We start from the raw sequence: 115,343 nt of genomic DNA, 5'->3' as shown, positions 1-115,343 counted from the left end.
GGCTGCCGATTTTGACTATGCTTTTATTACCCAGGGGCGTGTGTCTGATATGGATTATCTCGGTAATCACCGCACTGTCAACAGTTATGAGGGCCACTTTGCGGCCCATGAGGGAAACGTGCAGGCATATCATTTTCATATTGGTTATCCTATCCTGCATACACACCTGGTAGAACTAATCCCCAGCGTAGGTTATTCCATTCAACTGCAAAAGTTATACATGTTAGACCCAGGTGTAGGATTGAACTCCACCTATGCCACCAACTGGAACGGCGTCTCCGCCCGGTTGGCCGCTGTTTTCCGGTTATCTGCAAAATGGCAGCTGACCAATGAATTCACCGCAGCGCAACTGACATTTCATGCTACCGCTAACTGGAACCTCGTCAAAACTTTTCAGCACCCGCTCAGTTTTGAAGATAAAGCCAATGGTGTAGGCATCACCGACCGTATCAGTATCGACTATCGTCTGTCTCACCATCTGATGCTCCATACCGGCTTTGGATATACTTACCAGCAAACAGGCAAAGGCGTCGACCGGCTCTATCTGGCTAACGGCGCGATGCCTGTAACACAATTCAACGGAGCAACGCGCAAGGCCATGCAGTTCACTGCCGGCGTTCAGGTGGGACTGGGAAAATAACCACCCTCTTCGCGGAAATAACAAAATAATATCCCTGCTGCTGTTTTTCCCGCGGTAAAACATTATCTTGTTACAATGAATGCTGGCTATGTCATACATCCGCTTGGAGACAGCGCTGTTATCCTGAAATGGGAGCAGCAAATAAGTATGGCAATACATCAGGAGGTGATGAAAACCTATCACAGCCTACGCTCAGGGTCATCTTCCTATATCCTCGACCTGATACCGGCATATGCCTCCTTAACCATCGTATATGATGCCGCGCAGCTCAGACGCCGGGAACGTGTGCCCGGACTACAGTGGATGACCACCTATATCCGGGAGAAAACAACAACACAGGCAACCATCACTTTCCCTGCTCCCCGGGAACTGCAAATTCCGGTATGTTATGATCCATCACTGGGTCCGGACATTACCGAGATGGCCGCCTCCAGGAATGTAGACATAGCGGACATCATTGCCTGGCATTCACAGACCATCTACACCGTGTACCTGACAGGTTTCCTGCCGGGATTTCCTTATATGGGAGAAGTCTGCCCCGAGCTGGCAACACCGCGCAGACAACAACCGCGGCTACAGGTGCCTGCCGGCAGCGTGGGCATTGCAGGCATACAGACAGGCATCTATCCGCTGACCTCTCCGGGAGGCTGGAACATCATCGGACAAACACCGCTGCGCATGTTTGATGCCACAAGTGCCGATCCCTGCTACTGCCGACCCGGTGACCGCGTGCAGTTCATACCAATAACGCCGGAAGTTTTCAGACAGATACAACAGGAGCAATGAGCATAGTCGTATTACAACAGGGCATCATGGACACCATACAGGACAAAGGCAGATATGGTTTTCAACACCTCGGGATCAATCCGGGTGGTGTGATGGACCGTATAGCCATGGCCGTAGCCAATGCGCTCACCGGCAACCCGCCTGATGAAGCAGTGTTGGAACTACATTTCCCTGCCGGCAAATACCTGTTTGAAGCACCCGCCCTGATTGCCTTATCGGGAGCCGATTTCAGCGCTACTATCGACGGCCGGGCGGTACCCTTACACCAACCATTATATGTTCCTGCCGGCGCGATGCTCGCTTTTGAAAAGCTCCGTACCGGCGCACGTTGTTACCTGGCTGTCCGGTATGGGTTCGCCCTCACACCATGGCTCGGCAGTTGCAGCACACATCTTAAAGTAGCACAGGGTGGCTTTAAAGGCAGGGCCCTCCGGAAGAACGATCAACTGCCCCTCCGTCAGCCATTACAAACTATCGGTGACAGGCATATGTTCCCATGGACAGCTGCCACAGACCACCTGTATAATACACAAGATACCATCCGCATCCTGCCCGGCGCCTGCTGGGACATGCTGGATGCGCCCTCGCAGCAACAACTGCTGACCGGCAGTTTCCGGATAGGTCCGCACAGCGACCGGATGGGATTCCGGCTAAATGGCGCGCCCCTGCGTACGCATAAAAAAGAGGAACAATTATCCGCCGGCATATGCAAAGGCGCCATCCAGCTACTCCCCGACGGACAGCTCATCATATTGATAGCCGATCATCAGACTACCGGCGGTTATCCGGTGGCAGCACATGTGGCGACTGCCGATATACCTGCGCTGGCCCAATATCAGCCGGGGCAATCATTGCAGTTCAGCATCACCGACCGGGAAGCCGCTGAAGAAGCGCTGTGGCAACAGGAAAGAGCGATACGCTACCTGCAACATGCCAGTCAGTTACATTTGGAAAAATGGTTGTTACCATATGAATTATATTGATCTTAATTGTGACATGGGCGAAGGGCTGGACAATGACGCCGCCATTATGCCCTTTATCTCCAGTGCCAACATCGCCTGTGGCTATCATGCCGGCGATGCCAACACCATGAAAAAAACCGTGCTGCTGGCTATGGAACACAACGTGGCCATAGGCGCACACCCCGGATTTGCAGACCGGGAGAACTTCGGACGGAAGGAGCAGCAGCTCACCGATCCGGCGCTGTATGACCTGGTGTGCACGCAACTATATGCCCTGCAAGTCATCTGCCGCGCCCATGGCGTACCACTGCATCACGTAAAGCCTCATGGCGCGCTGTATAATATGGCCGCCCGCATCCCTGCGATGGCGCAAACCATTGCCAAAGCGGTGAAGGATGTCGATCCTCGTTTACGGCTCTTCGGACTGAGTAACAGTCTGCTGATCAGTGAAGCGGCGGCAGCGGGACTGAAGACCGTCAGCGAAGTATTTGCCGACAGAAGCTACCAGGACGACGGTTCACTAACAGCCCGCTCACAACCCGGCGCTATGATTGACAAGGAAACGGCGGCGGTTAGCCAGGTACTACAAATGGTCACCCGGCAGGAAGTGACCGCGCTGTCCGGGAAGATTATTCCGCTGAAAGCAGAAACCATCTGCATACACGGCGATGGTGCCCATGCCCTGGAATATGCCCGCGCCATACATACTGCCTTGCTTCATCATCACCTAACTATTCAACATCCGTGAGTAAACAAAAATCTTCCGCCATCATGGGCGCCGCTTTCCTGATGGCCACCTCCGCTATCGGGCCGGGCTTCCTGACGCAAACCACTGTTTTCACCTGGCAGCTGGGCGCCGCATTCGGCTTTGTGGTACTGATATCCATCTTACTGGATATCGGCGCGCAGCTCAATATCTGGCGCGTGCTGGCCATTACTGAACGCCGCGCGCAGGACCTCGCCAATGACCTGCTGCCCGGACTGGGTTACCTGCTGGCAGCACTGGTCGTACTCGGCGGACTGGCGTTCAACATCGGGAATATAGCGGGATGCGGACTGGGCATACAGGTGATCACGGGCATGGATACTATCTATGGCGCACTACTCAGTTGTGCGATTGCATTATTCGTTTTCTGGATAAAAGAGATGGGTTATATGCTCGACCAGTTTACCCGCTGGTTGGGGTTGTTGATGGTATTGCTGACCGTATACATCGCCATCAGCTCCGTGCCACCACTGGGAGAAGCCGTCCGGCAGACTTTCTGGCCTTCCGTGATTGACACCAAAGCGATCATTACGCTGGTAGGTGGCACCGTTGGCGGCTACATCAGTTTCGCCGGCGCACACCGGCTGCTGGATGCAGGCATCACCGGGACCGGACAACTAAAGCTGGTCAACAAGAGCGCCGTCAACGGGATCATTATCACCGGTATTATGCGTACCGTGCTATTCCTGGCCACTTTGGGCGTAGTAACCAAAGGCATTGCACTAGACCCCAATAATCCGCCGGCTTCCGTATTCCGCATCGTGGCCGGCGTAGCGGGCTATCGGTTTTTTGGCGTAGTGATGTGGAGCGCTGCCATCACTTCCGTAGTAGGCGCCGCTTATACCTCGGTGTCTTTTCTCAAAACATTTCATCCACTGATAGCAGTATACGAACGCTGGATCATATCTTTCTTTATTGTTTTCTCCACCATCATCTTCATTTTCGTTGGCAATCCGGTAAAGCTCTTAATTACAGCCGGCGCGCTAAACGGCCTTATCTTACCGGTAGCCCTGGCAGTGATATTGATAGCCACGTTAAAAAAGAAACTAATGGGCGCCTACCGGTATCCGGTATGGATGCAGACCATCGGTTGGTGCGTGGTGCTCATTATGGGATGGTTAAGCGCGGTTACATTGATCGCATGGATAAAATAACGTCGGTGATCTTTCTACCTACAAAACCCGCTCTAATAGCGGGTTTCGTAGGTAGAAAGCGTTGAATAAGCCCATCGTATTTTCTCCACTCAATATCCCGGATTCTGCACAATCTTTGGATTTCTGTCTATTACGTCCTGCGGAATAGGATTCAGGTACATTTTGCGGGTAAACACATGCGGATGGTTCAGCGGCACGATCTCATATTTCCATACGCCGGCATTATTATCGGGTATTGTATTGCTGATCTTCATAGCATGCTTGTCGACATTCATCACGGTATTGGCGGTTTTCCAGCGTATGATATCATAAAACCTTTTGTTTTCAAAGCAGAGTTCCACCCTTCTTTCGTTGTAAATAGCGGCCCTCATTTCTGCCTGCGATAACCCCGGCGTGATATCGGGAAGACCTGCTCTTTTGCGGATCTGGTTGATGGCGTTGTATACCGTAGCATCGGGCCCTGCGGCTTCGTTCTGTGCTTCTGCATAGCCCAGCAGTACCTCTGCATAACGGTAGTAAATGAAGTTGGCGCCGCTGACAGCGCCGCCACCGGGCCGTACCAGCGGGTTAAGCCGCTTTTTAAAGTAATAGCCGGTATTGCTCACGTCATCGGTCCCGAAGTCAATCTGGTTTTTGGAGGGATTCACTTTGTCAATACGGGTATATATCGTATCACCTTTGTCCATCCATGTCATTTTATAAGGAGCACCGTCATATACGATCCAGTCGTAGAAGCGTTTTTCACGGCCTATGTAGGGGTGTTGCGGATCATAGCCGGAAGCGGGGTCGGTGATGGACTTACCGTTGGCCATATAAAACTGGTCCACCAGTTCCTGCGTAGGGCAATAGTTGCCCCAGGTATAGTAGGCGCCATTGATCCACACGGGGCCACCATATTGTTCAAAAGACGATCCCATAATGTTGGCTACTACCTGGCGGTCCCATATCACCTCTGAATGGTATTCATTGGCTTCATACCAAATAGCGGAAGTTTCCGGAAAAAGTTCATATACTTTGCCATTGCCATACAGGTCTATGAATTGTTTGAAGGTAGCGGCCGCCTTTGCCCAGCGTTGGGCGTCGTAGTTATTGAAACCGGCCACTTTGTAAGGATCATTGCCTGCGGCGGGCTGTGCATCATTAAATGCGGGGCTGGCAGCATATAGTTCCACCCACCCTTTTAAGGCCAGGGCGGCGCCGGCGGTAGCCCGGCCGGCATTAGCATCGCCCTTGTTGTATTTAGCCGGCAGATAGCCGTCTTTAACAACGGAGTCCAGCTGGCTGGTAATAAAATTTACTGTTTCCGCGAAGGTGCTCCGGGGAGTATAAATGGCGGCGCTGTCCATGGCGCGTCTTTCAGCAGGGGCGGTAATAATGGGCAGTCCTCCCAGATGCATCCACAGCTCGCTATAAAAAAAAGCACGAATAAACCGGGCTTCGTCCAGCCGTTTGTTCAGCCACTCCGGTGAGAAATTGGTAGCGTTCTTACGCACGGCTGTAATGAAGGTGTTACATTTTCGGATATTGGTGAAGGTGGTGGTCCAGTTGGTGAGATCTCCTGAACCGGTGATACCGCCCCATATCGTATAGTCGTTGGAAGAAGCTTCTACGATACCCTGTTTCCAGTTATAGGAAGTATAGTAAAACCCCGCATCGTTATCATCGGTAAAATTATCCAGGTTTTCCGGTTGATTCCAGTAGTTGGGCAATGCACTGTAGATATCGTTGAGGAAAAGGTCTGCGTTCCCTTCTGAGCTCCACTGGATGTCATCCGTGAGTTTTGTTTTATCCGTGTTTTCGAGGAATTCTTTTTTGCACGACAGGATACCGAGTAACAGTATGGCAACAGGCAATAGCTTGATATATCGTTTCATGATAACTAGTTTAACAGGATGAATCTAAAAAGTGACATTCAGGCCAAACACAAATACCTTTTGGTTGGGATAGGCTGTTTCAAGGTCGGTGTAGCCTACTTCGGGGTCCATGAATTTCATTTTGCTGAAGGTGAGCAGGTTCTGGCCGGAGAAATAACAACGGAGGGCCTGCATCTTCATCGCTTTGGAAATATTGGATGGAAGGGTGTATCCCAGTACAGCGGTCTTTAAGCGGAGATAGCCCGTTTTCATCATCCAGAAATCAGAATTTTGGGTGTTGTTGGCATAAGGCGACTGATTGGCACGCGGATACTTTGCATCCGGGGTATTGGGTGTCCAATGGTTATTATAGTATTCATAGGCAGAATTACTGTTGTTGTTATTAAAGGGCACTGTCTGAAAGCCACGGATATTAAGGCTGGCGAGGGCAGATCCCTGGAAGAACAGGCTGAGGTCAAATCCTTTCCAGGAGACACTGGGCGTGAAGCCGTACGTGATGAAAGGATATACCGGGTTGCCGGTCACTACTTCATCATAGGAGTCAATTTTTCCATCTGGTTTGCCATTGGGGCCGCTAATGTCCGCATAGCGGATATCGCCGGGATGCAATACACCAAACTGGGTAACATTATATCCGTCATCAGCATTGATAATACCGTCGTTGTTTTTATCGTCTGCCTGTGAAAACAGTCCCAGTGCATGATAGCCAAACTGGGTACCGGAAGGCCTGCCTGTTCTGCTGCGATTAGGGTTATCGCGGGTGGCCGAGGTTTCAAACACCTGGACCATTTTATTTTTGGCATAACTGAAATTGCCGGAGAGGTTTAACTGCAAACCATTGGAGAACCGGTGGCTGGTACCGGCAGAGATTTCGATACCACGATTTTCCATGATGCCTTCATTTTCGTCGGAAAGATTGAGGCCGTATTCTACCGGCACTGTTACCGCCGGCGGCAGTAGCATGCCTGTTCTTCTTTCATGAAAGTAATCCAGTTCCAGTTTGAGCAATCCTTTCCATAGCGTAAGGTCCAGCCCTATATCTGTTTTGGTGGATATCTCCCAGGTGATATTCGGATTGGGCTCGCGGGTGATATTGGAACCCTGCACCATGCTTCCGTTACCGAAGGCATAGGCGTTACCGTATAAATTATAGCCGTTCAGGTACTGGAAGGCTGCTCCGGCCAGGTTACCTGATTTTCCCCAGGAGCCTCTTAATTTCAGATAGCTCAAGGTGGAGGAAAGACCCGCCATAAACGCTTCTTCCGAAATGATCCAGCCGGCGGAGAAGGCCGGGAAATAACCCCAGCGTTTTCCGGGCGCAAAATAGTAGTGGCCATCGTACCGGCCGGCCGCCTCGAAAAGATATTTATGATCGTAGATGTAGCCTAAGCGATATACAAATCCAAGTTGACTGCCGGTAATGGTTGAACCATTGTTGTCAAAATCATTTTTATTGGAGCTGCCCATGCCCAGCTCATCGATGTTTACCGCAAAATTGTTGCGCCGCGCAGAAAAACCTGTGGAGTCATTCTTACGGGCTTCTGCCACCAGCAGCCCCGTGAAATCATGCTTGCCGAAGGTGTTGTGATAATTGAGGAATCCCTGGTAGGTGAAATACTGATTTTTAGCGTACTCCTGATTGAGCCAGGTGTATGGGGCTGCGCTGCCTTCTGAAGTGGATATCTGTTTCGTATAGGAGTAAGGGGTAGTGGTGGTATTCTGAGAATAGAAATAAAAAGGGGTGTGCCATCCTTTCACCGTGAAGTCATTGGGATCATAGCTAAAAGTTCCCTTCATGCTGAGTCCTTTCACAAAAGGCAGCTGCTGCTCCACGGAAAGTGTCGTGAGCAACGACGTCGCCTTGCGGTGGGAATAACCAGCATTCAGGATACCTACCGGAGAGTTGCCCGCAAACTCACCCCAGAGACCATTGCTATAATACAGGTTGGTAATGGGAATCAACTTATAGGCGCTCCGGAACAATTGTCCCGGTGTGGTGGCCGCATCCACACTATTGGTATTTTCGATCGCGCCGAGGATGGACAGCGATACGGTAGTAGTAGCGGTTGCACTCACTTCCATGTTAACATTATAATCATACCGCCTGTAGTTCACCGGGTCAAACATACCGTCCTGTTTGAGGAAACCAAGGCCGGCATAATATCTCACGACTTTAGTACCGCCGCTCAACTGCAGGTTATAATTTTGAATGGGCGCATGCATCCGTACCAGGTCTTTCGTATTGCTGATGGGATATTTGTCGGGGTCTTTGGCATTCAGGTCGGCATAACTATTAATGAGCTCTTCTGTGAAAGGTTGTTGTGTCCCTCCGGGATTTTCGTTCCTGTAGGCCTCATTACGCAGGCGCATATAGTCCTGGGCGTTCAGCATTTTGGGGTAGTAGGTAGGTGTTTGCCATCCGTAATAGGTATGGAGGGAAAGAGCAGGCATGCCTGTTTGGCCCCGTTTGGTGGTGATGAGGATCACACCGTTTGCGCCCCCTAGTCCATAGGGCGCTACGGCCGCAGCATCTTTCAATACGGTAACGGAAGCAATGGAAGCGGGCGAAATCTCGTTGATGTTGTTGCGGATGATACCATCTACTACGATAAGCGGTGCGTTATTACCGGTAGTAGCGATTCCCCTGATATGGATATCAGGATTATCCCTTCCGGGCTGGCCGCCATTGGGGCGCATACTAATACCGGAAATATTCCCGGCCAGTGAATTGGAGATATTGGTGACCGGTGATTTTGCCAGTTCCTTTCCCTGCACAGCAGCTACAGACGCTGTTGAAGAGGTTTTCCGCTGCGTACCGTAACCAACTACCACCACTTCGTTTAAGCCGCTGGCGCTTTCTTTCAGGACAACGTTGAGCGGCTCAGCGGTACTTATCACTTCGCTTTGTTCGTATCCAACGTAACTGAATACGAGCGTAACGCCCGCCGCGGCCTGCAATTCAAAATGCCCGGCTTCATTGGTAGTGGTGCCAATACTGGTACCTTTTATTTTTACAGATACGCCGATAAGCGGCACGCCGCGCTCATTTTTCACGATGCCGCTTATTTTGATGGCGCTGCTATTGTCGGCCGCAATCACAATAGCGTCGTTATCCATTACCGTGTAACGCAACATTGTGCCGGCAAAGGTTTGTGAGAGCAGTTGCTCTACAGTGGCATTTTCTGCGTGAATGGATACTGGTGGTTCTGAGGGAAGGATATCGTCGTTGTAAATAAGCCGGTAGCGGCTTTTCTGTTGAATCGTTTTCAGCACGGTTTTAATGCTGACTTTTTCCAGAGAGATACTGATCTTTTCCTGGATGGTAATGATGGCAGATGAAGGCATAATACCGGCGAACAACAGGGCCGCCGTGAGAAGGGCCGTCAGTCCGCCAGGCAGGCTTTTATTTAAAGCCCGTAGGAACATTAATTTCATAACATGGAATATAAAAGGGTGAAGGAAAGTAGCGTGTGGTAGCGTTGCTATGTCATACTCTTAATTTTTAAAGATCAGGACGATGATGTCATTTACTGATGTACACATCTTTCCCGTTGATCCGAAAAGTAAACGGGCGTGAAAGCTGCAGCATTTTCAGCGCCTCATCCAGTGATTCTGTGTTGATAATTCCTGAAAAACGCAATTGTTGCAGGTCAGTGGATTCGAAATGAAAGGTAACACCGTACCACTGGCTCATTTTGTCTGCCAGTTCGGAAAATGCATGATTGTCAAATACCAGTTTGTTGTCCAGCCAGGATATCTCCGGGAGCTGGCCGCTGCTGTCTTTTTCCAGGTGCTGCTGTTGAAATACAGGAGCCGGACTGGTTACCGGTACCGTTATTTTTTCTTCCGGATGCAGCACCATCGTTTTCCCCTGAAACGATATGGCCACTTTTCCGCTGACCAGCGTAGTGGACACGATGCTGTCGTTTGCATAGGCTTTCACGTTAAAGGCAGTGCCCAGTACGCGAATGTTGACCTTGCCTGCATGGACAATAAACGGGACACGATCATTTTTAGCGATATTAAAATAGGCTTCTCCGGAGAGCGTTATTTCCCGGTGTTGCCGGCCAAAACCGCTTTCTTCGTAATGGAGCCGGCTATTGGCGTTGAGCCATACCGTGGAGCCATCAGGAAGTACCATCCGGGATTTACCTCCGGCGAAGGAATGGAGCTGCTGTGGCGAGGATGCAGCAGGATGCGTATATCGCCATCCTGCCCATACGGCCGTTACTACTACTGCCGCCACGGCGGCGGTGGCCAGCCTCCGGATAACCGGCCGGCGATAGCGCGGCTTTGTTTGTGTATCGATCATGTTCCAGATACGTTCCTTACTGCTATCAGCGCTACCCACCTCCCGCAAGGGTGTCTGCCAAATGGCGGCGGCCAATTCCCGGGATGCCTCCACTTCCGGATCATCTTTCATTAATGTTTCCAGTTCAACCAGTTCCGAGGAAGAAATATCGCCGCTGAGCTGTTTACCGAGTAATATCCAGATACGATCGTTGCTCATAGAAATATTGAAAATTATTGAACAAATGATGCTCAGGGATATAAGACAACACGAAAGAGGAAATACCCCCAAAGGGGCAACTTTTTTTAGCGCGTTTACTGATGCCCGGAATGCGGCGTGAAGAGGAAGGCCTTCGTTTTGGTCAGCTTTTTCAGCGCGATGCCCACCTGGTTCTCCACGGTTTTGATGGATATGTTCAGCAGGTCAGCTACCTCCCGGTATTTCATCCCGTCTTCCTTTACCAGTTTAAAGATGATGCGGCACTGCGGTGGCAGTTCATTAATAGCGATGTTGATATGGCGTATCATTTCATTATTAATGAGTTGATTCTCCGGGTTTATTTCATATTCAAGCCCATATGCTTCATCGAGATGCAACGTTTTCCTGTGGGCATATTTACGGAGGTAGTTAAGCGCAATATTGCGGGTAGAGGCATAGAGATACCATTTCAGATTACTTACCTGAAGCAGGTCTTTCTGCTGCCGCCATATGGCAATAAATACATCAGCTACCACTTCTTCCGCCATTTCCCTGTTATGAACGATGGCCAGGGCTAACTGCAGCAATGGAGCGCTACAGCAATCGTATAATTCTTTAAATGCCTGTGTATCACCATGATGTATTCTGTCTCGCAGTTCAGGGATATCTTCGCGCATGAAAATAAAATATCAGATTATGCAAAATTCCAATTGCATAAAAATAAATTGTCTTATTGACAAATATAATATTAAAATCGACTGACTGTATGATTCTGCCACGCGCGGAGTTTCTTTTGATGAAACTTTTCAGGGAAGCAAGGGAGATACGCAGCCCTGTTTTCCTGTACCGGGCAAATAAAACATAGGAATTAGCTAATTTCGCACTGTATTCTACCTGCTTTCTTCCCTACTTTTACAAGATGGTCATAAAGAAAATCATTACGCTGCTTATCGCGTGCACGCTTACCTACAGCCTGTCTGCGCAATGTGATTTTAATACGAAGTATTTTAAAATTCACATCAACGGGAAAGGATGGATCACCAGTATGAAGAATATCTCGGTAACGCCCAACAGGGAATTTAGTCCGGCCGACAAGCCGTCTCCCCTGATGAGCTTATATAACAGTCAGCAAAAAGTTTTCTATCAACCTATAAAAGCCACGTACAACAAGGGAAACAAAACCCTGTTGCTGCGTTACGCCAACGGATCAGTGGCCCAAATTGCCATTCAGCCACAGGAAAAATATTTTAAACTCACGCTGCAGTCCCTCGCTCCACGGAATGGCATCGATGTTATTCAATGGGGCGCGTATCATACCAATATTACCAATCTGTTTGGCGAAATCATCGGCGTAAGCCGCGATACCAGCCATGCCGTGAATTACGCCATCGGTATGCTGGCCTTAAACGACAATACGCTTGGAGGCACTGCGGAAACTATCGCTGACGCAGCGCCGTTTCAATATATCATCCATTCTCCTGATGCAACACGCTACCCTTTGCCTGACAGTCTGCATGAAGGCCAGGTATTTACGCTGGGCGGCGATGGGGTGAGCGATGTAGCTTTTTATGCCCACAAAGAACCCTACTACAGGATCATGTATGGCAATGCAGCCAGCGTGGATGACAAAGGAAGGATATCGATTACCTATCAGTCGAGGGACCGGTCTTTTGAGAGAGAAGTCAATTATTCGCTGATCCCGAATATGGCTGCCAATACGCCCAACCACATACAAGTGCAACCGTTGCCGGGAGTGGACTACATAGGCTCTTCCATCGCCTTATGGGGCAGCCCGGACAGCACCGCCTTGCTGGATGTAATGCAGCATATTGTATTGAAGGAACAACTCCCCTATCCGACAATTAATGGCAGATGGGTAAAAGACCCTGCTGCGTATGTTCCGGACGCCATTACCAGTGGTAATCTGTACGACAGTATTATATCCTATACAGCGAGACTCGGTTTTAAGACGATCAGCTTATATGATCAGGGTTTCCTGAGACCTGACCGGGGCAATCATGGCTACATCGACGGAAAGAATTTCGAGAAGCGGCCCATCCATTTAACCGCTGGCAACGTGTCGCACAAAGCATTTGCGGACATGGCCGCAAAATATGGCGTCACCATAGGCAGAACGACGATCACCAATGCATTGGCGCCGGGCACCCTGGACGCCAGTCCCGTTCCCAGCGACAGCCTCTGCTACCAGCAACGCCGTTTGCTGATGGCGGCCCTTAGTCCCACCGACACCGTTATCATAGTGGATGATCCTAAGCACCTGGAAGAAATTGCCAGCTGGGAAGGACATTGCGCCAACCTGAATATGATAAAAATCGGGAAGGAACTGATCCACTACCTGGGCGTTTCAGACAAGGCGCCTCATCGGCTGCTGCAGGTAAAACGAGGCTACTGGAACACGCAACCAGCCAGCCATCAGCTGCGGGACACGGTATATAAACTCCAGGTAACCATCAACTATGGCTACGATGGCATTATACCCAATATGCAGTTACAGGATGAAATGGCGGCCTACTATGCAGATGTCTGCCACCTCAACGGCTTAAGGTATTATGATCTCGACGGCCAGGAGTTTTTGTTCAACAACGGACATGGCTACTACTCCGCCAAACGTTTCTTCCGTAAAATGTTTGAAAGAGCGGCTAAGCTGGGACTGCCTTCCATCCGCTTTACCGGCGCTACCTTATCGGAAGGTTCCTGGCATTACCAGAGCATCTGGAATGTAGGCGGAGGAAAGAACCTCTACGATGCTGATACCAGGGAGTGGGGAAGCACCACCAGCCAGGGCAAAGACCTCCGGGATGTTACTTATGCTAACTTTTTCCCGGTAGGAATGGGCGGAAATTTTCCCATCAAAGCCCATTCTACAGTGGCACAATACGACCATATCCAGGCCATTTCTGTAGGGGTAGGTACTACCTATAGTTTATACCTCAACCAAAAGGACGTGGAGAGCTGCCCTCAGAAGAACGAGATTTTTAAAACCATCAGGACCTGGGAAGATGCGAGAGCTGCAAACGCTTTCCCCCGCTGGGTAAAAACAGCACTGGCAGATCCTTCCCTGTCATTTCACCTAGAGGCTGTAGATGCCAACACCTGGAATTTATATAAAACGAACCGCGATGGCTCCGGGAAAAAGTTGTTTGTTCAACTGACAAGAGCCCGCGGGTATTGATAAAAATAATCTGATAATAGTACGTACAACCGGACAAAGTGAACATCATTTCACTTTGTCCGGTTTTTATGCCGGATGAAGGCAGCCTGAGATGGTGGTTATTGGTTTTGTGTAGTACGCTTTATCGTAACGTCGGGGAACAACGCCGTGGTGTGGGCCGTTTTTCTCAGGAAGATCAGGATATCGAACATCCGCGCAAGCGACACCTCATAGTATTCCTCTTCTTTTTCACGCTGCTTTCCATACCCCATTAACTTCAGTGTTTTCTTTTCATCGAAACCGGTTCGCTCAGCGGCAGTCAACCTGGAAAAGTCAAGAAAATAATCCCCAGATACGTTGTTCATCAATAATTCGTTCCAGGAACCGGTCTTATTCGGGCGCAGGATACCATGATACAGGGTGTCTGTAAAGTGATGGTCGTCATTAATAAAACGGTTTTTGATATACGAATAACTCCCCTCGCCGCTGCTCATGCCGATAGACAAATACGCTCCGGGAAATTGTTTGGCGACCGTGGCACCCATCAGTCCCAGTTCATCGTACAGCCAGGCATATTTGGCCACATGTGCATTATGCGCCCATACAATTATTTTGGCATTACTGTCCGCAGCGTAATAGTTGATACGATCAGCCATGATTTCATCGCGTGAAACAGCGGCTTTTCTTGCCACTCGCTCATAATAAACACAGGATGTCTTCGCATGAAAAATCAGTTCCTTCGTCTCCGGGCTGTTGATATGCAACTGCTGGCATACCGTATCAATTCTTTCCAGCAGGCGATAAGTAGCCAGTCCAAAAGCCATTTCGCCGGGCAGGGAATCAGGTTGGGGAGATGGTTGGCGCTGATAAAACGCTTTAATGGACAGCGTTTGTCGCAGCAGGAACTCCTGGCAAAGATGATTCAACTCATTATTGCCATACTTTGCTGTTTCCCTTATTAATGCCTGAGGAAGGATTTCGCGAAAGCTGTCATCGCAACCGGCCAGGCGCAGCGCCTTCCCTTTCCTGGTATATTTTTTAACCCAGACTAAAAAATCCTTCATCTGTTTGGTCTGGTAAATAGCAAACAGGTGCCGCCGCATCAGGGTATCCAGCTTTTCATGTGGCAATCCTTCCTGCAGGGCCATCATGTCTTCGTGCGGATTTTCGAGGATGACCGTGTTGAATCCTTTTTCCATGATCAGGCGCCGGGTAATGGCAGCCCTCAGTTCATAAAAGTCTCCGGTGCCGTGGGTATCTTCTCCCAGTGCCACGATCCGCTTGTCTCCCACCACCGCCATCAGGCTGTCGAGCCACCGGCCTGTCTTGTGGTCAACGACAGTTTTAACATTATTAATTTGCTGTTGGGTTTGCGCCCCACTGAATAAAGCCGTATGCAGCAGTAAGATGACGAGCAGGTATCTCATAAATAGATTATTTATGGCGCAAAGAAAAAGCAGGCTACCTTCCCTGTCCCTGCTAATTCTCTGAAACAGATCCATTTTCTGTTAAAGCGCCCGGGGTCTTGTTTTGTCGAAAAAAAGCAGGGTTTCATCGAATCTTTCCGGCCAGCAGCGCTATTTTCTCCTTCCATATTGCTCAAAGGATGTATCAGCGGCCGGATACACGCTTTTCCACAGCTGCCAGCGGGCCATTTCGCCCGGCAGATTTGCAAATGATAATATACCAACATATATTTGTTCAATACAATCATTTACATACAGTACACATGCGTACACCCAAACTATCGACTATTCTATTACTGGCCGTAATTGCAGCGCTTTTTTTCATTCCTTTCCTGGGGCGTGTGCATCTATTTGACTGGGATGAGATCAACTTTGCAGAGTGTTCCAGAGAAATGCTGAAACTGGACGATTACACCAGGATTTATGTCAATTTCAAGCCGTTCTGGGAAAAGCCGCCCATGTTCTTCTGGATGCAGAGCCTGTCCATGAAGATATTTGGGGTGAATGAATTTGCCGCGCGCTTCCCCAATGCAGTTTGCGGTATTGTGACGCTGATTGTACTTTTCGTTTGTGGTACCAGGTTATACGACAGAAAGTTTGGTATCCTGTGGGCGCTGGCATTTGGTGGCTCCCTTTTCCCCAATATGTACTTCAAATCCGGTATCATTGATCCGTGGTTCAACCTGTTCACCTTCCTGGCGCTCTACTATTTTATATTGTATCACTGGAAGCGAAATGGATTTGACAAGGACGACCTCAACAAGAAACCGGTGTTTTATGCCGTTTGGTCAGGCATTTTTATGGGACTGGCCATCCTCACCAAAGGGCAGGTGGCCCTGATGGTGTTCCTGATGGTATTGGGTGTGTATTTCTTCTACAACCGCTTCAGGATCTATTTCAACTGGTGGCATGCGTTACTGTTCCTGATCGTAACGGCTTTGGTGACCGCCACCTGGTACGGATATGAAACCGCCAAAAACGGTCCGTGGTTTATTACCGAATTTTTAAAGTACCAATATCGTCTCTTTACCACCCACGATGCCGGACAGGAAGGCTTCTGGGGATATCACTATGTAGTACTGCTCATCGGCTGTTTCCCGGCCTCCCTTTTTGCGATCCCGGCATTCTTTAAGGGCCGCTACACCAGCAAGTATGATAAAGACTTTAAAATCTGGATGATATTATTATTCTGGGTGGTGACCATCTTATTCACCATTGTACAGTCCCGTATCATCCACTACTCTTCACTGGCCTGGTTCCCGGTAACCTTCCTGGCAGCCTATTCCTTTTATAAATGGGACAGGAAAGAGATGGATTACAAAAAATATGTGGGCGTATTCACCACCATCCTGGGAGCGATCATCGCCATCGTACTGCTGGCCGTTACGCTGATCGCCTTAAATATCAAACGACTCATCCCTTATGTGCACGACACCTTCGCGCAGGCGAATATGGCGGCTGATGTACACTGGAGCGGTCTGGAAGGTTCTGTGGGCATCTTAATGGTGGTCACCATTATCGTAGGATTGATACAGCTGCGCAAACACGCCTTCATCAAAGCCGCCACCGCCTACTTTGTGGGAACCGGCCTGGTGATTTTCATGGCAGCAGCGATCATCGTACCGAAAGTAGAGAAGTATTCACAGGCCGCCGCCATCGAGTTCTTTGAGCAGCGCCAGGGAGAAGATTGCTACGTCACCTGCTTAGGTTACTGGAGCTATGCCCCTTTCTTCTACACCCATAAAGAGAAACCAACGAATCCCAACTCTTATGAAGAATCCTGGCTGTTGACAGGGAATATCGATAAACCCGCTTATTTTGTCACCAAAGTAGACCGGGTAAACGATTACCAGCAGTACTCCTTAAAGGAACTGTATCGTAAAAACGGATTTGTATTTCTGAAAAGAGAACCGGTGAAATAACTGGTTAGATAATAAAAAGAAAAGGCGTTGAAATGATTTCAACGCCTTTTCTTTTATGATTTGAATCCGGTATACTATTTCTTCTTCTTACGGGAGAAGAACCGCAATACCTTGCTGATCACTTTATCGTTTGATCCCAGCATACCTTTGATTTCTGTGTAAACAGCCACCATGGTATTATCCAGTTTCACCATGAATTTCTTTTTCTCTTCTCCGGGGCGTACCATGTAGTGGGTAGCTCTGCGGAAAGGCTGTGCTTCTTCGGTATAATAATACAAAGCGATAGATCTTCTGTGGCGGTCTTCCGGGCAGGTAGTAGGTTCCGGATGTCCGTGGTAGGAGTCTGCATCTGTGTTGAAAATCACGCAGCGGTTAAAAACGGGCAGCACTTTCTTCTCACAGGCTTTCATCTGTGTATCCCACAGTTCCAGCTTACCACCCCATTCCTCTACCCAGTCGGGGTTGAGGTATACCAGCACGTTTACCCGGCGTTGCCAGTGGCGATGGTGCGGATGTACGGTAAAATCGGCATGGATGTTCAGGTAGCCTCCTCTTTTGGACTGATGTATGCCACCACCTTCCAGGAGATCATCTTTCTTCAGATTTTTTATGCCGGTCAGCTTACTGAGGAATTCCAGGAATTCCGGGGAATTCAGCTCATTAATGGTCCGCTTGATGGTAGTCGGCAACAAATCGAGTTTATTTAACCCGGCTTTGTTTTCATTGTAATGGACATAGTTGATCCATCCTTCTTCCTCATTTAATTTATCAAACTCCCGGGCGCATGTAGCTAATACGTCGGGGTTCATGAAATTTTCCAATACAATATGAGGATAAGGACTGGCCCCCTGGTAATCTTTGCTTAGTGTAGGCAGCTGAGCATTCCAATGAGCGTAATCGAATAATTGCGTGTTTTCCGCAGTTTCAGTGATAGTTTGCACTTCTTGAGTTTTTAGGCATGACTTTCAAAGGAGCCATAAATATAATGTAAATATTATTCGTTTCAGCAAGGGGGATGTCCAAAATATTTCCTACATCGGGAAAACGGCCGTACCTCAGGAAAAGCCGGCGATAAATGCTCCTTTTAACGACCATTTGGCGTAAGAGTTCGCTAACTCTCCGGCCCCTTCGGGCACCTCCCTTTATCAGACGCCTTCGGGCTGTCTTCCCCCTACTTATTTACCAAAGAAAACAGAATATCCAACCCAGGGCCTGGTTTCAGCTCCCGTATATACGGCATAGTTGAGCATGGTCCCATCCTTGTCCTCCTTCGCCGGGCGGACAAAAACAGCCTGAGCGCCTTCTCCCGCCACCGTCTCCGCACTAAACGTATTGCGGAGGTTCAACAGCTTCCCCTCCTGAATCCCGTAAACGCCTTTCTCTCCGGCCGCCAGGATGATCTGGTCATGCGCATAAGTGAGGCCTGCGAAGTCCAGTCCGGGATCTGCTGCCACCAGCTCAAAATGTTGACCATCGCGGGTTTTCCAAACCCTTCCTCCTTCACTGGCCAGGTAATAATCGCCGGCAGGCGTTCGCGCAATCCCGTCAGCGGCCATACTTCCGTGTTTGTTTTCGTCATAGGCTGTACCTTCCCAGACTTCTCCATTGTAATGCAGCAGCTCACGGGAATGTGACCCAATAGCATACACGTCGTTAGCAGCAGCACCGGCAAAATGGGTGATGTATTTTCCGTCATTTTGACTGACAGGCGTTTCCTGCCGGGTCCAGGTTTGGCCATCCCATAGATAAACATGGCCTGAATAGGTTCCGACGAAGATATTAGTACCGTCCGGCGACCAGATCGACACGCCATTCTGAACAGCGTCCAGACAGTACATTTTCCAGTCAAAGCCACTATTACGGATATCATCATGGTCCAGATCATAGGGCGACTTCACCGGACTTTCAGGAAATTTGACATTGGCCGTAGTGTATACATTGCCGTAAGAACTGCACAACCAGATATCCCCTGTTGGAGACACCCACACATCATAGATACTGTCACTGTTATAGAAAATCACGGAGGAGGTCGTCTTCGGTCCGGAGAAGTCATCGTAGATCAACTGTCCCGGGTTATCCAGGCTGCCGTCGTCCTGGATAATAAGTGCCAGCACTGTCCGGGGTCTAAGGCCATTCACGACCTTCAAAAGTTGCATGTTCATAGGTATGTTACATTTTAGGCGATCCGCTAAAAATAGATATTTTAAGCCATATTTAATCCTCACCATCCTATGGAACGATGACGCCAAATGGCAATCACGATCGTATCTGCATGGTCTTCCCCCGGATTATTTTTTAGCAGATTTTCCCGAATGGCATAGGCTTTTTCGTAATGATCAATCAACCCAAACTCATTTAAATCACCAGGAAGAAACGTTTCGTCAAATCCGCCACAGTTAGTTAATGCGCTGGTATCATAGTATTGATCTAAAAGTTCATAGCCCAGAAATTCATAATTCTCCAGGTGAATCAAAGCACAATCAGATTCCGGCTCGATCACCACGGCCAATAAACTAAATTTTTCCGGGCCGTTCTTCTTCCTGAGCACATACTCCTGTGTCCTGAAGAGCCCTGTTTCATAACAACTCTCCAGTACTATTTCTTTCCTGTCTTCGTCACTGTCACGATCAGGCTCCACCAACACTTCATTTAAACCCGTATCCAGAGAAACCAGCTCTGTAAGCTGTTCCAGCCTGCTCCATTGAATATATCCAGACCAGGAGAAATCATCCGTATGATTTTTATCAAACCTGGCGCGTGCCGTGTACAAATATGTCATCATGATAACCTTATTCCGTTTTTTTTCAGGATCATTTTTCAACTGCCGGGTCGTTTTTCAAACTTCATGTCTATGATATATCCTCCTGAAAATCAAATTTATAAAATTATCCTTTCCGGAAATAAGTGCGCATCGGCATCCCCCGGCTTAACCTTTTATTAATATTTCCCGGATAGCCGAATCCGTTGTACCTTTGCGGCATTGCGGCAAAAGGAACCATGTCATAGCCGGCCACTACAATTTATCAATTGTTACATGAGACTTAATTTCTGGGATAAACTATTCAAAACTGAAGACAACTACACCTATACACCTTTTGAAAACGGCATAGAAGTACTGAATTTCTGGCCCGGACAAGCCAGCAAAGACCTGTGGCTCTATCATTTTGTCACTGCCAGATTTGGTGACATCCTGCATAAAGACAATTCACTGCTGCTGTCATCGCTTTTCGGAGAGAAATCGCATATCCGGAAAAGTCCCTCAAAAACCAAAGTGTTTTTCTCCGGAGAAAACCTGGCCCGATTTCCAAAATACCGCGATTACTGCGCTGACTTCGTGGACGTGTCCATCGGATTTGATTATATACATCGCCCGGGCTATGTCCGGTTTCCGTTGTGGTTACTGTTTTTGTTTGAGGCTGACAGCACCTATGCGTCTATCAAAGCCAAAGTTGATGGTATCAGACAAAACGCAGGCAGCACCATTGCCGACAAACAGCGTTTCTGCTCCCTGATTTGTAGTCATGATAAAAACGGTAACCGGAAGAAGTTATTTGAATTGATCAGTACCGTGGAGAAAGTGGACAGTGCCGGTAAGTTTATGAACAACACCGATTCCTTAAAAAAGGAATTCCATGATAACAAAGTGGATTTTCTCCGGCAGTACAAATTCAATATATGCCCGGAAAACACCGACAGGCATGGCTATGTGACGGAGAAAGTTTTTGAAGCGATTCAATGTGGTTGTATCCCCATTTACTGGGGAGATAACAACAACCCTGAACCGGCAATACTGAACAAAGAGGCCATCCTCTTTTATGATAAGAAAAACCCCGCAGCGCTTTTAAACAAAGTGAAGACGTTGCAGACCAACCCGCAAGCCTATACGGACTTTGTGATGCAGGACCGATTCAGGCCGGATGCCGCTGACCGCATTTATGAGATGTTTGTGACGTTGGAGAATAGTATCAGCATGGCGCTCAGCAAACACCGCTAAATTCTTTCCCTATATGCCTGTAGCGCTGCGCCTACCAGCTTTTTCAGCGCAGCGCTATGCAGGGTTTCATCATCCTTGACTTCCACATAGCGGGATATCTTACCATTGCCTTTCAATATGCCGGCAGGATCGGGCAACTCGTTGCCTTTATAGAACCCCAGCTTCAATCCCTTTTGCGAAGGGATAAGAGTGCAGATCATCTGCGTATATTTTTGACCGTAGGTGTAAGCGATCATTTTGGCCGGCACGTCCAGCTGCTCAATGATACCCGGCAACATCTCCAGCAGCGTGTCACGCAACTGACGCGCCCGGGTGGCCACCGTTGCCGGATAGCTGTCCAGGAAGGATAATATGTTGGTATCCATCTTCATAAGATTTTCAGACTTGTATCTAAGTTACCTCAAAAATTACTATGTTGAGACCGTAGACACCATGCTATGAACGGCCGACAGGGGCTTGTCCGCATTCGTACGGCCGCCTGTACCAAAAACGGACATCTCCCGTGTTTTACAAACCCATAACACCATCATAACCAAAAACTTAAAAGCTGGCATTCTTTTCGACGCGGGGCACGCATGCTCAGGAATTATTTCACCATCGCTATCCGGAACCTGTTCCGCAACAAAGCATTTTCGCTCATCAATATCGGCGGACTAGCCATCGGTATGGCCAGCGCCATACTTATTCTGCTTTGGGTAAAAGATGAAACAGGTTACGACCGCTTCCACAGCAAATTGGACCGGTTATACCAGGTATGGTCCAACGACAGCATTCAGGGCAAGATCAGGTCCATGACCAGTACCTCTGAGATGATGGCGCCTTCTCTGAAAACAGATTATCCTGAGATAGAAGACGCCACGCGTGTACGCTGGACACGCAACCTCCTGCTGGCCCCCCGGCAGGACAGGAAGCTGATGTCTGCCGGAGCCGTGGTAGATCCCGGTTTTCTTTCCATGTTCTCCTTCCCGCTCCTGAGTGGAAATGAACAGACGGTGTTAAAAGACCCCAACAATATTGTCATCACGGAAAAATTAGCCGGGAAACTCTTCCAGCATGAGGATCCGATAGGGAAAATAATAAAAATAGGCAACGTCAATTATACCGTGTCCGGCATCCTGAAGAACCTCCCGGACAATTCCAGGTTCAGCTTTGCCGAGTACCTGCTTTCCTACGAAAGAGAAACATTGACAGGGCATATCGATAAAGACTGGAGCAACGTTTCCGTTGCCACCTTTGTGCTCTTGCGCCCTAACACTTCTCCGGAGATCATTAACCGGAAAATCAGGCGCATAGTGCCGGAACACTCCAAAGATGCCGGCACGGAGTCATTCCTGTATGCTGTCAGTCGCTTACGGCTATACGATCATTTTGAAAACGGTATACCCGTGGGTGGTCGCATTACCACCGTGCGCACTTTTTTTCTGGTAGCAGTGGTGATCCTGCTGATCGCCTGTATCAATTTTATGAACCTCTCCACGGCGCGAAGCAGTAAACGGGCCAGGGAAGTAGGTGTACGAAAAGCGATTGGCGCACAGCAATATTCACTCATCCTTCAGTTCCTGACAGAATCAATTACCCTCGCCGTTATCTCCGGTGTAATAGCCTGGATGATTGTGATCTTCTGCCTGCCCGCATTTAATCAGCTTACTGGTAAACAGCTACAACTGGAATATAGTAATCCTTATTACTGGCTGTCGGGCATCGGCTTCACCTTACTGACCGGCACGCTCGCCGGTAGTTACCCCGCCTTTTTCCTTTCCGGCTTCAAACCCGTTTCTGCGCTCAAAGGCACCTACAGAAGCGTTCGTACCCCTGTCACACCACGACAGGTATTGGTGGTGTTACAATTTACTTTCGCAATTGTGCTGATCATCTGTACGATCGTTGTGACCAAACAAATCAGGTATGGAGAAAACAGAAAAACCGGTATCGACATGGATAATCTGGTACATGTATTCCTGAATGATGAAATGGACAAGAACTTCCAGTTGATCAAACAGGAACTGATTACTTCAGGCTATGCTACTGCTGTATCCAAAGTCATGTCGCCCTTATCAGAAAACTGGGCATACGGACTGAGTCTGCGCTGGAAAGGCAAGCCGGAAAATTTGAAGGCGCAGGTAAACCGGTATACTTCGGAAGGCGATCTGGTCAAAACAGCCGGCATGCGGCTGCTACAGGGCAGGGACATCGACTTAAAACAGTATCCCACTGATTCTACCGCCTGCCTGATCAATGAAGCTGCCGTGAAACTGATGGGCTTTAAAGATCCTATCGGTCAGGAAATCTTCGATGACCAGGACAAATTTCACGTTGTGGGCGTGGTGGAAGATTTCATACAGGAGTCACCGTACATGCCGGTAAAACCGATCGTTATTAAAGGCGCGAAAAGCTGGACTGGTACTATCCTTGTAAAACTGAACCCTCAACAGCCTCTTGCCACTAATATTGCCGGCATGGAAAAGGTATTCAAAAAATATAACCCTGCTTTTCCGCTGGAAATGCATTTTGCGCACGACGCCTACGCAGACAAATTCAGCAGCGAGCAGTTTACCGGTAAACTGGCGGCCATTTTCGCAGGACTGACCATTTTCATTTCCTGCCTTGGACTGTTTGGCCTGGCCGCATTTATGGCCGAAAGCCGCTTCAAAGAAATCGGTATCCGAAAAGTATTGGGCGCCTCTGTGAGCAATATTGTGGTGCTGCTATCGGGAGATTTCGTGCGACTGGTAGTCATTGCCGTATTGATCGCCTCCCCCGTTGCCTACTGGGTGAGTCAACAGTGGCTGAAGGAATTCTACTACCGGATAACGCCCGGTATCGGGATATTCCTCACTGCCGGCATGCTAGCTATCGTCATTGCCCTGTTAACAGTCAGCTCACAAGCCATCAAAGCAGCGCTCACCAATCCGGTAAAAAGCATAAAACCGGAATAAGCTCACCGACAGTGAGCTTATTCCGGCCCCTATCAACTCACGGGAACGGCTAATCTTTTTTCCGGCTGGTCATCCTGATGTATTTCGTCCGGGAAGTACTACCGTCCGTTAATCTCCTCCAAATTATCTGGTAAACACATTTTCAACTTTCGGGTATTCCGTTGAGCAGGCTGTTCAGCCCCTCCTTTTCAAACAGTAACTTACCGAACTTCAGCCGTGACCATCCTTTCTTTAACACGTAGGTATGTCTGGGCATACCTTCTTCAATCATAGCTTCCAGCTGATACGCCTCAAAGCTGTTGCGGGGCAACAGGTCATCGAGCTGATACAGGTGCGTGGAAATCATAAACAGGCAACCGCTTTGCTGTGATAATCCCCTCACCGTTGAACAGGTAATATCGATCGCATCATCGATATTGGTTCCGCTAAATAATTCATCAAATACCGCGAAACACTTCTTCCCGCTGACAGCCTGTTGCATGATCGTCTTCAGACTCATCACCTCCTGCATAAAATGGCTGTAGCCACTTTGGATATCGTCCGTTACGTTAATGGAAATCAGGAAGTCGTCATAAAATGGCACCTCGCATCGTTGCGCTGGTACCGCCAGGCCCAGGTGCGCCAGTAGCACACAAATAGTAACAGACTTCAGCACGGTGGATTTACCGGCCATATTGGGCCCTGTCAGCAACATCACGCTGTTGCAGGTGCTGAAATCGTTGCACACAGGATTTTTGAGCATTGGATGATAGAATTGTTCCAATAGCAATATCTCCTGCGTGAACACCGGGAAAACAAAATGACGTGTCTTAATTCCTTTCGCCACCGACCAGATAGCTTCAAAATCAAACAATGATTGCCAGAAATATTCCAGCTCATGGCTGGCATCTTTCTGCAGCAACCATTTCAATAACCCCGACATGTCGGAAATCGATAATGTCGTTCCCCGGTTTATCTTCATGGCCAGTTGCGCCGTTTCTGCTCCGGAAAGAAAGGCGCCAATCCGCTCCGGACAAGGTTGAAATGCCTCCGGGAATTTCACCTTTGCAGCCTTCTCAAAATATTGTTTATATAAGCGATCAAAAAACAGGACTGTTTGTGCACAACTTGCCTTCAGGCGATGTTTGTCTTTGCTGAACAGCAAAAAAATCCTGTCCGGCCCTTCTTCTCCATAGTAGTGTTTCAGCGTGGTAGTAAAGCGATGCACTTCTTCAAAATCGTACCGTTGGTACCTGAGATCTTCCAGTATATCCCATTGTTCCACAAAGGTGCGCAATAATAGCTGTCGGGCCGTCACCTCTTCACGGGTCAACCCGGCTCTGTCAAACAACGCATGCAGGGAGGCTTTAGCGCCGGTATTATTGGTATAATCAAACAACGATATTATTTCCCGGTTGATATAGGTTTTCTCTGTCGTCATGTAAAAAGAGGCTTTGGAAGACTGATTGCAAAAATCAAGCCTTCTTCAGCCTCATTATTTTCGTATAGTATTTGGCGTAAGTTCAGACGCTCAACGCCCCTCTGAATCCTCTCACCGCATAATAAGAAGACGCACCGTTGTGATACAGAAAAACATGATCATACCGCCGGTCGCAAAACAGCGCGCCGCCCAGTTTTCGGATAGCCGCCGGCGTATCCACCCAGCTGGATGTTTTCAGGTCAAATTTCCCCAGCTGTTGTAGCGCCCTGTATTGTTCTTCCGTCAGTATACTAATACCGATGGCTGCTGCCATATCTACGGCGCTGTCTCCCGGTTTATGTTCTTTTCTGGCGTCCAGCGCTTCGCGGTCGTAACACACGTTTCTGCGTCCTGCCGGCGTTTCGGGCGCGCAATCATAAAAAGTATATTCGCCCGTTTTTTTGTCAAATCCTACCACATCCGGCTCCCCGCCGGTTTCTTCCATGATCTGAAGCGACCATAGTTTGTCGCCGCTGGCTTTCAGCTTCGCCTCTACGGCCTTCCATTCCAGGCCTTTGTGCCGGGGCATGTTTTTTTCAAAACGTGATTGCAGGGTAGCCAGGAGCGCAGCCTGTTGCTCCGATGATAATTTCTTCTTATTACTGTTACTTTTGCCCATATTACAGGTAGTTTTGAAGATGAAGGACCATCCCGCAGGGAAGGGTGCTGGTTCCGGTTAAATAAGACAGATCGCCTCAAAGATAACAAGCCTGTTAAAACCGGACAGCGTTGTTTTAAAACCGAACAATATAAAATATTTTATAAATCATAATTAGTTAGATTTAAATAGATTATTTTATGGCATTATTCTTCAGAGATGCCTGTTGACTAACTCCTTTTACATGTTGCTGAATTACTTCAAAACAGCCTGGCGTAGCCTCACCAACAACAAGGCTTATAGCGCGCTAAACATTTTCGGACTGGCCATCGGGATGGCGGTGGCGCTTTTGATTGGGCTGTGGGTACATTATCAGTTTTCGTACGACCGCTTTCTGCCCGGCTACCAGCATACTTATCAGGTCATGTACAAGACCGTCTACAACGGCGACATCCTCACACAGCGGTCCACCTCCTATCCTTTAGCGGAGGTATTAAAAAAGGAAGTACCCGGCATCCGGTATGTCACTCAAACTGATTGGACGGCCTGGCATGGACTGGTAGCAAAAGAGAAAAAGTTATACCTGAATGGCATAACAGCCAGCCCCGATTTTTTGCAGGTATTCGGGTATCCGTTACTACGCGGTAAAGCCGGCGATGTGCTGAATGATATGCATTCTATTGTACTCACGGCCTCCACGGCCAAGTCACTTTTTGGAGATGCAGACCCTATCGATCAAATTGTCCGTCTCGATAACCAGACAGACCTGAAAGTGACAGGCATATTGGAAGATATACCTGCTAATTCAACTTTTCAGTTCCGTTATATCATACCACAAGACTACATGGTAAAAGTGCAACACTGGGGCACCCAATGGGGCAACAACAGTTTCCAGACGTTTGTAAGTCTTGAACCCAATGTTTCTTTTGATCAGGTATCTGCCAACATGAAGATGCTGTTGAAAAAATACAGTGTAGATGAATACGCTATCGCTAAAAGCGAACTATTCATGCAATCGATGAAACAATGGCATCTGCAGGCGGAGTTCAAAAATGGCGTGGTGTCCGGCGGTCTGCTGGACTATGTGAAGATGTTCAGCATTATCGGACTGCTGGTATTGTTGATTGCCTGTATCAACTTTATGAACCTCTCTACCGCGCGTTCTGAAAAACGGGCACGGGAAGTGGGTATACGAAAAGCGATCGGTTCTCACCGTAATGATCTGGTGTTTCAGTTTTTATTGGAATCGCTGATGATCACCATGATTTCCTTTGTGCTCTCTCTGATATTGGTAGAATTGTCGCTCCCCTCATTTAATGCCCTGACGAATTCCCATATCCGGATTCCTTACCACAGCGTTGTTTTCTGGTGCATACTGACAGCCTATGTACTGCTGACGGCTTTGCTGGCAGGGGGAAGACCCGCGTTCTATCTCTCTTCCTTTCAACCGGTAAAAGTACTGAAAGGTAGTATACATACCGGTAAAGCCGCCTCCCTGCCGCGAAAGGCACTGGTGATGGTACAATTCACCTGTTCCGTTGCCCTCATGATCAGCACTATTGTCATCTATCAACAGATACAACATGCCAAGGACCGCCCTACGGGTTACGACGCGCAACGGCTGATGATGACCGACAACAGCCCGGACATGAACCGCAACTACGAGGCGTTGAAAAATGACCTGCTGCAAACCGGCATGGTAGCCAGTGTCACCAAATCCTCCAGTCCTGTTACCGGCATCTGGGTCACCAATAATATCCGGGAATGGCAGGGCAAACAACCTGGCGAATCGCTGGAATTAGGCACTACCGCTGTTTCCGACGCAGATTACTTTAAGACCACGGGCATGCAGATCGTTGCCGGCCGAAACTTCTCAGGCAACCTGGGCGCGGACACCTCCTATATCATCCTGAATGAATCAGCTGTTAAACGCATGCGTCTCAAAGACCCCATTAACCAGGTTATTCGTTGGAGCGACCCGGTTAAAGTCCAGAAAATAATCGGCGTCGTAAAGGATGCCCTGATGGGTTCTCCCTATTCATCAGTACCGCCTTGTATGTTTATTTACAATCCTGACTGGGCCAATGTGATCACCTATCGCCTGTCGCCAGGTGTTCCCACAGAGAAAGCCATCGCCGCCCTGACACCCGTTTTCAACAAACATAATCCCTTCTATTCCTACCGGTACCGGTTCATCAATGATGCGTATGCCGATAAGTTCGGGTTTGAAACCCTGGTGGGGAATCTGGCCGGTGTATTCGCTGTATTGGCTATTTTCATTTCCTGCCTGGGTCTCTTTGGCCTGGCCGCATATATGGCAGAACAACGTACCAAAGAAATCGGTATCCGGAAAGTGTTGGGCGCTTCCATATCACAGGTATGGCTATTGCTTTCGAAAGATTTTGTCGTACTGGTGGTGCTCAGTTGTCTGGTGGCCGCACCACTTACCTCGTATATATTACAACGGTGGCTACAGCAGTATGAGTACCGCATCAATATCAGCGCCGGCGTATTGCTCATCACCGCGCTGGGGGCAATCGTCATCACCATCATCACCGTTAGTTTCCAGTCCATCAGAGCTGCGCTGGCCGACCCCGTGAAGAGCCTGAAGGCCGAATAAAATAGTTAATGGCGGCCATTTGACAATGGCCGCTATTCATTAATATACCCTGTGTTTTATCCATGTTGCCACATACGCCAGGACATCAGGAGCGATGGTTTGCGCGATGTCCGGATATTCAGATGGGAGCCCCGTTGTAGCGTTTTGAAACAAATGATTTTTTCCGGGAAACAATTTAATGGTGACTTGTTTGTTGCCTCCCTCCCGCAACGCTTTTTCAATGCGCGGCAACTGCGCCGGCAATACCTGTACATCCTTGCTGCCATTAATGGCCAGCACCGGACATTTCACCTTTTGCAATATCGCCGCCTGATGACGGAATAAGTCGGCCCGCCTGGGGCGTGACAAAAAAGGGTAGAACTCTTCCGCATGAAGAGGCTGCGTAAGCTCCATGATCTCCCGGTCGCGGGCGGAGAGCTGCGCCACCTCACGGTCAAACGGCAGCAACGCTGCCGCCAGCTTTATTTTAGCGATGCTGTCATTGGGTTCTGCCCGGATAACTTCCAATACTTTGTCCACCAGCCTTACGTTTAGGTCAATCGCTGCTGCGCTGGCGCCACTCCCCTTTCCGACAGCCACGATAGATTCATTATAGGCAGTTACCATATCCGACGCGCTACCGGCCATCAGTACCGCATAGGCCACATCCGGCGAAGCTGCCGCAATAGGCGCAATTTCCCCGCCGAGGCTGTGCCCTATCAGGCCGATAGCCCGTGGATTTATCTCTTTCCTCGATTGCAGATAACGCACACCCGCCAACGCATCGTCTGCCTGGTCTTCATTGGTAGCCGATTCATAATCGCCCGTGCTTTTCCCCACGCCGCGGTCGTCTACCCGCAGCACGGCGATACCCTGGCGGGTAAGGTAATCTGCCAGCACCAGGAAAAACCTGTGGGTAAAAACTGTTTCATTGCGGTCGCTGGGGCCGGAGCCGGAAACCAGCACCGCTGCGGGAAAGGGACCTCTCCCTGCCGGCAGGCTGAGCGTACCGGCCAGCGATACGCTGGCATTGGCGTTATCAAATACCACCTCTTCTTCCTGGTAAGGCAGTGGCGGCACCGGCTCCTGAGGTCTCTTCAGGGCAGCCACCGGCAAGGCATCCCGCTTTTTCAGCTCAAATGAAAATTTACGTTTGTCTTTCATCAGAAAAAAACCGGCAAGGGTGCTGTCGTTGATCAGCTGGCCTTCATAATGCGTGTTCATCGCCGGGATGTCCATTTGCAGCCTTCCTCCGGTGGCCACCAGGTTTTCTGTTTCGATATTAAAAACCTGCTGATTGATAACGTGCATGCGTGACCGGAGCTTGCCGCCGTTGTCGGCGGTAATTTCGAAGGCCACTTCCGGAGGCTCCATCCCGGTAAGGTGGACGGTGCCCACCCAGATACCTTTCAGGTCCTGCGCGCTCATGGAAAGGGTTATCGTCAATAGCAACAAGAGTGATGTAAAGTAGCGTTTCATGCGTTGTTGTTTTACCGCAAACTTACCCTTCAATCCAACGCCGGTCCCGGCTAATACACCAGTAACGGCTACGGTTATCCGTACAGGCCGGTTAACATGATCAATGCATTTCAAATAAAAAAACAGCTGTTTATCAACTCTTTTTTCCCGTCCCCCGGAATAGCTTTACATTCATCCGCAAATCACCACGCTTGAAAAGAAAACGCCTTGAAGCTATTATTCACCTGGCCATCTGGGTCAGCGCCTATCTGCTCTTCGCCTTCGTGGCCACTACTGTTGGCGTTTTCAGCAGCAGGGAGCACACGCTCTTTTACCCGCTGACAGTAGGAACACTGATCAATGCCGCTGTATTTTATACTGCGTCGCTGATCATTATCCCCCGGGGCGCAGCGCTGAAAAAAAGAAAGCAGCTGGCGTTACAACTGCTGTTACTTTTTATCGGCACCACCATCCTGAAGTCCGTCATCGATTTCTTCTTTTTTGACAGCATCGTGTCCACGGAAAAAGAGCCTTTTGAAGAACAGATATGGATCAATGCCATCTTCGGCTTTATCCTGATGAGCCTGGCCATGACTTATGGTTTTATACGCATCTGGATACAAAAGGAAGCCCAGCAACAGGTGGTGCAGCAGGAAAAACTGAAGGCTGAACTGAATTTCCTGAAAGCGCAAATCAATCCTCATTTTCTCTTCAACACGCTCAATACTGCCTATGCCAGCGCCACACTGTATGGAGACAACCGGACCGCTGGCATCATCGACAAACTCAGTTATCTGATCCGGTATATGTTATATGAAAGCAATGAGGAGCGGGTATTGCTGGAGCAGGAGATCACGTACATAGAAGATTACATTGAATTGCAACAACACCGTATCGCTGATGAGGTCCGGGCGGATATCCGGTTTCAACACAAGGCCGACAGCCATCATCAGATAGCACCGTTGTTGTTACTCCCCTTTGTGGAAAACGCCTTTAAGCATGGCATCCGGCTGGGAGAACTTTCCTTCATCGACATACAACTAACGGTAGCGGATAATGTTTTATCTTTCTCTGTAAAAAACAGTGCAGGAGGAGCGCCCGCAGCAGCCATGCCGCAGGTGGGCGGCGTAGGACTGGCCAATGTCAGAAAGCGGCTTGCCCTGCTATATCCTTCAGGGCATCAGCTACAGATCCATGACCATCCGCATCATTTTGATGTCCTGCTTGAAATAAATTTAAACAGCCATGAAATGCATAGTGGTGGATGACGAGCCTCTGGCCCTGGCACTAACGCAACGTTATATTGAACAAACGCCGCAGCTGCAGCTGGCCGGCAGCTTTACCAATCCTTTTAAAGCCATGGACTATCTGCTGCGGGAAGAGGTGCAGCTTTTGTTCCTCGACATCCATATGCCGGGATTGTCCGGCATGCACCTGCTGGCATCTCTGCCGGTGCAGCCCATGGTAGTGTTTACCACGGCCTATGCAGAATTTGGCGCAGAAAGTTATGATTATAACGCGGTCGACTATCTGCTGAAACCCATTAACTACCCCCGCTTCCTGAAGGCCGTCAACAAAGCTATCGCCGCCGCCAATGTTAAATCAACAGCTCCCCCTGCAGAGGAAGAGATCGTGATCAAGAGCGGCGCACAGTGGCACCGCGTCCGGATAGACAGCATTCTGTATATCGAAGCTGCCGGCAACTACATGCAGTTTCATCTGTCAGCCAAAAAACTGATGGCCCTGATGAATATGAACGAGCTGATGGAACTATTGCCCACACAGCATTTCATCCGGATACACAAATCATATGTCGTGTCTCTCCGGCATATTACGATGTATGAGAAAAACATGGTGATGCTGCATACGCTGTCATTGCCGATAGGACTTACTTACCGGCAACAGTTCCTGGACAGGCTAAACCGGAAATAGTATAACATCCTAGCAGACAATTCCTTATATTTAACCCCTCATTAATTCTTGTCATCCGCCATGGACCAATATCTGACTGAACTGATCGACCGCATGAATGACACCAGTGACTGGCCATTGCCACCGGGTGTAAGCAGCAGCACCACCATTTCGTGGGCTGCGCTGAGAGAGGCCGAAAAACTCGATAATACTGCCTACATACCTCAGTTGGTAACTTTTATCAACGCAGAGAAAGATGCCAAACGACGGAAGAGCGCTTACTTCACGCTGGCACATATCGGAAAAAATACCAACAACCGGCAAGCGATGGAGTTTCTTATCTCCCGGATAACAAAAGAAAAAGATAAGTACATGCTGTCGTCTATGCTGGAACAGATCGGAGACCTGGAAAAGCCGGCCGGTACCGATCTCACGCCCCTCATCGAGGCGGTGAAAAGCAGTGCCTGGCAAATCAGGCAAAGTGCGATCAAAGCGCTGTCCCGCTCCGCAGAAAAAACAGCGGAAGCAGCGTTGCTGGAAGTGATCAGTACCAGCAAAAATGAATATGACCTGATATATGCCAACATGGCCTTGTCCACCTCCGGCTCACCGGCCAGTCTGCCTTTTCTCATCAAACTACTGGAACATAAAAAACAGGATGTCTCCGGTACGGCGCTGGGCGCCATTCTCAAGCTGGGAGACGCTTCCAATCTTGACCTCTTCCGCGAGCAACTGGAACAGGGAAAAAATAAGTTCACCGCCCTGCATGGTGTTATTAAATACGGCGATGAAAAGGTGGTGCCTGATCTTATCCGACGTGTAAAACAGCTGATCGCCAAACAGCGGGCCATTGAGGCTATCAGCACAGATGGTAAAACAGAAATCATCGTGGCACTGGAATTCCTGGTGCAACACGTTGCCGGTAATCCCGAAATAAAAAAGCTCTACGAGTTGTTGACCGGTAAAAAGTCCGCCCTGCTTTGGGACCGTGAAAAGAAATGGTTACAAACATTCCGCCACTATTTTATTGTGTAGACATTTGTTGTTTGATTATTTGAAGGATGCCCAACATTCTTCAAATAATCATCCGGGTAAAACGTTTTTTCATTCAAAAAAAATTCTTTTTTTGAATTGCTTATTGTATTATTGCTGACAAGAACCAAAATCTGTACACGAAAGCAAGGCACACGCTTCAAGAGCCACCAGCACAACGAAAAATCTGATCGAACCGTATAACAAATAATATTGTAAACCTATTTTACTATCATCCATATTTATAGCACTACATCTGTCGGCACGATAGGAATGATACGCATCTGCTTCATACCCGAAAAGCTATGCTGCCATTGCTTTCCAAACAACTAAAATCCGCCAGCGCACACACTATTATACATATATAATAGCATACCAGCATGCACAAAAAAACATTCCGGTAGTAAAGCGAAATAGACCTATTTCCGCTACTGTACATGTTATCCTGTATATTCAGATCGTTCCCCTCAATCACCAAATTAAATTAACCATGAAAAAAACCCTTCAAACACTCGCCTCTATTGTACTGTCAGCATTACTATTGGCATCATGCAGCAAAAATGCGGACGTACCTGTAGTGCAGGAAAAAAAAGATAATGCAGACAAGGTGTTCTCCTACATTCAACGCCTGGGCTTTTCCAAAAGCGATATCGTTGATAACGGCGACGCATATATCGTCGATGGAGACATCCGTTTTCCGAAAGACATGGAAACTCCTGATGGCAACGTTTCTACCGAACAACAATGGACAGGTAGCAAACTGACCGCAGCCAACGCTTTGAATGTTCGTATCAAAGTGGATCCCAGCATGACTTCGATGATGCCGGAAATCAATTCTGCCATTAACCAGTGGAACACTATTGGTGGTGCTATTGCCTTAAACATCAGCGTCGTTACCGGTACATCCTACGACATCCTCATCAAGGATACCAATCTTGGTGCAGGTATCTGCGGACAGGGTACCTTCCCTTCCGGTGGTAAGGCAGGTAATCTCATTCAGATCAACAAGGCATATATTGCCGGCAACAGTTTTGCCCAACGTCAACGCACGATTACGCATGAAATAGGACATAATATTTCCATCATGCACACCAATCAAACCGGTGGTATGCAAATCCCCGGCACACCTGTTACTGACGCCAATTCTCTGATGAATGCAGGTCAGTGTAATTCAGGCGCTACTGTACTGTCTAACTATGACAAGATAGCCGCACAGTGGTTGTACTAAAGACCTTGTCTGAAAAAGACAAACAACGTTACTAGATCCACAATCTGAAATGATCTGAATATAACAGGTATCCGCTCTGGCTTGCCGGAGCGGATTTTCATTGCCTAAAAAGGCCCGTTCATCCGTAGACAAACGAGCCTTTTCACTGCACAAAGCTATTCTTAGCGCAACGTTATTTTCCTGATCTGATGCAGGAAATCTTCCACGAAGTAGATATTTCCCTGCCGGTCTACTGCCATAGACCCAGCCGATGCCGGTGAAATAAGCGCTTCCTGTAAGGTGCCGTTCTTATTGCCGGTATGCCATGGCTCATAGGTTCCGCCGGAGCCGGTGATGGTGCTAATAGTGCCATCTGCCGGTGAGATACTTCTGATAGAAGCATTGTTACCATCGATCACGTAAATCAATCCGCTCACCGGGTCAAATACCAGCGTACCCGGTCCGTCCAGTTTACCAACGCCACGTGGTCCGTCCACATACCCCGACTGGAAGAACGTACCGGCAAACAGGCCCACCTCACTGGTAACACTGTTGTAGCGGTACACAGCACCTCCGTCGGTATTAGACCAGAACACAGCTCCATTCACGTAAGTGAATGGTGAAGAGAAGCCTCCTCTGGACAGCTGTTTGATCTGCGACCCGTCGGCAGAAATGCGATAGGTACCGTTGTATTCAGAACCGACGTACACATTACCTGACGGATCGACCGTAATATAACGCGGCGGGTTCTCGATACCGGAATAGAAGGTAGTCACCACGCCTGCCTGTGTCACCTTCCTCACACTGTTGTTCCAGCCATCAGCCACATACAGGTTATCGTTGGCATCAAAAGCGAGGCCGCAGATACCATTGAACTGCGCCGCTGCGCCGGTGCCGTTGGTATTACCGGAATTATCGCCGCCTGCGAAGACGGTGCCGCCGGAACCGTCCGGATTAATTCTGTAGATTTTAGTGTTGGCGCTCAGGTACACATACCCTTTGCTGTCGATGGCCATGCCTCGTTGATTAGGTACTACCATCGTTCCACTATAGAACAGGCTCACTCCTGCCCTGCGGAACAGCGGACCTGTGGCCGACAGGCTGCCGGTGGTGATCTGCAGCGTACCCGTAGTAATGCCGTTAGGTATGGTAGCCGTTAACACCGTATCCGATGCGGTATTGATCGTCAGCGCCAGTCCGTTGATGGTCACGTTGTTATTGGCCGCCACCGGATCGAAGCCGGTACCCCTGATTTTGATCACGGTGCCTGGCAGGCCGTTGTCGGGCAGCAGCTGCGATATGCCCAGTGCCTGCACGGTATAACGCGGACCATTTACTTCCTGGCCGTTCACCACCACTTTAAGTGTGCCTGAGGCAGTGCCGGGAGGAACGGTAACGACCAGCTGGCCTTTGGTGGCGCTTAGTATAGTCGTTGCCGTACCATTGATAAATACGGAGTCTTCATCCGTGATATCGCTGAACTCATCGCCCTGAATGGTAACGGTGCTGCCGATAGGACCGCTCAGCGGCGCTACCGTTTTGATAGAAGGCGGCGGTACCTGTGTAAATACAGGGCCGGTGGTTTTCTGCCCGTTCATCGTGAGCGACACGGGGCCGGTTTTCACATTAGCCGGCGCTATCACCACCAGGGAGGTGGCGGTGGCGCTCACCACGGTGGCCACGGCGCCATTAAAGGCCACCTGATTGTTGGTGGCTACCTGGTCGAAACCGGTACCGGTCACTGTCACCTGTGTACCAGCACCACCTTTTGCCGGTTTGATTTGTGTGATAGATTGATAATTGAATTTCGGGCCGGTGGCATGGGTACCGTTCACTTTCACTTCTACCGGGCCTGCGCCGGCATCTGCCGGTACAATGGCTACCAGCAAGGTATCGTTGGAATTGGCAATGATGGCCGTATGCCCGTTGACAGTCACCTCTGCAGGACCGTCCGTAGCGGTAAAGCCAGCACCGGAAATGTAGATATTCGTTCCGGCGGGACCGTTAGCCGGGGTAATGTTATGCACACTCAGCGCCTGATAGGTATAGGTGCCGCCCTGTATGGTACGGTCACCGTTCTTCACAGTCAGCGGACCGGTAGTGCCTTTATCAGGAGCCTGTACTACCAGCACGGAATCATTGGCACTCATCACGCGGGCGGCGGCTCCGTTGAAAGCCACCTCATTGGACTCCAGCGTACGGCTGAAACCTGTTCCCCGTATAGTCACCACCGTACCCGGATTACCACTGCCCGGCATAAAGCCGGCAACCGTCAGTGGCGTCTCTACCTCCTTGTGGTCTTTTTTGCAGGCGGCCAGCATGATGGCGGTGCCTACTAAAAAATATATAAAATGTTTCATCACGTTTAATTTGATATGGATTTACCTAAAATGAATACCTCATCCCTAACTGCAGCTGGTAGCGGGAGTTAAAGAAATCAACCGCATAAGGTTTTCCCGGATCTGCAAACATGTACACCGGATAATTTTCCTTGCTCTGACGGCCAGGATAAAAAGGTGTCAGTCCCACGCTGGCCGTTGAGTTGAAAGTATTGGGAGAGAAATACACCCTGCCCCAGTCTTTATTCAGCAGATTGGTGAGGTTCATCACATCCAGCGTAAAGGTCAGGAAGCTGCTGCCCGGGCGGTCGGAGAAATGATACTCCTGCCCGAAGTGGAAGTCAGCCTGTGTGTTCCATGGGGTGCGGCCGGCATTCCTTTCGGTGAAATTACCCCGGCGGCTACGCAGGTAAGCATTCCCGTCCACATAGCGGTTAAAGGCTTCTGCCTGCGCTGCAGCGGTTACGGCATTACCACCGGCATCTGTATAGTCCTGGAAATAACGGGCCGCTTCTGCTGCCTGTGGAATATATACCAGGCTCACCTGCTGCGGCAGCCCCTGGATACTGTTGTTCACAATACCATAAGTAAACGGAGAACCGGATTGGGCGCTCACAAACAAGGAAAAAGTGCTGGTCCATTTTTTATCCCATGCCTTGCGGTAATCTACGTGCACCACTATACGATGACGGATATCGAAGTTGGAATAAGCCAGGTCCGGATTATTGGGATGTAACGCCTGGTTCAGCTGCCAGTTGCTCTCCATGGAGTTACGGATACCGTTGGACACGTCTTTTGATTCACCATAGGTATAAGACGCCCCGGCATTTAAGCCGAATGCGTAATTCCTGTTGATACTACCGGTGAGGCTGTAACGGTAACCTTTATTGGTATTGCTCAATTCATAAGCATTGGAAAAACGGGGATCCACACTACCAGCAAATACAGGCTGTGATTGATGCACATCATATCCATCATAACGTGGGTCGTCTTTGATATTCACTTGTCTGAACATCACATCTTTCAGGCTTCTGGTATAGATGCCTTCTATAGTAAACCTGTATCCTGACAGCGTAGTGTAATCGGCCGCCAGACTGGTACGCAGCACTTTCGGCATCACGAAATTATTATCCACCACGTCCACCTGCGTTTTACCGGTATTCTTGTTATTCAATACAGCGCCGTTTTGTTCGATGAATCCACCGATACCATTACTACCTCCTTTCAGCGGATCAGTGCCTTTTACAAAAGCCTGCTGATCTGCTTTCTGATCGAAGGCGCCGTAAGTGTCGCCATTATTATAGTAAGCATATGCCAGCCAGGCCAGCGGAATTCTGCCGGTGAACATACCGATACCACCCCGGAGAATCAGGCGTTGGTTGCCCATCCAGTCGTACCGGAAACCCAGGCGCGGAGAGATCTGTACCTTGTTGAAATAATGATTGGTGATCTGATTCAACGGTGTATAATAGTAGGTAGTGCCCAGAAAGCCGTCCTGAATGGCGGTTTGGGTTTTATCACTTAGGATGGGTTTTTCGGGCAACAACGTATAGTCGGCCCTGATACCCGGTGTGATTTTCAGTTTGTCTGTCAGCTGAATTTCATCCTGCGCATAGGCGCTTAACATATCGAGGTTGAAGGACTGTGGATGGTCCATGATGTAACCTCTGCTATTGTCCGTATAGTTGTAGCTGCCTCTTACCCGCCACGGATTATTTTGGAGATAGTCATCTATGCTGAGATAATCCACCCGGCCGTTCCAGCTGTTTACGAAGCCGTAGTTGATATGATACAGTTCATTGTGCGTACCAAACAGGAAAGTATGTTTTCCTTTATAGAGCGTCACGTTGTCGGTGATTTCCCAGGTACGTTGCTGCATGTTAAAGATAGCTGCCTCCCTGTCTGTTCCCAGGTAGATGGTAGTACCTGGTGTGCGGCCCATGATCTGCACCTGCGGCAAGGCAGGATCGGATTGCGGATCACGTTTATCCTTTACCGATGTGAAACCGACGATCAGGCTGTTGGCCAGTTGGGGACTGAAGCGGGACTTCAGTTCCGCCACGGTGGACGTCTGATTGTTGGTCTGTTTGTAAGCCATGCTGGTAAAGCGGAAATCGGCCTGGTCACGGTCCATCATCATTGCCTCCGAGAAGATGGTGTTATTGCGGATAGACAGCTGATGTTTATCGTTGATGTTCCAGTCGAGGCGATTGAAAAATTTCCGGGAGTTGCTGTTGGCGCTGAATGCGCCGCCGGTGCCGGGATCAAACGCATGGCCATAGCGCTGCAGCGTAGCGTTGCGGATATCCTGTTCGTCTTTCACACTGAGTATCTGCGCTGTTTCTGGCTGGCCGGCCAGCAGCTGCGCAGGGTCACGGCGACCGGTAAATTCTTCATTGGTAAAAAAGAACAGTTTGTCTTTGATGATGGGAAAGCCCAGTCGTATGCCGATTTGGTAATCGTAGAAGTCACTGTTCATTTTACCGAGGGAACCGGCTTTGTCTTTGCCGGTGATAGCGGCGTTGCGGCCGAAAGCATAGACGGAACCGGTGAAGGTGTTGGTACCGCTGCGGGTAACCGCGTTGATGCTGCCGCCTGTGAAGTTACCGATCTTCACGTCGAACGGGGCCAGGTATACCTGCATGTCCTCAATAGCGTCCATAGACACCGGATTGGTGTGCGTGCTGGCGCCGGGCATACCGGAAGTGCCGGTGATACCGCCGGTAGAGGGACTGAAGCCTATTGCGTCATTGTTGACAGCGCCATCGAGGGTAACGTTATTATAGCGGAAGTTCGTACCACCGAAAGAGTTATCTTTCGATGCCTGCGGCACCAGTCGCGTCATATCCTGTATGCTGCGGTTGATGGTGGGCATATTTTTCAGCTGCGAGCTGCTGATGTTCTGGCCGGCGCCATAGGTATTGGCTTTGGCTACTTTACTGCCTTTCACCACTACTTCCGACAGTTGTTTCTGTTTGTCTTCCAGTACTAGTTCCAGCTGCAAAGGTTCTCCCAGTCTGATCTGCAAGCCTTCTCTCGTCTGTGTTCCCATGCCCATCATGGAAGCCTGCACGGTATAAGGTCCGCCGATACGAAGGCCCGCCAGGTGGTAACGGCCGTCGTTGCCGGCCACGGTACCGTAACGTGTGCCCGTAGGCGTATGTATGGCCTGTACGGTTACACCGGGAACAGGCTGTCCCTTCCCATCCAGCACGCGCCCGTCGAGCCGTCCGCTGGTTTCCTGCGCCCGCAGGTGAGTGACTATCAGCACACACAGCAGGCTTAATAGTATATATAATTTTTTCATTTTCGGATCATTTTAAGTAACGCATCAGAAGTTTTCTGTCAGTACCTGATCGATGATATGCAATACCCCGTTGTTGGTCAGCACGTTGGATTTCACCATCTGCGCCGGTTGCCGGTTACCAGCCCCCTGAACGGTAATACTATAGTCGTTGCCGTTATTTTGCAGATTCACGGTAGTGGTACTGTTGTTCAGCATATTCTGCTGCGTCTGGTTGCTGTTGTCTGTTGTTAACACGTAATCATACACGAAGCGGCGGGTGGCCAGCATATGGAACTGAAGCAGGTTGCGTAACAGCGCAGGGTCAGTTTGCACGATACTGTCGGTAGTAGGAAAACCGGCAGCGATGAAAGCGCTGTTATTGGGGGCGAAGATGGTGAGCGGACCATCGCCTTTCAGCAGGTCTTTCAGCCCTGCGCGTTGCAGCGCGGCATTGAAATAGGTCAGCGTTGGCTCTGCTGCCACCGCGTCGCTCAGTTTATCCTGCACCAGCGGATTCAGGACCGTATTGATCACCTGTATCAGCCCATTGCCGGCCGGCATATTGAGCGCCGTTACGCGGGTACCGTTTACGACGATGACGGTGTCTGTTCCATGTACCCAGTGGGTAACAAACAATGGTGCGCCACTGGCGGTGGTCACCGGCTGGTTAAACCGGAACGGCAGTTTATCCAGCTGCCATTGCCCCGGCAGCGTGTGATACTTCACCATGTTCATCAGCACCGCTCCTTTTTCCTTCGCCACATCTCCGGTGGAATTATACCCGGATTTCTGGAAGGCATTGTCATCGGGTATCAGCACGGTATAAGGTCCTTTCTCCCGGAAGGTAGCGCCATAGTTGGTAACAGTCAGCGCTGTATTGAAAAAGGAAAAATTGAATTTGTTGTCCTCGATCACATAGAGGATATTATTGTTGTCTTTATCGGGCGCAGACAGGTCGTCGTCTTTCTTACAGGAAAAAAAGGTGGCTGTCATCAACCCAAACAATATATATTTCTTCATCTTATTAAATGTTTTGGATGAACCTTATGGCATAAACAGACCATCGTCTATCACGTGAATAACCCCGTTGCGGAACAGCAGATCAGTGGTCACCAGTTTACGGGCAGGCAGCGGGGTATTGAACTGCTTCACCAGGATACTGCCGGCGTTGTTGGTGAAGGCAAGCCGGATAAATTGCGGTCCTTCGTGATAGGTTGCTCCCGGCCTGATCTGAAAGCCCGACAGCATGGCATTGTCCGTCAGGTCATTGGAGAACAGCACCAGCGGATAGGTGGGTTTCATCGCCGCATTAAAATCCAGATGGTTGACCGACAGTACGGAGTCCAGGGAAGTGGTAGGGCTCACGTAATACATGTTATCATCATAGTAGGAATATCCTACCTCATAACGCAGCGCCCGTTGCCGCAGGTCATCTACCGTATTAAATCCGGACTGCTGAAAGGCGCGGTTGGTAGGCGCAAACAGCGTGAACGATTTATTCTCCGAGGTGGTCATCAGCAGTTTCGTTATCTGGGGCTGCTTCCATGCCGACTGATAAATGCTGTCGCTGATGCGGAATGCTTCCATCAGGTAGCTGAACTCAGGTTTGCTCAGGAGATAGTCGTACATATCCTGCTCCGGTTTGTTCAGCACGGCGTCCAGCACGTAAATGGTGCCGTTGATGGCTTCCAGCGGTTTCAGCGTATAGGGCTTCCCGTTGATCATCAGCTTACCATCATGATAGCCCAGGTATTGCGCATAGATATAAGGATCGTTACTGTAGAAACCCGGCAGGTCCGTCCGACGCAGCAGCGAACGCATATTGTTGCTGCCGGTCAGCTTTTTCAGCTGGTCGCCGGATATCCAGCTGTCGAGCACATGATAAAACAACAGCGTGTCCAGATCTGCCACCGGCATATCGTTTATTTTATCCACCGTGATGCCGGCTTTGGCGAAGCTTTCATCCGTAGGGGCCAGCAGCGTATAAGCCTGCAGAGCGCCATCCGTAATAACAGAATCCATGTTCACTTTTTTCCAGATAGCCTTGTAAACAGTGAGATTGGTGCTGTCCAGCAGCTCACGGATTTTACGGGTGGGACCGGCATATTCCAGCGGCTTGCCTAACGGTGCCACCTGCGCGTCTTCCAACCGGCAGGCGGAGAGAAACAACAGGAACAACGCAAACGTATATATGAAATATTGTCTCTTCATCATTTCCGGTTTTATTTGATTAAAAGTGAGTCCGGGTACAACAGGATATTATTGATACGGTTAACTACCCCGTTGGTGCCCATGATGTCCTGCCCTTTTGCACCGTCCGCAATGGTGGTACCGCCGGGACTATGATAGTTCCATTTTGCTCCCGGTGGCGCATACACGTTAAAGCCACCGTAGGGATTGGGATTGATGGCATATCCATCTCCCAGATCGATGCGGGCGCTGCTGGCACCTGTCACCAGCAGATCACTCATCAGGATATGGTGTGGCTTTAACCCCAGCGTATACACGGTAAAAGCGAGAGGTTTGTAGCGGCTCAGGTCTATCCTGGCGATGCTGTCGGGCGTGAGCTGATAGTTACGGAAAGCATCATTCACCGGCGCATACACGGTAAAAGGGCCTGCTGTTTTCAGGGCGTCCCACTGATTGGTTTTCTTCAGCAACGCCACAAAGATGGACAGTGTCGTATCGGCGGCCAGTAGCTCCTGTGTGTTTTGCGCTATATACTTGGGCACGGCTTTCAGCAGGTGTATCACCCCATTTTTCATGGCCAGGTTACGTTTGCCCGCATCATACACCATGCTGCCGTTGAAAGCGGTGGGAAACGCGTCCGCGTTGGCGCCTATCATGCCCACAGAGATGTAGGAAGACATACCACCGAGGCAGGTATAACGGTTATCCAGCTGAGTAGGGATAACGGAGGTATATATACGCTCCGGCAGCAGCAGGTTTTTCAGCGCGGTGCGGAGGCTGTCCTTATTCAACCGGCTGAAATCATCGGCCTTGTAGATGCCGATATTATTAAAAGCTTTGTTGTCCGGCGCCCAGATGGTGAAAGGGCCTGCTGCGTTCAGGCTGTCCAGCAGCGCGGTTTGCTGCAAGGCAGCAGACAACAGGCTCAGGTCGTAGTTGTTGTGTATAAAGTCACCTATCGTGCGGATGTCGGACGTACGTTCGTCACCGGTAACATCTATTTTTTTACAGGCCGTTACCAGCAGCATCAACAGGGAAATATAAGCGAGGAAGTATCTTTTCATGATTCGTTTATTTATAGACAGGCGGATCATAACGGCGTTGCAGCGTGGTGATGTACATATTGCCATTTACATATTCCACTGTGTTGACGGTAGCAAATGACCGCGGGTTATAGATACCGGAGTAAACAGAAATGACCATACCGGTGCGTACATCGCCGCCGAGATTAAACACGGCTATCGGTGCTTCGGGTCCTAATGCAAAGGAGGTATAGTTGCCTTTACTGTCATCTGACTGCTCGCCCTGGTCGGGAGGTGTGCCGGGACTGAGGATATTGAACATCTGCCCTGACGTACCGGCGTAAATATGACTGGCGGTAGAATCGGGGAACAGCGGAAACTGGCCATAGGGGCGCACCGCAGGGTCCTGTGAGCGGGTCATGCCGGTCATAAACGCATTGGTATATCCTTTGATCTTCTGCCTGTCTTTTCCATAGAGCGAATAGAAGATGTTCATGGTGTCTCTGATACAGGTGTTTTTACTGTTATCGTCGAACACAAACGTCTGCGCATAGCCTTCTGAGCTCAGGTTATAAAAATTGGTATATACCAGTGAATCCGATAAAGGTATTTTGGTAAATATTTCCTTGCGGAGATAGAGCCCGATCTTCCGGGTGTATACGGACTTCTCCAGTATGTTCATGGTGTAGATCTCGCCTTGTTCAAGGTTGATGGTAGTATCTACCAATATTCCTTTTCTGGCGCTGACCGGCAGTGAGTAAAACGGATCGTTGCTGCGTGGCCGTGATACGAACATAAACCGGTGCGTACCGCTTTTCACCATTCCGTAACCGGAAAGATCATAACCATTTACGATAGGCCCTACGGGGATTTTCGCTGTGCCGGGGAATTCTTTCTGCCACAGGGCGGTATTGCCTGCATCCGGGTAAGGTCTTGCCAGCGGCCCTCTGGTAGCCATAAAATCGAAGGTAAGGTCCGCGCTCACCGGTATACCGGAAGCGTCCAGCACCGGGTCTATCAGCATAGTGAGGAACGGCGGTGGCGCATCTTTGTTATCAATGGTGACGTTGTAAGTCAGACAGTTGAATACCCGGAGATAGGCCGGTGAACTGACGTCCGGGAAATCCGTCTTACGGCAGCCCGTTGCCAGTATCGCCACCAACGCGATCAGTCCTCCTAAAAAATGAATTTTGTTTTTATATACCTGCTTCATGGATCATTATTGGTTATGCTTGATGATAATCATTCTGGCAGCGGCTTCACCGGCATTTTTCGGATGCAGGCTGCCTGTCAGCGCCACCGTATACACACCCGTTTCATAGGCTGGCAGGGCGCCGGCATATAATTCCGGGCGGGCGATGAAGTCTGTTCCCGACAGCTGCGGAATTTCCTGTATCCAGTCGCCCGGCAATATGCCCGGCTGGGAAGCGTATGCGCCCAGCTTTTGTATGCCGGCCAAAGGATTGAAAAAGATATAAGGCTGGTCTGTTACGATCCGTCCTCTGGTGATATGCTGACTGCTGCTGCCTCTGAAACTCAGGAAGTCGTTCAACAGCTTGCCGTTGGCCTCTGTAAACGTTACTTCGGGCACATCGGTGGAGAGGTTCAGGAAACGGACTTTAAACGGCATCGAGTAAGAGAACTGGTCGTTACTACCATCGTCACCTTTGGGGTTGGTGCTGAGATAAAAATTGCCACTGAGGTTATTGGCCACCAGCTTCAGCACCGGCTGGCCGTTCTCTCCGGGATATACCCAGGCGGTATAGTTATCGCTGCCTTGTATGGTCAGGGACTGTTCTGCGAGTTTCTTACCGCTCGCATCTGTGACTTGTATGGTGTGTGTGCCGTTGACCAGCGTTTTATAGACAGTAGCCTTAGCAAAAGTCAAAGCGCCTTCCTGCAATGGTTTATTGTCCGCACTAACGGACACGGATACGCCGGGCATGACACTCACCGCCTGTAAACGGCCATAGGTAATATTCAGCGCCTCCTTGTTATCTGCAATGATGCGGTAGCTGTTGATGCCTGCCGGAGAAGCGGAACTGCTGCCTGCATCGAGGGAGCTGAAGCTCATACTGGCGCATACCATGATGGTGTACACGCCGCCGGGCTGGAAAGTACGTATAGGCGCATACGTGAGGCGTGTGTCCACGACCGGGTTGTTGCCGGTGGTCATGGTGCCGGTATTTCTATTGACTAAACTCAGCAGCTCCTCCGCATTCACCCGCACGCCTGGCAGCAGTCTGCCATCGTTGGTCATCACTTTAAACTGATAGGTGCCATAAGGCAGTTCTATGTAATCGGAATATTTTCCGGATGCTACATTATTGGTGGCAGCGCTCACTTTTGTTCCGTCTGCCAACACGAGTGACATATCTCCTTCAAGAGACGCTGCATCGGGCGCAGAGCTGAGATTCAGCAGGCGTATCCTGAAATGTTCCGGATTGGCCGGCGGAGAGATAGAACGTGGAATGGCAAACAGGGAGTCGTCACCCAGCAGGGTGGTGCCGCCATGCGGTCCGTACAGCACATTATAGAAATCAGTCGGGTTGTTCACCTCTTCATGGATATCAAATTCCTTGGGATAGACCAGCTCTTTATGGCCGTATATCATACTACCGATTTTGATATGTGCGTTACCGTTCTGATTGATAAAACGCTGCGGGATGGCATAACTCGCGCCCATTCGGCCGTTCTGAAAATAGGGCGTAGGCCGTGCGTCCAGGTAATACCCTTCAATATTCGGCGGCACGAAACTGGTCAACGGCGTGTCGTTGATGATTAACTCGGTGGCTGTCCGCCCCATGTTCATCAGCCGCACGGTAGATGCCGTCAGCGGCGGCTGTTGCGGTAGTTCCTGAAACAGGTAATCCGCTTTGTCTTTCTTACAGGCCCATAGTCCGGCAAGAAGGCATGTCAGGAAAAAATATTTTACTGCTTGCATTATCTTCATTTTGCGGTCATTCCCTTTAGAAAATATTATAATTCAGCCCCAGCATGAACTCCGTACCTCTGTAGTAACTGCGACGGATATACGTGTTACCGTAGTACTTTCCACCGGTACCGGGATTGGCATATACTTCCCTCCAGGCAGGATTGAGGATATTTTTAGCGTATCCTTTCAGCTGTAATCTTTTGGTGAGATATTGACTGAAAACAAAATCCAGTACGGGAGCGGGTCTGCTATACAGGTCGGGCTCACCGGTCAGGTTGATCTGTATCAGCCGTTCTCCCACTTCATTGAAAGTAAGGGTGAGGTCTGTGCGGGTACGCGGGTTATTATAGTTCAGATAAGCGTTGATGGAATAAGGCGCCTGTTCAAACAGCGGACTGTTGGAAGGCGAGCGGCGATCGACGATCCTGGAATCGTTTAGCCGTTCAGGTGATTTTTTAATTTCACTCTGTGCCAGCAGCAGATTGGAGCCCAGATTAAAATTCCGGAGCGGGTACCACCATCTGCCAAGGTTTTTCACTACTTCCAGCTCGATACCATATACCTGTCCGCGGTTGGGGTCATTCTCAAAGCGGATAGCCGGAAACTCCGGGAAACGTGCGTCCAGTCCTGCGGAGTTCTGGGTATACACTTTCGTCAGCTGGTGGTCTATCTGTTTGTAAAAGGCAGAAGCGGCGATCACTTCACCGGGATGCGGGAACCATTCCCAACGGAAATCGTAGTTGGTGGTGGACTGGTTCACCAGTTTGGGATTGCCCACTACCAGTGCAAACTGGAACGGGTCAAACTCAAACACATTAGTGATTTCACGCAGCTCTGGCCTTGCCAGCGTAGTGCTGTACCCTAAGCGGAAATTCATGTTTTCCTGCAGGGTGTAGGTAAGGTTCAGGGAATAATAGGGCTTGTAATCGGTTTTATAGATAGAATATGGTTGCGTAAATACCAGCTTCACGGTCTGACCATCTTTGTTGGGCGTGGTCAGCGCAGGATCGAGGAAAACACCTGCTGTGTCCACCGCTGTGCGGATGTCGGTCAACTCAAAACGGGCGCCGCCTGTCAACCGCAGATTGTCCGTCAGGTGGAGATCGAGCATACCGTAGAAGGCACGTGTTTCAAAAGAACCTTTGTAGTTGTTGGGAGATTTCTGTGCGTTGTACAGGAAACCGCCAACAGCCGGCTGTCCTTCACCGACAGGACCGTTTGGTTGTTTGATGCCGATCTGGTCGTATCCCACGAGGTGGTCCAGGTTACCATGCACGGTATACAGCGCCTGGTTGCCGGTAGACGAGAAGTTGGAGCCTGGCAGTGACAGCACGTTCTCTGTGAATTTGCGGTCGCGGAACAGGTAGTTGACACCCGTTTTAAACTCCTGCCGTTTGCCGAGCAGGCGGAAAGGCAGCGTCAGATCGGCTTTATAGTTATAGTTCGTTTCCTTCAGGCTGCGATAACGGCGGCCATTAGGGTCGGCCTGAATAATACCGTAGGGACCGTAGCCATTTACATAACCGGACACCAATGAATAATATACCGGTGTACCGGTAACGCCGGTAGAATTAGGCAGGCTGCCGGGCACACTGATAGCACCACCGCCAACAGGCGTGTATGCTGCGAGGTTAACGAAGCGGTAGTCCGGATCGTCCTGGCTGGAAGTAGAAGTGGCAAAGTTGTAACTCAACCGGGGTGCGTATTCGCCTGCTGTCAGTTTATGTTCTCCCTGTAGGTTAAAGGTATTGAGGGTACGGTAGCTGCGCTTCAGCGAATACACAATATTGCTGACATCTCCTGACAAACCGGTGTACTCATAGGCGCCATACAAATTGGTAGCCTGTACTTCCGCTCCCCTGCTGCCCATGTACTGCATACTGATCTCATGGCGGGGATTAAAACGGTAAGTGAGGCCTCCCAGAAATCCATAGTTGAGTGTGGAGGTACCGGTATTTTCTTTGTAGGAGATATACTTCCCGAGGTTGATGTTATTAGGCGTGATATAATTAGGAATGATGCGGGTACTGTTTACCTGATTATTACCGGTGAGCACACCCTGATAGATGCTCCATTGCGTAAGGTCTCCGCCGTGGATGTCTGTTGCCCGCTGATAGTAGTTCACCCCGGCGATCACGCCCAGCTTATGTTTGCGAAAAACGTTAAAGCTGTTGCCGTAGGTCACGGAGTATATCTGGTTCATTTTCGCCGGAGCATAACGGGTAGTAAGTACCGGGTCGAAGCCGTGCATGATGTTGTTGATGCGGTTCACTTCCTGTTTTATCTGCGGGTCGTTGCCGCTGTTGGCGATCATTGACTGCACCTGCGCGAAGCCGCCGGGATATTGGCTTCCGAGCGCAATGAAGTCTTTGGACAGACCGGCCTGTTTCACTTTCTGCCCCCAGAAACCGGGATCAGCATTGTTGAAGCTGTTGATTTTCCCGCCCAGTCCGATGTTGGAGTTGAAACCGGTTTGCGCGATAATGCTCAGCACCGCCGTATCCGGCACAGAGCGGGTTTTCAGTTCGATGATACCCGCTGCTGCATCTGCCGGTTTATCGGGCGTATAGGTTTTATAGATGGTGATATTATCGAGCAGGGCTGCCGGCACGAGGTCCAGCGGAATAGCGCTACGGTCAGGATCGGAAGAAGCGAGGCGCACACCGTTCAGTTGTCCGATCACACTTCTGTCGCCCAGCCCGCGGATCGCCACATATTTATCATCCGTAATAGTCACCCCGGACACGCGTTGCAGCGCCTGGGTGGTGGTGATGCTCGCTGTCTTTTCGATGTTTGCCGCAGAGATAGCGTCCTGCACGACGGCAGAAGCTTTTCTTTCGGCGAGGACAGAAGCTTCCGTATTGGTTTTACGGCGGGCCTGTACCTGTACTTCATTGAGCTGGGTACGGCCAGGTTTCATGGCAATCTGCAGGGAGGTAGTGCCTGCCGCTACTTTCAGCTCCTGTTGCTGGTAGCCTATATAGGAGATCACCAGTACAGCGCCTTCTTCCGGGATGCTGATGCTGAAATGACCGGAGCCGTCGGTGATCACGCCGGTGCTCTGGCCTTTGATGCGGATACCAACGCCTGGCAGTGGCGTACCATTGTTTTTATCCGTTACGATACCTTTCACCGGCGGAGGAATGGCGCTCAGGGGCACGACTGTAATTTTATTGTCGCTATATACCTGCGCCGCCAGTCCCGCCGGGGCAAGCAGTTTGTCCAGGATCTCCAGCAGTGGTGCATCGTCGGTATGGATAGATACGCGTTGGGCGTTATCCACTTTTTCATCATTAAAATAGATCCTTATACCAGATCTGGCAGACAGCTGTTCCAGCGCTGTCCGGAGCGGCGTCTTCCTGAAATCGGCCGAGAGGCGTACCCGTTCCACGGACTGCCCCTTAGTGCTTACACTGGCCATCAGGTTGGTCGTAACGATGGAAGCCACCATTACATAAAAGGAGATACGCATAACCCATTTAAAATAAGCGCAGGGTTTCCCCAGGAAAAAATTCATACTTTTACCTTGTTAATTAGTTAATCCTTCGGGTTAGTTAATGACAGCGACGCGATGATGCGGTTTCTCAGGCCTGGTATCATCAGCATCGCACCTTAAACCGGGTACGCTTGCGTCATCCGGTTTTTCTTTGCCGTGTTATGTAAATCTCTTTTCCATGCTGTAGATTTTAGTGATCAGGAAATGTGGATCATACCATTTGCCTGCCTGTTGAAATGCAGGCCATATACTTTGCTTAATATTTTCAGGATATCGTTGAGTGATTGGGAGTGGTCAAAAATGCCGCTGATCTCCATATTTTTCAGCTGTGCTTTTTTGAAAGAGAAAGTCACGCCGTAGCGGTTTTGAAGGGATATCGCCACTTCCGACAGGAAGTCTTTTTCAAAAGTAAGGCTTCCTTCTTTCCACAACATTTTGGTTTGTGCATGCACCGTCCTCACCTGCTGCGTGCCGGCATCTTCATTGATACGCAGCTCCTGGTCGGCCGTCAGGTAGGCGATACGGCTGCTGTCGGCGGACTTAAATACGGCCACCTTTCCGGAGGCCACCGTCACTTTGTATATCTGGGGTGCGGCATGTGCGCGGATACTGAAAGCGGTGCCCAGTACTTTGGTCCTGTAGCCACCACTTTCAATAATAAAAGGATGTCCCGGGTCAGGATGGATATCGAAGTAGGCTTCTCCCTGAAGATATACCGTACGGTCTTCTGTGAATGCTTCAGGATAACGCAGATGGCTGTTGGCATTGAGCCATACCACCGAACTGTCTGTCAGCGTGATTTTGGTCATCTGCCCGCCCTGCGTGCGCAGGTCCAGCATTTTGGCCAGCGGCTTGCGTGTTTTCATGGCCGACTGGTACCACCAGCCACCACCGGCAACCAGTGCAGCAGAGATAACGGAAGCGGCAATACGCCAACGCACGATGCGCGAACGACGACGGATAGTCAGTGTTTCGGGCTGTGGCGCCGCCATATCCAGCTGCGCCTGTACCGCCGCAAAGATGCGCTGTCCCAGCTCCTGGTGGTTGCCATCCTTTCCTTCGCCGGGCGTATGCAGCTGCTCGAACCAGTTGTTGAGCCAGATGGTTTCTTCCGGAGTGGCTTTTCCGTTGAGATAATTATCTATTAACCTGTTTAATTCATTCCTGTCCTGCATGGAAGTATTAATTACAACGCCGGCTGATGGCCGGTGTCAATCATACTTACCGCAAGCAGACGCTTACACCTACTCCAGGCTACGTTAAATTAATGTTACCTGCGGAGCGACAGGAGGATTAACAGCGTGATGTAGTCTTTCAGGTTTACCCGCATGATGCGGAGTGCTTTCACGAGGTGGTTGTTAACCGTTTTGGGGGAGATATTGAGCATTTCAGCGATCTGCTGTGTATTGAAGCCCTGTATCCGGCTCATGGTAAACACTTCCCGGCATTTATCCGGCAGTTCATTAATCCGTTGCTGGACAGCAGCATTCAGTTCATTAAAGGACAGTTGTTCCGTCGTGTTATGGGTAACTTCCTGCAAAGGGGCATGCTGCAGGTATTTATGATGGGACAACTGTTTCCGGTAGGTATTCAGTATCCTGTTTTTGGCGACGCCATATAACCAGGCGCCCACCGGCTTTTCAGGGTCCAGCTCCGCCCGCTGCAACCACAGGGCCACAAATACTTCCTGGGTGATCTCCTCCGCCAACGCTTTCCCGCCCAGCTTATAATAAGCCAGATCGTACTGCTTTTCCCAATAGAAATCATACAGCGCACGGAAGGCTTTTTCATCGCCCCGACGCAGCCTTTCTACCAGCAGCCCTTCATCCGGAAGTCCCCCCTTTTCGATAGCCATATGTTTCTTTTCCATTCAAAAGTAATCAGCGGCGGGTAAGATCGCATATAAAATAATTGTTAAGACGCCATTTCTGTTACCACTGCTATGTCAGTTCATCAAAAACAGCAAGATTCGGGTTGACCGCCATTACTGCGTTCTCCATTTTTACGGCTAAAAATATATGGACACAAAGCGCGTATTCATTCTTGGCACCACCGGTTATATTGGCGGCTCATTGGCGATTCATCTTCAGCAGCAGGGTTATGAGATCCACAGTCGGGTACGCAGGGAAACAGATGTGCCGCGGCTCAAAGCGCTGGGCATCACCGCTACGGCCGGTTTAATGACGGGTGACGCCGGTTTTACCGCCAAGCTGCAAGCTGCTGACATCGTGATCAATGTAGCCAGCTCAGATGATTCCTTTCTGGTAGCGACCATTCTCGAAGCACTGGAAGGCAGCGGGAAGATGTATATCCACACGTCCGGCGGCGGTATCCTCGGCGATAAGGCAGCGGGGCAATATGCTAACCCCAACGCATACACGGACATTATTGAAAAGCCGCTATTTGAAAGGGCCGCCCGCGTGCTGATCGACCGGGAAGTGATGCACTATGCGCAAAGAGGCATACACACGGTAGTGATCTGTCCTACGATGGTATATGGAAAAGGGCTGGCACTGAAGCAGGAAAGTGATCAGATCCCAGCCTTGATAAGAGAAGCGCAGCAACGTGGCAGCGCGGTAATGGTCGGCAAAGGCGTTCATCTTACTTCCAATGTACATATCATGGACTTATTATCGCTCTATGCACTGGCCATCACCAAAGCGCCTGCCGGATCTTTCTATTACGCCGAAAACGGACTCACCTCCTTTAAAGCCATCGCAGAAAGAATTCGTCACGCACTGGGACTGCAAAACGACGTAACATCCCTTTCCATTGGTGAAGCCATTAAGATATGGGGGCCTGCCATGGCCCATTTCGGGATGGGGTCCAATATTGTGGCCAGCGCCGAAAGAGCGCGGCAGCAGCTGGGATGGCAGCCGGTGCACAATAGCCTGCTGGAAGAGATAGCATAAACTGAAAAACGGTGGTGAAGGACTATTCCCTCACCGCCGTTTTATCCTGTAAAATCATCTTAGCGATCGCATCTTTCCGTTGGAAGCTCACGCCTTTATGGTCTTGTATATAACGAATGATGTCATACGCTGCTTTCACCATCTGCGGCGTACCGCCGATACGATCATGGAAACTGATAGACATTTGTCTGCGACGCTGCGCACTTTCCAGATACAGCTGGTCGAACTCCATCTTCACCTGCTCCACAAACTGACCGGCCGAGAAATTCTTTCCTTCGATCAGCAGGATATCATTGCAACGTAGCGTATAAGGCACCACTGCAAAATCTTTCTGGTTGACCTGTATCACAAATGGCTCATCTCTGCTCAGGTCATCAATATGATAAATAAAACCCAGCTCCTGTAATATCTTCAGGGTATTCTCACCCCTGCGCAGCCAGTTGGCATTGTACCCTATCGGCATCACCCCGGTTACCTCTTTCACGGCATCTGCGCCATCTTTGATAAACTTCTTTTCTTCTTCATAAGAGAGGTTATACTGCGAGCTCCAGTTCATTCCATGCGCGGCTGCTTCATGGCCGCGGCGAACGATCTCCTTCGCCAGCTCGGGATGGTTGAGTACTGCTGTGCCCACCATATGGGAAGTCACTTTGATGCCCAGTTTATCCCAGTTATCGAGCATTCTGGGGATACCTTCCTTATAGCCATATTGGTACCAGGTAGCTGCCGGCAGGTCACGATAGCCTTTTTGCATATTTTGCGGAAAGGGGCTCTCTGCATTGTCCGGCTGGCCACCGGCTTCAAACTGCATGGACACGGACACCACCAGCCGGGAGCCATCTGCCCAGTGAGTAGGATTGGTCATTGTTTTTGTTTGTTGATTATTGGAGAAAAGATGGGTAAAAGGTAAAACGCTGAGTGCGCCTGCGGCGCTGGTTTGTTTGATAAATGTTCTGCGAGTGCTCATACAATCGGGCTGTTTGTATACACAAATGTCGCCCGGTGAGGGTGTATAAATGTTGTACTTCTCACTGAAAAATCAGTAAAAATAAAAGATATAAAAAGCAAAAGTGCCGCAATAGTCACTATTTCGGCACTTTTATGATATAGATATTACGCATGCACCTTCACCACTTCCAGGCGCGTGCTCACCCCTACTCTTGTTAAAGCATTAATAGAGATGATGGCCATGATCAGATAAGAGATATAGGTTTCATCAAAATATTGCAAAGCCAGCTGATAGGTTTCATCGCTCAGTCCGTGCTGATGAATGAGCGTGATCTCTTCTGTCATGGCCAGTATCACTTTCTCTTCGTCCGTAAAGAGGCCTGCTTCACGCCAGCCGCTGAGGACAAACAGCCGCTGGCTGCTTTCTCCGTGCTGCAGTGCCGTACGGTTGTGTATATCCATACAGTAAGTACAACCGTTGATTTGTGCTGTACGTATATCGATCAGGTCTTTGTGGGATTCCTTCAGGGGACTGTGGGCCAGAAAAGTGTCCATCGCCAGCAGGGCTTTATATCCTTCAGGGATTAACTTCTTCATATTAAGACGTTGACTCATGGTGATTATTTTTTAGTACACCACAAAACTACAACGCCCTTTTCCGGAAAAACTTAAGGTGGATTAAGAAATACGTCTGGCCCTTAGTTCACTGAGATATTCCGGGGTGAGGCCCAGATAGGAGGCCAGCAGGTGCTGCGGTATCCGTTGCACGAATTCCGGGAAATTACGGCTGAAATGATGGTAGAGCTCCTCTTTGGTATAATCTCCCTGATAGCGGGTACGATACTGGGCGGCCGCATGGGCTTTTTGATGTACCATCCGGAAATAACGTTCCATCTTCGGGAAGCGGGCCAGCATCGTTTCGCGGTCTGCCACGCCGATGGCCAGTACTTCGGATTTCTCCACGGCCTGTATATAGAATTCAGAAGGTATTTGTAATTGCAGCGAAGTATAGTCCGCCATCCACCAGTTTTCAATCGCAAACTGGATCGTCTTTTCCACGCCTTTGTTGTTGACAAAGAACAACCGCAGGCAACCTTTCAGCACAAAATAATCATATCGGCAGACCTTTCCTTCTTCCAGGAGATTGACTTTTTTAGCCGCGGAGATGGGCTCAAAATAAGCGAGGATAGAAGCCAGCTCTTCATCACTGACCTCTACAAACTTACGAACGTGTTGTTGAAATACGGAGGACATGGTATCCCAAAAATACCACAAAAATTGCCAAAAGCCTTATCTCCCGGTATGATGAAATCACTGCAAGGCGCCTTTTGCAGTGACAACCATCATCAAAACGCTCCGTAACGCAATCCACCGTCAACTCCTACCATGGTGCCGGTCACATATTTAGCCCGGGGAGACACCAGGAAAGTGACCACATTGGCGATATCCTGCGTTTCACCAAAGTCGCCCAGCGGTATTTCTTTCGAGGCAAATTGCTGGCGTTCTTCGCCCTGAAAATAAGGCCGGATATTTTCCGTATCTATCAGCCCTGGCTGCAGGTTATTGACCCGGATACCGTATTTGCCTACTTCTCCGGCCAGCTGCTTAGACCACACCACTACAGCCGCTTTAGCCACCGATGAAGCATTGATGGTCCGCAACTCGAAAGTGCTCGTGATGTTCAGGATAACGCCATCCCGACGTTCTATCATTTGAGGGAGAAACTGTTGCGTCAATTGCCGCAGGCGATCAAAATGCAGCAGAAAAGAGGCATCCCAGTCTTTATCCGCACCGATGATGTCCAGCGGTACGCTTTTGCCGGCATTGTTCACCAGAATATCCACATGCCCTAATCCCGCAAATGCCGCGGCGGCTATCTTCTCCGGCGCATCCGCCGCCATAAAATCCTGTGATAATATCACCGGTTCTACACCACCCGCTGCCAGCACTTCTTCGCGGAGGCTGTTCAACAAATCTTCGTTTCTTCCGGTGGCTAATACTTTTACACCTTCTGCGGCCAGTTCTTTTGTGATGGCACGTCCCATACCCTGACTAGCACCTGTTACTACGGCTGTTTTTCCTTTTAAATAGAGGTCCATAACTGTTGTTTTGAAATTCTTTGTAAAAGTAAATGGCATCCGCTAATTTTATGTTGCATACCATTAATTGTGTGGTACAAACAAATATGTGCGTAATGGCAAACAGAAAACAAAATTCAACCTATAGCCGCAATGAACAATGCATCACCGGCTGCGACCTTACCTATGCTATTTATATGTTGGGTGGCAGATGGAAACTCCTGATACTGGATAAGCTCGCCAAACGCACGATGCGCTACAGCGAGCTTAAAAAAGAGTTTTCGTATATCACTGAACGTATGCTGACGTTACAGCTGAAGGCCATGGAACAGGACGGACTGATTAAACGGACCGTTTATGCGGAAGTACCGCCCAGAGTAGAATATGAACTAACAGAGACCGCGCGGGAACTGGAGCCTATCTTAAGTCAACTGAGCAGCTGGGGCAACAAACAGCGGAAAATCGCGCAACAGGAAGCAGCGGTTAGCTCTCCCAGCTGATTTCAGCCAGCTGCCGCTGTGCTGTCCATTTCAGCACCAGCAGCTGGTTACAGGGTTTGCCATCGACATCGATGGTGTAGTCGAAAATAGCAAAATGAGGAGTATCATATTTACCATCAGGATAAAAACCCACACGCTTTAGTCTCAGCTTATGAAGCAGCACGACTAACTTTTCTTCATCACTATCTGTATCTCCTACGATACCAGCCAGCTGCTCTTCGTATAGCGCTTCTATATAAAAACGGAGGTAGTCCCGCGTTTCACCTTCGCCGGTATTGAAATCATGCTGAATAGCCCCCATATTCTGCGCATCCAGCTGCCCGATGTCCAGCAGCCACGACTTGATAAGATCAGCCTTCTCCTCTGCAACGCTGGTATGCTCAAAGTTCAGGTCAAATTTCACCCCCGATGCAGCAGTTGCTTCGTAGTATTCATCCAGCTGTGTCAGGTTAATTTCTCCAAAGTAGGGTAACAGATATGACATGCGTTATTTCTTTTCAAGTTCTTTGATACGGGCCTCCTGCTGCAACAGTTGCTGCTGAAGCTTTTCTATCTTCTTGTTTTGTTCTATCAAATATAACGTTAGTTCATTGATCTTTTTCATTTGCTGCTGTTGCATGGAGCCCAGACTCATACCGCCCTTCGTCATTTCCGCATCGGCCGGCGTATCCGGCAGCCGTTTGTTTTGCTGAATATGTTTCTCCACTGTCTCCAGTGAAGGCAGTACATAAGTGGCATCGAATACATTAGTCGCTGCCAGGCTGGTGCTGCCGGGGACGATCCTCACTTCTGTGGCAGTGATAACACCGGCCACGGCAAGCAGCGACTGTGGCGTTGAAGTACCGATACCTACATATCCATTGGGATTGATGCGCATCCGCTCTGTAGCGCCGGTTCCCAGTACAATATTCTGATTCATCTCGGGAACCAGTGAATATCCTGAGAGTTCAATAAAAGACTTTGTATTAACATTGGTACCGCCTCCGGCGGTCAGCCTCAGAAAGCCATCATCCAAGCCATAGTGGTCTCTGCTACGCGCACGGATCTCCTTGCCAGTTCCGGCTGTAAGAGGAGGGCGGCTATCCTGATTATTCAATCCCCCGTTGATGGTCATGCCACCAGTCATCAATTGAATTTTAGCGCCGGGATCTTCAAAATCGTTTACTGTAGTCCCTTGTACCTGCATAGGCGTAGCGGTTTTCATGATTTCTTTGGTCTGTGCGTAGGTTGCATGACAACATAACACTCCCAGGGTAAAGGCAAACAAACATGCTTTCATAGGTATTTTATCTATTTTGTGGGCGCTAATGTAAATAATTTCCACTTTATCTGTTATACCGAACTGAATATGCCCATCGCTACCTCCTATTTCATCAAAGCCCAAATCCCCGGCACTACGCTTGAACAACTGCTGCTCCTATACAAACGGGAGATCCGTATTGGTGGCGCCGATGAGGTATATATAGAAAATAACATGGTGAGATTTTCAGGGACTGCTTTCAGGATAGGTCGTCATCCGGGTAAGTTTGCCGATTTTACCGATGGCAAATTAATCATCACGGAAACATCCACCGAGTACCTCGTGTCTCTCGAAGCATCATGGCCCAAAACCATCATGTTATTCAGTGTTTTTTTCACCAACCTGAGAAACAACCTGGAACAGGAACTATGGGGACTCCGCTAAACTTATCTGCTACCCGCCACGCGAAGATATACGATCAGGCTTCTCATTGCTGCTACCGTCATGCTGTCCCTGAAATGATGGTTGCCCGCATGGTTGTAGTCCCGCGCTACCGCAAGGGCATAGGGATCTCCTGCCTGCTCCAGCGCTTTGCTGTCCTGGATATACCGGATAAAGTACTGCGTAGAGGGTGCCGGCATTCTGTCAAACAAACCGACCAACAATTCGTTGTGAAGGACACCTCTTTTGGGTGAACGATGACAGCTGCTGCAATACTGGCGAAAGAGCGTTTCGCCCTGCTGAAAGCCAGCCACCAGTTTAATGTTGGTGCTATCCGTTTTAACAGGTACAGGCGGCGCCTGGTGGCAGGCGCTATGATAGATCAGCCCGATGGCAGTCAACATACAGAAAAGGTAGGGACGCATAAGGTAATGGATGTTACCGTAAAGTACTTTTATTCCTCCACATTTCTTTTTATCTTTTTGCCGTACAATTTCACTCCTATGCATAGATTCTCACTCCTGGCATTGCTGCTATGGCCGGCCATTACCTTTTCGCAACTGAAGAAAAAGCCCGATGCCCGGCTGCAGCAGGAACTGCAGCAGATTGCTGATAAATTCAAAGGCACCGCCGGTATATATGTGCAACAGTTGGCTACAGGCGAATGGGCCGCTGTCAACGCAGACACCATTTTCCCTACCGCCAGTATTGTGAAGATTCCGCTGCTGGTAGGCCTGTTCGATAAACTGGACAAAGGCGAACTCGGTTATCATCAGACACTGATATACCGCGATTCCGCCAGAAGCGGTGGCTCAGGCCTGATGCAATTTTTCAAAGACAGTTCCGAAACGGAGGTAAGCGTACTCGCGGCCTTAATGATGGCTTACAGCGACAATACCACCTCCCTCTGGAACCAGCAGCTGGCAGGCGGCGGCGCTGCCGTCAACGCCCTGATGGAGAAATATGGCTTAAAAGACACCCGCGTAAATTCCCGTACGCCCGGCCGGGAAGAAAACCGGAAAATATATGGATGGGGCCAGACGACCCCACGTGAAATGGCTACCCTGGTGACAAAAATATTCCGGGGAGAAGTGATCAGCCGCCCTTCCAGTGAACGGATGTACCGCCTGATGACCAAAGGTTATTACGACGAACAGGCGCTCACACAGATCCCGCCATATGTGCAGGCTGCTGCCAAAACCGGCTCTGTCAATGAATCCCGTTCGGAAGTGGTGCTGGTCAATGCACCTCATGGAGATTATGTTTTCTACATCGGCACCAAAAACATCCAGGACCAGCGCTGGGTAGCCGATAACGAAGCGGTGAACATGATCCGGGAAATTTCTGCGCTCCTCTGGAAACATTTTGAACCTAAAAGCAAATGGACGCCCGTGTTCAGGAAAGACAAGTATTAAATAACTTCAAAAGAGAAGCCCCGGCACAACGTGTCGGGGCTTCTCAGTTTTAAACCGTCTTATTTCCTGATCAAATGCTTATCAATCAGCTGCATCAGCTCTTCTTTATAAATCTTGCTCACCGGTATCTTGTGCGTGCCAATGGTGATTTCATTTCCTGCCAGTGACTGTATTTTGTTCACCGCCACGATAAACGATTTCTGTATCCGCAAAAACCGGCCTGCAGGCAACTGTTCTTCTACCGATTTCATGGTGGCCAGCGTCATAAACTTGCCCTGCCGCGTGTTGATCGTTACATAATTTTGGGTGCCTTCTATGTAAAGAATATCGTCGTAGTTGATTTTTTCATAGCTGCTATTGCATTTGATAAAGAAAAAATCCACCTCCGGCGCAGGGGTATGTTTGACCGTGAACATATCCCGCGCGCGGTTGACCGCACGCAGAAAACGTTCGGGCGTGATGGGCTTCACCAGATAGTCCAGCACATTCAGCTCAAAACCTTCCAGCGCAAAATTCGGGTACGCCGTGGTAATGATCACCAGCGGAGGAGAGGCCAGTCCTTTCAGAAAATCGATGCCCCGGATACGCGGCATTTCAATATCGAGGAACATCAGGTCTACCTTTTCACGTGCCAACATCTGACTGGCTTCCATCGCATTACAGCAAACGCCGAGCAAGTCCAGGAAGCCTGTTTCCCTGACCAGCAGCTCCAGCCCTTCTCTGGCCAGTGGTTCATCATCAACAATAATACAACGCAGATTCATATTATTTTTAAGGTCAGTTTTACTGTAAAAACAGCATCACCCGGGGTGATCTGTAAATCATAATTTCCTTTATAGATCAGCTCCAGCCGACGTTTTACATTTTCCAGTCCGATACCGCCTGCACCATTCAATACCGGCCGGCTGGCGATCGGCTCCACGCTATTCTCCACTTCCAGCAGGAAATTATCATCTTCGTAATCCAGTTTCAGCCGGATATGGTTATCCTGACTGGTGTAGGTAGATACATATTTGAAGGCGTTCTCCACAAAAGGGATCAATAGCAGCGGCGCAATGGAAAAATGGCGGACATTCTCCCCTACCTGATAATCCAGCTGCAAGGCCTTCCCTTTCCGGAGTTTCTCCAGTTGCACATAGTTGTTCAGATACGCTATTTCCTTTTCTATCGGTATCGTTTCGGTATTGCATTCATACAACTGATACCGCAGCATGTCTGCAAAAGTGGCCAGCGTTCCGGCCGCCATCTCCTGGTCCTTGCGGATCAGCACATAAATACTGTTAATGGCATTAAAGAGGAAATGCGGGTTCATTTGTGATTTCAGGAACCGCAGTTCATTTTCTGTCCGTTCCTTTTCTGCTTCCCGCTGATGCCGTTCCGCCTCCAGTTTATCTTTGACCGTTTTAGCCGCGATGAACACAAAACAAACATAAAAGTTGGTCATCGATGTAAATACCGCAAAAGAGAAAACATTGCCCAGGTGCGCCTGTGGATGATCTGATCTCACCAGCGTCAACATCACCCAGGCATTCAGCAGTGACATGGCCCCCCAGAGCGCGGCTGCGGACAGGGAAAACCGCCAGTACTGCCTGCGGTAGAAATACTGCGGCATCAGCCAGTAGATAATGGAATACACCAGTATAGCCTGAAGAATCAGCCATATGCCGTTGTTACGCAGGGATTCCCATACAGACACATGATAGGTATTGCACGTGGAATAGGTCCAGAAGCTCAGGCTGCACACCCAGAAAAGGATATGCATCCCCCTGTATTTGGTTAAAAATTGACGCATAAGTTAGGCAAAGTAGCATGCTCCGGGGAAGTTAACAACATTTATTGACGAAAACAGGCTGCGGATGGATTAAATGCCCTATCGGGGTATTCCCGGGCACGCTGGTGAACTACATCTCCTTAAAACACTATTTCATACCCCATAACCACCTTTTCGTCAAATTGATTTTTATCCTCCCTGCGGAATAATTCACTTTGTGTCAGCATTACGATAAAAACAACTCCATATGACACCATTTTTTAAATACGTACCTGTCCGCATTTTTACGCTCGTTTGTCTGTATCTGGCCATGATCAGGCCCGAAGTATATGCGCAGCACCATTCCTTCGGCGTTAAAAAAGAAGGGAAAGGCAAAGTCATTATTTTCATCCCCGGCCTGTATTGCTCCGGCGACGTGTGGGACAAATCTGTGGCGCATTACCGCGATCACTACACCTGCTATGCACTGACGCTGCCCGGATTTGCCGGACAGCCCCCTATTCAGTCAGACAGCCTGATGACAACTATCACGCGCGAGCTGGCAGGATTTATCCGTGATAACAAACTGGAAAAACCGACTATCATCGGTCATAGCCTGGGTGGCTGGATAGCGCTGCAGCTGAGCATCCTGTACCCTGATCTGCCAGGTAAAGTGGTGACCGTCAGCGCTGGTCCTTTCTTCCCGGCCTTCTTCATGGGCCCCGACGCCACTCCGCAACAAACGCGCGAAATAGCCACTACCATGCAGAAAAGCATGGCCTCCCAAACACCGGAACAAACACGTGCCAGCCAACTGATGATCCTTCCCAGCCTGATCACCGACAGCATCAACCGCATCCCCGTCATGGATATGGCTATGCGCAGCCACGCCCCTACCCAGGCACAGGTGATGTATGAACTGTACACCACCGACCTGCGCCAGCAGCTGAGCCAGATCACCTGCCCCTTGCTGGTGCTGGCAGACTGGATAGGCTATAAAAACTATGGCATCAGCCGTGAAATGGTGCTGGGAAATTATCGTTCACAATATCAGAAAGCACCACAAGCGGCTATTTCGATGTCAGATGATGCCCGCCATTTCATCATGACCGATCAGCCTGAATGGTTCTTCAACCAGGTAGATACCTTCCTGGGGCGCTAACCGGAAACCCTGTTTAAAGCATACAGCCGTCCCACTACGGAGACGGCTGTATGTTTTTTTAAGCGGGCTGCCCGGGGCTAACCGGCACGGTTATTTCCCGGAAAGTATCTTTCTCCGCTTCACATACCGAACAACAATAAGCGGGAGGCAAACTGGCAAAAGGCGTACCCGCCGGCACCTCCTGCCACTCATCCCCCACCGTTTCATCGTACACGGTCAGGCAGCACACGCACTGATGTACCTTCCTCATCGCCTCCGCTCTTACCACGGGCGATTGCTGCGCTTTCACAAAATGTTGCAGCATGTCCGTCTCGCTCTTTTGCTCGTAAAATAATTTACACAGAGAGGCCACGTAAGGACCCAATTGCTCTTTGGAGACATCTTCCCGGTAAGGTATCAGCGCAGAGGAATTAGCGTTAAAACCATCGGTATACAGGATATCATACCGCTGCATATATTTCAGCTTGCTGCCATGGCGGCTCGCTTTTCTCCGGATAATAATATTGCCGAACAGGCTCGTCTGCTCCTGCATCCGGATACTGAAACACAGGCCATAGGTGCGCACGTCCGCCACATCAAAATGCCGGATAATATAGCGTTTCAGAATCAATCCGTCTTCACTGTTGTCTTCCACCTGCCAGTTCAGTTCATTGGCCGCATGCCGCACATTAATACCATATTTCCCCAACAGATAATCCCATAGATACCGGTGCGCGGGATCAATATTTTTTATCACCAGCGACTTCCAGGGCGTATTATACAATTGCCCCGTGCGCGTTTCCAGACAAAGCCGGCACACCTCCTTTAAAAAAGGGACCGGAAAGGTTTCATCCCGGCGATAGATGCCCAGCCAATAACTGTTGTCCTGCTTATTAAACCCTTCATAGTAAGGCAGATGGAAAGCGGGAAACTCCGGCTCAACGCCGCTCTCCTGAAAAACGTAAGGAAGGAGTGCTTTGATATCGCTGAAAACAGCCGCCGGCTCCAGTCCCCGCAACATCAGCGTTTCCGTCGCTTTACTAACAGTGGCGATGCTATTGGTATAAATCAGCTCCGGCCAGCGAAACAGCTCCTGGCTGCCGGGCAGCCGCAGGTACAGGTGCCAGTAATGTGTGGTATTGGACGATATCCAGTTGATATGCCCGGTAAAAAGCGGCACAAACGTCTGTTTGCTGTCGCAGATATTGACCTTTAACGCCGGCAGATAATCAAACTGATTAAAAACATCTTTATAAATCCCCTCTACCAGCCAGGTATCATGCAGAAAAATACCGGCGGCAGGATAAGTGCTTAGTATATTGGGATGCGCTGAAAAGTCTATCTGACGGTCATTACAGGCAGCCTGAAAAGCAGACAGCTGTTTATCCGGTACATTTAGCAGCAGCTGCTGCCGCAGCCCAAAGCGTATGTGCGTCACCGTCGCCTCGGCTGCTACCTCGAGTAAATCCAGCAACACGCCGGGAGGAATGATGCCACCTCTGAAATTGACGGATATAGTATGTGTTTGTCTGGCCATGGTTACACCGGAATAGATACCGGAACAGCGAGGCTTTTTTCCAGTATTGATTTGATTTCTGAGCGACAGCTGCCACAGCCCATCCCCGCGCCGGAAGCCTGGCACAGCTGCTGCAGCTGATGACAGCCGGCGGTAATCTTCTCCTGTATGTTCCCCTCCCCTACGTTACCGCAGGAACAGATGAGCCGTCCGATCACAGGCGTCCCTTTTTTGCCGGAGCGTAATAACTCCAGCCGCTTGTCTGACAGCTCCATGCGTTGCTGTATGAGATCACGGAACTCCGGGAACTCAGATTTATCGCCGATCAGGATAGCACCGACCAGCCGGTCCTGATGAATGATACATTTCTTATAATAACGTTTGGCTTTGTCGATAAATACCACTTCTTCATAAGCCGGATCATCGGGTGTCTCCACCATGCCCAGCGAACAGAAATCGGCGCCGTGCATTTTGAGGATATTCATCGTCAGCGACCCCTGATAGTAACTGCCGATATCGCCGTTCAGGTAGCGGGCCACTACGGCGGCCTGCTGTTCGGCCGCAGCGGTGATGCCATACAACATCCCTTTGAAAGAAGCGATTTCTCCCATGGCAAAAATATCCGGATCAGCTGTCTGCAGGTATTCGTTCACGATCACACCACGGTCACAGGGCAGCTGCAAGGCTTTTGCCAGTTCGATATTAGGCACGGTGCCAATAGACATTACCACCGCCTGACAGGCAATATAGCGGCCGCTTTTCAGGTGGATGCCTTCCAGCTGGCCCTGTCCCGAAAAACGGTCCACCTCATCGTTGTAGTAAATCTCAATATCACGGTCCGTCAGCTCCTGATACAACAACTGACCGCCCAGCGTGTCCAGCTGCCGGTCCATCAGGCGGGAAGTACGTTGCAGTAATCCTACGGCTATGCCCATCTCTTTCAGCGACGCTGCCAGCTCAATGCCCAGCAGCCCTCCGCCGATGATCATCACTTTTCCGTTGTCTGGACGGATATGCGCTTTGAAGGCATCCGCATCCTGGCGCGTACGCATGGTGAAGATACCGTCCAGCGCCGGTACATTCCGTAAAGTAGCTGCACGGCTGCCCGTAGCCAATATCAGCAGGTCATACGTATGTTCGTTGCCGTTACTGTCCATCACCACCTTCCGGAAGCGGTCTACATCAACGATGCTGATACCGCGGTGCAACGTGACGCCCGTTGCCTTTTCTTCGCTGTGTGTCATCTTCACCAGCTGCTTCCACGATTGGGAACCACTGATATAGTCCGGTAGCATCACCCTGTTATAGAACGGCTGGTCTTCTTTGCCAAAAACCACCAGTTCATCGGTGGTATTCAGTTCGCGGTATGATTTCACAAATCCGCAGGCAGCGGCGCCGGCGCCAATGATCACAATTTTCTGTACCGGTTTCCGGTAACGTGCTACCTGCACTGCCGCAAACTTAAAATCGGGCTGTTTGGAAATAGGGTCCAGTCGTTTGCTGGTAATATTGTTGGCTCTGTGCAAATCGTTATTCAGTATTCGTCCCCAGTGCATGGGCAAAAACACTACGCCTTTTTTGATCGTGTCACAACATCTGGCTTTCACCCGCACCTCACCCCGTGCATTCGTTACCGTTACAATATCGCCGTCGTGGATGTTCCGTTCAGCAGCATCATCGTGGTGTATCTCCAGAAACGCGCTATTGATATGCTGTTTCAGCTTGTTCACCTTACCGGTTTTACTCATCGTATGCCATTGATCGCGGATACGCCCGGTAGTGAGGATGAGCGGCCACTCCGGCGTCAGCGGCTCTGACCGGTGTTCATCGCCAAAACTATGGATCACGGCCCTTCCTGCGCCGGTATAAAAACGGTGATCGGTAAATAGCCGCGGCGTTCCTTTTCCATTGAGGTAAGGCCACTGCACACTGCGTTGCGCTTTGAGTATGTCGTAATTCAGTCCGCTGATATCGATATTCGTACCCGCAGTCAGTTGCACATGTTCCTTGTAGATATCTGCTGTCGTGGCATAATCGAAGCCTTTATAGCCCATCTTCTGCGCGAAACGGCAAATGATGTCCGCATCCGGTAGCGCCTCTCCCGGCGCCTCGGTAATTTTTCCGAGGTAACTGATACGGCGCTCTGCATTGGTCATAGTGCCTTCTTTTTCTGTCCATGCCGCGGCGGGCAGCACTACATCAGCATAACGCAACGTTTCCGGTCTGGAAGAAATTTCCTGCACTACCACATACTTCGCCTTTTGCAGGGCCGCTTCCGCAAAACGCACATCTGGCTGGCTCACCAGTGGATTGGTACACATGATCCAGATCGCTTTCAGGCGACCGTCGTGCAGTGCGTCAAACATTTCCGTGGCGGTAAGGCCTGGCTTTTCGGAGATAGTGGTGCCGCCCCAGAACTGCTGCACCTCCTGGCGATGTGCCGGATCACTCAGCAGCCGGTGTGCCGGCAGTAAGTTGGACAGGCCGCCCACTTCGCGGCCGCCCATCGCATTCGGCTGACCGGTGAGCGAGAAAGGGCCGCTGCCGGGCTTTCCGATATGACCTGTTATCAGGTGGAGATTAATCAGACTAAGATTTTTATGCGTGCCGGCAGCGCTCTGGTTCAGGCCCATGGTCCATAGCGACATAAATCCGCCTGCTTTGCCGATCCACTCCGCCGCCGTATAGATGGCCGCCGCCACTATACCGCAGATGGCCGCCGCTTCCTCCACACTGCGTTGCATCACCGTTGTTTCGTACTTCAGATAACCTTCCGTGTGCGCGTCAATAAAACCCGGATCGATATCTCCGTTTTCTATCAACGCCCTGCCAATAGCATGATGCAACACGATATCTGTTCCCGGATTGATTTGCAGATGCAGGTCCGCTATGCTGCAACTTTGTGTTACACGCGGATCGCTGACGATGATCTTCAGACGGGGGTTGGCCGCCCTGGCCGCTTCCACGCGCCGCCAGAGAATAGGATGGCACCACGCCGGATTAGCACCCGCTACCAAAATACAGTCAGCCTTTTCAATATCTTCATAAGTACCCGGCACCGCATCTTCTCCCAGCGCCAGCTTATATGCCGCCACCGCACTGCTCATGCAGAGACGGGAATTGGTATCGATGTTGTTGCTGCCAATAAATCCTTTTATCAGTTTGTTGACAACGTAATACTCCTCGGTGAGACATTGTCCTGATGCATAGAACGCCACTGCATCCGGTCCATGTTTCCGTATGACGGACGCGAACACGGCAGCGGTCCTCTCCAGGGCCTGGTCCCAGCTAACGCGCTGCCGCGGCAGGTTCCGGTGGTACCGCATTTCAGGGTACAATAGCCTGTCCGATGTATCCATAACGGTATAGTGCAGGTTCATTCCCTTGGAGCACAGCATGCCTTTATTCACCGGATGATCAGGGTCGCCTTCCACCTGCAGCTTCCCCTGCCGGTCTTTATGGACCAGTATCCCACATCCTACGCCGCAATAACAACAGGTAGTTTTAAGAGGTGGCTGCATAGTTCTCTTTTTATTAATGATCAGGAAACCACTACCGGCGCGTCGTCCACAGTAACGGCTGCCCGCTCGGCTTTGGGAGCAAAACGGGTAAATAGTACCAGTCCCCCCACCGCCATCACCGTCATGCCGATGTAACTAAATGCATCGATGTACGTGAGATGGTCTGATTTAAATAGAAATCCAAACAGCATACCGCCGATATTACCGCCGGCGCCAACAATGCCATTAACCAGGCCTGCATTGCGCGTACTGAGAAAAGGCACGATACCGTAAGTAACGCCGTTGGCCATCTTCAGGAACAACGCAAAACTCAGCATGGCAACAATGGCCATTCCCAGCGAACCGGCGCTGGCAAATAACAGCAGGCCGGCGCCTTCCATGATTAGCATTAATGCCAGCAGCCATCCCTTCCCTTTGATGCCTGCTTTGGCCCCGGCTCTATCTGCGGCCATGCCACCCAGGGCACGGGCAAAAAGATTCATAAATCCGAAAACGCCGGCCCAAAAACCAGCGCTGCGTTGCGACAAATGAAAGGTATCCACAAAATGCAGCGAGGCTACGTTATCGAAAGTGATCTCCATGCCAAAACACATCCCGTAAGCCAGGGTAAGCACCCAGATGCGCCAGTCGCGCAGCACCGACCAGTCGATGCTGGTCGCTTTTTCAGCACGAGGTATCTCCTCAAAATTTCCTTCCGGCGTGTCCTGGGTATAACGGTAATACAGCCACGCTACGCCCAGCATCATCAGCCCCGGCAGTATCATGGCATAACGCCAGGCTTCTGCTTTCGTATAACCGAAACCCACAATGGCGGCAAAAACCAGCGGCATGACCATATTGGTCACCCCGCCGCCGAGGTTGCCCCATCCGCCGGCAATGGCATTGGCCGTACCTTTGATGTTGGGTGCAAACATCAGCGAAGTATGGAACTGCGTGATCACAAACGACCCTCCTATTACACTGATGGCTAAACGAAAAAGTAAAAAAGAAGTATAGTCTTTTGACAAGCCTACCAGAAAAACAGGCAGGGAGCCCAGTACCAGCAGACGTACGGCCGTTTTGCGCGGCCCCCACAGGTCACACAGGCGGCCAATTAACAGTCGGGCCACAATTGTTCCTGACACGGAGGCAATCATAATATTGCCAATCTGCGCCTTGCTGAGTCCCATGTCTTCCCGAATGGTGGGCATCAGCGGCGCGAGGCCAAACCATCCGAAGAAACAGACAAAAAACATGAGCCAAGTGATGTGGAAAGTCCGCATCTGTACTGAGTCTATACGAAATATGTTCAGTTTGTCGAGAGCAGGCATATTGATTGAATTAGGTGGTTATTGAATCATTTAATCAGCCATTCAGGATGTATATTGACCGTCACGTAAGCCCAGTTGTTATTACCCGACGCGTTATTGACCTGTTTTATCAGCGCCAGGGAAGGCGTACTCCAGAAGTGGCCGTAACCGGCTTCAAAAGCAATCATACTGGTGAGTGTATACGCCGCCGTTATATCCACTTCGGTACCTAGTCGTTTACTGTTGCCGCTAATGGCTGCTGCACTGAAGAATTCATGCACATCCGCGCCGGCAGTGAAGCGGCTGCCGGCTTTCCACTTGCCCCTGAGGTAGTAGTCCTGCAACCCTTTGTTGGCAAATGGACTGGCCACATAGAAATAATCCATATAGCCCCAGAACTTGTGAGGAGTGCCATAAAGCGGATCAAAATCGGGAGCGGTAAAGTCGGCGCCTCCTCCGGCACTGAAATGCCGGTTGAAGCCATATTGCAGGTACCCTGTCAGCAACGAACCGCTGATATCCTGCCCGCTGCTGTTGGCGCCGCCCTGATAATAAGCGGCGGCCGTCCATGACAGACGGTCATACTGCCCTGTGTAGTATAGCCCGGTAGTATAACGGTTATACACTGCTGCTGCCCACTTTTTCTGCGCCGGAGTAACGGTCGTGTCTATATGAAATTTCGGAAACTGGTCGGCCAGCAAAAGAAAAGAAAGGTTTCCCTGATTGATTTTTCGGGATACATATACAAATTCCAGGCTTTTATAGGCAGCGCCGCCATTCGTGTTGGCGGCATAGTTACCGGCAGGCGTCGGATTGTATACCGTTCCCGCCGCATTTTCTTTATTCTGGTTAAAAGCCAATCCTGCATGGGCGGTCCATGTGGCCGTTTCATACTTTACCAGCAGCGCATCGTGACGACGTCCCTGCTGCAGCCAGTCGAGATTGCCCAGCAACCGGCTGTCATCATATACCAGTTCCTGCCGGCCTATCTTCAGTGCCAAACGCCGGTCCTTTACCACGGTATCCGTCAGCAGGATTTCGGCCCAGGCTTCGTGCAGCATGAAGCCGTTGTTATCGGGAGTGGTCGTGCGGTTAATAGTGGATGCATCCTGTCCCCAAACGCGTGTGTCCTGTACCGTTAGTCCCAGCTTCAGGCGGTAGGTGTTGAACCCTGCCATCAGGCGGGTACGCTGGGATGTAAAAAAAGCGGGAGATGCCCCCTGTGGTTTGGGAGCGCCCTGCCCGTCGCGCAACTCTGTGCGGGTGCGCAGCTGGGCACCTATTGTAAACTGGCCATAGCCGTGCTGCGACAGCAGCAGACCCGGTAGTATCCACGGGATACCGCCATGAAACCATTTTTTCATGTACCTTTGGTTGATTTTATTTGAGCCAATCAATATAAGATCCGGAACCCGGCCAGCCTGCCCGCTGCCGGGTTTCACCTTATACTGCTACCATTGCTGTTTCTTCATTCACTCCGATATATACCTGTCCGTCGACGACCTTTACCGGATAAACGCTGAGTGAGCATTCCGCTTCATCTGACAGACAACGTCCATCAATCAGCGAAAATGTTTTTTTATGAAAGGGACAAGCCACTTTGGGTTCATCCTTTACCGTGCCGGTCATACCCCGGCTCAGGGCCATCTGTTTGCGGTGCGGACAAAGGTTCTGCGTGGCATACCACTGGTCTTTGCGGGCAAAATAAAATAGGGCGATTTGTTCTTCTCCGTATTTTACGCATACACCGCCGTTAGACGGTACATCCGACGCCTTACACGCCAGAAACCAGTGAATCGTTGTTGGTGATATAGACATAGCAGTACATTTTAATGATGAGATCATTTCCACTCTGCGGCTTTCTTCTGGTTACGCAGGGTTTCGAATTTTACAGTAGGGTCCTTCTCTTCCGGTGAATTCACAAAATGGGAAAAACGTTTCCGGAGCTCGGAATTCTCCACCACTTCCTTCCATTCACATTTGTAGCTGTCTACCAGCAGCTGCATTTCTCCTTCCAGCTGCGCGCCGATACCCAGACTGTCGTGCACCACCACATTGCGGAGATAGTCGATGCCACCATCCAGTTTATTGAGCCAGGTGGCCGTGCGGGTCAACGGGTCAGCTGTTTTAATATAGAACATCAGGAAGCGGTCAATGTAACGGATACACGTTTCGCTGTCCAGATCAGCGGCCAGCAACACCGCATGTTGAGGCTTAGAGCCACCGTTGCCACATACGTACAGGTTCCAGCCTTTCTCTGTGGCGATAATGCCGAAGTCTTTCGATTGCGCCTCCGCACATTCGCGGATACAGCCGGAAACGGCCGATTTGATTTTATGCGGCGCACGGAGGCCGCGGTACCGCTCTTCTATGCGGATGGCGTAGCTCACGCTGTCGTGCAGCCCGAAGCGGCACCAGGTAGAGCCCACGCAGCTCTTCACGGTCCGCAGTGCTTTGCCGTAAGCGTGGCCGCTTTCAAAACCGGCATCTATCAATTCTTTCCAGATCAGCGGCAGGTCGCTGAGGTGTGCGCCAAAAAGATCGATACGTTGGCCGCCAGTAATTTTGGTATAGAGATGATATTTTTGGGCGACCATCCCGATGGTGATCAGTTTCTCCGGCGTGATCTCTCCGCCGGGAATACGCGGCACGACCGAGTAGGTGCCACCTTTCTGAATATTGGCCAGATAACGGTCGTTGGAGTCCTGTGCCGTATCGTTGCCCTGCGCCAGTATCATATCGTTCCACAGGCTGGCCAGGATAGAAGCCACTACCGGCTTGCATACTTCACAACCTTCCCCGTGGCCGCAGTGGTCGAGCACTTCATCAAAAGAGCGGAGTGAATTAATTCTGATGATGTCCAGCATTTCCTGCCGGGAATAAGCGAAGTGCTCGCAAATCACGCTACGGATATACTTCCCTTGTGATTTGAGCGTAGCCGTGATAATATCTTTCACCATAGGCGCGCAGCCACCACAGCAGGTACCGGCTTTTGTACATTTTTTGATGTCATCGAAAGACTCATGACCGGCCATTACCGCCTCACCGATAGCGCCTTTGCTGACGCTCTCGCAACTACAGATCAACGCCTCGTCGGGAAGGCCGTCTACGCCCGCGCCGGTGGAGGCGCCGTCTTTTGCAGGCGGCACTAACAACGATGCCGGATCTGCGGGCAAAGCCAGTTTATTTTTCACCGTTTGCAGCAGCATGTTATAAGCGCTGGCTTCTCCTATCAGGATGCCTCCCAGCAGCTGCTGTCCGTCAGGGGTAATGTCGATGCGTTTGTAGACGCCTTTGAGCCGGTCTTCAAATACAATACTGTGGCAGTCACCCGCGGGTGAAAAAGGATCGCCGAAGCTGGCCACTTCCACGCCGATGAGTTTGAGGCGTGTACTCATATCAAATCCCGTGAAAGCTTTCATTTCCCCACAAAGATGTGCGGCCACCACTTCCGCCATTTCATAACCCGGTGCCACCAGGCCATAGATCATGTTCTGATAAAGGGCGCATTCCCCGATTGCATAGATAAACGGATCGGCAGTTTGCAGTTGCTCGTTCACCACAATGCCTCCCCGCGGACCGGTTGGCAGTCCTGCCGCTATGGCCAGTTCATCACGCGGTTTGATGCCTGCTGATATCACCAGCATATCTGTTTTCAGAAACGTGTCGTCCGTAAACTGGAGGCCGTTCACACTTTCTTCTCCGGTTATCTTTTTGGTGTTTTTGCTGGTGAGCACTTTCAGGCCCAGCTGTCCCAGTTTTTCCTGTAGCAGCAGAGAGCCCTTATCATCTATCTGCCGCGGCATCAGCCGGGGTGCGAATTCCACCACATGTATATTCGTAATGCCCAGGTCCAGCAGGGCTTTAGCTGCTTCGAGCCCCAGCAGTCCCCCACCGATTACCGCTCCACTCCTGGCATGGGGCGCATAGGCCTTCATCATTTCCAGGTCTTCGATAGTGCGGTAAAGGAAGACGCCTTTTTTCTCCACGCCCGGTATGGGCGGTACAAACGCGGCCGAGCCGGTGGCCAGGACGAGATAGTCATAGGTTTCCGTGATGCCGCTGTGAGAGCGGACTGTTCGCTGTTCCCGGTCGATAGCGACTACCGGGTCTGCCAGATGCAGCCGGATGCCCTGCTGCTCGTACCACTCAGTGGTGGCCAGTAAAAGATCGGCGGTATTGTGTTCAAACCAGGAGGTGAGGTGTACACGGTCATAAGCTGGACGGGGTTCCTCACCGAATACGACCAGTTCAACAGGTGCTTTCGCGGATTTGGTGAGCATCTTTTCGCAGAATTTATAGCCCACCATGCCATTTCCAATAACCACGATTTTCATGGGAGGAGATTTTGGATGGAGAATTAATATTAAAATATATTAAATATGATATCTTAACTACAAACCACTATCGTTTTTGTTTCTTTCTCTCTATTTTCATGATGAAATTAATCGTTTTCATTTTATTTTTAAACAGTAAAACTTAAAAATATTCATATTAATTTATTTACTATATATATGAAAAATATCATTTCTCTTCACCAGCGAGGATTACAAAGCATCCAAACAGATTGCTTATCTCAATAATCATCGGACACTAATTCATATTAATTTATTTATAATATAAATGAAACTACCATTTCTATCTTTGGTCGGTGCCGGTCCGGGAGACCCGGAACTGATCACCCTGAAAGCCATCCATACGCTTCGCCAGGCAGACGTAGTCCTGTACGACGCCCTGGTAAATCCCTTATTGCTGGAATATGCCCCCGCGCAAGCCATCCGGCAGTTTGTAGGCAAACGTTGCGGTAGTCATAGCCTGCCACAGGAAGAGATCAATCGGTTAATGGTGGAAATGGCCCAACAGCATGGTCATGTAGTGAGACTAAAAGGAGGAGATCCTTTTGTTTTTGGAAGAGCAGTGGAAGAAATTATGACTGCGCAGCAACATCATATAGGCGTAGCCGTTATTCCGGGGATCAGCAGCGCTATCGCAGTACCCGCCTCGCAGCTGATCCCCGTTACCTGCCGGGGCGTGGCAGAAAGTTTTTGGGTAACGACCGGCACCACCTGCGCCGGCCAACTCTCCGGCGATATTGCACTGGCCGCCCAGTCTACCGCCACGGTGGTGATCCTGATGGGCATGCACCACCTCGAAGCCATCCTGCAGATATTTACACACCATGGAAAACAACACACGCCGGCAGCTATTATACAGGAAGGCACTACACCACAGGCCCGCATCGTAACGGGCACCGTCAGCGATATCCATCGGCGCGCACAGGAAGCCGGTATCAGTCACCCAGCCATCATCGTGATAGGGGAAGTTGTGTCCCTGCAACTCCCATCATGAAAAAGCCCCAAAAAGCTGTACGCCTTTTGGGACCCTTCAACATGTTAATATTTTGATATTTAGATATTTTCCGGCCAGATGCAGGACTGTACATCGGAAATATGTTTGCGTTGCAGCAGGAACATGCACAGACGTGATTGTCCGATGCCGCCACCCATACTCAACGGATATACGTCGTTCAATACATTGCTGTGGAACAACAACTCCCTTCTGCTGCCACAACCTTTCAGAGAAAGTTGCTCACGGAGGGAACCAGCATCTACCCGGATACCCATGGAAGACAGTTCCAGCGCGCTATTCATGGCAGGGTTCCAGAGGATAAGATCTCCGTTCAGGCCATAGAAGCCTTCTTCGTTGGCGGTAGACCAGTCATCATAATCCGGGGCACGGTCGTCATGCACCGCCTGATCTGACAACAGACCACCAATACCCATGATAAACACCGCACCATGTTCTTTCGCAATGCGGTTTTCCCTTTCTTTAGGCGTCAGGCCCGGATAACGTTGCAGCAGCGTTTCACTATCGATGAAATACACGGCAGCAGGCAGGTCCAGCGCCTTTTCGTGCGCCTCTTCCAACATAGCGTTGGTATCCAGAATAGCCTGATAAATCTGCTCCACCGTCTCTTTCAGATAACTGATGCGGCGATGCTCGGCCAGGATACGCTTTTCCCAGTCCCACTGGTCCACATAAAAGCTGTGAATAGGTGACACTACTTCATCCGGACGGATCGCCCGCATGTCTGTTACAATACCCTGTTCAGGCTCCAGTCCTAATTGATGCAGGCGCATACGTTTCCATTTCGCCAGCGACTGAACAATTTCCACCGGATAGGGAATATTTTTCAGGTTGAACTTCACAGGTTTCTCCACGCCGTTCAGGTCATCATTAAATCCTGTACCAGATTGAACGAACAAAGGAGCAGACACTTTGGTCAGCGACAGCCGTTGGCTTAATCGTGCCGGGAAATAATCTTTAATGAGGGATATTCCCTTCTCCAGATGGAGGATATCGTTTGTTTTTGCAGTTAGTGTGATCATTTTGTTAGTTGATATAAGATTGCTTTGGATATATTTCAATGTTTAATGCAAAACTATAAATATTCACTAACAAATCATCACATCTTGAAATATTTTTTCAACAAAAACAGGATATGCTTAATGAAAAACCATAAAAACTATGCAGATTTTGCAATTTTTCTATACGAATCTTGCTAAGATATTTTAATATATTGATTATCAATATTATATAAAGAAAGGTAAAGAAACCAGCATCTGCATCCTCTTCGCGCGTCACTACCAGATGAGCCGAATCAAAATGGAAAGCCCCTTTCATACGGCAACATCCTGCCGCCACAAAATAACACATCGCTTTATTCACTGGATGGTCTAAACTGATAGCCAATCGCCCCAGCGAAGCATGATAAGCCTGAATGTGTGCCTTCGCACCAGACCATTCCTTCAACAACGGATTAACTTCCTCCGGTTCAGCAGCGAGTTTCATATATCATTATTGTTTCGCGGAAAATAGCAATTTTCCGTTCGCAGCACAAATACAAACGCGGCGCACGGGCGTAGCATAGAGGCACTACTCCCCGGCACCGCGTCAGCAGCGTTCTCAATGAATATTGGCTTCCAGCCACTTTTTCAGCGTTTCCCGCTCGTCTTCTGTCAGCTTCACTTCATTGCCGAGTGGCATACGTCCTTTTACAAATACCTGTTTATAGATATCCTTCGCATTTCTTTCCATGTTCCTTTCTTTAAAAATGCGGAAAGGGTTATTACGAACATGACAAATATTGCATTTGGTTTGCAACACCAGCAGGGCTTTTCCTTTATCTTCTTCCGGCGTACCAGCAGTGGCAACATGCGCAATGCTTAACAGGGCAACGAGTATGATCAGGTATTTCATTGTTTTTAATTTTACTCAAAATTACCTGTCGCCATACCCGGAAAATAGAACAAAACCGACAGCCCTATTTTTTCACCGGCGTAATGAGTTTACCGGAATAGGCTTCAATATCGCTGGCCAGCCATGCAGACACTTGTGCCATCAACCTTTTCAGGTGTGGCTGCTGCATATGCTTATCCAGATCGGCCTGTGAGCGCCATACTTCATAAATGAAAATAGCACCGTCCTTTTCTTCATGGATATTATACACCAGATTGCCGGCTTCTGCACGGGTAGGCGCTACCAGCGCCAGCAACTCGCGCCGGAGCGTGGCGGCATGTTCTTTTTTTGGACGCAGGAAACCATAAAGGCTCACAGTAGCAGTGGTATCATGGGTGGCGTTCATGGCAACAGGTTTTACGGCAAAGGCCTGTGTGGGAAAGCAAGTGGCTGTTATCAGCAACAGCATAATTATCATTCGTGTGTACATTTGGGTTTGTTTTTATCAACAGGTGCAAATGTAAAGCCGTCCGCTATTCTGTTGTACCTTAGCACCCAATTGTAGGATACTAACAGTTGTGTAAGTATGAGTAAAATCAAGGAAAACTCTACCCATCAGGCCAATAAAAACAGTCTTGGTGAAATCTGTACGGAGGTCTATGCCATCAACCTGCTCAGCGGACAATGGACGCTGGCCATCTGCTGCCATCTGTTCGAAGGCCGGTTGCGCTTCGGGGAACTGAAAAAGAGAATACCGCAGATCACGGAAAGAATGCTGACGCTACAGCTGCGTAAAATGGAAGAAGACGGCCTGGTGACCCGCACCGTCTATCCGGAAGTGCCGCCCCGCGTGGAATACGAGCTAACGGAAAGTGCGCATGAATTAAAAGCTGTTTTCCAACAGTTGGAAGCGTGGGGCGACAGACACAAGGCCCGTCTTTAAACCGTTGCCTCGCAAAGCCTTTTAATCAACGCTAATACGGTACCCCAATAGTAGTTGATATGCCGGTCCGTGGCGTACTTGCCAGTGTTCGTCTGGGTAAAATCCAACGCCGTACCTGCTGTGGTACTGGTGAGCCGGAAGGTAATAGTACCGTACTGCTCCGGTTCATCCGGCCTTTTGGAGAGGGAGCTCCAATGGGTATACATCAGCAGTTTTTCCGGTTCCAGTTGCAGTATGACGCCTTTGTTTTGATACGGATAACCATGCAGATCGCCGGTAAACACCAGTGGACTGCCTACCTCCCAACTGGACGCAACGTGTACCGGTGAATCCATCATCCACTGTCCTATTTTTTCAGGGTTGGTCAGCATTTCCCACACCGTGGCTGCCGAAGCCTTAATGGTGACTGATTTGTTCACAGTATTCCCGGCAAACAGCTGCGCATCAATTCGCTCCTTCTGCCGCAGGTGATGCTGCATGTGCAGCGCTGCAAAACGCAGCCATTCTGCTGCGGTGAAATAGCCCAGCCCCGGATGTTTCGTTTTGCCGGTAGCCGCTGTAAAATTACCTTCTCGGCATAATGCCGTCATCGATTCCTGAATAGCCAATAGTCCCTGCCGCAGCTGATCAAGGCTTTCGGGCTGCGGAATAAACGTATTGGTGGCAGGTCCGGCAATTTGTATATCCGGAAAACCGTTGGCCAGTATATGCCGGCCTTCTTCGGTCACTTCCTGATCGTGGTGTTCCCGGCTTGCTAACGCGGTGGCCACCTGCGTTACATACCAGCCGGTATCATCAATGATATGCATATATACCTGTCCCAGTGTCCACGCCGCCGCCTTTGTAGGCCGGCAGATCATCTCCAGTGAATAATCATTCAGAGAAGCCACCCATTGCTGCAGGATATCATTAAATTGTTGCTGTGGGTCCATCGTATGCCTAAAGTAAACAATGTAAGTCAATAAAAGCGGTATCCCACAGGTAACCACACCCCCAAAACGCCGCTCCGGTACCGCATTTTACCGTAACTTTGCGGCAGTTTTTAATTACCACCACAACCGTAGAACACATATGATCCAGGGACCGTCAGCACAAACACAGCATATCACCAGCCTGTTGAGCCAGCGACCACTTTTTGTTTTTGCCCTCAGCTCCGAAGCAGCGGAGGAATTCAACGAAGACAACATCCTGATAGCAGGCATCGGAAAAGTGAACGCTGCTTTTAACCTGACCAAAAAGATACAGGAAGAAAGACCCGGACTGATCGTTAACCTGGGCTCTGCCGGCAGCAACACCTTCAAACGCGGCGAAGTAGTATGCTGCAACCGTTTCATACAACGCGACATGGACGTTACCGGCCTGGGCTACCGTAAATATGAAACGCCTTTCTCCGATCTGGAACCGGTGCTGGAATATGGTTTTCAGCTGGACGGCTTTCAATATGGTATCTGCGGTACCGGCGACAACTTCGAGACCGGCCACACCACCGTCGATTACAACGTGATCGATATGGAAGCCTATTCCCTGGCGATGGTGGCCATGAAAGAGAATATACCTTTTCTGTGCCTGAAATATATCACGGATGGCGCCGATGGCGGTGCAGCAGAAGAATGGAGCGTACAGGTACACCACGCCGCTGCTGCCTTCCGGAAGATTATTTCCGGCCTTCAACAATAAAAATGTGAGAGATGAATTTTACAGACTATCTGCAGCTGTTTGAAAACATCCTGCAAGACGCGGAACCGAAGGCTCCTTACAACAACCCGGATTATCTCAACTATACCAAACTGAACTGGTCGAGACAACAACGCTGGCTGAAAACCGGCGTGATCACCGACGCTGTTACCGCTGCCGTAAAAGAAATTACCGCACCGCAACAATGGGTCATCATCACGGAGCCCTGGTGCGGCGACGCGGCACATATCGTACCGTTCCTGACCAAAATAGCGGCCTTAAATCCGCTGATCACCATCGAGATACAGCTGCGTGATACACCGCCTTTCCTGATTGAACAATACCTGACCAACGGCACCAGGTCTATCCCCAAACTGATCATCCGTGACAACGATGGCAACGATATGGCGGTATGGGGTCCCAGACCGGCTGCCTGCCAGGTGCTGTACAACCGGCTGAAAGCAGAGAAAGCTGATTTTGAACGGACGAAGATCGAATTGCAGCAGTGGTACAACGAAGATAAAGGCCAAAGCTTACAGGCAGAATTGCTGGAAGCCCTGGCAGCGGTGCGGAAAGTCAGCGTAGTCTGATCACACCCCTTTCAGCTCTACCCATACCGGCGCATGGTCGCTGGATTTCTCCCATCCCCGCACGTGACGGTCTACCCCTGCCGCCAGCAGGCGTTTGTCTACCTCGGGGCTGAGCAGAAAGTGATCGATCCGCAGGCCGGCATCCCTTTCGTAGGCATTACGGAAGTAATCCCAGAAAGTGTAAATCTTCTGATCAGGATGCAGCTTGCGGATGGCGTCTGTCCACCCTTGCGCCACCAGCGCATGGAAAGCTGATTTTACTTCCGGCCTGAACAGGGCATCATCTACCCAGCGCTCCGGTTTATATACATCGAGGTCAGTAGGCATCACATTATAATCGCCGGTAAGGATGACCGGCGTTTTTTGCGAAAGCAGCTCCTTTGCATGGTCCGTCAGCCTTTTGAACCAGCTGAGCTTATAGTCAAACTTAGGCCCCGGCGCGGGATTGCCATTAGGCAGATACAGACAACCGATCAATACGCCGTTGATAGCAGCTTCCATATAGCGGCTGTGCACATCTTCCTCATCTCCGGGCAGCGTCCTTCTGATTTCCTGCGGCATGCCTACCTTCGACAGGATAGCGATGCCATTCCAGCTTTTCTGGCCGTGCCATATCACATCATACCCCGCTTCCCGGATAGCCAGCTCCGGAAACTTCTCCTGCGGCGCTTTCAGCTCCTGCAGACAGGCCACGTCCGGCGCAGACTCCTTCAACCAGCGTAGCAGTACCGGCAAACGGGCATTGATACCATTGACATTATAAGTAGCTATTTTCATGGGACCTGGTCTTGGTTAGCTATCCAAGTTAACTAAAAAAATCGGGAAGCCCCTTAACGTGTAAACAGTCCCCTGTCCAGTTTCGTGATATTGAACACCGAAGAATCTTTCGCGGTGTAAATGAATTTTCCGCTGGCATCTACCGCCAGCGAAGCGTCGTCGATCACGGGATTAAATACCGGCTTATGCCGGAAAAATACCTCCATGGAGTCCAGCAATGAATACCCTATTTCAAGCTGCGTGAATCCGGACTCCCGCATGTCTCTCACCGCCCGGCGGGCTTTGTCGCCCGAATACTCCAGCTGCTGCAGGGTGGCCGGGAAACATTTCCGCGTTATCCAGTAGTCCCGTATCGCTTCATTGAACAACATGGACGGGTGGATTTTCTTCCGTCCTTTCTTCACTTTGATGGGGATATAGTCCGACCGGTGTTCCCGTCCGTTGACGTTAAATCCTTTAAGCGGACCTTGTGAGCAGGCCGTCCAGCCGATAGCCAGCAATATCAACACTACAGCGTATAGCCGTTTAGGTTTATTTGATAACATATCCTAACATGAATTGTGCGCGGGGTTGTACTTCCCATCTGCGGACATCACTAAAATACACCGGGCCCAGGCCGAAGCGGGCATCGAAGCTAAAATGTTTGCCTACGCCCCGTTGCATTCCCCATAGTGGTTGTAGGGAAAACGCCCATTGGCTGCGTCCCATATTACGGTTGGCGACGGTCCCAAAAAAGTAGCTCCCGCTGATGGCGAAGAAATTTCCGCTGTTGTTACGCATAGATTTGCCTCTGGCAAGACGTTTACGAAGATTGTAATAAAAACGCTCTTCCAGTCGGGCTACGGGGACCAGTTCATATCCCCAGTCACCTCCGTAATAATCACTGTAGGTATAATAATAGTAGCCTATCAGGTCCATCTCCGCGTGTAACGAGGTCCGGGGCGACAACTTCCGCTCCAGTGAGAGTCCGATACCCGGCAGCATCAGGTTCCCTTTTATCTGCAGGGGTTTCAATCCATTGTCCGGCAGGGAATCCTTTTGGGCGGCGGCAATCAGGGGCAGGGTGCTTAACAGTGCAACAGCAATCAGTTTGGTCATTGGCATAAATAAAACAAAAAGTATAGGAGCTGCTAATTTAATTAAAACCGGTTATCCGAAAAAGAATAACCGGTGCCTGATTAAACTGTCTGTCTTTCTGTTAGCGCAACTGACGTGGTTCACTGCCGGGGATATACGATTTACCGCGTACCGGTGCTGCTATGCCAGTGGTAGCAGATCATGAAGAACTATAGATGACTGTGGTATGTGATTGATTTCTCCTGCTACAAAAAATTTTTTTTCCGGTGTGCTTCTGCTATTTTAGCCATAAACCGATGCTGATGAAATACGTACTACTACTGATTGCCATTGTAGCGGAGGTGATTGCCACTTCCGCGCTGAAGGCTTCCGAAGGGTTTTCCCGTTTCTGGCCTTCCGTCACTGTGGTGGCCGGCTACGCGATCGCCTTTTATTGCCTGAGCCTTACCCTGAAACAAATCCCGCTGGGCATAGCCTATGCCATCTGGTCCGGCCTTGGTATTGTGCTGGTGTCCATCATCGGTGTGGTGATGTTCCGGCAGAAACTGGACACAGCGGCCATTATTGGTTTATTGTTCATCATTGTCGGGGTGATCATTGTGAACCTGTTTTCCAAAACTTCTGCTCACTGAGCCGTCCCATCAAACAAACCCGGGCATACAGCTGTTAATGCATACAAAACTGCTGTATGAAAAAAACACCTTTTTTCTTTCTGATCTGTACCGTAGCTGCCGCCATTACGCTGGGCTGCAATAACAGCCCTACTTCCCAAAGAGAAATACCTGACTCTACAGCGCCTGCGCCCATGCCCACTCCGGAGACTGCCGCCTTTAATGCCGGCACTTTCAAAGGCACTATTCCCGGCGGCGCCCGGAAAAGGGACGTGTCCATTACTTTCAATGCCGACTCCACTTTCAACATGAAAGAAAGCTATCTGTCCAAAGAAGGCAAGCCGGAACACGAGATGGACAACACCGGTAAATGGAGCTATGACGGTGTTACCAAAAGCATCTATCTCGCTTATAAGAACCTGGCCGACCGGGGCACGTCCTTCGCTATTGTGGATGACAATACCATTCAACTGCAAGACCACTCCATACAGGCTCCGGGACAAGCCGAAAAAACCGGCGGGCCTGAATATACGCTGCGCCGCCAGCAACCGTGATATTCATGGGCCCAGGGCTACGGTTTATTTGATCAGGTGGGTGTTTCGGGCGTTTTTCCGAGCAAGTTTCCGAGGATGTTCTCGAAGACAACACGGAAGACCATCGCACGTCACTTCACCGCTCCTTACTTTCCTTCCCGGAAAGTTTTTATTTCTTCCAGCATTTCCAGGGACCTGATCACAGGTGTCCATTCCTTTCCTTCAAAGAGCCACCGGAACCATTTACGGTCCTTATTTTCATAACGGATATTCACAAAAAGCCAGATCGCCGCGATGATAAGACCTGTCGTCACGATCATCTGTACGACCAGCAGCCAGGCGTTTTCCCGGACAAACATGCCTGCATGCAGGTAGAAGGTAGTCCATACCGGCAGCTGCAACCATAATAAACGGGCGCACCATAGGGTAGAGGACTTCAGCCCGGACAGTTTCTCCTGCGTGTCCAGCACTGGTCCTGCAATGTCTATCGTTTCCATCAGTATCAGCTGATAGAGATAAATGCCGATAGCTGCTGTGGTGAGCAACGACTGGATGCCCATAGACACCAGGAAAAACAGGCTGGCGGTACTAAACATGCTGACCAGCAGCGTGTCCAAAAATGCAACCCATAAAATGCCCGCCAGCAGGGCAAAATATTTGATGGGTCTCATAGAAGCGATAAACGAATGGATTTTAATGCCGGTAATTTCTGCCGCGTTTTTTCTGTTCAGGAACAGGTTTTCTTCCAAATGCTTTTCGTACGATTTCCAAAGATGAATGATGTCTGTGTCTTGCATGACGATTACGTTTTAATACGTGAAAATTGCTGCCTCAGCAATACTTTAATCCTGCCAATCTTCGTGGCCACGTTCGTCACGGAGATGCCCAGTATCTCCGCAATTTCCTGATGGCTTTTTTCTTCCAGATATAAGAGTATCAGCGCCCGGTCCAGCTCCCGGAGGTCATGAATAAACCGCTGTAACAACAGCAGCTGCTGATCCGTCTCCGTTGCCGGCCCGGTGTCCACCATTTCCAGTACCGCCGCTTCCAGCCTGCCCGCTGCCGCCTGGCGACGGGTTTCTTTGCGGTAAAAAGAAATAGCGACATTGAGCGCAATACGGTATATCCAGGTGCTGTACCGCGCCTGCCCGCTGTCATAATGCCCAAATGCTTTCCATAACTGTATAATGATCTCCTGGACCAGGTCTTTCCTGTCCTCCGCCTGCCTGCACCAGGCATGGGCCACCTTATAAATAATGCCCTTGTGTGCCTCCACAACGGCCAGGAATTGATCTGTGATAGCTGAATCCATTGGTGAAAAATAATGTTACTGCTTAATTGTTCGCCGGATGAAGAGAAAAATCACAGGACAGGGCATTTTTTTCGGAAGGGCCTGTCTAACAACATGTTAATCCGACGTTAAGCGTTGGTTTTTAGGGAAATCAGGAGATTTAAAAATTGGTTCTGCTGTAGTATTGCAGTAACATGGTGAGGACCGTACCGACGTCACTCCCATGCTGACCGGCCTGTTCCGGTACAACCCGAAACTGTTGACTACAACTAACCAGACCATGAGAAACGCTACGCTGCTACTACTGAGCATCTTTCTGTACGTACCCTCCACGGCACAAAACAGAGACATCAACTCTACCGGACTGTATATCCATACGGACAAACACATCTACATGCCGGCAGAAAAAATCTGGTTTACCGGATACCTGCTCAATATCCAGGCAACAGACACTGTCCCGTATCATACGCTCTTCGTAGCCCTCATCAACTCCAATACCCGTAAGCCGGTCCTCAATGAACGTTTTGCCTTCGACCGCGGCGTCTGCAAAGGCATGCTGGAACTGCCCGACAGCCTCCCCCCCGGCGATTATGCCTTCGTAGCTTATACCAACAACTACATCGCCGATAACCACGAACAGGAATTCCAGCAATGGATCTCTGTCCGCAAACCACATCAGCCCCCCTTTAAAATGAAAAAAACACCGGCAGACACTACCCGCACGGCTACACTGAAAGTGCCGGACGCCAATATCTGCATCCAGCTTGAAACAGACTCGACCGATTATCGGCAACGGGGCATGGTCAACTGCCGCGTGGTACTAACTGACACCACCGGCAAAGCCATACAGGGACTGTTCTCCGTGGCCTGCGTCTGCGAAAAAAGACTGCGCAAACACGATAGATGGGATATCTGCCACTACTATTACATCGATCAATACCGGCTCCCCGCTTCGGTGGACCTCTCCACGGCGCAACAGGAACTGAACCCGGTCGCCGGCTTCGTTACCAAAGGAACGAAAAAAGTGAAGAAGCCCATCCCCCTGCTGCTGATGAAAAACAATGAAATGATTACGCTGAAAACTAATAAAGACGGCATCTTCTGCCTCAACTCCTACCAGCTGTTCACCCCCACCGGACAACCCGACGCCATCCTCAGCGTGGTGAAAGGTAACCAGTCTGAATTTAAAATCAACTTTCTGAATGATATCGAAAGAGTCAATCACCAACTGGCTAAAATCAACTACCCCTACACCCCGGAAGAGATGACTGACAGCACCATCTTCACGCCGGAAGAATTAACTGCGATCACCATCAGTACCCCCGCTGCCACCAAACCCAAAATGCCGGCGCCACAACAGGAACCCGACTATGTGAAAAAAGTGAAGCCGGTATTCCAGACCCCGGAATTCCAACAGGCGAGCGACACAGTGGCTGCCCGTAACTACAACACCACCCTGTATTGGAACCACCTGATCAATACCGACGAACAGGGCCACGCCAACTTCTCCTTCCGGCTCAACGATCTCCCCGGTGTATTCGTATGCGTTATCCAGGGCATCTCCACCATGGGCGTGTTCAGTAAATACCTGCGTTTTGTGGTAAGATAGGCATTTGTAAAAATGCGAATAAGCGCTATCTTGTTCTGCTGAAAGATTTCACGAATCAGCTAAAAACATGATACATATGCGCAGAAACATCCTGGTACTCGGCATGAGCGGCTTATTAACATTGGGAGCCATGGCCCCGGCAATGGCATCCGGCCGGCCGCAGCCCCATACCGCTCAGGCGTCAGCAGATGCCAAAGCCCTGATTGGCCGCTGGGACATCACCATCGACGAAAACGGTAAATCCGCCCCTTCCTGGCTGGAAGTAAAACTCTCCGGCTTCAAAACCCTCGTGGGATATTTTGTAGGCACCTCCGGCAGCGCCCGGCCCGTTGCCAAAGTCAACTTCGACAATGGTAAATTCAGCTTCTCCATCCCGCCACAATGGGAAGGCGGCAACCAGGACTTCCTCATCGAAGGCGAACTGACCGACGCCGGCATTCAGGGCACCATCACCACCAGCGAAGGCAAAAAATACAACTGGAAAGGCGTGAAAGCCCCCTACCTGAAAAAAACCGGCACCGTGGCCTGGGGCAAGCCCATCAACCTGTTCAACGGTAAAGACCTCACCGGATGGAAAGCGGCAGGCAAAGAAAATCAATGGATCGTGAAAGACGGTATCCTCACCAGTCCTCACTCCGGCGCTAACCTCGTGTCTGACCAGAAATTCACCGACTTCAAACTGCATGCGGAATTCAGATACCAGAAAGGCAGCAACAGCGGTATCTACCTGAGAGGCCGTCATGAAGTACAGATCGAAGACAGCAACCCGGACACACACCCGTCCAGCGTACTGTTCAGCGGCGTATACGGCTTCCTGGCCCCCAGCGAGATCAACGCACTCGGTCCCGATAAATGGCAGACATACGACATCACCCTCATCGGACGGATGGTGACCATCGTGGTAAACGGCAAAACCGTTATCAACAACCAGGAAATCCCCGGCATCACCGGCGGCGCACTGGACAGCAACGAAGGGGAACCCGGTCCGATCTACATTCAGGGCGACCACGGTCCGATTGAATTTAAAAAACTCGTGATCACACCCGCTAAATAATATTTAGCCATTTTTTCATTTTGATATTTTTTCATTTTGAAGACGCTCAGGCCCCTTTTAAATGAAAAAATATCAAAATGAAAAAATGATAAAATATTTGTACAACTTTTCCTGCGATTGGTACCACTTTTTTTCTCTTTCCCCTTCCTACCTTCATCCCAAAGAGAGGATGATGAAAATAGCCGTTATTAGTGATATCCATGGTAACCTGCCCGCACTGGAGGCCGTACTGGAAGACATTTCCCGCTATGGGGCCGACCAGCTCTATTGCCTGGGCGACCTTACCGATGCCGCCCCCTGGCACAACGAAGTGATACAACGCATCCGCACCCTGCGCATTCCTACTATTATGGGGAATCATGATGAACGCATCGCCTACGACCTGCCGGTGAAGCCCCTCGCCAAACACGGACCGGAAGAAAGGGCCGCACGACTGGCCGCCATCGAATTTACCCGAAACACCATTACCGTCGATAATAAACAGTTTCTGCGCACACTCCCTCATCTGCTGCACCTGCAATTTGGCCGCTACCGCATTTTGCTGGCGCATGGCACGCCCGAAAGTAACGAGACCTATCTCTACGCCGATCATCCGGAGGAAATATTACTGGACATGATGCATAGGGCCGGCACAGATCTCCTCATTACGGGACACACCCACCTGTCATACATCCGTACCATGGACAACGGGCGGAAAACAGCGATCAATACCGGCTCTGTCGGGCGCAGCAAAGAACCCGACCGGCTGGCATCTTACCTCCGGCTGGAAATAAGTAACAGTGACGCACCTACGTTACCGGAACTGTTCAAAGCGACGATACGGAAAGTGGAATATGATATGGCGTTAACGCTGACGGGCATACGTAACAGCCCGGTCCCTGATTTTTATGCTGATTTCCTGTCAGGCGTCCTCACCTGATTTTAACTGTGTGCGGTAAGAGCGGGGATTGACCCCTTTCATTTTGCGGAAGAATTTATTGAGATGACTAAGGTCGCCAAACCCATACCGGACGGCGATTTCCTTAATACTCATGTCACTGTAGCGGAGTTTATTTTCGATCTGCCGGATTTTATAGTCATTGATATAGTCCCGCACAGAGATGCCCAGCTCCTGTTTAAACAGTCCCTGTAACCGGGCTTTGCCCATTTGCAGTGCCGACGCCATCACCTCCTGTTGCAGCGCTTCGGGAGTGGCGATATGCGTATGGATATAATGCATGGCCTGTGTGAGCGCCACAGAGCGTGGCGGCGTGTAGCCCGTTTCTGTCAGCAGCTCCGTGAGCATCGAAAGTACGCCGCGTATCAGGTGCAACACGCCCTCGTTGGAGGCCACCGGATGCAGTTTCCATTCCGCCGCGATCACCAGCATCACACTGCCAATACGAGCCAACGCTTCCGGCGTTGCCGCCGACGCGCCATGTGAGCGCGTAGCCACGATCAGCTGCTGAAAACGCTGCTCCCACAGCTCTTTGGCAGCGGCCTGTAACTGTTGCCCCAGATATACATTCGTAAATTTCAGTACGGTAAATTTCGTTTCCTGTTCTATGTAAAAGATATGCTCATCTTCCGGCGCCAGCGCATAAAAGCAGGGACCGGCATAGCGGAAAGTCTCGCTGTTCAACTGGTGCGTACCTTCCCCATGATGAATAAATATCAACTCAAAATGATTGTGGTTATGCAGTTCAAACGGCCACTCCCGTGTCTGAAAGTGGCGGATAAATAAATCGTCGTGCTGGATCAATCTCATTTTGATACAAGTAATATCTTCAAAAGTACAAGTTTTCCGTAGTCCCGGCAATGTAGGTTTGTCAAATGAAAACAACGCCTTACCATCCTTTCACCATCCCGCTGATGGCTATTGCTGCCGGTGTGGTAGTAGCCAATATTTACTACAACCAGCCTATCCTGCATGATATCAGTGCTGCTACCGGCGCTACCGCCGGCCAGGCAGGAAGGGTATCCACCCTCGCCCAGCTGGGTTATGGGCTGGGCATGTTTTTCGTGTTGCCGCTGGGAGATAAGCTGGACCGCAGAAAACTGATTACCGGGCTGACCTCCCTGTTGTTTGTATCGTTGTTATTATTGAGTATTGCGCGCAGCATACAGCTTATCTGTCTGCTCAGCTTCTTTGTGGGCCTGGGCTCCACGCCGGCACAGATACTGTTGCCGATGTCGGCCACCCTCAGCACCGGCGACAGGGGCAAAACCGTGGGCCGCGTGTTTGCGGGTATTCTCATTGGCATATTGGGCGCCCGGGTAGTGGCCGGCGTAGTATCTGATTTGCTGGGCTGGCGTTACGTCTTTGCCATATCAGCGGCGCTGGTATTGATCGTCACCATACTCCTGTATCGTTATCTTCCGGTGATACCACCAAAGTTCCGGGGGAGTTATCCGCAGCTGTTATCCTCCACCATCAAGCTCATCGGAGAATACCCCGTGCTGCGTCAGGCAGCGCTGCTGGGCGCTTTTACCTTCGGGACATTCTGCTCTTTCTGGACTACGTTGACTTTTCATCTGAGCGCAGCGCCGCTGCATTATTCCGCTTCCCGCATCGGGTTGTTTGGCCTGATTGCCATCGGCGGAGCGCTGGCAGCACCGGTATTTGGCAAACTGGCCGATAAAGGACAGGTATACAAATCTTTGCTGGTAAGCGTGGGCATGGTGATCGTCAGTATTCTGCTGCTGAAAATATTTCCGCACTCCATCCTTCTGCTGTCAGTTAGTGTATTCCTGCTGGATGTAGGCGTGCAAGCCACACAGATCACTAATTTCACGCGGATATACAGTCTACATGAACACGCCCACAGCCGGCTCAATACCGTATATATGACCGCATACTTTATGGGCGCGGCCCTTGGCACTTCCTGCGGCGTAGCAGCGTGGCAGTATGGTGGCTGGGATATGGCTACCTGGCAACTGCTGCTGTGGAGCGTGATAGCACTGGCGATCGTGGGATGGTCGGCCAAAGTACAGTCCCGGGCGGCGACCACCGCGTAAGAAACTACTTCATTTTTTGTCCTTCAATGAATACCGTGCTGCCAATGACATGACTTTTGAAGCGCAACGGGCGCTCCCGGAATAATGACAGGGTTTGCGCAACGGAGTATACTTCTCCGAATTCATGGATCAACCGCAGCGATGACATAAAAAGGCGGCTGATCTTTCTCTCGTTGGTCATGGAATAGAAATAACATCTTCCACCGGGCTTTAGTACCCGTAATGCTTCGTCTACAAACGCCAGCTTGTTATCAAACAGATGAATGGTACCGAAGCTGCAAACCGTATCAAACGTATTGTCCGGAAAAGGCAGGTGAAAAGCGTTGCCCTGCAGCAATTGCAGGTGAGAAGGTAGCTGGCCGCCTTCGGCAGACAGCCGGGCCCGCGCTATTTTCAACATTTCGAGGGAGCGGTCCAGCAGGATACAATCATTGCCGGTGGCCCTGTACAACCGCGATGTTTGTGCGAGGCCTCCACAACCGATGTCCAACACGGTACCGGACGTACGTAGAATAGCTTTTGCAGCAAACTCCTGATAATCGTTGCGGGAGGTATCCCAGAAGAAGCGGTTGAACCAGTGGGTACTGACCAGCCGCTCATAATAACCGGCCTTAAAATCATAGGATGCGCCTGCGGTATTTTCCAGACAGGTGTATATGCCCCGCGTAATCTGACGGAATGGATCTGTTTGGCTCACTTCACATAGTTTTCAGCAAAGGTAGCGGACAACCTTTCGCGGGCAAATGAACCTAAGTTAAGAAATACGTTTACGGATGCGGCTGAGCGCCTGCGGAGTGATACCAATATAAGAGGCCAGGTGTTTCAACGGCACATACCGGAATAGTTGCGGAGATTTATTGAGCAGGTCCAGGTAACGTTCTTCTGCTGTTTTCGTCAGGAGCGACAATTCCCTGGCTGATTTAAAAAGCAGCATTTGCTCTGTGGCCAGTCGACCTATTCGCTCCACCACCCTCAGTTGGTCGTACATCCGGTGCAGGTCATCATAGTGAATGCGCCACAGTCGTGTTTCGGTGATCGTTTCGCCGTAATAACGGGAAGGCTGGCGGGTATAGAACGAACTGTACACGCACATAAACCAGCCGTCGAACCCAAAGCCGACGGTCGTTTCATCGCCATTGGCATCTTCCACGTAAAAACGCACCACACCACTGTCCACGAAAGTGAGATAGTTCTCCGTTTCTCCTGCCTGCAGATAGAAAGTCCTGGCTGGATAGGTTTTTGGTTCAAAACAGGCTGAAAAAACACGCCAGTCTTCTTCAGAGATATTTACCTGTTGACGGAGAAATTCGTGCATGCGCTGCATGGCGGTAGTATTAATGGGCTGTAAACTTAGAATTTCTCCCGGGGATTACAAAAATGAATTGACTTCGTATAGCCGTCACCGCTATTTATCCAGCAGCCCAAGCTGACCGGCGATAGTCTGCCATTCGTCGCTGTTGGTTTCATAACGGACCATTTCCCGCAACAGGGCGTCGGTGATATGGATATCGAACTGTTTGGCGATGCCTTGTAAGGTACCGATGTAGTCAGGGTTATAGGCGGCGAAGGTGTCCATGAACCATTTGGAGAAGTAGGGAGCAGCAGGACTGGTATAACCAGACGGGTAGCCTCCCTGCATCCTGTCTTCGAAGAGGATGCGGCGGTAGTGATATTCAATTTTATGTTCCGCGGTCCAGTGGGTGTAAGTTTCCCGCAGGAACATATCATACTGCCGCTTACTGGCTTCCTGTTGCAACAAGGCGTCTACCTGCCGTTTGGCTTTTTCGAAGTGATTGACTGTTCTGGCATTTATCCGGTCAATTTCCGTGCAGTACTGCACCACGCGGGCATTTCGGAACAGTTTGATGCGGATGGTCTCTACATCCCTGTGAGGATATGACCAGGCATTGGTGTTGGCTTCATCGATAAAAATATAGTCTATCACGGCCACCATGTCCACCTCATCGAAATGGTATTGGAAAGATGGCAGGGTGCGTGCGCGATCTTCCCGGCTGATCAGCGCTCCATTGTTTTTATCGAAATGAATTTCCTGCCAGGCGATATCAGATAAGCGTTTGAAGACCACGATCCTGTCGGGGTATACTGTTTCACGATGAAGGGTGATCTCCTCCCCTTCTTCCGGAACAATGTCGAGATGATCGTTGTGACGGATAATTTTCATAATAGGCAGTTAATCGACCAGGCCGTCCTGTTGCAGTTTTTCAAATGCCAGCAATACGCCGCGCACCTGATGGGGCTCTTTTTGATACGCCTCGAGGCTAAAGAAACGCACGGCGCCAATTTCAGCCGAAGGTTGCGGTGTTTGCCGCAACTGATGCAGGAAGCAGTTCTGCCGCATCTGCAGGTCCTTTTCGCCAAAAGCGGGCGCCGTAATGTGATAGTACCATTGCAGGCTGTCTTCCGGGAGGTCCATATTCAGCTCTTCCTTTATTTCCCGCTGCATGGCTTGCAGCGGCGTTTCGCCGGCATCCACTTTTCCACCCGGCAGGTACCAGGCGCCTTTATTCTTACTGAAAGCCAATAACAGTTGGTTGTTTTCTACTACAATCAGGCCAACACAGTCTATGTAATTCATCTCACAAAAATAAACAAAAGCGGGCTTACCTGGTAGCAGTCTTCAGATAAGCCAATACCTCATCGATATGTTTATCCGGCGGGAATACCGGGTAAAAATACCGGCGGATGTATCCGTTTTCGAAGACCAGCGTCACCCTTTTGAAAAGTACCAGCTCCTCCACGTAATGCATGGGCAGTTGCAGCGCTTCGCTGAAATGTCTTTGTTCATCGCTCAGCAAATGAAAGGGCAAGTGTATGCGTTCCCGTTCGGAGCGCTGCATCTCCGGTGATTGCGTGCTCATACCAAAGACGGTGGTATTTAACTGTTGCAGTTCCTGATAGTGGTCCCGGAAAGAGCAGGCCTGTGGCGTGCATCCGCGGGCGCCGGGTATTTCGTCCCATCCCGGTGGCAGCGGGATATGAGAAGGTCCTGTCATCGGATAACAGTAAATCACCAGTCTTCCGGGGATATCGCGCAGAGACACCATGGTGCCATCGGTAGCCGGTAATTGTATATCGGGTATCTGCAGGCCGTCCAGATGATCACAGGCGCCGTCGTCTTCAGGTACAGGCAGATTGGGCGGTAAATAAGTCAGGTCTGTTTCCATGATTTCCATTTTTGACATCAAAATTAGCCTGCTGAGAGAATATGTAACAGATACAGAATTTGAATATTTTACTATAACAGATGTTTTTGGGAGACATCAAATGCCTACCTTTATTGAGCCTCATGACAACAGATGAAACATATGAGCAAGCAGACCCTCATGTAGTGGAAACATGGCTGAAAGGTTGGTCACTGGCGCGGGAACTCCCTCCTCCAATAGCCGACCACGGCGGACTCCGGGTAGATGTAGGATGGCCTGACCAGCAAAAGCGATACGTTTTTTCTGCACTGGGCCCCGGTTTATTTCACTTTGCCAACACCATTTTCCAACCGGCTGTTTTTCTGAAAATATGTGCCCCGGCGTCTCTTGTAAGACCAGTGCTTCCCCCTCGCTGGGAGATACAGCGACCCGGATTCATGATGACCCTCACGCTGCCTGCTCACGCTCCCCGTTTACAGTTGCCCGAAGGATACTCCCTGTCTGTTGATGCTGCCAGCGCCGGCCCCACTGCCACCATATACGCAGCCAACGGCGAAACTGCTGCCAATGGTCAGCTGGCTATCGTTGACGACTATATTATTTACGACCGCATCGCCACTACGCCGGCACATCAGCGTCGCGGACTGGGAAGCGCCGTTATGACCGCCCTCACCATCGAAGCTGTCTCGCGTGGCATCAGCAAGGGCATACTCGTGGCCACGCCCGCCGGTAAAGCTTTGTATGAAACGCTCGGCTGGAAAATGTACTCGTTGTACACCACTGCAGTAATCCCGCACATTTAACACAACAAAACAACCACCCGGTTGTTAACACTTCACACTACTCCGTTAAACCGCTTAAATTGATTGATTATGCACGATAGCAACAAACACGCCTATTTCGTAGGCGGAGGCCTCGCTTCACTGGCTGCAGCCGTTTACCTGATTGAAGATGCAGGTTTCAAAGGAGAAAACATTCATATCATTGAAGCACTGCCTATCCTCGGTGGCAGCAACGACGGCGCCGGCGGCAAACAGGAAGGCTTCGTATGCCGCGGCGGCAGAATGCTCAACGAAGAAACGTATGAGAATTTCTGGGACCTCACCAGCCGCATCCCCTCTCTCGAAATACCCAATATCTCCGTGAAAGACGAGATACTGGCCTTCGATCACGCCAACCCCACTCACGCAAAAGCCAGGCTGATCGACAAATACGGCAAGATCCTCGAAGTACATTCTATGGGCTTTGATCATGACGACCGTATGAAGATGCTCAAACTGTTCTTCACCGATGAACATGAACTGGACCACATGACCATCCGTGAATGGTTTGGCGATCACTTCTTCACCACCAATTTCTGGTACATGTGGCAAACAACTTTTGCCTGGCAGGAATGGTCCAGCCTCTTTGAATTCAGAAGATACATGAACCGCATGATCCTCGAGTTCTCCAGGATAGACACGTTGGAAGGCGTCACCAGAACACCTTACAACCAATATGAATCCGTGATCCTGCCCATCAAAAAACACCTCGACAAATTCGGGGTCGATTACTCCCTGAAGAGGACCGTGACCGATCTTATTTTCAAAGACGACAACGGTATAACGGTAACGGCTATCCAATATCAGGATGCCGATGGGCAGACAGGCAGCATCGCCTTACAGGAAGGCGATCTCTGTTTCTTTACCAATGGCTGTATCACCGACAACTCCAACAACGGTGACTACAAAACGCCGGCCCGTTATCTGCCGGACAATCCACCTTCTTTTGAGCTCTGGAAAAAAATTGCGCTAAAAAAACCACGCCTCGGTAACCCGGACCCATTCTTCGGCAAACCCGATGAAACAAAATGGTACTCCTTTACCGCCACCTTCCGGGGCAATAAAATGCTGCAGCTCATTGAAGCCTTCTCCGGCAACAAACCCGGAAGTGGCGCACTGATGACGTTCAGAGACTCTTCCTGGCGGATGTCTATCGTGGTGGCCGCGCAGCCGCATTTTAAAGCACAGGGCGACGATACCACTATCTTCTGGGGCTACGGCCTCTATCCCGATAAAACCGGCGATTTTGTGCAGAAACGGATGATCGACTGTACCGGCGAGGAAATCCTCACAGAGCTGGTCCACCACCTGCATTTTGAGCAACATGAAGCAGAGATCAAAGAAAGTGTAGTGAATGTCATTCCGGTCATGATGCCCTACATCGATGCGCTGTTTCAGCCGCATGCCAAGTCCGACCGGCCGCCGGTAGTGCCCAGAGGCTCCACCAACCTGGCGATGATCAGCCAGTTTGTGGAGATCCCGCAGGACATGGTTTTTACAGAAGAATACTCCGTGAGGGCCGCCCGTACAGCGGTATACACCCTGCTCAATATAGACCGGGAAGTGGCGCCGGTAACGCCTTACAACCGCCGCCCCGACGTGTTGGCCAAAGCTGTACATACCGCTTACCGTTAATCGAATTTCATCACCGCAACAATCTTAGTTTATGAACATAAAAACAGTTACCGTGGCCGGCAGCGGCGTATTAGGCGCTCAGATAGCCTTCCAGACCGCGGTCCACCAGTATCAGGTCCATGTGTACGATATCAACGATGCCGTACTCGAAAAAGCCAAAGCCACGCTTCAGCAACTGGCAGGCGCCTATCAGCGCGACCTCGGCCTTGAAAAAGCAGATACCGAAGCAGCGCTGGGACGCATCCATTACTTCACCGATCTGGCTGCCGCTGTAAAAGGCGCTGAACTGCTGATAGAAGCGATCCCGGAAAACCCGGCCATCAAAACGGAATTTTATCAAAAATTAGCCGCCGTGGCGGGTCCGGATACGATATTCGCGACCAACTCCTCCACGCTGCTGCCCAGCCAGTTTGCGGCAGCCACCGGAAGACCGGACCGTTTTCTGTCACTGCACTTTGCCAATGAAATCTGGAAACACAATACCGCCGAGATCATGGGGCACCCGGGAACAGCTAAAACCACCTTCGATACCGTAGTGGCCTTCGCCAAATCTATTGGCATGGTAGCACTCCCGTTACATAAAGAACAACCCGGTTATATCGTCAACTCCCTGCTGGTGCCACTACTCGACGCAGCTACTACGCTGCTGGTAAGAGGCGTTGCCGATGTGGAGACCATCGACAAAACCTGGATGGTAGCTACCGGCGCGCCCTTGGGACCGTTCGGCATCCTGGATGTGGTAGGTCTTACCACGGCTTACAACATCACCAACATGACCGCTGAAAAGACCAAAGACCCGGAGAAAGCCAAAGCAGCCGCTTTTCTGAAAGAGAATTTTATCGACAAAGGGAAACTTGGTACCGCCACCGGAGAAGGTTTCTATAAATATCCTGACCCAACTTACCGGCAACCCGGTTTTCTGAAATAAACAGCCCAATCAACCAATAATCAGCCCCGGCATCCCCGGGGCTTTTTTGTCTTCCCAGGTTAAAACATCAAACATTTCTATTGATTGTTTGTATAACAAAGAGATATCTATTTAAATCCTGTTTTATGCAAGCATCCAACAACCCGGAAAAATTCGTTCCCCGCGGCGCTATTGCTTTCTTCGCCCTGCTGGTGGTACTGGGACTGATAATCTGGTTCGGTATCTATTTCCTCATGCTTTCCAGGATATAAACTGTTTCCTCATGATCGACAAATTTGAACGGAACGTCATCATTGCGGCATTACTGTTATCCGGCCTCTTTATTTTTTCACTGTTTTACGCCCTAGGCGCCCGGAAGGCGGACGTCACGGAATGCCTCCCCTACGACAAATCGTACGAAACTGCGCGGGTCAATCAGATCGACAAAACCACCTACCAGATCTTTTACGTGGCCCGGATGTGGAGCTTTGAACCGGCCATCACCTATATACCGGTGGGCAGCGAGGTGGACCTGTTCCTCACCTCGCAGGATGTGGTGCACGGCTTCGACATCTACAACAAAAATGTGAACCTGATGGGCGTTCCGGGTGGCGTGGCTAAAACCACCGTGCGGTTTGATCAGCCGGGCGTCTATAAAGTGGTATGTCATGAATTTTGTGGCACGGGCCATCAGAACATGCAGGCGGAAATAATTGTCAATTATCCTAAAAAATAAGTCGCGATGAATGTAAGCAGCTACCTTAAGAACATCATTCTTGCAGAACTGTTTGTACCGGTATTGTTACTCACCATTGGCATTTATCACGGGTTGATGCAGGTGATCTACCGTGCCGGCGTGATCCATCAGGCGTCAGTGGCCAAACTGGACTATTACCAGGGTCTTACACTGCACGGGGTGATCAACGCCATTGTGCTCACCACTTTCTTTGCCGTGGCTTTTGGTCATGCTACCATCGCCTATTTCCTGAAGCGTGAACCGGGCCGTAAGGCCTCGATGTTGTCGTTGCTGCTGATGGTAGTCGGCACCCTGATGGCCGCGGCCGCCATGCTGTCGGGCAAAGCCTCGGTCTTATATACCTTCTACCCGCCGCTGAAAGCGCATCCGGCTTTTTACATCGGTACCGCTATGTTAATTGTAGGGTCCTGGGTGGCCTACTGGGACTGGGCCGTCATATATGTACGCTGGAAAAGGGAGCACAGGGAGGAGAACACGCCGCTGGCCGTGATCGGCACATTGGTCAATTTTACCATCTGGTTCGTGTGCACGCTGGCGGTAGCTTACGAAGTGTTGGTATTGCTGGTGCCCTGGAGCCTGGGGTGGACAGCCGGCGTAAACGTGATGCTGGCACGTACGCTGTTCTGGTTCTTTGGCCATGCGCTGGTATATTTCTGGTTGCTGCCCGCCTATATCATGTTTTACACCATGCTGCCCAAACTGGCTGGTGGCAAGCTCTATTCCGGCACAGCAGGGCGTATTGCCTTCTTTCTTTTTCTGCTGTTCTCTATTCCGATCGGGGTGCATCATCAGTTTGGCGATCCTTCCATCGGCAGAGGCATTAAACTCACTCAGTCGCTGCTCACTTTCGCCGTAGCTATTCCCAGTTTCATCACCGCCTTCACCATTGCTGCTTCGCTGGAGCATGCGTCGTGGCTGCGGGGTGGCCGGGGGCTCTACACCTGGATATGGAAGCTGCCGTTCTTCCGCAAAGACGTGTTCCTTTTCGGCTACCTGATCAATGGGCTGATCCTGTTTATTTTCGGCGGACTGACAGGGCTCGTCAACGCCTCCTATTCACTGAACAACACCGTACACAATACCTCCTTTATACCCGGACATTTTCACCTTACTGTAGCCGGCCCGGTATTCCTGGCCATCCTGGGCATGTCGATTTTCCTGGTATCGCAGCTCACCGGTAAAAAGATATACCTGCCGGCTATCAATACCATTGTACCTTATTTGTGGACCGTAGGGGTGCTGATTTTCTCTACCGGGCTGATGTGGGGCGGACTGATGGGAGAACCCCGCCGCACCAATATGGGGCTTACTTATCTCAACCCCGCCAGTGAGCAGTATCATCCGTACTGGGTGATCTCCAGTATGCTGGGACTGGCCGGCGGCGGTATTATGTTTGCCGCAGGCTTTCTATATTTCATCGTGTTCTTCGGTACTTTCCTGCGCAAGCGCACCGCTGCGCCGATGATCGATTTCCCGGTGAGTGAAAGCCTCCATGAAGAAAAACGTATTCCTTTGTTCGACACGTTCCAGCCCTGGCTGATCGTGATGGGCTTTATCCTCTTCATGACTTATCTGCCCGCCATCTCCGATGCGCTGAATAATACCGGTAAAAAGGCGCCGCCCTATTTACCGACCGATCCCACGCCCATCGTGACTAAAAAACCATGACATGCGTCAACACTTCCGGCATATATTGTATTCATGGAAGATCGCAGTAGCGGTACTTATCTGCCTCCCGTTGCTGGCGTATCGCCTCGTGCGGTGGACAGAAGACCGTTATGCCCGGCTGCCGTGGTATGGCCCTGACAATACCATCGTCAGCAGGCCACAGCAGGCAGCGGTAATGCCGGCATTTGCTTTCGCCAATCAGTATGGAGACACGGTGACGAACACACGATTACAGCAGCATATCACGGTAGCGAACTATTTCTTTACCTCCTGCCCTGTCGTTTGTCCTGCTATGATGCAACAACTGCAACGGGTACACGCTGCTTTCAGTAACGACACCGGCATCTGTTTCCTATCGCTCACGGTAGATCCTGTGCGGGACAGTAGCGCTACCCTCCTGCGTTACAGCCGAAGGATGGCCCTGCCTGCCAAAGGCTGGGAACTGCTCACCGGCGACAAGCCGTCGCTCTACCGCTTTGCCCGTAAAGGGCTTTACCTCACCGCCACAGACGGCGATGGAGGGCCGGATGATTTCATCCACAGTGAAAATATTGTACTGCTCGACCCCCAACAACATATCAGAGGTTATTACCAAGGCACGTCCTCCTCAGCGACAGATCAGCTGATCAGGGACATCAAAAAACTGCAACATGAACAGTAAACTGATCAGCCTATCACTATTGCTCTGTTACGGCCTCTCAGTGAAGGCCGCAGACCCCGCAGAAGGGAAAAAACTATTTCAGGCACGCTGCGCCTCCTGTCATAACGTGAATAAAAAACTGACCGGTCCGGCACTTGCCGGGGTGGACCAGCGCCACAGCGAAGAATGGATCATCCGTTTTGTGAAAGCGTCCCAGAGTATGGTGAAAGCGGGCGATAAAGAAGCCTTGGCCGTATATAATGCGAACAACCAGGTGGCCATGCCGGACCATCCCGATCTTTCCGATGATATGATCCGCGACCTGCTGGCCTATGTGAAAGAGGAAGCCGGGAAAGCGCCACAGGCCGATGATGCGCCGTTCTCCCGGCCCGGGCAAAAAGAACCCAATCTAATGCCCCTCAGCATCTATAATTTTCCTTTTATGATCGCGTATATCGTTTTGGTGGTGATCATCATCATCCTGCTGGTGTTCTTAGTAAATGTAAAAAGCTATGAACATCACATGGAAGAAAAACAGAAAGAATAAAAAAAGCCCCGCAGACGAACTGCAGGGCTTACGATTACAAACCAAACACCGATTTAAGTTTCTGGTCCAGCTCAGCACCGCTGTCACCAACGATTTTGAACAGTACCTTTCCATCTTTATCCAGTAAAATCTTGGTCGGAAAACCGTCAATGCCGTATGCCATGACCATGTTCGACTCTTTTTTATTGTAGTTGTTCAGTACCTGTATCCAGTTCATTTTATCAGTCTCCACTGCTTTGAGCCAGGATCTTTTGGCCGATTCCAAATCATCTGTTTTCTCTTCTGCGATACCAACAACTTCAAGGCCTTTATCTTTGTATTTGGCATACACTTCCCGCAGATGCGGATGGCTGGCCCGGCAGGGACCGCACCAGCTGCCCCAGAAATCCAACAGTACATATTTGCCTTTGAGGGAAGCTAACGTGAACGGCTGCCCGTGATTGTCTATTTTGGTAAACCCGATCGCTTCCGCGCCTACTGCCGTGGCTTTGGCGCCGGAAATACGGGAAGCAACGTATTGGGCGAGGTAAGTATTTTTGTACTTACCGGACAGTTTGTTGTATTCCTGTTCATAAGCTGCCATGTCATAGTCGCCATTCAGGCGGCTCAGTAACATCACACTGACAAAAGAGCCCGGATGTTTGGCGATGAACTGTTTCCGGATATCCAATAGTTTCGCTTTGGTCACCTTTTGCTCTTCCAACAGCGCGTTCCTGCCCACGCTGTCATTTTTAAGGGTAGGCATTTTTTTCCGTGCCTCCCATTCCTGTGCAATCAGCGGCACTTCCTGCTGATGCAGCATGTTCAGTTCTCTGTTCTCCCGGCCGCCGGCGACGGTCCCTTTAAACAGCGCTGTCGCATCCGCAGTGATGGTAATATCCGTATTGGTGATCACAAAATCCAGGCTGGGCGCGGGCATGAACATTCCGCCTTTGACAAACTCAAAACGGGAAGATGGGTGAGCCGATGCCAAAGTACCGATAACAGGCTCGTCTACATGCCCGGTGAACACGAAGCGGTCGCCGGTATGAGCGATCGCCGTATCCATGATGCGTTTGCCATCAGCTATCCGGGAGATCGTCAACCGGTAATCTTCCTGCCCTTTGATATCAGCGGTAATTTTAAAGCCTCTCTCCTGGGCGTTTGAATTGATCGCCAGCAGTAAACTGCCGGCGATCATCAGGGTTGTTTTTTTCATGGTTGGTGTATTGATTTTATTAGAAGCTGGTCATAGGAACAGATGCTGCTTTTTTGGGTGCTGCTTTAGTGCCTTTGGAGACGATATCTTTTACTTTGGCTTCCGCTTCTTCAGAGTAGCCGGTAAAGCGTTCCAGAATTTTACCTTCGCGATCAATCAGGTACATAGTGGGAATACCGGAGAACTGGAACTGTTCCATCGTTTTGTCTTTGTTGTCGCTCAGCAGTTGTTCCCATGGCATATTTTCTTCCGTCATTGCTTTTTTCCATGCTTTCTGATCGGTATCGATAGAGATGCTCACTACTTCAAAGCCGTTGTCTTTATAGGTACTGTACAACTCTTTCACTTTCGGAATAGCCTGACGGCAGGGACCGCACCAGCTGGCCCAGAAATCTACCAGCAGGTATTTGCCCTTGTATTTTTCCAGTCCTTCCTGCGTACCTTGTGCGCTCGGGTATTTTACAGAAGGCATGGGTTCGCCGGTTTTCAGCTTCATCGCCTGGGCTCTGTTAGTCAGGATAGTCTGTTTCAGTTTTTGTGCTTCTGTTAACCATGGGTAACGGCCGATCAGTGTCTCCAGCATCTTCATCGCTTTCTCATATTGGGCCGTATTTTCCGTGCTGGCCATGCCACGCAGGGCATACACCAATACCGGACGGTCGATGAAAGAGCGGATGAGGGTTTCTTCCCTTACCTGGTAATCCTCCCGCATCGGATTGTACTTTTTGGTATTCTTCATATAGGCGAACCAGGTAGTGTCGGTCGCTTTTTTGGCATAGTACTCCATGTTATATTCATCAATCATCCGGCGGTAATTCAGCTCGGAATTGAGTGCCATCAGATTGATGAAATTATTGTCATAAGAGCCTTCTACAAAATTATAGTGCGGTACTTTCACTTTGTGCCGTGCCGTATCGTAGCCTCTCATCGCTACTTTTACATCCGCATCGCCCCAGAAGGAGGCACGGTCCCAGTGCAAGGCATCGATAATATATACGCCCTGGTGGTCTTGTTTGATGTTAAAGGTGAAAGTATTGTCCTTACCTACCACTGCAGAATCCACTATCACCGGCTTACCGGAGAAATTATCCTTGGAAAGCCATACTTTCTGTACGTCTGCCTTCGGATCAGTGAATTCCACGGTGCCTCTCACAGTGATGGATTTTACCGGTTTGTTCACCTGCGCAGACAGCGCCGCCGGAGCGGCCAGCATCGCCAGTAAAATACCTGTTCTTCCTGCTTTTCTCATAATGATGATTGTTTAAAGTTTTATGTTTTTTCGTTATTTGCTATAGTCAGCGTTTTGAGTCAGATTAGGATTGAGCGCAAACTCGTGGGTAGGGATGGGCAGCAGCACATGTGACGCCGGCTGGCCGAACGACTGTAACCAGGCGTTCATTTTACCGAACCGCTGCATATCACTCCAGCGCAGTCTTTCGCCTACGAATTCGCGGCGGCGTTCCATTTCAATTTCAGCCAGAAACGCAGCGGTATTGGCAAAATCGCTGTTGTTGCGAAGCGACGCTTTTCTGGCCGCACGCAGCTGGTTATAGGCCGTTACGTCGACCACGCCTTTGCGCGCGTTCGCCTCTGCCACGACCAGGAAAGCTTCGCTGTAGCGGCAGATAGGATAAGAAGGCGTTGTTTCCTCGGGAAATTTGGTCACGAAGTACACCGAATCAAGGATAGCGGCCCCTTTGTTTTTCAGGAAGAAAGCACGACGAATATCACTGGCGTCATACGTTTTCAGCAACGTGCTATCTACCCACGTGTTGCCGGTGCCTGCTCTGGGCGTGCCGCCGTATTTACCAGGGCCGAAAAGCTGTCCCAGGCCATAGAGGGCACTGCCGACGTTAGACATTTCATTGATACGGTACAGCGCTTCGGGGCTGGTAGTGCCGGATTTGAAAATATCGCCGAAGTTGGATTGCAACGTTAAGCGGTTGGAGCTGATCACGGCGTTCGCCATGGCCAGCGCCTCATCGTTGCGGCCCAGATTGAGGTACAACCTGGCAAGTAAGAGCTGCGCGGCCTGTTTGGAACCGGTCAGTGATTTACCGTTATAATCCGGCAACTGAATGGCGGCGGCCTTCAGGTCTGCTTCTATAAACTGCTGTACTTCAGCAACGGGGTTGCGTACCGGATGGCCTTTAGGGTTTTCACCGCCTTTTATGATCACCACATCGCCGAACATTTCTGTCAGCAGCATATAGGAGTAGGCACGCAAAAGATAGGCCTCGCCCAGGTTGACGGTAATCAGGCTGTCCCCTGCCGGCTGCTGCACTGCAAAGTTGATGGCCATGTTCGCGTTGGCGACACACTGATACGGCTGTTTGTAAGCAAAAGTGAGCGAGTTATCGGTAGAAGGCACATTGTTTCCTTCGTAAGTCAGATAGGATATCGACTGAAAATCATCTCCCATAATATCCTGCAGGCCATATATCTGGTACAGGGCATTGTTGGTAAGCGCCAGTTTAGCGCCATTGACCACCAACGGCAGGTTGCTGCGGTTGATCTGGTCAAAAGTCACCTGTGTATTCGGCTGTACGTCATCCAGATTTTTGCTGCATGATGTAAACAGCATACTACCGGCGACGGCTATATGAAATATATATTTTTTGTTCATGATCTCATCAAATTAGAAGGTCAGGTCAATACCGATAACAGCGGAACGCGGGTTCGGCAGGTTAGTGGAAACGATACCTGTATTGGACACCGCTTCCGGATCAAATCCCTTATAGGGGGTGATGGTGAAAAGATTCTCCATAGACCCGTAAATGCGCACCTGATTGATTTTTGCTTTCTGTAATATTTTAGCGGGCAGCACATAAGCCACCGAGATATTACGCAAACGCAGGTACGAAGCATCGGTGATAAACTGAGTGGATGGTTTGCTGTTCCAGTCTGCCACCTGTCCGGCGCCATGTACGCCTGTCACAGCACGGGGGATGTCTGTTACATCACCGGGTTTGCGCCAGCGGTCTACCAGATTACTGAATTTATTGGGCATCACGCTGTAGGCGTCCAGACTGTAGTTACGCAGGGTCTGCTCATAGAAATCATATACTTTGTTGCCCACCACATAGGTGAACAGGGCATCCAGCGTAATACGCTTATACGACAACATGATAGAAGTACCACCGGTAAACTTCGGCAGCGCGATCGGAATAGATACATAGTCGTTGGAATCCCAGCGGCCATCTTTATTACGGTCGGTATAGATCATATCACCTGTTTGCGGATCTACGCCCTGTGACTCGAATACCATTACGGAACCCACGGGCTGTCCTACTTTGGAGCGGGACTGTGGGCCGCCAAATACCAGCGCGCCAAAGGGAGCTGTGGAGTCTTTCATAGACAGGATCACATTTCGGTTGATGTTCATATTCGTGCTCACCTTCCATCCTAAAGCCGTACCTGTGCGGCTGCTCACCGCCAGTTGCAGGTCTACTCCATAGTTGCGGATGCTGCCGATGTTATCCGGCATATTAGAAGCGCCGTATATCCAGGACACATCGGTATTACTCATCAGTCCATCGGTGGTTTTGTTGTAGTAGTCCGCTGTCAGCGTGATACGGTTACCCAACAAAGCCACGTCCACCCCGGCATCCATTTGTTTGGTGCGTTCCCAGCGGATATCCGGGTTACCGATGGTGGTATTCAGTATCAGCGCCTGACTACCCATATAAGAGGTAGCCTTCATCAGGTTGCGCGCATCGAAATAGCCCAGTGGGCGCATGTTACCGCTGATGCCGTAGCTGGCGCGCACTTTCAGCTGGCTGATAGCGCGTTGTTGCATCAGGAAAGCCTCGCGGGATATGTCCCAGCCGGCGGAAACAGAAGGGAACCAGCTATAGCGGTTGTCCTTCACCAGTTTGGAGGAACCATCACGGCGCAGGGAGGCATTCAGCATGTATCTACCATCCCAGTCTATGCCGGTACGCAGAAAGTAGGCATCGGATATCTCGCGGTTGTTGGTATTAAAACTACCGATATTGGAAGAAGGGCCATAGGTGGCCGCTGCGCCGCCTCCGGAGACATTGTCGATTTTCGGAAAACCATACAACTCATAGCCGAAGCCATTCAGTTCATTGTTGTAATAGGTATAGCCCAGCGTTCCGTTGACGCCCAGTTTATTAAACCGTTTGTTGTAGGTAAAGTAGTTATCGAAGTTGTAGGAGAAATTGTCTGTTCCCAGCACCTTCAGCTGTCCGTTGTTAAAATTGCCGAGGTATAAGGACGCTGGCATGAAGTTGTTGCTCAGACCATTATACTTGGTAGCGTTGAAGGAAGAGCGGAATGACAATTCCTTCAGCAATTGCAGATCTGCCGACAGGCTCCCCAGGTATATGTTGGTTTTATTTTTGTTTTTGTTGTCCATCATCGCACCAAGCGGATGTTGTTGCATGCCGACGTAGTATCCCAGCGAACCATCCGGCTGTAACACAGGGTCTTCCGGTGTATCCGGGCGGGCCGCAAATGCCACGGCAACCGGATTGGCCATGTCCTTATTCACTGACTGCGTCAGGTTGATGTTGCCGTTTATTTTCAGCCAGTTGTTCACCTGTTGCGTTACATCGAGGCGACCGGTGTAGCGTTCAAATTGGCCGGTACCCATAGCAGCTACTTCCGCGTAGCGGCCCAGCGACATGTAATAGCTGTTTTTCTCGCCACCGCCGCTCATACTGGCCTGTATATTGTTGACCGGAGCGTTTTTATGTTTGATACGTTCGAGCCAGTCGGTGCTGCGGTCAGCCATTTTCAGGCCATTCAGCTGTCCCTGCAACACTGTTTTTTCATCCTGCAACTGTTTGATACGGTTGGCGGGTAATGTGCCGGGATTCGCCAATATAGCGTCGATGTCACCGATACGGTTATTACGCGAATCATTAAAAGCTGATGTATACTCAGCAGTATTCATCATGTGGCGGCTAAACGGCACATTGTTGACACCTGTGTACATGTTCAGGTTAAGGGAAGGTTTGCTGTTGGCCTTTCCTTTTTTTGTGGTGATGATGATCACCCCCGTAGAGCCTCTGGCGCCGTAGATAGCCGCGGAAGCAGCATCTTTCAACACCTCGATGGACTCTATGTCCTGCGGGTTAATGCTGTTAATGGAGATGGTATTGCCATCCACCACCAGTCCATCGATCACGATGAGAGGGTTGGTGGCAGAGGCGCTGACCGACTGCGCGCCGCGTATCATGATGCTGGAAGCGTTGCCGGGCGTGCCTTCCCGGGAAGCGATGTATACGCCGGGAACGCGACCCTGTAAGGCTTTACCAAAATCGCTGACAACGTTTTTCTCTGCCGTCAGTTCGCTGGCCTTCACCGAAGCGATGGAATTGGTGACATTGGATTTCGCCTGCGTGCCATACCCTACTACCACTGCGTCTGTCAGTGAAATAGCTTTCATTTTCATGAATACGGGTGTTGTTCTGATCAGGCTGGCCGCTACCATTACATTTTCAAACCCGATGGAGGTGATCTGTAGTTGTGCATTGGCCGGCACATTGAGTTCAAATTCACCTTTCTCGTTGGTGGTAGCACCGGTGGCCGAGCCTACCACCTTCACCGTGGCGCCCGGAACAGGCTGACGGGTAGTGGCATCTTTTACCGTCCCTTTCAGTACCTGTTGTGCATAGGCGGACAAACCGGACATGCATAAAAGGATAAATAATGCTGACTTTCTCATACAAGTGGTTGGTTGATTATTATGGTTGGTATACTGTCCCCCGATATTGTGTTGCCAAAATAGATATCGTAATATTTTTTCTTTCAGATAATGGACGTACCGGAAACGTAAATGTATATTCTGCCCTTTTCCGGGGATGAACGCCTTTAGGGCCAGACAAGCGCTTTTCCGCCGGCAATAAGGATTTTGCAGGTATCAGCCTCCGTTTTAAAAGGACGAACCGGCACCTGGCGGGGACGAAAAAAATAAGCCGTTACAGATGCAGAAAACAAGGGGACATATACTATCTTCAACCCACTGTTAACTTATGCGACACAATAAACCATACCGGTATTTTATGCACCTTGTGGTGTGGATGGCGTTGGTACTGTTGTATGCCTATCCATCTCTGAGGATTAGTATTCATTCTGTCTTCGGCCTGAAAAGGGTGCTGGTGCAGGATATCCTGTATGGGTTCATCAATTTTCAACTGTTTTTCCTGTTGGTTTTTGTGTGGTTACCGAAGCCTGTGGCGCAACGGCAGTATGCACAGGTGGTTGTCCGGAGTATATTGGCCGTGTGCGGGTTTGCGGTTATCAAGTATGCCGTGGGTTATTTTCTGTTTCCTGATCAGGTGCTGGTCAGAATGTATTCCCTGATTGGAAAAGCGAACATCTATTATAGTTTTCCGATTTATTTTCTGATGGCCACCAAAACGGGGCTGGGCGTAGCGTTGCTGGCCTACAGTTACCGGCTGCTGTTGCAGCGGCAGCAAACGGGGCCACAGGACCGCCTGCTGGCGTCTGCCGCAGAAGCAGCGCGGGCGCGTTATATACGGATGCAGGAAAATTCCCGGTTATTGTTACAGAACCTGCAACAGCTCACCCCTATTCTCGAAGATGAACATAAGCGGGACCAGGAAGGCGTAAAAGCCATCCTGCTGCTGTCTGACCTGCTGCGCTATATGTTGTATGACAAAGCGCTGGAAAAAGATACGGTCAGTCTTCCGAAAGAACTGCTCAACTTTGAAAGATATGTGGAGCTGCGCACCTTGTGTAACAACGACCAGCCGCTGGAACTGGTGATCACCGGCGACACACAACAAGGTACGCTGGCAGCCCTGCAGCTGCAGCAAACAACCGAAGCGGCGCTGCAGGAGTGCCCTCACAACACCGGTCCCGTGGCCATCAGGGTACAGGTAAGGCAGGATGTGGTCACACTGAGTGTACAACCTGTTCATGCCCGTGAACAGCATTATCAATTTAAACTGTATCCCGATCATGTCTGATGTACGTCGTTCTTTCCGGGATTTTATGTTGTTACTGGCCGGCTGGCTGGTGCTGGTGTATAGCGGCAATCTCATGACGATCATCCGTTTTAACGACAAAACCCTCCGGACGGTGCATATCAACAGTGCCGCACTGGGCCTGGTCAACTTTGTCCTGTTTTATGGCTGCTACCGCTGGATAGCCACCCCTTTGCTGGACAAGCGCCGACCGCTACTATCGGCCAGTCTTTTACTCGTGATCCTACCGGCATTTACGCTGCTGAAATACGAATTTATCTCCTTCTTTTTTGCTCAGGACATATTATCCAAAGGACACCAGATCGTAGACCATCAAAAGGTGGAGGTATTTGTTACCCTCGGGGAATATTTCGTGAAGGGGCTTTGGAGCAGCATCATTATCATCATCGCTGCGTTCTCCTTCCGGCTGTTCCAGTTGTGGCTTCAGGAAGAGAAAAAACGGTCCATGCTGCAACAGCAGCAGATGCAGGCAGAATCCGGCTTTCTGAAGATGCAGCTCAATTCGCACTTTCTGATCAATAGCCTGAACAGCATCTACTCCCTTGCCCTGATGGGGTCTCCGGAGGTGATAAAAGCCAATAAAACACTGACACATTTGTTGGCCTACATGGTAGACCAACCGTCAGACATTGCCTACCGGGCGCCTATCTGCGCGGAGATCAGTTATTTGCAGGATTTTGTGACCTTACAGCGGCTCCGTACCGGTTTTCAGGAAGGCATCGTTTTCAACACGCCGAATGCGATGCCGGACAAAAATATCGCGCCGCTGCTGTTGGTGCCCTTTGTGGAAAATGCGTTCAAACATGGCGTCAGTAATCGTCCGGGCAAGCCCGTCACCATTACCCTGACGTGCAATGATCAACAGCTGCTTTTCAGCGTGCATAACTATGTATCCGGCCAGCAGCGCGACAAAACAGGCGGCATTGGGCTGGACAATGTCCGGAAACGGCTGCAGCTGCTGTATCCCGGCCGCCATCAGCTGGAGATCCGGGATACCGGAGCAGAATATTTCAGTAACTTAGTGATCAATTGGTAAAGGATATGGGAGTAAAGTGTATCGTGGTAGATGATGAGCCACTCGCAGCGCAGGTATTGGTATCGTTCATTCACAAAACGCCTGATCTGCAGCTGGTGAAGGTTTTCCATAATCCTATGGAAGCACTGGCCTTTGTTAAGCAGGAAAAAATTGACCTTATCTTCCTGGACATACAGATGCAGGAGCTCAGTGGTTTGGAGCTGATGCAGCTGGCCCCTCCCGGCGTGCAGGTGGTGCTGGTTTCCGCTTATGATGAATATGCCGTGGAAGGATTTGACCGGGAAGCGATCGACTATCTGCTGAAACCCGTGTCTTTTGAACGGTTTGCCAGGGCTGTGCAACGGGTACTGGCCCGCAGCACGGTCTCCGTTTCACAGCCGGCCGGCACCGATTATATTTTTGTGCGTACAGACAAAAGGATTGTACGGGTAGATGTAAAAGACATCCTGTTTGTAGAAGCACTCCGCAATTATGTGGCCATCCAGACGATCAAACAGAAGATCATGACATTACAGAACCTTCGTAGTTTTGAGGAGATACTGGCGCCTTTCCGTTTTATCAGAGTGCATAAGTCCTTTATCATCTCGCTGGACAAAATCGACAGCATCGAAAAGCAACGCATTTTCACCGGTCCGCACTGCGTACCTATTGGCGATGCTTACCTGAAACAGTTCATGGAAGCTATCAGTATGCCGCGATAGTCTAGTTCTGTTTTCTTACGTATTTGGTCAGAATCACGATCAGCTGTCCTTCGATTTTTCCTTCTATCTGCTCCATGTTGTCTTCCACGAGGCGGATGTTTTTCACTACCGTGCCCATTTTAGCGTTCAGGGTAGAGCCTTTTACATCGAGGGATTTGATGAGTGTTACGCTGTCGCCATTTTGAAGCACGTTACCATTGCAGTCGCGGTGCAGTTCCACAGCGTCGTCATTGTCATGATCGCCGGTAGCCTGCGCCCATGCCAGTGTTTCCTCATCGAGGTACAGCATGTCGAGGGCTTCCATGGCCCAGCTTTCTTTTTTCAGTCGGTGCAGCATGCGCCAGGAGAGCACCTGAATGCCCGGCACTTCGTTCCACATGGCGGTGGTGAGGCAGCTCCAGTGTTTGCTGTCCAGCTCCGCCTTGCGTTCTATCTGCGCGCGGCAGGTATCACAGATCAGCACAGTGCTGTCGGGGCCGTCGCCGGAGCGGGGCGCCACATCATACATTTTGAGATTGTCTGTTGAGCTGCACAACTCGCATTGGTTGCCGCTTCTTTGCTGTAATTGTTCTTCCAGTTTCATGATGCTTTCACTAAAAAATGCGGGCGAAGATACTATTTTTTTGCGGGTACAGCCTTTAGCAGTGCATTTTAACCGGATACATGCTGTAAAATATCTCCCATTCTGTACCCCGTTTCCCCTATTGGATGAGTAAGTGTTTCCGCATATTTTTTCCGCGACGGCCTTTCTGCCTGATCTGGCATCATGGCGTAGTCTTTGGGTTTCATGAGTTAAAATCACGCGTATGTTATTTCCAACACCTACATCCACGATCCGACGGAAACGTCCCTCATTTTTCCCAGGCGCCGCCGTGCAGCGGGTCCCCGTGCCAACAGCCATCGGGCCGGGAGGGCGTCCGGATGAAGAGGAAGATACCTCGGAAGACACCGAGCCTGTACTGGAAGAAGATGATTTTGAAGATGACAGCCTCTCAGACGAAGAGGACGACGACACTGAATGGGAACCTGAAGAAGAACAAGAGGGAAGTTCAGGAACTGCCTGAACTACGGCTACTAACCCGTTAGATTCATTTTGTACCCGGGCATCAGGGCTGCATGGCCTGTCCGGTAAAAGACGGGCTATAGACAGCAGCCAGAAGCAACATTTTACATATCAAACACGGAAAAGACCAATCCCTTGCGTCTGCCTATGAGTTGCCTTACCACGCTATCAACTATTGTTGGCAGTCAACCCGGTATCCGGATATACCAGGTTGTACAGGATGCATTTTCCATTGATCCTTTTACTGATGCCGGCCGGAACGGGGATGAAGCGGAAACTAACTTTCCGCTTTTCCCCGCCGGTATTGATACCGCAGAAGGCTCCATCACACCGCCAGCATCGTTTGTGCCCGGTTATGAAAAAATACGATCATGAAAACAACAACTATTAAGGTAGTGATTGAAACCCCAAGGGGGAGTACAGAGAAGTACGACTACGATAAGAAATCCGGGCATTTTCTGCTGAGGAAAATTTTACCGGCCGGTATGATGTTCCCTTATGACTTTGGGTTTATCCCCGGTACCAAAGGAGAAGACGGTGATCCATTGGATATAATAGTACTCTCCGAATTCAGGAGTTTCCCCGGCTGTATGATGGAATGTCATCTTCTTGGGGCCATCATGGCAGAGCAGGGAAAGGAGAAACAAAAGAAGGTCCGCAATGACCGGTATCTGGCCATTCCCATCTGTTCTACCATTTCTCAGTATTTACAGCATATTGATCAGTTGCCCGCTGAAATGGTCACTCAACTGGAAGATTTTTTCTTCAACTATAATAAAGCGGAGGGAAAAGTTTTCCATTCTATCGGTCTGATGGATGCTGATACTGCTTTCAGGCAGATCCATCCGGGCAGCCATAAAAGGAAATAAGGGGTTACTCCCGGTGAAATACCTTCCGCAATTCACCTTTCGCTTCTTCCAGCACTTTCTGTTGTTTTTCAGGGAGATTTTTGCCTGCTCTGTTGATGTAAAAGTTCAACATGGACATGGCAGACTGATAAGGCGTGCCTTTCCGGCGTTGGCTTCTGCTGGCAGAGCGTTTTAGCGAGGCGGCAATTTCTGCCGGATCGTGTAGTTTAAAAACGCCGCCCTTCAGGTCCATGGCATTGCTGGTATTGGTGACACGGGCAGACCATTTCCTTTTGGGCCGCGATACTTTCCTTTTTGTTGCCATAACTGCTTTTTCGTGTAACGACACAAAAAAAATGCCCCGTCCCTATAGACACGTCGTTTTAGCATCCGCCGTTGTCTATGGGGAATGAGATGGGTAGCAGACCCTATGTTATCCTGTGTTATCCTCTATTATTTGGCAGACGTACCGGCAATACCCCCATATCATCAAGGCAGTAGTCGGATAGCAGCATTACTTTTCCACCAGCGGCACCATACAACGTACCATTCCCTGATCGAGGTACATCTCCAGGCAATAGCCCTGCGGGTCCAGGTCCGGATGTTTCAGCAAGCGTTGGAAAGCCTCTCCTATCTGCCGGCCGGCATCCGGGCCCAGCTGCAGCGTCTCGCCGGCATATAGGCCTTTACGCACGGTAGCCCCGGACTTGCCATATTGCCGGCCCTCTTCCGGGGAAGATGCAGCTACACCTGCTTTATAGGTAATCTTACCGGTCTGGTCCGGATGGGAAATACCATAAAACTGCCGGCCGGTAGCGCCGGGCAATAAACCATGCAGTTCAGCCCATGCCGCCGGAACACCGTCCGGGAAACTGGCGGCAGCGACATACCATACCGGAATGTCCTGGTCAATAGTGAAGTTTTCCATAGATCGTGGTTTTATATGAAGTATTACAGGGAAATATTACACAGTGTCATTCTACACAATTGATGTTGTAATTGATTTTACTCAAAGTAGTGTGATGTGCATCCTACTGCAATATACATTTGGTTTTACCCAAAGTAACACCGGCAACTGATTTACATCAGCCAGCTCTATACATTTGATTTTACTCAAAGCAACACCAGCAATTGATTTACACCAATCACCGCTAAATATTTAATTTTACTTAAAGCAGCGCTTGTAACTGATTTACACCAACCAATACCATATACGCTATTTTACTCAAAGCAGCGCCTGTAACTGATTTACACCAACCAATACCATATACGCTATTTTACTCAAAGCAGCGCTTGCTACTGATTTACACCAGCCAATACGATACACTTTATTTTGCTCAAAGCAGTATTTGTAACCGATTTACAAAGTAGCTATACTTTGGTTTTACTCAAAGTGATTTTACACAAAGAGGCCACCTTGGGTTTCAATCCATTGGTTTATACAAAAAAAAAACAAACAACAATTTCCGCTTCACATATCAAAAAGACTTTTTATCTTTCCTATACGAGAACACCAAACGATAGTAAAGCCCTTCCCCTGTAGACGATCTCTCTTCTCCTGAAACCCTGGTCTGCACACTACACATATGATGACACGTATACTACTGCTACCTACGCTGACGAGCATCGCTGCCTTTTTGCTTTATGCCGGTCACTGTCAGGCACAGGCCCCGGCCGGTGTACAGAGTAGCCTTGAAATCATTGACGTAACTACCGGCAAACGGACCGTGGTGTATTCCGAGCCCGCCCTGCTGGAAGCACCTAACTGGTCAAAAGACGGCCGCTACCTCCTGTTCAACAAAAAAGGCAGGTTATACCGCTACTGGTTAAACGACCGGGTCACAGACGAGTTGCCCTTTGACAGCACTTTGCAGGCCAACAATGACCATGGTTTCTCTCCTGACGGCTCACAGCTCGCCATCAGCAGTGGCGATAACAGTTCCCATATTTTCACCGCTCCCGTTGAAGGTGGCCCGCTGCGACAGCTCACGCACCAGTCGCCCTCCTACTGGCATGGCTGGAGTCCCAACGGTAAAACGCTGGCTTTTGTAGGGCAGCGTAACGGCGATTTCGATATCTACACCGTATCGGCTGACGGCGGCCCTGAAAAAAGGCTTACCCGCGAAAAAGGGCTGGATGACGGCCCGGACTACTCCCCCGATGGCCAGTACATCTATTTCAACTCCTTCCGTACCGGCCGGATGCAGATCTGGCGGATGAAGGCAGATGGCAGCGAACCGGAACAACTCACTGACGACCGCTATGCCAACTGGTTCCCGCATCCGTCGCCTACCGGCAACCTGGTCGTATTCCTGAGTTTCATGGAGGACCAGCAGCAGGAGCATCCTTTTGGGAAGAACGTGCAGCTTCGTTTGCTCGATATCGTTAGTCAGACCGTCCGGGATTTAACGCCGGTTTTCTTTGGGGGACAAGGCACAATCAATGTACCTTCGTGGTCTCCCGACGGCCGGCGACTCGCCTTTGTATCTTATCGGATACCCTGAATGCCCCGCCAACGGGCCTTAAAATACACGAGATGAAGAAGCTACTAATCGGACTACTACTGGTAGTCACCACGGAAACACAAGCACAGGATGCCAAAATGAATGCCTTTGTCAACACCCTGATGGGCAAAATGACTTTAGAAGAAAAAATCGGTCAGCTCAACCTGGTCGTGCCAGGCGGCGGTACCGTTACCGGCTCGGTCGTCAGCCAGGGCGTGGATGACAATATCCGCAAAGGCAACGTAGGTGGCCTCTTTGGCATCACCGGCCCGGAAAAAATCCGCAAAATACAAGACATCGCTGTTAAAAACTCCCGCCTGCATATCCCGTTGATTTTCGGGCTGGACATTATCCACGGACATAAAACCATCTTCCCTATTCCGCTGGGCCTCTCCGCCTCCTGGGATATGGGGCTGATTGAACGCAGCGCCCGCATCGCGGCACTGGAAGGCACCGCCGACGGTCTCTCCTGGGCCTACTCCCCCATGGTGGACATCGCCCGCGATCCCAGATGGGGCCGCATCGCCGAAGGTTCCGGTGAAGACCCCTATCTGGGCTCCCGCATTGCCGAAGCCATGGTAAGAGGCTATCAGGGCAAAGACTACAGCCAGGGCAATACCCTTATGGCCTGTGTCAAACACTTCGCCCTCTATGGCGCTGCGGAAGGCGGTCGCGACTACAACTCCGTAGACATGAGCCGCATCAAAATGTTCCAGTATTACCTTCCTCCCTATAAAGCCGCCATCGACGCCGGCGTAGGCAGCATCATGACCTCCTTCAATGATGTGGACGCCGTACCCGCTACCGGCAACAAATGGCTGCTGACAGACCTGCTCCGCAAACAATGGGGCTTTAAAGGACTGGTGGTGAGCGACTATACCGCCGTGAATGAAATGATCGCCCATGGCCTCGGTGACCTGCAAGCCGTATCAGCCCTCGCCCTCAAAGCCGGTCTGGACATGGACATGGTAGGCGAAGGCTTCCTGACCACCCTGAAAAAATCATTACAGGAAGGTAAAGTGACCCTGCAGGACATCAACAACGCCTGCCGCCGCGTACTGGAAACCAAATACAAACTGGGCCTCTTCGATGATCCTTACCGCTATATCCGGGAAGACCGCGTAGCCAAAGATATCCTTACGCCTGCCAACAGGGCCGCTGCCCGCGAGATAGCCGCCCGCTCCTTCGTGCTGCTGAAAAATGACCGGCAAACGCTGCCCCTGGCCGCCAAAGGCACCATTGCCCTCGTAGGCCCGCTGGCTGACAGTAAAAACAATATGCTGGGCACCTGGGCTGTATCCGGTGACCTGCAACAGGCTGTTACTGTCCGCGAAGGTATCCGTAACGTAGTGGGCGACAGCGTGAAAATCCTGTACGCCAAAGGCGCCAACCTCACCGATGATACCACCCTCGCCAAAAATGTAAACGTCTTCGGCCCCCGCGCTGAAATAGACAGCCGCAGCCCTGACCAGCTACTGCACGAAGCCTTCAACGTTGTCCAGAAAGCCGATGTGGTGGTAGCGGTATTAGGCGAAGCTTCCGAAATGAGCGGTGAAAGCGCCAGCCGCAGTAACCTCGACATCCCCGAAAGTCAACGCACCCTGCTCAAAGCACTCGTTAAAAGCGGCAAACCAGTGGTCCTCGTACTCATGAACGGACGCCCGATGACCATCTCCTGGGAAGATGCCAACGTAACCGCCATCCTCGATACCTGGTTCCCCGGCACCGAAGCAGGTAACGCCATCGCCGATGTACTGTTTGGCCGCTACAACCCTTCCGGAAAAATCACCGCCAGCTTCCCCCGCAATGTGGGCCAGATACCGGTATTCTATAATCACAAACATACCGGCCGCCCACTGGAAGGCACCGCATTCCAGAAGTTTAAATCCGATTACCTCGATGTGCCCAATACACCGCTGTATCCCTTCGGCTATGGCCTCAGCTATACCACCTTCTCCTACAGCGACGTAAAAGTGAGCAAACAAAAACCTGTCGGCAATGAAACCATTACCGCCAGCGTTACCGTTACCAACAC

General features: G+C 50.2%; 105 protein-coding genes (2 of these 105 running past the window's edge). 45 read left to right on the top strand and 60 right to left on the bottom strand.

Going from position 1 to position 115,343, the window contains the following annotated elements:
- The 5 genes from ICL55_RS21605 to ICL55_RS21585 form a co-directional block, all read left to right on the top strand.
- A protein-coding gene (locus ICL55_RS21605; protein WP_188101232.1) for a hypothetical protein crosses the window boundary here: on the top strand, positions 1 to 640 show its 3' portion. 242 nt of this gene lie to the left of the window's left edge; the window shows 640 of its 882 coding nt (coding positions 243–882); its start codon lies off the left edge, out of view; its stop codon occupies positions 638 to 640.
- A gap of 75 nt (positions 641 to 715) precedes the next feature.
- Positions 716 to 1,426, top strand: a complete 711-nt coding sequence (pxpB, locus tag ICL55_RS21600) for a 5-oxoprolinase subunit PxpB (RefSeq protein WP_188101230.1) — start codon at positions 716 to 718, stop codon at positions 1,424 to 1,426.
- Positions 1,423 to 2,409, top strand: a complete 987-nt coding sequence (locus tag ICL55_RS21595) for a 5-oxoprolinase subunit C family protein (protein ID WP_188101228.1) — start codon at positions 1,423 to 1,425, stop codon at positions 2,407 to 2,409. Before pxpB ends, ICL55_RS21595 begins: the two co-directional genes overlap by 4 nt.
- Complete coding sequence (gene pxpA / locus ICL55_RS21590) at positions 2,396 to 3,136, top strand: 5-oxoprolinase subunit PxpA (protein WP_188101226.1); 741 nt, start codon at positions 2,396 to 2,398, stop codon at positions 3,134 to 3,136. The genes ICL55_RS21595 and pxpA overlap by 14 nt, the downstream gene beginning before the upstream one ends.
- A complete protein-coding gene (locus tag ICL55_RS21585; protein ID WP_343067841.1) occupies positions 3,133 to 4,308 on the top strand; it encodes an NRAMP family divalent metal transporter in 1,176 nt (391 codons plus the stop codon). Before pxpA ends, ICL55_RS21585 begins: the two co-directional genes overlap by 4 nt.
- A gap of 89 nt (positions 4,309 to 4,397) precedes the next feature.
- On the opposite strand, the gene ICL55_RS21580 is transcribed toward ICL55_RS21585, so the two are convergent.
- From ICL55_RS21580 to ICL55_RS21565, 4 genes are all read right to left on the bottom strand, one after another.
- Positions 4,398 to 6,182, bottom strand: a complete 1,785-nt coding sequence (locus ICL55_RS21580) for a RagB/SusD family nutrient uptake outer membrane protein (protein WP_188101224.1) — start codon at positions 6,180 to 6,182, stop codon at positions 4,398 to 4,400.
- Between the two features lie 24 nt (positions 6,183 to 6,206).
- On the bottom strand, positions 6,207 to 9,617 hold the full coding sequence (locus ICL55_RS21575) for a TonB-dependent receptor (RefSeq protein ID WP_246496472.1): 3,411 nt from the start codon (positions 9,615 to 9,617) through the stop codon (positions 6,207 to 6,209).
- 88 nt (positions 9,618 to 9,705) lie between these two features.
- On the bottom strand, positions 9,706 to 10,692 hold the full coding sequence (locus ICL55_RS21570; protein WP_188101222.1) for a FecR family protein: 987 nt from the start codon (positions 10,690 to 10,692) through the stop codon (positions 9,706 to 9,708).
- Positions 10,693 to 10,787: 95 nt separating this feature from the next.
- Positions 10,788 to 11,348 (bottom strand): RNA polymerase sigma-70 factor, encoded by a 561-nt coding sequence (locus ICL55_RS21565; protein WP_188101220.1) that lies wholly within the window; start codon positions 11,346 to 11,348, stop codon positions 10,788 to 10,790.
- A gap of 242 nt (positions 11,349 to 11,590) precedes the next feature.
- On the opposite strand from ICL55_RS21565, the gene ICL55_RS21560 reads away from it, so the two are divergent.
- On the top strand, positions 11,591 to 13,864 hold the full coding sequence (locus tag ICL55_RS21560) for a hypothetical protein (RefSeq protein ID WP_188101218.1): 2,274 nt from the start codon (positions 11,591 to 11,593) through the stop codon (positions 13,862 to 13,864).
- A 98-nt stretch (positions 13,865 to 13,962) separates the two neighbouring features.
- On the opposite strand, the gene ICL55_RS21555 is transcribed toward ICL55_RS21560, so the two are convergent.
- Positions 13,963 to 15,270 (bottom strand): erythromycin esterase family protein, encoded by a 1,308-nt coding sequence (locus tag ICL55_RS21555; protein ID WP_188101216.1) that lies wholly within the window; start codon positions 15,268 to 15,270, stop codon positions 13,963 to 13,965.
- Between the two features lie 302 nt (positions 15,271 to 15,572).
- On the opposite strand from ICL55_RS21555, the gene ICL55_RS21550 reads away from it, so the two are divergent.
- A complete protein-coding gene (locus ICL55_RS21550; protein ID WP_188101214.1) occupies positions 15,573 to 17,231 on the top strand; it encodes an ArnT family glycosyltransferase in 1,659 nt (552 codons plus the stop codon).
- Between the two features lie 74 nt (positions 17,232 to 17,305).
- Here ICL55_RS21550 and ICL55_RS21545 read toward each other — a convergent pair whose 3' ends face one another.
- The 3 genes from ICL55_RS21545 to ICL55_RS21535 form a co-directional block, all read right to left on the bottom strand.
- On the bottom strand, positions 17,306 to 18,172 hold the full coding sequence (locus tag ICL55_RS21545) for a 2OG-Fe(II) oxygenase (RefSeq protein ID WP_343067840.1): 867 nt from the start codon (positions 18,170 to 18,172) through the stop codon (positions 17,306 to 17,308).
- Positions 18,173 to 18,406: 234 nt separating this feature from the next.
- Positions 18,407 to 19,393: a WD40/YVTN/BNR-like repeat-containing protein gene (locus ICL55_RS21540; RefSeq protein ID WP_188101212.1), complete on the bottom strand. Its 987-nt coding sequence runs from the start codon at positions 19,391 to 19,393 to the stop codon at positions 18,407 to 18,409.
- 59 nt (positions 19,394 to 19,452) lie between these two features.
- Entirely contained in the window at positions 19,453 to 20,052 is a 600-nt protein-coding gene (locus ICL55_RS21535) for a hypothetical protein (RefSeq protein ID WP_223151538.1), read from the bottom strand.
- 213 nt (positions 20,053 to 20,265) lie between these two features.
- Between ICL55_RS21535 and ICL55_RS21530 the strand changes: the two genes are divergently transcribed.
- Positions 20,266 to 21,225 (top strand): glycosyltransferase family 10 domain-containing protein, encoded by a 960-nt coding sequence (locus ICL55_RS21530; RefSeq protein WP_188101210.1) that lies wholly within the window; start codon positions 20,266 to 20,268, stop codon positions 21,223 to 21,225.
- Here the strand turns inward: ICL55_RS21530 and ICL55_RS21525 are convergent.
- A complete protein-coding gene (locus tag ICL55_RS21525) occupies positions 21,222 to 21,590 on the bottom strand; it encodes a DUF1801 domain-containing protein (protein WP_188101207.1) in 369 nt (122 codons plus the stop codon). The two genes, ICL55_RS21530 and ICL55_RS21525, sit on opposite strands and share 4 nt — an antisense overlap.
- A gap of 210 nt (positions 21,591 to 21,800) precedes the next feature.
- Here ICL55_RS21525 and ICL55_RS21520 point away from each other — a divergent pair, with 210 nt between their 5' ends.
- Positions 21,801 to 24,161, top strand: coding sequence for an ABC transporter permease (locus ICL55_RS21520; protein ID WP_188101205.1), 2,361 nt, complete (start codon positions 21,801 to 21,803; stop codon positions 24,159 to 24,161).
- A gap of 142 nt (positions 24,162 to 24,303) precedes the next feature.
- Here ICL55_RS21520 and ICL55_RS21515 read toward each other — a convergent pair whose 3' ends face one another.
- Together ICL55_RS21515 and ICL55_RS21510 are read right to left on the bottom strand one after the other, a co-directional pair.
- Positions 24,304 to 25,581, bottom strand: coding sequence for a MutS-related protein (locus ICL55_RS21515; RefSeq protein WP_188101203.1), 1,278 nt, complete (start codon positions 25,579 to 25,581; stop codon positions 24,304 to 24,306).
- Positions 25,582 to 25,663: 82 nt separating this feature from the next.
- Positions 25,664 to 26,239: a DUF4256 domain-containing protein gene (locus tag ICL55_RS21510; RefSeq protein WP_188101200.1), complete on the bottom strand. Its 576-nt coding sequence runs from the start codon at positions 26,237 to 26,239 to the stop codon at positions 25,664 to 25,666.
- Positions 26,240 to 26,462: 223 nt separating this feature from the next.
- Between ICL55_RS21510 and ICL55_RS21505 the strand changes: the two genes are divergently transcribed.
- Entirely contained in the window at positions 26,463 to 28,838 is a 2,376-nt protein-coding gene (locus ICL55_RS21505) for an ABC transporter permease (RefSeq protein ID WP_188101199.1), read from the top strand.
- 39 nt (positions 28,839 to 28,877) lie between these two features.
- Here the strand turns inward: ICL55_RS21505 and ICL55_RS21500 are convergent, their stop codons facing one another.
- Complete coding sequence (locus tag ICL55_RS21500; RefSeq protein WP_188101196.1) at positions 28,878 to 30,296, bottom strand: alpha/beta hydrolase family protein; 1,419 nt, start codon at positions 30,294 to 30,296, stop codon at positions 28,878 to 28,880.
- 191 nt (positions 30,297 to 30,487) lie between these two features.
- Between ICL55_RS21500 and ICL55_RS21495 the strand changes: the two genes are divergently transcribed.
- The 4 genes from ICL55_RS21495 (at position 30,488) to ICL55_RS21480 (ending at position 34,446) form a co-directional block, all read left to right on the top strand.
- Positions 30,488 to 31,543 carry a sensor histidine kinase gene (locus tag ICL55_RS21495; protein ID WP_188101194.1) on the top strand — a complete coding sequence of 352 codons (1,056 nt, stop codon included), beginning with the start codon at positions 30,488 to 30,490 and terminating at the stop codon, positions 31,541 to 31,543.
- Positions 31,521 to 32,207: a LytR/AlgR family response regulator transcription factor gene (locus tag ICL55_RS21490; RefSeq protein ID WP_188101192.1), complete on the top strand. Its 687-nt coding sequence runs from the start codon at positions 31,521 to 31,523 to the stop codon at positions 32,205 to 32,207. The genes ICL55_RS21495 and ICL55_RS21490 overlap by 23 nt, the downstream gene beginning before the upstream one ends.
- A 60-nt stretch (positions 32,208 to 32,267) precedes the next feature.
- On the top strand, positions 32,268 to 33,221 hold the full coding sequence (locus tag ICL55_RS21485; RefSeq protein WP_188101190.1) for a HEAT repeat domain-containing protein: 954 nt from the start codon (positions 32,268 to 32,270) through the stop codon (positions 33,219 to 33,221).
- Between the two features lie 487 nt (positions 33,222 to 33,708).
- Positions 33,709 to 34,446, top strand: coding sequence for a M57 family metalloprotease (locus tag ICL55_RS21480; protein ID WP_188101188.1), 738 nt, complete (start codon positions 33,709 to 33,711; stop codon positions 34,444 to 34,446).
- 161 nt (positions 34,447 to 34,607) lie between these two features.
- Here ICL55_RS21480 and ICL55_RS21475 read toward each other — a convergent pair whose 3' ends face one another.
- The 10 genes from ICL55_RS21475 to ICL55_RS21430 form a co-directional block, all read right to left on the bottom strand.
- Positions 34,608 to 36,785 (bottom strand): IPT/TIG domain-containing protein, encoded by a 2,178-nt coding sequence (locus ICL55_RS21475; protein ID WP_188101186.1) that lies wholly within the window; start codon positions 36,783 to 36,785, stop codon positions 34,608 to 34,610.
- Positions 36,786 to 36,810: 25 nt separating this feature from the next.
- Positions 36,811 to 40,071 (bottom strand): TonB-dependent receptor, encoded by a 3,261-nt coding sequence (locus tag ICL55_RS21470; protein WP_188101184.1) that lies wholly within the window; start codon positions 40,069 to 40,071, stop codon positions 36,811 to 36,813.
- Positions 40,072 to 40,095: 24 nt separating this feature from the next.
- Positions 40,096 to 41,070 carry a fasciclin domain-containing protein gene (locus ICL55_RS21465; RefSeq protein WP_188101182.1) on the bottom strand — a complete coding sequence of 325 codons (975 nt, stop codon included), beginning with the start codon at positions 41,068 to 41,070 and terminating at the stop codon, positions 40,096 to 40,098.
- A 24-nt stretch (positions 41,071 to 41,094) separates the two neighbouring features.
- The gene (locus tag ICL55_RS21460) at positions 41,095 to 42,261 is read right to left on the bottom strand and encodes a fasciclin domain-containing protein (RefSeq protein ID WP_188101180.1); all 1,167 of its coding nucleotides are present in this window, start codon (positions 42,259 to 42,261) and stop codon (positions 41,095 to 41,097) included.
- A gap of 11 nt (positions 42,262 to 42,272) precedes the next feature.
- Positions 42,273 to 43,304, bottom strand: a complete 1,032-nt coding sequence (locus tag ICL55_RS21455) for a fasciclin domain-containing protein (protein WP_188101178.1) — start codon at positions 43,302 to 43,304, stop codon at positions 42,273 to 42,275.
- Positions 43,305 to 43,311: 7 nt separating this feature from the next.
- Positions 43,312 to 44,475, bottom strand: a complete 1,164-nt coding sequence (locus ICL55_RS21450; protein WP_188101176.1) for a hypothetical protein — start codon at positions 44,473 to 44,475, stop codon at positions 43,312 to 43,314.
- A 6-nt stretch (positions 44,476 to 44,481) separates the two neighbouring features.
- Positions 44,482 to 46,206 carry a DUF4397 domain-containing protein gene (locus ICL55_RS21445; protein ID WP_188101174.1) on the bottom strand — a complete coding sequence of 575 codons (1,725 nt, stop codon included), beginning with the start codon at positions 46,204 to 46,206 and terminating at the stop codon, positions 44,482 to 44,484.
- Between the two features lie 25 nt (positions 46,207 to 46,231).
- Positions 46,232 to 49,714: a TonB-dependent receptor gene (locus tag ICL55_RS21440; protein ID WP_223151537.1), complete on the bottom strand. Its 3,483-nt coding sequence runs from the start codon at positions 49,712 to 49,714 to the stop codon at positions 46,232 to 46,234.
- A 176-nt stretch (positions 49,715 to 49,890) separates the two neighbouring features.
- A complete protein-coding gene (locus ICL55_RS21435) occupies positions 49,891 to 50,868 on the bottom strand; it encodes a FecR family protein (protein WP_188101172.1) in 978 nt (325 codons plus the stop codon).
- A 95-nt stretch (positions 50,869 to 50,963) separates the two neighbouring features.
- Complete coding sequence (locus ICL55_RS21430) at positions 50,964 to 51,563, bottom strand: RNA polymerase sigma factor (RefSeq protein WP_188101170.1); 600 nt, start codon at positions 51,561 to 51,563, stop codon at positions 50,964 to 50,966.
- A gap of 148 nt (positions 51,564 to 51,711) precedes the next feature.
- On the opposite strand from ICL55_RS21430, the gene ICL55_RS21425 reads away from it, so the two are divergent.
- Positions 51,712 to 52,605, top strand: a complete 894-nt coding sequence (locus ICL55_RS21425; RefSeq protein WP_188101168.1) for an NAD-dependent epimerase/dehydratase family protein — start codon at positions 51,712 to 51,714, stop codon at positions 52,603 to 52,605.
- 22 nt (positions 52,606 to 52,627) lie between these two features.
- On the opposite strand, the gene ICL55_RS21420 is transcribed toward ICL55_RS21425, so the two are convergent.
- From ICL55_RS21420 to ICL55_RS21405, 4 genes are all read right to left on the bottom strand, one after another.
- Complete coding sequence (locus ICL55_RS21420; RefSeq protein WP_188101166.1) at positions 52,628 to 53,572, bottom strand: polysaccharide deacetylase family protein; 945 nt, start codon at positions 53,570 to 53,572, stop codon at positions 52,628 to 52,630.
- Between the two features lie 146 nt (positions 53,573 to 53,718).
- Positions 53,719 to 54,150 carry a carboxymuconolactone decarboxylase family protein gene (locus tag ICL55_RS21415; protein WP_246496471.1) on the bottom strand — a complete coding sequence of 144 codons (432 nt, stop codon included), beginning with the start codon at positions 54,148 to 54,150 and terminating at the stop codon, positions 53,719 to 53,721.
- A gap of 81 nt (positions 54,151 to 54,231) precedes the next feature.
- Complete coding sequence (locus ICL55_RS21410; RefSeq protein ID WP_188101161.1) at positions 54,232 to 54,807, bottom strand: Crp/Fnr family transcriptional regulator; 576 nt, start codon at positions 54,805 to 54,807, stop codon at positions 54,232 to 54,234.
- 92 nt (positions 54,808 to 54,899) lie between these two features.
- The gene (locus tag ICL55_RS21405; protein WP_188101159.1) at positions 54,900 to 55,652 is read right to left on the bottom strand and encodes an SDR family NAD(P)-dependent oxidoreductase; all 753 of its coding nucleotides are present in this window, start codon (positions 55,650 to 55,652) and stop codon (positions 54,900 to 54,902) included.
- A 95-nt stretch (positions 55,653 to 55,747) separates the two neighbouring features.
- Between ICL55_RS21405 and ICL55_RS21400 the strand changes: the two genes are divergently transcribed.
- A complete protein-coding gene (locus tag ICL55_RS21400) occupies positions 55,748 to 56,131 on the top strand; it encodes a winged helix-turn-helix transcriptional regulator (protein WP_188101157.1) in 384 nt (127 codons plus the stop codon).
- On the opposite strand, the gene ICL55_RS21395 is transcribed toward ICL55_RS21400, so the two are convergent.
- Entirely contained in the window at positions 56,115 to 56,615 is a 501-nt protein-coding gene (locus ICL55_RS21395; protein ID WP_188101155.1) for a DUF2004 domain-containing protein, read from the bottom strand. The two genes, ICL55_RS21400 and ICL55_RS21395, sit on opposite strands and share 17 nt — an antisense overlap.
- Before the next feature lie 3 nt (positions 56,616 to 56,618).
- Entirely contained in the window at positions 56,619 to 57,410 is a 792-nt protein-coding gene (locus tag ICL55_RS21390) for a hypothetical protein (protein ID WP_188101153.1), read from the bottom strand.
- Positions 57,411 to 57,428: 18 nt separating this feature from the next.
- Between ICL55_RS21390 and ICL55_RS21385 the strand changes: the two genes are divergently transcribed.
- Positions 57,429 to 57,815: a hypothetical protein gene (locus ICL55_RS21385; RefSeq protein WP_223151536.1), complete on the top strand. Its 387-nt coding sequence runs from the start codon at positions 57,429 to 57,431 to the stop codon at positions 57,813 to 57,815.
- A 2-nt stretch (positions 57,816 to 57,817) separates the two neighbouring features.
- Here ICL55_RS21385 and ICL55_RS21380 read toward each other — a convergent pair whose 3' ends face one another.
- Positions 57,818 to 58,237 (bottom strand): c-type cytochrome, encoded by a 420-nt coding sequence (locus ICL55_RS21380; protein WP_188101149.1) that lies wholly within the window; start codon positions 58,235 to 58,237, stop codon positions 57,818 to 57,820.
- 78 nt (positions 58,238 to 58,315) lie between these two features.
- Here ICL55_RS21380 and ICL55_RS21375 point away from each other — a divergent pair, with 78 nt between their 5' ends.
- Positions 58,316 to 59,227 (top strand): serine hydrolase, encoded by a 912-nt coding sequence (locus tag ICL55_RS21375; RefSeq protein ID WP_188101147.1) that lies wholly within the window; start codon positions 58,316 to 58,318, stop codon positions 59,225 to 59,227.
- A 59-nt stretch (positions 59,228 to 59,286) separates the two neighbouring features.
- Here the strand turns inward: ICL55_RS21375 and ICL55_RS21370 are convergent, their stop codons facing one another.
- Together ICL55_RS21370 and ICL55_RS21365 are read right to left on the bottom strand one after the other, a co-directional pair.
- Positions 59,287 to 59,991 (bottom strand): LytR/AlgR family response regulator transcription factor, encoded by a 705-nt coding sequence (locus tag ICL55_RS21370; protein ID WP_188101145.1) that lies wholly within the window; start codon positions 59,989 to 59,991, stop codon positions 59,287 to 59,289.
- Positions 59,988 to 60,989, bottom strand: coding sequence for a sensor histidine kinase (locus ICL55_RS21365; protein ID WP_188101143.1), 1,002 nt, complete (start codon positions 60,987 to 60,989; stop codon positions 59,988 to 59,990). Before ICL55_RS21365 ends, ICL55_RS21370 begins: the two co-directional genes overlap by 4 nt.
- 256 nt (positions 60,990 to 61,245) lie before the next feature.
- On the opposite strand from ICL55_RS21365, the gene ICL55_RS21360 reads away from it, so the two are divergent.
- The gene (locus tag ICL55_RS21360; protein ID WP_188101140.1) at positions 61,246 to 62,139 is read left to right on the top strand and encodes an alpha/beta fold hydrolase; all 894 of its coding nucleotides are present in this window, start codon (positions 61,246 to 61,248) and stop codon (positions 62,137 to 62,139) included.
- Positions 62,140 to 62,197: 58 nt separating this feature from the next.
- Here the strand turns inward: ICL55_RS21360 and ICL55_RS21355 are convergent, their stop codons facing one another.
- From ICL55_RS21355 to nirB, 6 genes are all read right to left on the bottom strand, one after another.
- Positions 62,198 to 63,655: a rubredoxin gene (locus ICL55_RS21355; protein ID WP_188101138.1), complete on the bottom strand. Its 1,458-nt coding sequence runs from the start codon at positions 63,653 to 63,655 to the stop codon at positions 62,198 to 62,200.
- Positions 63,656 to 63,657: 2 nt separating this feature from the next.
- Entirely contained in the window at positions 63,658 to 67,155 is a 3,498-nt protein-coding gene (locus ICL55_RS21350) for a nitrate reductase (protein WP_188101136.1), read from the bottom strand.
- A 20-nt stretch (positions 67,156 to 67,175) separates the two neighbouring features.
- Entirely contained in the window at positions 67,176 to 68,390 is a 1,215-nt protein-coding gene (locus ICL55_RS21345) for an MFS transporter (protein WP_246496470.1), read from the bottom strand.
- Between the two features lie 101 nt (positions 68,391 to 68,491).
- The gene (locus tag ICL55_RS21340) at positions 68,492 to 69,808 is read right to left on the bottom strand and encodes an alginate export family protein (RefSeq protein ID WP_188101132.1); all 1,317 of its coding nucleotides are present in this window, start codon (positions 69,806 to 69,808) and stop codon (positions 68,492 to 68,494) included.
- Between the two features lie 79 nt (positions 69,809 to 69,887).
- Positions 69,888 to 70,262, bottom strand: coding sequence for a nitrite reductase small subunit NirD (nirD, locus tag ICL55_RS21335; protein ID WP_188101130.1), 375 nt, complete (start codon positions 70,260 to 70,262; stop codon positions 69,888 to 69,890).
- 23 nt (positions 70,263 to 70,285) lie between these two features.
- Positions 70,286 to 72,781, bottom strand: a complete 2,496-nt coding sequence (gene nirB / locus ICL55_RS21330) for a nitrite reductase large subunit NirB (protein ID WP_188101128.1) — start codon at positions 72,779 to 72,781, stop codon at positions 70,286 to 70,288.
- Between the two features lie 286 nt (positions 72,782 to 73,067).
- Between nirB and cobA the strand changes: the two genes are divergently transcribed.
- Positions 73,068 to 73,793, top strand: coding sequence for a uroporphyrinogen-III C-methyltransferase (cobA, locus tag ICL55_RS21325; protein WP_188101126.1), 726 nt, complete (start codon positions 73,068 to 73,070; stop codon positions 73,791 to 73,793).
- Positions 73,794 to 73,852: 59 nt separating this feature from the next.
- On the opposite strand, the gene asnA is transcribed toward cobA, so the two are convergent.
- From asnA to ICL55_RS21305, 4 genes are all read right to left on the bottom strand, one after another.
- Positions 73,853 to 74,833 carry an aspartate--ammonia ligase gene (gene asnA / locus ICL55_RS21320; RefSeq protein ID WP_188101124.1) on the bottom strand — a complete coding sequence of 327 codons (981 nt, stop codon included), beginning with the start codon at positions 74,831 to 74,833 and terminating at the stop codon, positions 73,853 to 73,855.
- Between the two features lie 97 nt (positions 74,834 to 74,930).
- Positions 74,931 to 75,296: a hypothetical protein gene (locus ICL55_RS21315; protein ID WP_188101122.1), complete on the bottom strand. Its 366-nt coding sequence runs from the start codon at positions 75,294 to 75,296 to the stop codon at positions 74,931 to 74,933.
- Between the two features lie 114 nt (positions 75,297 to 75,410).
- Positions 75,411 to 75,704: a hypothetical protein gene (locus ICL55_RS21310; protein WP_188101120.1), complete on the bottom strand. Its 294-nt coding sequence runs from the start codon at positions 75,702 to 75,704 to the stop codon at positions 75,411 to 75,413.
- Between the two features lie 64 nt (positions 75,705 to 75,768).
- On the bottom strand, positions 75,769 to 76,173 hold the full coding sequence (locus tag ICL55_RS21305; protein ID WP_246496469.1) for a putative quinol monooxygenase: 405 nt from the start codon (positions 76,171 to 76,173) through the stop codon (positions 75,769 to 75,771).
- 96 nt (positions 76,174 to 76,269) lie between these two features.
- Between ICL55_RS21305 and ICL55_RS21300 the strand changes: the two genes are divergently transcribed.
- Positions 76,270 to 76,626: a winged helix-turn-helix transcriptional regulator gene (locus ICL55_RS21300; protein ID WP_188101118.1), complete on the top strand. Its 357-nt coding sequence runs from the start codon at positions 76,270 to 76,272 to the stop codon at positions 76,624 to 76,626.
- Here the strand turns inward: ICL55_RS21300 and ICL55_RS21295 are convergent.
- Complete coding sequence (locus ICL55_RS21295; protein WP_188101116.1) at positions 76,623 to 77,558, bottom strand: SRPBCC domain-containing protein; 936 nt, start codon at positions 77,556 to 77,558, stop codon at positions 76,623 to 76,625. The genes ICL55_RS21300 and ICL55_RS21295 overlap by 4 nt on opposite strands.
- A gap of 139 nt (positions 77,559 to 77,697) precedes the next feature.
- Between ICL55_RS21295 and ICL55_RS21290 the strand changes: the two genes are divergently transcribed.
- Positions 77,698 to 78,303, top strand: a complete 606-nt coding sequence (locus ICL55_RS21290; RefSeq protein ID WP_188101114.1) for a 5'-methylthioadenosine/S-adenosylhomocysteine nucleosidase family protein — start codon at positions 77,698 to 77,700, stop codon at positions 78,301 to 78,303.
- Between the two features lie 11 nt (positions 78,304 to 78,314).
- Entirely contained in the window at positions 78,315 to 78,890 is a 576-nt protein-coding gene (locus ICL55_RS21285; RefSeq protein WP_188101112.1) for a thioredoxin family protein, read from the top strand.
- Here the strand turns inward: ICL55_RS21285 and xth are convergent, their stop codons facing one another.
- The 3 genes from xth to ICL55_RS21270 are packed head-to-tail and all read right to left on the bottom strand — an operon-like array spanning position 78,891 to position 80,765.
- Positions 78,891 to 79,667, bottom strand: coding sequence for an exodeoxyribonuclease III (gene xth / locus ICL55_RS21280; RefSeq protein ID WP_188101110.1), 777 nt, complete (start codon positions 79,665 to 79,667; stop codon positions 78,891 to 78,893).
- Positions 79,668 to 79,720: 53 nt separating this feature from the next.
- Positions 79,721 to 80,212 (bottom strand): hypothetical protein, encoded by a 492-nt coding sequence (locus ICL55_RS21275; protein WP_188101109.1) that lies wholly within the window; start codon positions 80,210 to 80,212, stop codon positions 79,721 to 79,723.
- Positions 80,199 to 80,765: a hypothetical protein gene (locus ICL55_RS21270; RefSeq protein WP_188101107.1), complete on the bottom strand. Its 567-nt coding sequence runs from the start codon at positions 80,763 to 80,765 to the stop codon at positions 80,199 to 80,201. The genes ICL55_RS21275 and ICL55_RS21270 overlap by 14 nt, the downstream gene beginning before the upstream one ends.
- A 278-nt stretch (positions 80,766 to 81,043) precedes the next feature.
- Here ICL55_RS21270 and ICL55_RS21265 point away from each other — a divergent pair, with 278 nt between their 5' ends.
- A complete protein-coding gene (locus tag ICL55_RS21265; RefSeq protein WP_169225971.1) occupies positions 81,044 to 81,376 on the top strand; it encodes an SMR family transporter in 333 nt (110 codons plus the stop codon).
- A 56-nt stretch (positions 81,377 to 81,432) separates the two neighbouring features.
- Positions 81,433 to 81,909 carry a copper resistance protein NlpE N-terminal domain-containing protein gene (locus ICL55_RS21260; RefSeq protein ID WP_188101105.1) on the top strand — a complete coding sequence of 159 codons (477 nt, stop codon included), beginning with the start codon at positions 81,433 to 81,435 and terminating at the stop codon, positions 81,907 to 81,909.
- A gap of 125 nt (positions 81,910 to 82,034) precedes the next feature.
- Here the strand turns inward: ICL55_RS21260 and ICL55_RS21255 are convergent, their stop codons facing one another.
- Positions 82,035 to 82,685 (bottom strand): hypothetical protein, encoded by a 651-nt coding sequence (locus tag ICL55_RS21255; RefSeq protein WP_188101103.1) that lies wholly within the window; start codon positions 82,683 to 82,685, stop codon positions 82,035 to 82,037.
- A gap of 5 nt (positions 82,686 to 82,690) precedes the next feature.
- Complete coding sequence (locus ICL55_RS21250; RefSeq protein ID WP_188101101.1) at positions 82,691 to 83,200, bottom strand: RNA polymerase sigma factor; 510 nt, start codon at positions 83,198 to 83,200, stop codon at positions 82,691 to 82,693.
- 259 nt (positions 83,201 to 83,459) lie between these two features.
- Between ICL55_RS21250 and ICL55_RS21245 the strand changes: the two genes are divergently transcribed.
- The 3 genes from ICL55_RS21245 (at position 83,460) to ICL55_RS21235 (ending at position 86,761) form a co-directional block, all read left to right on the top strand.
- Positions 83,460 to 84,788, top strand: coding sequence for a hypothetical protein (locus ICL55_RS21245; protein ID WP_188101099.1), 1,329 nt, complete (start codon positions 83,460 to 83,462; stop codon positions 84,786 to 84,788).
- 76 nt (positions 84,789 to 84,864) lie between these two features.
- Positions 84,865 to 85,842: a 3-keto-disaccharide hydrolase gene (locus tag ICL55_RS21240; protein WP_188101097.1), complete on the top strand. Its 978-nt coding sequence runs from the start codon at positions 84,865 to 84,867 to the stop codon at positions 85,840 to 85,842.
- An 85-nt stretch (positions 85,843 to 85,927) separates the two neighbouring features.
- Positions 85,928 to 86,761, top strand: a complete 834-nt coding sequence (locus ICL55_RS21235; protein WP_223151535.1) for a metallophosphoesterase family protein — start codon at positions 85,928 to 85,930, stop codon at positions 86,759 to 86,761.
- On the opposite strand, the gene ICL55_RS21230 is transcribed toward ICL55_RS21235, so the two are convergent.
- Positions 86,744 to 87,589: a helix-turn-helix transcriptional regulator gene (locus ICL55_RS21230; protein WP_188101095.1), complete on the bottom strand. Its 846-nt coding sequence runs from the start codon at positions 87,587 to 87,589 to the stop codon at positions 86,744 to 86,746. The genes ICL55_RS21235 and ICL55_RS21230 overlap by 18 nt on opposite strands.
- Positions 87,590 to 87,654: 65 nt before the next feature.
- Here ICL55_RS21230 and ICL55_RS21225 point away from each other — a divergent pair, with 65 nt between their 5' ends.
- The gene (locus tag ICL55_RS21225; RefSeq protein ID WP_188101093.1) at positions 87,655 to 88,839 is read left to right on the top strand and encodes an MFS transporter; all 1,185 of its coding nucleotides are present in this window, start codon (positions 87,655 to 87,657) and stop codon (positions 88,837 to 88,839) included.
- Between the two features lie 4 nt (positions 88,840 to 88,843).
- On the opposite strand, the gene ICL55_RS21220 is transcribed toward ICL55_RS21225, so the two are convergent.
- The 5 genes from ICL55_RS21220 to ICL55_RS21200 all read right to left on the bottom strand — a co-directional run bounded on the left by ICL55_RS21220 (position 88,844) and on the right by ICL55_RS21200 (position 92,024).
- Positions 88,844 to 89,536, bottom strand: a complete 693-nt coding sequence (locus tag ICL55_RS21220) for a methyltransferase domain-containing protein (RefSeq protein ID WP_188101091.1) — start codon at positions 89,534 to 89,536, stop codon at positions 88,844 to 88,846.
- A gap of 57 nt (positions 89,537 to 89,593) precedes the next feature.
- Positions 89,594 to 90,163: a Crp/Fnr family transcriptional regulator gene (locus ICL55_RS21215; protein WP_188101089.1), complete on the bottom strand. Its 570-nt coding sequence runs from the start codon at positions 90,161 to 90,163 to the stop codon at positions 89,594 to 89,596.
- 81 nt (positions 90,164 to 90,244) lie between these two features.
- A complete protein-coding gene (locus ICL55_RS21210) occupies positions 90,245 to 91,021 on the bottom strand; it encodes a hypothetical protein (RefSeq protein WP_188101086.1) in 777 nt (258 codons plus the stop codon).
- Positions 91,022 to 91,030: 9 nt separating this feature from the next.
- Positions 91,031 to 91,435 carry an NUDIX hydrolase gene (locus ICL55_RS21205; protein WP_188101083.1) on the bottom strand — a complete coding sequence of 135 codons (405 nt, stop codon included), beginning with the start codon at positions 91,433 to 91,435 and terminating at the stop codon, positions 91,031 to 91,033.
- A gap of 25 nt (positions 91,436 to 91,460) precedes the next feature.
- Positions 91,461 to 92,024: a peroxiredoxin gene (locus tag ICL55_RS21200; protein WP_188101080.1), complete on the bottom strand. Its 564-nt coding sequence runs from the start codon at positions 92,022 to 92,024 to the stop codon at positions 91,461 to 91,463.
- A 122-nt stretch (positions 92,025 to 92,146) separates the two neighbouring features.
- On the opposite strand from ICL55_RS21200, the gene ICL55_RS21195 reads away from it, so the two are divergent.
- From ICL55_RS21195 to ICL55_RS21160, 8 genes are all read left to right on the top strand, one after another.
- Complete coding sequence (locus ICL55_RS21195; protein WP_188101078.1) at positions 92,147 to 92,806, top strand: GNAT family N-acetyltransferase; 660 nt, start codon at positions 92,147 to 92,149, stop codon at positions 92,804 to 92,806.
- A 69-nt stretch (positions 92,807 to 92,875) separates the two neighbouring features.
- Positions 92,876 to 94,459, top strand: coding sequence for an oleate hydratase (locus ICL55_RS21190; protein WP_188101075.1), 1,584 nt, complete (start codon positions 92,876 to 92,878; stop codon positions 94,457 to 94,459).
- 31 nt (positions 94,460 to 94,490) lie between these two features.
- Entirely contained in the window at positions 94,491 to 95,387 is an 897-nt protein-coding gene (locus ICL55_RS21185; RefSeq protein WP_188101072.1) for a 3-hydroxyacyl-CoA dehydrogenase, read from the top strand.
- A 125-nt stretch (positions 95,388 to 95,512) separates the two neighbouring features.
- Complete coding sequence (locus tag ICL55_RS21180; RefSeq protein WP_188101070.1) at positions 95,513 to 95,638, top strand: cytochrome c oxidase subunit 2A; 126 nt, start codon at positions 95,513 to 95,515, stop codon at positions 95,636 to 95,638.
- Positions 95,639 to 95,649: 11 nt separating this feature from the next.
- On the top strand, positions 95,650 to 96,102 hold the full coding sequence (locus tag ICL55_RS21175; protein WP_188101067.1) for a cupredoxin domain-containing protein: 453 nt from the start codon (positions 95,650 to 95,652) through the stop codon (positions 96,100 to 96,102).
- Between the two features lie 6 nt (positions 96,103 to 96,108).
- Positions 96,109 to 97,791, top strand: coding sequence for a cbb3-type cytochrome c oxidase subunit I (locus ICL55_RS21170; RefSeq protein WP_188101064.1), 1,683 nt, complete (start codon positions 96,109 to 96,111; stop codon positions 97,789 to 97,791).
- A gap of 1 nt (position 97,792) precedes the next feature.
- Entirely contained in the window at positions 97,793 to 98,452 is a 660-nt protein-coding gene (locus tag ICL55_RS21165) for an SCO family protein (protein WP_188101061.1), read from the top strand.
- Positions 98,442 to 98,978 (top strand): c-type cytochrome, encoded by a 537-nt coding sequence (locus tag ICL55_RS21160; RefSeq protein ID WP_188101058.1) that lies wholly within the window; start codon positions 98,442 to 98,444, stop codon positions 98,976 to 98,978. Before ICL55_RS21165 ends, ICL55_RS21160 begins: the two co-directional genes overlap by 11 nt.
- A gap of 34 nt (positions 98,979 to 99,012) precedes the next feature.
- Here ICL55_RS21160 and ICL55_RS21155 read toward each other — a convergent pair whose 3' ends face one another.
- The 4 genes from ICL55_RS21155 to ICL55_RS21140 are packed head-to-tail and all read right to left on the bottom strand — an operon-like array spanning position 99,013 to position 105,871.
- A complete protein-coding gene (locus ICL55_RS21155; protein ID WP_188101055.1) occupies positions 99,013 to 100,176 on the bottom strand; it encodes a TlpA disulfide reductase family protein in 1,164 nt (387 codons plus the stop codon).
- Between the two features lie 19 nt (positions 100,177 to 100,195).
- Entirely contained in the window at positions 100,196 to 101,425 is a 1,230-nt protein-coding gene (locus ICL55_RS21150) for a TlpA family protein disulfide reductase (protein WP_188101053.1), read from the bottom strand.
- A gap of 33 nt (positions 101,426 to 101,458) precedes the next feature.
- Entirely contained in the window at positions 101,459 to 102,802 is a 1,344-nt protein-coding gene (locus tag ICL55_RS21145) for a RagB/SusD family nutrient uptake outer membrane protein (protein WP_188101051.1), read from the bottom strand.
- A gap of 12 nt (positions 102,803 to 102,814) precedes the next feature.
- Positions 102,815 to 105,871 (bottom strand): SusC/RagA family TonB-linked outer membrane protein, encoded by a 3,057-nt coding sequence (locus ICL55_RS21140; protein WP_188101049.1) that lies wholly within the window; start codon positions 105,869 to 105,871, stop codon positions 102,815 to 102,817.
- 307 nt (positions 105,872 to 106,178) lie between these two features.
- Here ICL55_RS21140 and ICL55_RS21135 point away from each other — a divergent pair, with 307 nt between their 5' ends.
- The 3 genes from ICL55_RS21135 to ICL55_RS21125 are packed head-to-tail and all read left to right on the top strand — an operon-like array spanning position 106,179 to position 108,893.
- Entirely contained in the window at positions 106,179 to 107,138 is a 960-nt protein-coding gene (locus tag ICL55_RS21135; RefSeq protein WP_188101047.1) for a histidine kinase, read from the top strand.
- Complete coding sequence (locus ICL55_RS21130; protein ID WP_188101045.1) at positions 107,131 to 108,192, top strand: sensor histidine kinase; 1,062 nt, start codon at positions 107,131 to 107,133, stop codon at positions 108,190 to 108,192. Before ICL55_RS21135 ends, ICL55_RS21130 begins: the two co-directional genes overlap by 8 nt.
- A 5-nt stretch (positions 108,193 to 108,197) precedes the next feature.
- The gene (locus ICL55_RS21125) at positions 108,198 to 108,893 is read left to right on the top strand and encodes a LytR/AlgR family response regulator transcription factor (protein WP_188101043.1); all 696 of its coding nucleotides are present in this window, start codon (positions 108,198 to 108,200) and stop codon (positions 108,891 to 108,893) included.
- A 1-nt stretch (position 108,894) separates the two neighbouring features.
- On the opposite strand, the gene ICL55_RS21120 is transcribed toward ICL55_RS21125, so the two are convergent.
- Positions 108,895 to 109,476 carry a PhnA domain-containing protein gene (locus ICL55_RS21120; RefSeq protein ID WP_188101040.1) on the bottom strand — a complete coding sequence of 194 codons (582 nt, stop codon included), beginning with the start codon at positions 109,474 to 109,476 and terminating at the stop codon, positions 108,895 to 108,897.
- A 289-nt stretch (positions 109,477 to 109,765) separates the two neighbouring features.
- Between ICL55_RS21120 and ICL55_RS21115 the strand changes: the two genes are divergently transcribed.
- The 3 genes from ICL55_RS21115 to ICL55_RS21105 all read left to right on the top strand — a co-directional run bounded on the left by ICL55_RS21115 (position 109,766) and on the right by ICL55_RS21105 (position 110,825).
- On the top strand, positions 109,766 to 109,957 hold the full coding sequence (locus ICL55_RS21115) for a hypothetical protein (protein ID WP_188101038.1): 192 nt from the start codon (positions 109,766 to 109,768) through the stop codon (positions 109,955 to 109,957).
- 146 nt (positions 109,958 to 110,103) lie between these two features.
- Complete coding sequence (locus ICL55_RS21110) at positions 110,104 to 110,331, top strand: hypothetical protein (protein WP_188101036.1); 228 nt, start codon at positions 110,104 to 110,106, stop codon at positions 110,329 to 110,331.
- Positions 110,328 to 110,825, top strand: coding sequence for an inorganic diphosphatase (locus ICL55_RS21105; RefSeq protein WP_188101034.1), 498 nt, complete (start codon positions 110,328 to 110,330; stop codon positions 110,823 to 110,825). The genes ICL55_RS21110 and ICL55_RS21105 overlap by 4 nt, the downstream gene beginning before the upstream one ends.
- A 4-nt stretch (positions 110,826 to 110,829) precedes the next feature.
- Here the strand turns inward: ICL55_RS21105 and ICL55_RS21100 are convergent, their stop codons facing one another.
- Positions 110,830 to 111,129, bottom strand: a complete 300-nt coding sequence (locus ICL55_RS21100; RefSeq protein ID WP_188101031.1) for a DUF3175 domain-containing protein — start codon at positions 111,127 to 111,129, stop codon at positions 110,830 to 110,832.
- Positions 111,130 to 111,318: 189 nt separating this feature from the next.
- Positions 111,319 to 111,732 (bottom strand): transcriptional regulator, encoded by a 414-nt coding sequence (locus ICL55_RS21095; RefSeq protein WP_188101029.1) that lies wholly within the window; start codon positions 111,730 to 111,732, stop codon positions 111,319 to 111,321.
- Positions 111,733 to 112,393: 661 nt separating this feature from the next.
- Between ICL55_RS21095 and ICL55_RS21090 the strand changes: the two genes are divergently transcribed.
- Together ICL55_RS21090 and bglX are read left to right on the top strand one after the other, a co-directional pair.
- Positions 112,394 to 113,308, top strand: a complete 915-nt coding sequence (locus tag ICL55_RS21090; protein ID WP_188101967.1) for a TolB family protein — start codon at positions 112,394 to 112,396, stop codon at positions 113,306 to 113,308.
- A gap of 32 nt (positions 113,309 to 113,340) precedes the next feature.
- On the top strand, positions 113,341 to 115,343 hold the 5' portion of the coding sequence (bglX, locus tag ICL55_RS21085; RefSeq protein WP_188101026.1) for a beta-glucosidase BglX. 268 nt of this gene lie beyond the right edge of the window; the window shows 2,003 of its 2,271 coding nt (coding positions 1–2,003); the start codon lies at positions 113,341 to 113,343; its stop codon lies beyond the right edge, outside the window.

It is taken from the genome of Chitinophaga varians, from assembly GCF_014529945.1.
In the GTDB taxonomy this organism is placed as follows: domain Bacteria; phylum Bacteroidota; class Bacteroidia; order Chitinophagales; family Chitinophagaceae; genus Chitinophaga; species Chitinophaga varians.
The sequence above is the reverse complement of the archived record's forward strand: the minus strand, read 5'-3'. Positions and strand labels throughout refer to the sequence as shown.

Coding starts and splice junctions, on each gene's coding strand:
- ICL55_RS21510 (WP_188101200.1), bottom strand. CDS start 26,239: ATGGGCAAAAGTAACAGTAATAAGAAGAAATTATCATCGGAGCAACAG.
- ICL55_RS21100 (WP_188101031.1), bottom strand. CDS start 111,129: ATGGCAACAAAAAGGAAAGTATCGCGGCCCAAAAGGAAATGGTCTGCC.
- ICL55_RS21230 (WP_188101095.1), bottom strand. CDS start 87,589: ATGAGATTGATCCAGCACGACGATTTATTTATCCGCCACTTTCAGACA.
- ICL55_RS21515 (WP_188101203.1), bottom strand. CDS start 25,581: ATGACGACAGAGAAAACCTATATCAACCGGGAAATAATATCGTTGTTT.
- ICL55_RS21310 (WP_188101120.1), bottom strand. CDS start 75,704: ATGAAATACCTGATCATACTCGTTGCCCTGTTAAGCATTGCGCATGTT.
- ICL55_RS21525 (WP_188101207.1), bottom strand. CDS start 21,590: ATGGATACCAACATATTATCCTTCCTGGACAGCTATCCGGCAACGGTG.
- ICL55_RS21090 (WP_188101967.1), top strand. CDS start 112,394: ATGACACGTATACTACTGCTACCTACGCTGACGAGCATCGCTGCCTTT.
- ICL55_RS21450 (WP_188101176.1), bottom strand. CDS start 44,475: ATGAAGCAGGTATATAAAAACAAAATTCATTTTTTAGGAGGACTGATC.
- ICL55_RS21570 (WP_188101222.1), bottom strand. CDS start 10,692: ATGAGCAACGATCGTATCTGGATATTACTCGGTAAACAGCTCAGCGGC.
- ICL55_RS21490 (WP_188101192.1), top strand. CDS start 31,521: ATGAAATGCATAGTGGTGGATGACGAGCCTCTGGCCCTGGCACTAACG.
- ICL55_RS21420 (WP_188101166.1), bottom strand. CDS start 53,572: ATGAGCACTCGCAGAACATTTATCAAACAAACCAGCGCCGCAGGCGCA.
- ICL55_RS21550 (WP_188101214.1), top strand. CDS start 15,573: ATGCGTACACCCAAACTATCGACTATTCTATTACTGGCCGTAATTGCA.
- ICL55_RS21365 (WP_188101143.1), bottom strand. CDS start 60,989: ATGCATATCCTTTTCTGGGTGTGCAGCCTGAGCTTCTGGACCTATTCC.
- ICL55_RS21200 (WP_188101080.1), bottom strand. CDS start 92,024: ATGGAAACAGACCTGACTTATTTACCGCCCAATCTGCCTGTACCTGAA.
- ICL55_RS21225 (WP_188101093.1), top strand. CDS start 87,655: ATGAAAACAACGCCTTACCATCCTTTCACCATCCCGCTGATGGCTATT.
- ICL55_RS21520 (WP_188101205.1), top strand. CDS start 21,801: ATGCTCAGGAATTATTTCACCATCGCTATCCGGAACCTGTTCCGCAAC.
- ICL55_RS21160 (WP_188101058.1), top strand. CDS start 98,442: ATGAACAGTAAACTGATCAGCCTATCACTATTGCTCTGTTACGGCCTC.
- ICL55_RS21360 (WP_188101140.1), top strand. CDS start 61,246: ATGACACCATTTTTTAAATACGTACCTGTCCGCATTTTTACGCTCGTT.
- ICL55_RS21350 (WP_188101136.1), bottom strand. CDS start 67,155: ATGCAGCCACCTCTTAAAACTACCTGTTGTTATTGCGGCGTAGGATGT.
- ICL55_RS21345 (WP_246496470.1), bottom strand. CDS start 68,390: ATGTTTTTTGTCTGTTTCTTCGGATGGTTTGGCCTCGCGCCGCTGATG.
- ICL55_RS21415 (WP_246496471.1), bottom strand. CDS start 54,150: ATGAAGAAGTTAATCCCTGAAGGATATAAAGCCCTGCTGGCGATGGAC.
- ICL55_RS21405 (WP_188101159.1), bottom strand. CDS start 55,652: ATGGACCTCTATTTAAAAGGAAAAACAGCCGTAGTAACAGGTGCTAGT.
- ICL55_RS21390 (WP_188101153.1), bottom strand. CDS start 57,410: ATGAAAGCATGTTTGTTTGCCTTTACCCTGGGAGTGTTATGTTGTCAT.
- ICL55_RS21095 (WP_188101029.1), bottom strand. CDS start 111,732: ATGGAAAACTTCACTATTGACCAGGACATTCCGGTATGGTATGTCGCT.
- ICL55_RS21455 (WP_188101178.1), bottom strand. CDS start 43,304: ATGAAAAGATACTTCCTCGCTTATATTTCCCTGTTGATGCTGCTGGTA.
- ICL55_RS21370 (WP_188101145.1), bottom strand. CDS start 59,991: ATGAATCTGCGTTGTATTATTGTTGATGATGAACCACTGGCCAGAGAA.
- asnA (WP_188101124.1), bottom strand. CDS start 74,833: ATGATCACACTAACTGCAAAAACAAACGATATCCTCCATCTGGAGAAG.
- ICL55_RS21245 (WP_188101099.1), top strand. CDS start 83,460: ATGAGAAACGCTACGCTGCTACTACTGAGCATCTTTCTGTACGTACCC.
- ICL55_RS21480 (WP_188101188.1), top strand. CDS start 33,709: ATGAAAAAAACCCTTCAAACACTCGCCTCTATTGTACTGTCAGCATTA.
- ICL55_RS21315 (WP_188101122.1), bottom strand. CDS start 75,296: ATGAAACTCGCTGCTGAACCGGAGGAAGTTAATCCGTTGTTGAAGGAA.
- ICL55_RS21205 (WP_188101083.1), bottom strand. CDS start 91,435: ATGAATTACATAGACTGTGTTGGCCTGATTGTAGTAGAAAACAACCAA.
- ICL55_RS21400 (WP_188101157.1), top strand. CDS start 55,748: ATGGCAAACAGAAAACAAAATTCAACCTATAGCCGCAATGAACAATGC.
- ICL55_RS21285 (WP_188101112.1), top strand. CDS start 78,315: ATGAATTTTACAGACTATCTGCAGCTGTTTGAAAACATCCTGCAAGAC.
- ICL55_RS21560 (WP_188101218.1), top strand. CDS start 11,591: ATGGTCATAAAGAAAATCATTACGCTGCTTATCGCGTGCACGCTTACC.
- ICL55_RS21305 (WP_246496469.1), bottom strand. CDS start 76,173: ATGTACACACGAATGATAATTATGCTGTTGCTGATAACAGCCACTTGC.
- ICL55_RS21470 (WP_188101184.1), bottom strand. CDS start 40,071: ATGAAAAAATTATATATACTATTAAGCCTGCTGTGTGTGCTGATAGTC.
- ICL55_RS21255 (WP_188101103.1), bottom strand. CDS start 82,685: ATGCAAGACACAGACATCATTCATCTTTGGAAATCGTACGAAAAGCAT.
- ICL55_RS21155 (WP_188101055.1), bottom strand. CDS start 100,176: ATGAAAAAAACAACCCTGATGATCGCCGGCAGTTTACTGCTGGCGATC.
- ICL55_RS21500 (WP_188101196.1), bottom strand. CDS start 30,296: ATGAAACGCTACTTTACATCACTCTTGTTGCTATTGACGATAACCCTT.
- ICL55_RS21260 (WP_188101105.1), top strand. CDS start 81,433: ATGAAAAAAACACCTTTTTTCTTTCTGATCTGTACCGTAGCTGCCGCC.
- ICL55_RS21425 (WP_188101168.1), top strand. CDS start 51,712: ATGGACACAAAGCGCGTATTCATTCTTGGCACCACCGGTTATATTGGC.
- ICL55_RS21555 (WP_188101216.1), bottom strand. CDS start 15,270: ATGAGATACCTGCTCGTCATCTTACTGCTGCATACGGCTTTATTCAGT.
- ICL55_RS21540 (WP_188101212.1), bottom strand. CDS start 19,393: ATGAACATGCAACTTTTGAAGGTCGTGAATGGCCTTAGACCCCGGACA.
- ICL55_RS21530 (WP_188101210.1), top strand. CDS start 20,266: ATGAGACTTAATTTCTGGGATAAACTATTCAAAACTGAAGACAACTAC.
- ICL55_RS21340 (WP_188101132.1), bottom strand. CDS start 69,808: ATGAAAAAATGGTTTCATGGCGGTATCCCGTGGATACTACCGGGTCTG.
- ICL55_RS21195 (WP_188101078.1), top strand. CDS start 92,147: ATGACAACAGATGAAACATATGAGCAAGCAGACCCTCATGTAGTGGAA.
- ICL55_RS21475 (WP_188101186.1), bottom strand. CDS start 36,785: ATGAAACATTTTATATATTTTTTAGTAGGCACCGCCATCATGCTGGCC.
- ICL55_RS21575 (WP_246496472.1), bottom strand. CDS start 9,617: ATGAAATTAATGTTCCTACGGGCTTTAAATAAAAGCCTGCCTGGCGGA.
- nirB (WP_188101128.1), bottom strand. CDS start 72,781: ATGAAAATCGTGGTTATTGGAAATGGCATGGTGGGCTATAAATTCTGC.
- ICL55_RS21460 (WP_188101180.1), bottom strand. CDS start 42,261: ATGAAGAGACAATATTTCATATATACGTTTGCGTTGTTCCTGTTGTTT.
- ICL55_RS21355 (WP_188101138.1), bottom strand. CDS start 63,655: ATGGCCAGACAAACACATACTATATCCGTCAATTTCAGAGGTGGCATC.
- ICL55_RS21140 (WP_188101049.1), bottom strand. CDS start 105,871: ATGAGAAAGTCAGCATTATTTATCCTTTTATGCATGTCCGGTTTGTCC.
- ICL55_RS21430 (WP_188101170.1), bottom strand. CDS start 51,563: ATGGAAAAGAAACATATGGCTATCGAAAAGGGGGGACTTCCGGATGAA.
- ICL55_RS21150 (WP_188101053.1), bottom strand. CDS start 101,425: ATGAGAAAAGCAGGAAGAACAGGTATTTTACTGGCGATGCTGGCCGCT.
- ICL55_RS21105 (WP_188101034.1), top strand. CDS start 110,328: ATGAAAACAACAACTATTAAGGTAGTGATTGAAACCCCAAGGGGGAGT.
- ICL55_RS21275 (WP_188101109.1), bottom strand. CDS start 80,212: ATGTTATCAAATAAACCTAAACGGCTATACGCTGTAGTGTTGATATTG.
- ICL55_RS21580 (WP_188101224.1), bottom strand. CDS start 6,182: ATGAAACGATATATCAAGCTATTGCCTGTTGCCATACTGTTACTCGGT.
- ICL55_RS21465 (WP_188101182.1), bottom strand. CDS start 41,070: ATGAAGAAATATATATTGTTTGGGTTGATGACAGCCACCTTTTTTTCC.
- pxpA (WP_188101226.1), top strand. CDS start 2,396: ATGAATTATATTGATCTTAATTGTGACATGGGCGAAGGGCTGGACAAT.
- ICL55_RS21235 (WP_223151535.1), top strand. CDS start 85,928: ATGATAAAATATTTGTACAACTTTTCCTGCGATTGGTACCACTTTTTT.
- ICL55_RS21300 (WP_188101118.1), top strand. CDS start 76,270: ATGAGTAAAATCAAGGAAAACTCTACCCATCAGGCCAATAAAAACAGT.
- ICL55_RS21165 (WP_188101061.1), top strand. CDS start 97,793: ATGCGTCAACACTTCCGGCATATATTGTATTCATGGAAGATCGCAGTA.
- ICL55_RS21270 (WP_188101107.1), bottom strand. CDS start 80,765: ATGACCAAACTGATTGCTGTTGCACTGTTAAGCACCCTGCCCCTGATT.
- ICL55_RS21180 (WP_188101070.1), top strand. CDS start 95,513: ATGCAAGCATCCAACAACCCGGAAAAATTCGTTCCCCGCGGCGCTATT.
- ICL55_RS21125 (WP_188101043.1), top strand. CDS start 108,198: ATGGGAGTAAAGTGTATCGTGGTAGATGATGAGCCACTCGCAGCGCAG.
- ICL55_RS21190 (WP_188101075.1), top strand. CDS start 92,876: ATGCACGATAGCAACAAACACGCCTATTTCGTAGGCGGAGGCCTCGCT.
- ICL55_RS21375 (WP_188101147.1), top strand. CDS start 58,316: ATGCATAGATTCTCACTCCTGGCATTGCTGCTATGGCCGGCCATTACC.
- ICL55_RS21145 (WP_188101051.1), bottom strand. CDS start 102,802: ATGAACAAAAAATATATATTTCATATAGCCGTCGCCGGTAGTATGCTG.
- ICL55_RS21485 (WP_188101190.1), top strand. CDS start 32,268: ATGGACCAATATCTGACTGAACTGATCGACCGCATGAATGACACCAGT.
- ICL55_RS21130 (WP_188101045.1), top strand. CDS start 107,131: ATGTCTGATGTACGTCGTTCTTTCCGGGATTTTATGTTGTTACTGGCC.
- ICL55_RS21120 (WP_188101040.1), bottom strand. CDS start 109,476: ATGAAACTGGAAGAACAATTACAGCAAAGAAGCGGCAACCAATGCGAG.
- ICL55_RS21240 (WP_188101097.1), top strand. CDS start 84,865: ATGCGCAGAAACATCCTGGTACTCGGCATGAGCGGCTTATTAACATTG.
- ICL55_RS21170 (WP_188101064.1), top strand. CDS start 96,109: ATGAATGTAAGCAGCTACCTTAAGAACATCATTCTTGCAGAACTGTTT.
- nirD (WP_188101130.1), bottom strand. CDS start 70,262: ATGTCTATATCACCAACAACGATTCACTGGTTTCTGGCGTGTAAGGCG.
- ICL55_RS21595 (WP_188101228.1), top strand. CDS start 1,423: ATGAGCATAGTCGTATTACAACAGGGCATCATGGACACCATACAGGAC.
- ICL55_RS21135 (WP_188101047.1), top strand. CDS start 106,179: ATGCGACACAATAAACCATACCGGTATTTTATGCACCTTGTGGTGTGG.
- ICL55_RS21185 (WP_188101072.1), top strand. CDS start 94,491: ATGAACATAAAAACAGTTACCGTGGCCGGCAGCGGCGTATTAGGCGCT.
- ICL55_RS21215 (WP_188101089.1), bottom strand. CDS start 90,163: ATGCAGCGCATGCACGAATTTCTCCGTCAACAGGTAAATATCTCTGAA.
- xth (WP_188101110.1), bottom strand. CDS start 79,667: ATGAAAATAGCTACTTATAATGTCAATGGTATCAATGCCCGTTTGCCG.
- ICL55_RS21175 (WP_188101067.1), top strand. CDS start 95,650: ATGATCGACAAATTTGAACGGAACGTCATCATTGCGGCATTACTGTTA.
- ICL55_RS21210 (WP_188101086.1), bottom strand. CDS start 91,021: ATGAAAATTATCCGTCACAACGATCATCTCGACATTGTTCCGGAAGAA.
- ICL55_RS21290 (WP_188101114.1), top strand. CDS start 77,698: ATGATCCAGGGACCGTCAGCACAAACACAGCATATCACCAGCCTGTTG.
- ICL55_RS21435 (WP_188101172.1), bottom strand. CDS start 50,868: ATGCAGGACAGGAATGAATTAAACAGGTTAATAGATAATTATCTCAAC.
- ICL55_RS21565 (WP_188101220.1), bottom strand. CDS start 11,348: ATGCGCGAAGATATCCCTGAACTGCGAGACAGAATACATCATGGTGAT.
- ICL55_RS21505 (WP_188101199.1), top strand. CDS start 26,463: ATGTTGCTGAATTACTTCAAAACAGCCTGGCGTAGCCTCACCAACAAC.
- ICL55_RS21445 (WP_188101174.1), bottom strand. CDS start 46,206: ATGCAAGCAGTAAAATATTTTTTCCTGACATGCCTTCTTGCCGGACTA.
- ICL55_RS21410 (WP_188101161.1), bottom strand. CDS start 54,807: ATGTCCTCCGTATTTCAACAACACGTTCGTAAGTTTGTAGAGGTCAGT.
- cobA (WP_188101126.1), top strand. CDS start 73,068: ATGAAACTACCATTTCTATCTTTGGTCGGTGCCGGTCCGGGAGACCCG.
- ICL55_RS21250 (WP_188101101.1), bottom strand. CDS start 83,200: ATGGATTCAGCTATCACAGATCAATTCCTGGCCGTTGTGGAGGCACAC.
- ICL55_RS21110 (WP_188101036.1), top strand. CDS start 110,104: ATGAGTTGCCTTACCACGCTATCAACTATTGTTGGCAGTCAACCCGGT.
- pxpB (WP_188101230.1), top strand. CDS start 716: ATGAATGCTGGCTATGTCATACATCCGCTTGGAGACAGCGCTGTTATC.
- ICL55_RS21395 (WP_188101155.1), bottom strand. CDS start 56,615: ATGTCATATCTGTTACCCTACTTTGGAGAAATTAACCTGACACAGCTG.
- ICL55_RS21295 (WP_188101116.1), bottom strand. CDS start 77,558: ATGGACCCACAGCAACAATTTAATGATATCCTGCAGCAATGGGTGGCT.
- ICL55_RS21440 (WP_223151537.1), bottom strand. CDS start 49,714: ATGAATTTTTTCCTGGGGAAACCCTGCGCTTATTTTAAATGGGTTATG.
- ICL55_RS21380 (WP_188101149.1), bottom strand. CDS start 58,237: ATGCGTCCCTACCTTTTCTGTATGTTGACTGCCATCGGGCTGATCTAT.